We start from the raw sequence: 111348 nt of genomic DNA on the forward strand, positions 1-111348 counted from the left end.
CCGAAACTTCACGAAAAAATGAGGAGTGTTCGATCCGCCGATCGACACGGAAGCGGCCTCGACTGGGGTTTTGTACCGCGCTGGTCCCCCTTTCGAGGCCGCACTTCTTTCTCGTTCTCTTTGACGATGGCCAGCGCTTGCGTTGGCGCTCAGGTCCACGCACCGCGTGAGTCCGATAGACCCGCGCTCCGGGTTGCCTATGTGCCATGCCCCTCACCGGATGGCTGCGCCACCCGACCTCTCCCGCAAAGCGCGGGGAGAGATTGCACCGCGCGTGTTGAATGAGATTGCCCAATATCTTTGTTGGTTAAGGCCCACGGTGGACGTGACGCAGGGCATCACCGCGGGCGCGGTGCGCTCCCTCTCCCCGTTCTTCACGGGGAGAGGGCTGGGGTGAGGGGCAGCCGCACGGGTGGTGCAATCCAACCTATCCCCGAAGGGCGCCAGAGGTTTTGCAGCCGGCAATCCTGTTACGAAAGATTGCTGCGCGGATTGTAGGGATGCTTGTCGCGCCACTTGGTCATCAGCGCCTCCAGCTCGGCGTCGTTGCCGTCCGGCAGCACGATCTTCGTCGTGACGAACAGATCGCCCGCGGAGCCGTCGCTCTTCGGCAGCCCCTTGCCCTTCAGCCGGAAGGTGCGGCCGCTGGACGTGTTCTTCGGGATCGACAGCTCGACCGCGCTGCCGAGAGTCGGCGCGCGCACCTTGGCGCCGAGCACCGCCTCGTACAGCGTGATCGGCAGATCCAGCCTGACGTCGCTGCCCTCGACCTTGAAGAACGGATGCGGCGCGATCTGGATCGTGATCAGGAGATCGCCGGGCCGATGTCCCGGCGCGCTCTCGCCCTGCCCCTTCAGTCGGATCTGCTGACCCGCGGCGACGCCCGGCGGAACCTTGACGTTGAGTTCCTTGCCTGAGGGCAGGCGCACGCGCTTCTCGCCGCCCTTGACGGACTCCTCGAGCGACACCGACATCGCGACCTTCAGGTCGAGATCGACGCCGACACCGCCGGTATCGAACTCGAACGGGCTGCCGCCGCCGCGCCCGCCACGGGCCGCGCCGCCGAACATGCTGTTGAGAATGTACTCGAAGCCGCCGCCTCCGCCGAAGCCGCCACCCGGCCCGCCGCCGCTGCGGAAGCTGTAATTCTCGAAGCCGCCGCCAGGGCCGGCCCGGCCGGCGCCGCCGCCAGGAAAGCCCTGGAAGCGCGGCTTGCCGTCGGCGTCGATCTCCCCGCGATCGAACTGCTTCCGCTTCTCCTCGTCGCCCAGGATCTCGTTGGCTGAATTGATCTCGGCAAACCTGGCCGATGCCTTCGGGTCATCCTTGTTGCTGTCGGGATGATGCTTCTTGGCGAGCTTGCGATAGGCGCTCTTGATGGCCGCAGCGCTGGCGCTTCGCGGCACCCCCAAGACCTCATAGGGGTCGCGCATCCGTCACGTCTCCTTACAGAAAGTCAGATACTAACCTATGGGCTCCCCGCCCGCTTTGCATTTCATCTGGGGAGTCCGTTGTATTTTTGCAACGGGTTCCGGTGCGATCCCGTTAGCTTTGCTGCCAGGGTTTGAGCGTCTGGATGTCCCAGCGTCCCCGCTCGATCCGGCAGGCCGAGCCCTGCAGCCACCGCTCGGTCTTGCCGTTGACATAGCTCGCCAGGAAATCCCGGCAAGTGCGGCCGTTGTCGGCCGTGTAGGATTTGGCGATCGGCGTCACCGAGCCGCGGGCGCCGGTCTGCGGATTCTGCCAGGGCTGGCTGGAATCCTTGGTGCCCTTGGTCAGCACGTCCGATGCGGCGTTGCGGGCGAAAGCGAGATCGGCCTCGGTCGGCTCGCGTTCGGGCGGCGGGCTGATCGTGCCGGTGATCTCCGCATCCTCCATCTTGGCGAATGCCGTCTCGGGACGCGACAGGCTGCAGCCGCCGCCGGACAGGCCGATTAGAATGAGTGTCAAAGCGGTGCCGGCATGACCGATCGCGGATAGGCCAAGCCGGACCGATGCCCTATATAGGACCGGACCAGACTCGACTTGCACGCGCTTGGCCGCGGGTGAACGCAAAACTCGGACTCCCCAAAGACATGACCGACCCCACGAGCATCAAACACCAGACAACCTTAACATCCGGTACATCGGCCGATTTTACCCAGGCCGGCGAGCCGTTTGCGCTGTTTGCGGAGTGGTTCGCGGAGGCCACCAAGAGCGAGCCGAACGATCCGAATGCGATGGCGCTGTCGACGGTCGATGCTGAGGGGCTGCCGGACGTGCGCATGGTGCTGATGAAGGGCTATGACGCTGATGGCTTCGTGTTCTACAGCCACAAGGCCAGCCAGAAGGGCCAGGAGCTCGCCGCCAATCCGAAGGCTGCGCTGCTGTTTCATTGGAAGTCGCTGCGCCGGCAGGTGCGCATCCGCGGCCTGGTGACGCCGGTGACCGACGCGGAGGCCGACGCCTATTTCGCGAGCCGGCCGAAACAGGCGCAGCTTGGCGCGTGGGCCAGCAAGCAGTCGCAGCCGCTGGAGAGCCGCTTCGCCTTCGAGCAGGCGATCGCCAAGGTCGCCGCGCAATACATCATCGGCGAGGTGCCGCGGCCGCCGGGATGGAGCGGCTGGCGCATCACGCCTGTTCGCATGGAGTTCTGGCACGACCGGCCATTCCGTCTGCACGACCGCATCGAATTCCGCCGCGACGCCGCCGGCCAGCCATGGGCGAAGGTGAGGATGTATCCGTAAGCACGGGACAGCACGACGCCTCGTCAGGCCAACGTCAAACGCGTCGTTCGACATCGATGCGCAGGATTAGCGCAGCGAACACGCAACCATTGTGGTAAGTTGATCCCTCAGGGATCGTGAGAGACCCAGCCCATGCCGACCTCTTCCAACCAGCCGCGGCGCACGATGCTGCTGACCGGCGCCAGCCGCGGCATCGGCCACGCGACGGTGATCCGCTTCTCGTCCGCGGGCTGGCGCGTGCTGACCTGTTCGCGGCATCCGTTTCCGGAGGAATGCCCGTGGGGAGCCGGTCCCGAGGACCACGTCCAGGTCGACCTCGCCGATCCGCAGGATACGCTGCGCGCGATCGCCGAAATCAAGCAGCGCATCGACGGCGGCGAACTGCATGCGCTGGTCAACAACGCCGCGATCTCGCCGAAGGGATCCGGCGGTGCGCGGCTCGGCACCGTCGACACCGATCTCGACACCTGGAATCACGTCTTCCGCGTCAACTTCTTCGCGCCGATCATGATGGCGCGCGGCCTGATCAACGAGCTCAAGGCGGCCAAGGGTTCGGTGGTCAACGTCACCTCGATCGCCGGCTCGCGCGTGCATCCCTTCGCCGGCGCCGCCTACGCGACGTCCAAGGCGGCGCTCGCGGCGTTGACCCGCGAGATGGCTTCGGATTTCGGCCGTGTCGGCGTGCGCGTCAACTCGATCGCGCCGGGCGAGATCGATACCTCGATCCTGTCGCCCGGCACCGAGAAGATCGTGCAGGAGCAGATCCCGATGCAGCGGCTCGGCACACCCGACGAGGTCGCCAAGATCATCTACGTGCTGTGCACCGAGACCAGCTCCTACGTGAACGGCGCCGAGATCCACATCAACGGCGGCCAGCACGTCTGACACGATTGGCAGGGAGCCTGACGACCGATCCCGTTGTGGTTCACAGCGGCTTGCAGTCGTCGATCAGTCCCGGATGGACGGACGAAGGCCAAATTAACGCCACTTGAGAAGAATGCCCTCCCCGAGGGGCGTCGCAAACGAAGAGCGCCCCGTCGAGGGGGCGCTGCGCTGCACTTGCATTCGGGGTTTCGGATCGTGCGCCCGGCAGGACTTACCGAACATGCGGCAAGTCGAACGTTCCGTTCAGCCTTCACATACCAAGCCACGCAGTATCTGCGCGGCGCGCCAGCGCAGACGATCGGTCTCGACGTTCAGCGCGCTGGAGCAATCGTCCTCGCGCTCGTCCTCCTCCAGCTCTGCGCCGCAGTAGCTGCAGGTCCGCGGCGACAGCGCATGGGCCACGACGATGCCGGCGCGGCCGCGCTGATAGCTGGCGAGCTCGACCACGTTGTTCGATGCCGTTATGCGTTTCTCAACCATTGCCGCCTCTTCGCCCCGGGTGCGATCAACGCCCCCTCCAGCTTCGCCTTGCATGCCAAGCGCCGAAGCGCTCGTCGTCGGTCATGCCTACGTGCTGACTTATCGCAGAGAAGTTTCGATCAAACGTTCAGTGTTCCCGTCAAATTTTACCTGAGGAATTGAGGCGCCTTTGCAGCGGCGTTGCGGCGGACCTAACAACTATTTGCCGGCATGTTTTGCCGCGTGCCGTTTGTGTCGGCTGAAGTGCATAGCGCTATACCAGCGACCGGGATTTCGATGAGCGAACATGCCCTGAGCTGCTAATAACACCGTGCCCATGAGGCCACCACAAGCGTGTGGCGCGGGGCTCCGAGCACTCGATCTTGCAGACGAGAGACGTCGATCAGGCTCGCCAGGAAATCGGCGATGGCCACTGTATTACAGCCACTTCTTCAGCTTGAAGATGTAGTACGGCACGATCGCGCAGATCAGCATCAACACCAGCGCCATCGGATAGCCGTGCGCCCATTCGAGCTCCGGCATCATCTTGAAGTTCATGCCGTAGATCGATGCGATCAAGGTCGGCGGCATCAGCACCACCGCCATCACCGAGAACAACTTGATGATGTTGTTCTGCTCGAGATTGACGACGCCGAGCATCGCGTCGAGCACGAAGGTGATCTTGCCGGCGAGATAGGACGCGTGGTCCGTCAGCGAAGCGACGTCGCGCTGCATGGTCTTGAGCTGCTCGCGCATGTCCTTCGACCACTTCACGCCTTCGACCACAGCCGAGAGGAAGGTGACGAGGCGGCCGATCGAGACGAGGCTTTCCCGCACCTTCGAGGTCAGGTCTCCCTTGCGGCCGATCGCGATCAGGATCTGCGAATATTGCTTGGCGTGGCCGTGCCGCTCGTTGTTGGGCTCGAAGATCTCGTGGCTGACCTGATCGATGTCGGCGCCGACCCGTTCGAGAATGTCGGCACAGCGATCAATCACAGCGTCGAGCAGCTCCATCAGCACCATCTCGCCGGTGATGCCGGGCGCACAGTTGCGGGCGAGCTTGGCCTCCACCACCGCGAACGGCCGCGGCTGATCGTAGCGCACCGTCACCAGGCGGTGGCCGGAGAGGATGAAGGTCACGGCCGTGGTCCTGGGCATGTCGGTGTCGGAATGACACATCAGGGTCGCAGTCATGTAGCGGGCGCCGTTCTCGATGTAGAGCCGGCTGGAGATCTCGATCTCCTGCATGTCCTCGCGCGTCGGCACCGCAATCCCGGCCAATTGCTCGACCGCCCGATCCTCGGCGCTGCTCGGGTTCACAAGGTCGACCCAGACCGCATTGTCCGGCAGGGCTGCGGGATCGGTGACGGCCGCCTTCTTGAGCGAGGACTCCGACGGGACGAACACCGAGAACATAGAGAAACTCCGAATCGCGAGACGTGGTTTTCGGCGGATTTACCGGCGGGGTGCTGCCGCCTTGTGACGCAGCTTGCCGGCAGGGTCCATCGGCTTTTTGCGATCGCGCGGCAGCACGCATAGAACGGTGCGACCGTGCCATTCGGAGCACAGCTGTGGATGGTCCGCCGGATTCTTGCGACAAAAAAGCAACAATCACGGCGCTGCAGCGTGACTTGTGCGTGTATCGGCTGGAATCGAGATCGATTCTGACGATAATGGGACATCTGGAATCGCGATGCAGTGGTGCGGCCGCGGCATTGCAACGTCAGCTATCAATTGGAAGTGGTGAGATGTCGCTGAAGGTGAAACTCGGACTCCTGGCCGCCGGCCTGATGTTGTCGGGCTGCATGCAGGCCACGACCTATGAGGCGACCAACACCCAGGCTTTCAAGCCGAAGGACAAGGAACTTCTCGCGAAGATCCGCTATACCAACACCCCGGTGGCCGAGCCGTATCGCCGCGCGATCGTCGACTATCACCGCAAGGAAGCTCCGGGATCCATCGTCGTCGATTCCGACGCCCATTACCTCTATTATGTGCTCGATGGCGGCAAAGCGATCCGCTACGGCATCACCGTCGGCGAAGAGGCCATGGCCTGGTCGGGCATCGCCAAGGTCGGCGCCATGACCGAGTGGCCGGCTTGGCATCCGACCAAGAGCGAGATCGAGCGCCTGGGCGTGCCGACCTTCGTGGCTGCAGGCCCGGATAATCCGATGGGCTCGCGCGCGATGTACCTCTATGCCAACGGCAAGGACACGCTGTTCCGCATCCACGGCACCAACCAGCCGGAATATATCGGCGCCTCGATTTCCTCGGGCTGCATCCGCCTGACCAACGAGGACGCGATCGATCTCTACAACCGGGTCAAGGTCGGCACCATCGTCGTCGTGTTGGATCCGAAGAAGGGCGATTCGCCCTACAAGCCGCAGATGGCCCTCCAGGGCGGCGGCACCTACGCAGCGATGCAGTAGGCTTCGCCCGCGCGCACGAGATCAAAAGCCGAGAAACGCGTTTAGCATCCTTTTCAAAGGCGCCGGTCATCCGGCGCCTTTTTGGTTTGCAGCTTTGCCGAAAGCGCCCGCCGTTCGCCCGTCGAGCGATCTCGCGGGCGATCGAGGAGCCGAACTGCACGCTCAGGATCGGCTCTTGTGCTTCTTCTTGCTGGCCTTGGGATGCACCGGTGGCGGTGCAGGTGCAGGCGCTGCAGGTTCGCTGTCATCAGCTTCGGCTGCGTCGCTGGGGGCCGGCTCGGAATTCGGCTTCTCTGCCTCCGCCGCACCCGATGAGCCGGTTCGGGCCGCGGCCTTACCGCCCTTCCCTGCCTCATCGGCCTCCGCCGTCTCCCGTGGCGGCGCATCGTCGGGCCGCACCGCCGGCATCAGCGGCGCGACCTTCGGCAGGGGATCGAGCACGTCCCATTGGCAGATGCGGTAGTTGCTGCGGCGCTCGGCGAGATCGAGGTGGATGTGATCCTCGTGATACCAGTCGGAATCCGGGCCCAGCACGGTCGTGAAATACGTGCACACCGAATGAAGCACCGTCTCGCGCAGGTCGCGCGGCTGCGTTCGATCCGTCAGCTCGATCATGCGGCCGTCCGCGAGCTTGAAGCCGCGCACGTCGAGCGCATTGGCGCGGCCGTGCTCCGACATCTGCGCGCCCGCGATGTTGTTGCGGCCGCGGCATTGGTACGAATCATAATTGTCGAGCGCAGCAATCGGGCTGCCCAGCCTGGCGGCGAGCGGGACCAGATCGCTGCGGACCCAATTCGCCACGGCAGTGGCCATCGTGCAGCGCATGGTCGCGGCCGGCGTCAGCGCCACGCGCCGCTTGTCCGGCAGCACCACCGCCTCCAGCCGCACCAGGTCGTCGCCACCGCAGGCGCCGGGACCCTTGATCGGCGGGATGGACGGCGCGATCGCGATCTCCTCGGTCAGAGCTTGCCGGCAAGCGGAAAGCTGCGGCGCAGGCGGGGCCTTCGCCTCGCGATTGGCCTCGCTTGGCTGCTTGCCAGGCTCCCCGGTCTCCTTGTCAGAATTGGCCGGTCTGCCGGCACCGTCAGCCGAATCAGCCGGCGGATTGGCCTTGGCGCCGGTCCGCGGCGGCGCCGTGTCCGGCCGCGGCTGCGGCATCGGGACAGCGGCCACCGGATGATCGCGCCGCGCGGCCGATTCGAAGCCGGCGTGCGTATGGGGCTGGCCGCCGTCCCGGGAGCGTGCCGCAGCCGGCGGGGCAGCCATGAGCCAGCTCAATGCAATGGTCACGGCGGCCACGCTAACCATCGCGCCGGGCGCGACGGTATGGCTGCCACAAGGCCATTTGCGCGCGCTGCGGCGCGCGCTAAAATTCCCGCAACCGACCAAAAGACCCTCGCTGCCTAAAGCGAACACCACCGGAGGAACGACCTGATGCTTGGATTGATGCAAGACTGGCCCCTGCTTTGCCACCGGATCATCGAGCATGCAGCGACGATCCACGGCACCCAGGAGGTCGTGACACGCTCGGTCGAAGGCCCCATCGTTCGCACCACCTATCGGCAAATCCACGACCGCGCGCTCAAGGTTTCACAGAAGCTGACGCGCGACGGCATCAAGCTCGGCGATCGCGTTGCCACCATCGCCTGGAATACCGGCCGCCATCTCGAAGTGTGGTACGGCATTATGGGAATCGGCGCGATCTGTCACACGGTCAATCCGCGCCTCTTCCCCGAGCAGATCGCCTGGATCGTCAATCACGCCCAGGATCGCATCGTCATCACCGACCTGACCTTCGTGCCGCTGTTGGAGAAGCTCGCCGACAAGCTGCCGAGCGTCGAGCGCTACGTGGTGCTCACCGACGCCGCGCACATGCCGGAGACGACGCTGAAGAACGCGGTCGCCTATGAGTCGTGGATCGGCGAGGCCGACGGCGATTTCACCTGGAGCACCTTCGACGAGAACACCGCGGCGGCGATGTGCTACACGTCCGGCACGACAGGCGATCCAAAGGGTGTGCTGTATTCGCATCGGTCCAACGTGCTGCATGCGTTGATGGCCAACAACCGCGACTCGCTCGGCACCTCGGCCGCAGACACAATGCTTCCGGTGGTTCCGCTGTTCCATGCCAACAGCTGGGGCATCGCATTCTCCGCGCCCTCCATGGGCACCAAGCTGGTGATGCCCGGCCCGAAGCTCGACGGCGCATCGGTGTACGAACTGCTCGACACCGAGAAGGTGACCTACACCGCCGGCGTGCCGACGGTATGGCTGATGCTGCTGCAGCACATGCAGGCGCACAAACTTACGCTCCCGCATCTGAAGATGGTGGTGTGCGGCGGGTCGGCGATGCCGCGCTCGATGATCCAGGCCTTCCTCGACATGGGCATCGGCGTGCGCCACGCCTGGGGCATGACCGAGATGAGCCCGATCGGCACGCTCGCCACCCTGAAGCCGCCGTTCCTCGATGCCGCGGGCGACGCCAAGCTCGACATCCTGCAGACCCAGGGCTTCCCGCCGTTCGGCGTCGAGATGAAGATCACCGACGATGCCGGAGCTAAGCTGCCATGGGACGGCAAGACCTTCGGCCGGCTCAAGGTCTCCGGACCCGCGGTGTCGAAGGCGTACTACAAGGTCGACAACAAGATTCTCGACGACGAAGGCTTTTTCGACACCGGCGACGTCGCCACTGTCGATGCCCATGGCTTCATGCGCATCACCGACCGCTCCAAGGACGTCATCAAGTCCGGCGGCGAGTGGATCTCCTCGATCGACCTGGAGAACCTCGCGGTCGGCCATCCTGCCGTCGCGGAAGCGGCCGTCATCGGCGTCTATCATCCGAAATGGGATGAGCGGCCGCTTCTGATCGTGCAGCTCAAGCAGGGGCAGACCGCGACGCGCGAGGACATCCTGAAATATATGGAGGGCAAGATCGCGAAGTGGTGGATGCCCGATGACGTCGCCTTCGTCGACGGCATCCCGCACACCGCGACCGGCAAGATCCTCAAGACCGCGCTGCGCGACCAGTTCAAGGCGTATCGCTTCCCGAACGCGGCGGCCTAACAGGTATTGCAGGACTCGGATCCGAACGGCCCCTCCAGAGATGGCGGGGCCGTTTTCGGTCTCGATCCTCCCCGCGCCGCGATCAGGCCGCGCGCCCCGCCTTTGAGATGTATCGTCCCGTTCATGAACCCTGAGGATGCCGGCAAAGGCCTTGAATTTGCATCTTCGCCATGGTCTCTCAGACGGCGACGGCCATCGCCCGTGATGGTCCAACCCGGCAGTTCCTGACACGATGGCCCGCAGGTTTCACGCCCCCTATCTGTCGGAGCCGACCTCGAGCCTCGCGACATGGACCCGCAACCTCGCGGTCTTCTCCGTCGTCGCCGTGCTGGTCTCGATCCTGATCCTGCGCTTCGACTTCCTGGAGATGAAGCCGGCGCTGGCAACGTTCTTCGGCGCCCTGGGCCTGGCTATGCTGTCGATCCTGCTCGGGCTCGCCGCCTTCGTGGCGATCTGGCGCAATGGCAGCCGCGGCATGAGCCGGGTGCTGCTCGCCTTCATGATCGATGCCGTGGTGCTGGCCTACCCGGCCTATCTGGCGCTCCAATACCGCAAGCTGCCGAAGATCTACGACATCACCACCGATCCGATCGATCCGCCACGCTTCGAGGCACTGGCCGCGTTGCGCAACGGCGACGGCACCAATACCGCGGTCTATGCCGGGCTCTATTCGGCCGAACAGCAGCAGAAATTCTATCCGGATATCGAGCCGGTGCAGATCGAGCTGCCGCCGGATCGCGCCTATGCGATCGCGCTGAAGCTGGTCAACCGGCGCAAATGGTTCGTGGTCGACGAGCGCGCGCCGCAGCCGCCGCGCCGGGTCGGCCGCATCGAGGCCGTTGCCCGCACGCCGATCATGGGCTTCCGCGAGGACATCTCGATCCGCATCCAGCCCGACGGCGAGGATTCCCGCATCGATGTTCGCTCCGCCTCGCGCTATTTCGATTCCGATCTCGGCAGCAATGCCGCGCGGGTGACCAAGCTGATCGAGGATCTCTCGAACGCCGGCGAGGCCGAGGCGCAGAAGCCGGTGAAGAAGATCACGCCGCCGCCGGTGGCGGCGAAGGGCAATGCGAAGACAGTGAAAAAGTGAAGGGGCGAATGGGCAATAGCGAATAGGACGACGTTTTCCGATCGCCTCTCTTCCCTCTCTGCCCTTCCCTACACCAGCCGATACGTCCCGCCGATTACCGGATCGCCTTCCGTCGCGACGACGCCGCGGGCGACGAGATCCTCCAGATGCGCCAGCACGGAGTAGCCGGCCGCCGTCGTGAGCCGCGGATCGATGCCGATATAGATCGCGCGCACCATGGTCGGAATGTCCGCCTCGCCCTTGGCCAGACGATGCAGGATCGAGGCTTCGCGGGCCTGCCGGTGGCGCATCAGGAACCGCGTGTAGCGTGGGCCTTCGGGAATCTCCGGGCCGTGACCTGAGAAATACAGTTCCTCCGGCCGGCCTGCGAGCCGCTCCAGCGAGGCCATGTAGTCGACCATCGAACCGTCGGGCGGCGCCACGATCGAGGTCGCCCAGCCCATGACGTGATCGCCCACGAAGGTCGTGCTGCGCTCGCCCCAGGCGAAGGCGAGATGGTTGGCGGTGTGCCCCGGCGTCGCCACCGCTTCGAGCTGCCAGCCCTGCCCCTCGATCACGTCGCCGTCGGCAACCGCCACGTCGGGCGCGAAATCGCGGTCGACGCCGGACTCCGGGCTGTGCTTCTCGCTCTCGTAGCGCGGCCGCGAGGCGCGATGCGGTCCCTCGGCATAGACGGTCGCACCGGTCGCGGATTTCAGCCGGCCGGTGTTCGGCGAGTGGTCGCGATGGGTGTGCGTGACGATGATGTGGGTGACGGTCTCGCCCCTGACGGCATCGAGCAGCGCCTGCGCATGCGCCTCGTTGTCCGGGCCGGGATCGATGATCGCGACCTTGCCGCGGCCTACGATGTAGCTGACGGTGCCGGTGAAGGTGAATGGGCTCGGATTGTTGCAGAGGACGCGACGGATGCCCGGTCGCACTTCGTCCACGACCCCCGCTTGAAGCGGAAAGTTGCGGTTGAAGGGAACGTCGTCATTGTCGGCCATGGCGTGCTCGTCGCTTGGTTACTCCGTCATGCCCGGGCTTGACCCGGGCATCCACGCTTCGTGCCCCGCTAAGACGTGGATGGCCGGGCCTTCGCCGCGCCGAAGCGGCTTCGGCCGCGCAGGCGGGACGAGCCCGGCCACGACGACGTCTGACAGCGTTCCGTCTCAATCAGAAGAACGCCTGAATGCCGGTGATGGCGCGGCCGAGGATCAGGGCGTGGACGTCGTGCGCGCCCTCATAGGTGTTGACCGTCTCAAGGTTAGCGGCGTGACGCATCACGTGATACTCGATCTGGATGCCGTTGCCGCCGTGCATGTCGCGAGCGACGCGGGCGATGTCGAGCGCCTTGCCGCAATTGTTGCGCTTGACGATCGAGATCATCTCCGGGGCCATCTTGCCCTCGTCCATCAGCCGGCCGACCCGGAGCGAGCCCTGCAGGCCGAGCGCGATCTCGGTCTCCATGTCGGCGAGCTTCTTCTGCACCAGCTGGGTGGCCGCAAGCGGCTTGCCGAACTGCTTGCGGTCGAGCGTGTACTGGCGGGCGCGATGCATGCAGTCCTCGGCGGCGCCGAGCACGCCCCAGGAGATGCCGTAGCGGGCGCGGTTGAGGCAGCCGAACGGACCCTTGAGGCCGGAGACGTTGGGCAGCAGCGCGTCTTCCGGCACCACCACGCCGTCCATCACGACCTCGCCGGTGATCGAGGCACGCAAGGACAGCTTGCCGCCGATCTTCGGCGCCGACAGCCCCTTCATGCCCTTCTCGAGGATGAAGCCGCGGATCTGGTTATCATGCGCGGCCGACTTGGCCCACACCACGAACACGTCAGCGATCGGCGCGTTCGAGATCCACATCTTGCTGCCGGTCAGGCGATAGCCGTCGGCAACCTTTTCCGCGCGGGTCTTCATGCCCGCGGGATCGGAGCCGGCGTCCGGCTCGGTCAGCCCGAAACAGCCGACCCATTCTCCGCTGGCGAGCTTCGGCAGATATTTCTTGCGCTGGTTCTCGTCGCCATAGGCATAGATCGGATACATCACCAGCGAGGACTGCACCGAGTTCATCGAGCGATAGCCGGAATCGACGCGCTCGATCTCGCGCGCGACGAGGCCGTAGGCGACGTAGCTCGCATTGGCGCAGCCATATTCTTCAGGCAGCGTGATGCCGATAAGGCCGAGCTCGCCCATCTCGTTGAAGATCTCGCGGTCGGTCTTCTCTTCCAGATAGGCCTTGGCCACGCGCGGCAGCAGCTTGTCCTGGGCATAGGCGCGCGCGGTGTCACGCACCATGCGCTCGTCTTCGGTCAGCTGCTCGTCCAGCAGGAAGGGATCGTCCCACTGGAAGCTCGACTGGGCCGGCTTGTCCTTTGCCTGAGGGCGCGCGCTCATGAATGGTCCTTTCGCGTCTTGCTGCGCACAAGTCGCAGCCATCTAGAGGTTAAGTCCTGGGAGTTCAGCCTTCAAGCCGCTCATTGGCGACGATCTCGATACCGAAACCCGAGAGGCCCTTATAATCATGGACTGACGAGGTCAGGTTCCGGATCGACGTCACGCCGAGATCGCGCAGGATCTGCGCACCGACGCCGACCTCGCGCCACTGGCGATGGCGATCAGCCTCCGCGGTATGCGGCTCCGTGACGGGCTCGACCGGAACGCCGGCGGCGCCGTCCCGTAGATAGATCAGCACGCCGCGACCGGCCTTCTTGAAATGCTGCAGCACGGCTTGAATACGCTGCGGACCCGCAATCAGATCCTTCACGATGTTGGGCTTGTGCAGCCGCGTCAGCACGTTCCGGCCATCGCCGATGCCGTTGTAGACGAAGGCGGCATGGGTGATCGGGTCGAACGGTGAGCGATAGGCGTAACCCTGCAGCGGGCCGATCGGGCTCTCGGTCGTGAACATCGACACGCGCTCGATGAGCTTCTCGCGCGCCTGCCGATAGGAGATGAGGTCGGCGATCGTGACGTGCTTGAGATTATGCGCGGCGGCGAAGCGGACGACCTGCTCGCCCTTCATCACGGTGCCGTCGTCGTTCATCAACTCGGAGATGACGCCGACCGGCGGCAGCCCCGAGAGCTTGCAGAGATCCACCGCCGCCTCGGTATGTCCCGAGCGCAGCAGCACGCCGCCATCGCGTGCGATCAGCGGAAAGATATGGCCGGGGCGCGCGAAATCATTGGCGCCTGCATTGGGGTTGGCGAGCGCGCGGCAGCAGGAGGCCCGCTCCTCGGCGGAAATGCCGGTGCCGCCGTCCGGCTTGTAGTCGATCGAGACCGTGAACGCGGTGGTGTGGTTGGAATCGTTGTGCGCGACCATCGGATCGAGGCGCAGCCGCCGCGCATCGTCAGCCGTGATCGGCGCGCAGACGATGCCGGAGGTGTGGCGAATGATGAACGCCATCTTATCGGGCGTGCACAGCGAGGCCGCAACGATCAGATCGCCCTCGCCCTCGCGATCGTCGTCGTCGGTCACGACCACCATCTCGCCCTTGGCGAAGGCGTGCAGAACTTCCTGGATCGAGTCGGCCATTGCAAAGTCTCGCTGCTTTTTCCGGGGCTGCTTTAGCCGGGATCGCAGGCGCGCGCCAGAGCAGCGGAACCGCCGCTCGAAGGTCGCCCTCCCCGGGAAAAGAACCTGTCCTGCCGGGACAAGCACCCTGGTATCTGTTTAAAGTCGCGCCAATTCGAGAACAAGGGAGCCGCGCCTCATGGCCGCATTCGATTTTGCACCACTGCTGGCGGCTGGGCTTCCCGCGCCGGCCGGCCGCTGGACGGGGCTGGCCAAGTACAGCTTCGTCGGCGGCAACAATGACGCCGATGCCGTCCCCGTGGACGATCTGCGCGCCGCCGCCGATGCCGTGCTCGCCCGCGAGGGGCGCTCGCTCGCCACCTATGGCCTTGCGCATGGGCCGCAAGGTTACAGGCCGTTGCGGGATTTACTCGCTGCAAAATTGTCGCGCGAGGCCGGCATGTCGGCGCGCGCCGACGACATCATGATCCTCTCAGGCTCGCTTCAGGGGCTCGATCTCGTCAACCAGGCGCTCCTCGCGCGGGGCGACACCGTGATCGTTGAGCAGGACAATTATCAGGGCACGCTGACGCGGCTGGCGCGACTCGGGGTCAAGCCCATCGGAATTCCGCTGGACGGAGACGGCATGCGGACGGATGTCCTGGCCACGGTGCTGGCCGACCTCAAGGACCGCGGTGTCAGGCCGAAATACATCTATACCATCCCGACGGTGCAGAACCCGACCGGCACCATCATGCCGGAGAACCGCCGCGCCGAGCTGCTGTGGCTGTCGCGCGCCTATGGCGTGCCGGTGTTCGAGGACGATTGCTATGCCGACCTGATCTGGGACGGCAAACGGCCGCGCGCGATCCATGGCATGTCGGATCATGGCGGCGTGATCCATCTCGGCTCGTTCTCGAAGTCGGTCGCCCCGGCGCTGCGGGTCGGCTTCCTGGTCGCGCCCTGGGAAATCATGTCGGTGCTGCTCGCGCTCAAGACCGATGCCGGCTCGGGCGCGCTGGAGCAGATGGTGCTGGCGGAATATTGCAAGCAGCACTTTACCAGCCATGTGCCGCAGCTCGTGCGCGGGCTGCGCACCAAGCTGGAGACCTTGATGGAGGCGCTCAGTGCCGAGTTCGGCACATCAGCCGAGTTCGAGGCGCCGAAGGGCGGCATCTTCCTGTGGGTCAAGCTTCCGGACCAGGTCGACGCGATGAAGCTGTCGCAGGCCGCAATGAAGCGCGGCGTGTCGATCAATCCGGGGCCGGAATGGTCGACCGACGCCGCGCATGCGCGCAGCCGGCTGCGGCTGTGCTTCGCCAGCCCCTCGCATCAGGAGATCCGCGAGGGCATCGCCGTGCTGGCCGAAGTCTGCCACCAGGAGTTCGGCGTGCCCCAACGGTCGGCCAACAAGGCGCGCGGCAGCGCGGGCGAGTAAACCGCGCTTCTTCAGCGTACCGAGAACGGCGACTGATACGGCCGCCCGAACGGCACGCCGTTGATGACGGTCTGCACCGGCTTGAGCTGCAGCTTGCCGTCGCGCTTGTTGCCGCGGGTGTCGACGAAGGTCACGGGGCCCTCGACCAGATCGACGATCGCGAGATCGGCTGGCGCTCCCACCTGAAGGGTCCCGAGCTTCGGCGTACGGCCGATGATCTTGGCCGGAGCCGAGGTGGTCATGCTCACCACCTGCTCCAGCGAGAATCCCATCGCCAGGAACTTGCCCATCACGTTGGGCAGGAACGGCATGCCCGGCGTGTTGCCGGAGAACACGTGAATGTCCGAGGAGATCGTGTCCGGGCCGCAGCCGCCGGGGATCGCGACCTCGGCGACCGTATAGTCGAAGCTGCCACCGCCATGGCCGACGTCGAACAGCACGCCGCGCTGCTTGGCGGCGAGCGCTGACGGCAGCAGCTTGCCATCCTGCACGATGTTGGTGAAGGCACCGCCGATATTCGGGGCGCCGGAATAGGCGTGGGTGAGGACATCACCCGGCCGTAGCAGGTCGAGGATCTGCGACATCAGTTCGCCGGTCTCGACGCCGCCGATATGCACCATCATCCGCGCCGGCCAGCCGCACAGCTCGCAGGCCTTGATGCCGCGCTTCAACGGCTCGAGACCGTGCTTGAAGATCACGTTCTCCGACATCCGCACCTTCACGCCGAGCAGGAAGTCCGGGTTCTCGGCCAGCGCCATGGCGCAGGCATCCACCTGCGCATTGTCGATATTGTAGAGCTCGGCCACGGGGAACGCCGAGAGGCCGTTATTGGCGATGTGGACGAAGGCATAGATGCGCGCCCGCGACTGGGCCACGATGAAACGCCGCAACGCAGCGATATTGTTCACGCCGGCGTCGCCGGCCGACACGACCGTCGTGGTGCCCTGGAATTGGACGAGTTCATCCGGCGGGATGCCGATCGCCGACCCATAGGGATAGACGTGGCTGTGGAGATCGATCAGTCCCGGCATCACCAGCCGGCTGTTGGCATCGATGGATCGCAGCGCACGCTCGGCCGGTATTTCCGGCTCGATCGCCTCGACGACGCCCCAGCGAATGCCGATGTCGCGCTTGCCCCGCAGCGACTGGCTGGGATCGATGACGTCGCCGCCCTTGATGACCAGGTCGTACTTGTCGGCAGGCCCCATCGCAGCATGAGCAGGCTCTGACAGAGCGGCGACCGCGGCTGCTCCGGACGACAACAGGAATTTGCGGCGCGACAACGCGAGCATGAGCAGTCTCCCCCTTTGATTGTTTGTAGTTGTGGGCAGCATGCGCCTGGTCTCTTGAGCCGGCAAGGCGGTCTCGCAAAGAATGAGACTTTGTGCCAACGCCGAAGCGCGGGTCCATCGTTGCGCCGTTGACGCAGTGCATTAAGATGACGCGGCAGTCATCTGTGCGAGTCCTGATGTCCTCGATCTCCCGCCTCCTGCTCGCGATCATCCTCTGCGCATCCTTCGCCGCTGTCGCCGCGGCGGACGAAACTGCCGACGTCGCGCGCGCCTGGGGTCTGATCGGGACCTGGGCGGCCGACTGCAGCGCACCTGCCGTGAAGGGCCGTGGCGCCATCATTTCCTACGAGGTCACGCCCGACGGCAGCTTGATCTATCGCCGCGACCGCGATCCGTCCGACCTGAACGCGGTCGCAAACGCCCGCGTCGAGTCCGATCAGACGCTGGTGCTGTCGATCGTCCTGCCCAAGGCGAAGCAGACGCGGGAAAACGGAATCACGCGGACGCCCGACGGCAGCATCCGCGCGCTGTTCAATCGCGGCGAGGACGACAGCTACAGCATTCGCGACGGCCGCTTCGTCGCCAACGGCAAGCCGACGCCTGTTCTCAGGAAGTGCGACTGACGACAGGCGTCCTCTTGCTCCAACTGCTGCTGGTGCAGCGGCCGCAAATTCAAATCTTAACGTCCGTTCAGCAACTTCGCGGAAGTTCCTGCGGAACGTTATCGCACACTTCAAGTTGACCTCGCGCAATTCATCCTGGAGGACAACATGAAGAAAATCGCTCTTGCACTCGCGTCGCTCTCTGTCATCGCGCTGGCGGCGCCGTCGATCGCCAACGCCGAGACCGTGGTCATCAAGCGTGGCGGCCACCACTATCATCACGGCTGGGATCGCGGCCATCGCGGCTGGGACCGCTCGCGCGCCGAATACCGCATGCACCGCGAGTTCAGGCCCTATCACCGCCATCACGACCGCACGGTGGTCATCAAGCGCTACTGATCTGCCACGCAGACAAGGAAATGGCCCCGGAAGGGGCCATTTCTCTGTCACCTCTCGTCATGAGCTGCTCGACGTCAGCGGTCCCAGTCCGGTGCGAAGCCCGGATTGACGAAGCGCTTGTCCTTCGGAAGCGCCGCGATCGTCTTGCGGTCCTCATCATCCAGCTGAACTTTCATCGCGTCCCAATTGGCCTGCTGGCTTTCCTTGCGGCCAGCCTTCGGGATCGCCGCGACGTTGTCCTGGTCCAGCAGCCACTTCAGCGCGACCTGTGCAGCGCTTGTGCCGTGCTTCCGGCCGATCTCCGCCAGCGTCTCGTCGGCGGCAGCGCGGCCCTGCGCGAGGGGACAATAGGCGACCAGGGGGATAGACCGGCTCTTCATGTAGGCCATCAGCTTCGACTGGTCGAGCATCACGTGATACTCGACCTGATTGCAGGCGACAGGCGCCTGGATGTCCTCGACCGCTTGCTTCAACAGCGCGACGGTGAAATTCGCCACGCCAATGGCCCGCGTGCGCCCCTCTTCCTTCAGCTTGAGAAGGGTCTCCAGCGCAGCCGGAAGATTCATTCCCTTGGCCGGCCAATGGATGAGATAGAGGTCGACGAAGTCCAACCTGAGCTTCTTCAAGCTCGTGTCGAACGCGCGCTGGATCGCGTCGGGCGCGAGGTTCTCCGGCCACACCTTTGTCGTGACATGCAATTCTTCGCGCGGCACATCCGCCGCCGCGAGCGCAGCGCCGATCGCATCCTCATTGGCATACATCTCGGCGGTGTCGATGTGGCGATAGCCGAGTGCGAGCGCGCTCTCCACCGCCTCGCGGCACACGGTGCCCTGCATGCGAAACGTGCCGAGCCCGAGCTTGGGCAGACGGATACCCTGGGTTTCGATGACGTTCATGGATTCTCCTGGGAAGCGCGGACCGCCGGCGAGCGGCGACCGGCGATAGCGTCGATCAAACAAGACCTTGGCGGAATGCGCTAAGTCTGCCTGCGCTGTGCTTGCGAGTTCAAGCGAGCCCGTTGCCGACCTCAATCAAGATGTCGGCAGATCGGTTCCGGAAAGTGGGATGCGGTCGAGGCGCGCTCAGCGCCAATTGCAGATGCCGCCGCTGCCCGGCTTGCATGGCCAGGTCTGGATGCGCGTGTCCATCGCCTGCGCATCCAAGGGATTGCTGCGGCGCTGGGCGAGCTTGGCGCGGGCGCCGCCGCGGGGCCGCTCCGCCAGTTTCGCCGCGTGGCCTCGCCGCGTCGACGCGGCATGCGGAGTCACCGAGCCCACATCGTCCACAGGCGAACGCGAGGCGAGTGCGGGACGGTCGGTGCGGGCTTCGATCGGCACAGGCTCAAAATGCGCTTCCGGGCCGAGCGGCTCCGGCGACAAAACTGCCTTGGACAGATCGAGCCGCAGGAAGTCGCCGCGCTCATAAGGGGTCGCGACGGCCTGGCTGGCCGTGAGCAACACGGCGCATGTGATCGTGCCAACCAAACCTCTCAAGACCATCTTGTCCTCCCGTCGTCCCGCGCGATCCCAATCGCGCGCCCCTGCTGCGAGATCCCTGGCTGCGGCGGATCATGGCTTCGACAAAAGCCTTCGGCACTCTCATCCGCGCCCCATGATGTTCGTTGATCGACCGTTATCAGTCCGGAGAAAAAGCTCCGGATCAGCCGGCCGTTACGAAGATCATAACCAAAGTTCCGCTGACGTCTCTCATGTAGGACACACGGCCGCCATGTCCAGGCCCAAAACCGCGAGTCACGGTTACCGCTGTGCACGGCGCTGGGCGCAAGCCGGATAAGTCATACTTATATTAAGTCATACTAATCAGATCACCCGATCCGGATCTGGCAGCGCAACGTCTCGGCGGCGCCCGGTGCGATATGCATCAGCCCCGGCTTGTCGGTGAACTCTCCATCGAAATCACTTGGACTGGCAAAGCCACACCACGGCTCGATGCACAGGAATGGCGCGCCGCCGGGCTTCGACCAGATGCCGAGCTGGCGTAAATTATCCCAGGATAATTCCAGCGACGGGCCCCTGGTTCCGGCGAAGAGAACCGCGCGACTGGCCGGCTGATCGAGAATGACCGCATCGTCTGCAAACAGACTCTCGTTCAGTGACAGAACGCGTCCCTCGATTGGCGATGGCTCGGGCCGCTCGCGCAGCAACCCACCCGCCAGGCGCCGGATCGGCGCTGGCTCCGGCTCAGCAAAGATCAGCCGGTAGCTGTCCTTCGCCTCGCCGGGGAGCAGCGGCCAATTGAATGCCGGATGGGCGCCAAACGAGGCCGGCAGCATGTCGGCGCCGGGATTGGCGATCTCGATCTGCATGTCGAGCGCGTCAGCCGTGATCCGGTAGGTCAGGGTCAGGCTGAAAGCGAACGGGTACCGTGCGCGCGTGGTCTCGTCATCGGTCAGCCGCAGCACGCAGACCTCGGCGCTGCGCTCCAGCCAAGTGAAACGCATGTCACGGGCAAAGCCGTGCTGGGTCATCGGATAGGTTCGGCCGCGATGCTGCAGATGGTCCGCCTTGAGCCGGCCAACGATCGGAAACAGCCAGGGCGCGTGGCGCGGCCAGGCGGGACCCGCCTGCCAGATGAGCTCCAAGCCATCGGCCGTCTTCAGCGAGCAGAGCTCGGCGCCATCAGCCTTGATGCTGGCGGCGATGCCGCCGGCAGTAATCCTATGGAGGTCGTCACTCATGTCGCATATCCGTGCCGGGAAATCCCGACCGGTGATGCCGGATTGCGGCGGAGACGTCCAGAGTGGTCCCGGGATCAGCGCTCGCCGACCAACAGGCGGTAGCGGAACTGATCGAGGATGACGGCGAGTACCAAGAGCGAGCCGAGCAGCACCATCTGCATGTAGGAGCCGATCTGCGCGATGTTCATGCCGTTCTGCAAGAGCACGATGAAGAAGCCGCCAAGCACGACGTTCTCGACCCGGCCGATGCCGCCATGCAGCGACACGCCGGCGATCACGCAGGCTGCAATCGATTCCAGCGCAATCGTGCCGCCGAGATTGGTCTCGCCAGAGCCGACGCGCGCCGTCAGCAGCAGCCCCGCCACCGAGGCCAGGAGCGCACACATGATATAGGCGATGAACAGCACCCGGGTGGTGTTGACGCCCGAGAGCCTGGCCGCCTTGACGTTGCCGCCAACCGCCTGGATGTGCTTGCCCAGCCGGGTGCGGTTCATCACCAGCCAGATCGCGGCAGCCGCGACGATCGCGACCAGCACCGGAACAGGGACATCGAAGACGCGGCCGAAACCGAGGATATCACCGAACTCATAGGGCACGCCGGAGACCGGCACGCCACCGGTGAGGAACAGCGCGATGCCGGCGCCGACCGACTGCACGCCGAGCGTCATGATGAAGGGCGAGACGCCGAACACGGCGACGCCGAGCCCGTTGATGCTGCCGATGACGAGGGCGGCGGCGAGCCCGGCGCAGCAGCCGAGCACGATGACCAGCCACAGCAAGTCCGGCGGCAGGATGTGCGACAGCGCGACCATCGCGAGCGCCGACACCACCGAGGTCAGCGCGATCGCCGTGCCCACGGAGAGGTCGAAACCGCCGGTGACGAGCGCCAGCATCTGACCGAGTGAGACCAGGATCAGGTAGACCGACTGCCGCGCGACGTTGGTCAGGTTCTGCAGCGCCAGGAATTCCTTGGACACCAGCGAGAACGCGATCAGGGTGGCGACCAGGAAGAACGGCAGCACGCCGACGCGGAGAAACACCGCACGCAGGCCGGCGAGCAGCGCATTGCCGCGGCTTGGCCTCGAGGTGTCCTCGGCGATTGTCGTCGTTGGCATGCTCACGCCGAGCCCTCCGTTTCAGCAAAGAAATGTTTCAAGACGTTCTCTTCCGTGATCGCGCTGCCGGACAGCTCGGCGGCGATGCGGCCCTTGGCGAACACCAGGAGACGATGCGACAGGTTCATCACCTCCGGCAGATCCGAGGAGATCACGACCACGGCCTTGCCGGCCTCGGCGATCGCCTTGATCAGCTGGTACAGCGCCATGCGTGTGCCCATGTCGACGCCGACCGTCGGCTCGTCGAAGATGTAGATGTCGCGGTCGTCGGCAAAGCCCTTGCCGAACAGCACCTTCTGCTGATTGCCGCCGGACAGCTTCGAGACCGCGCGGTCCATCGCGGCCTTGGCGATCCCGACCTTGTCGCCGATTGCATCCGTCAATGCGCGGCTGCGCCGCGGCCCCACGAAGCCAAGGGGACCGGCCACGTCGTCGCGGTCCAGCAGGCTGAGCTCGATATTGCCGCGGGCACTGGCCGTCATCTGCAGCCCCTCGCTCTTGCGGTCCGACGGCAGGAAGAACACGCCGTCCATGAGTAGCGCGCGCGTCGAGGCTCCGGCGACGTCGCGGCCCTTCAAGGTGACCTTGCCGGCCTGCAACGGCTGCAGTCCCATCGCCGCGCGCCAGATCCGCGACTTGCCGCTGCCGACGAGGCCGGCGCAGCCGAGCACCTCGCCGGCGCGGACGTCGAGGTCGGCGCCATGAACGCCCGCGGTGCGGATGCCCTCCAGCGTCATGACGACCGGGCCATCGGCGCGATGCGCGATCTTCGGATAGACCTGGTCGACGGCGCGTCCCGTCATCAACTCGATCAACTCGCGTTCCGAGGTGTCGCGCGCCGGAACGGTAGCGATCAAGCGACCGTCGCGTAGAATCGAGATGCGGTCCGCGATTTTCTGGAATTCCTGGATCCGGTGCGAGATGTAGATGATGCCGACGCCTGACGCGGCCGCCTTGCCGATGAAGCCGAACAGGCGCTCGGTCTCGCGCTCCGTGAGTGAGGCCGTCGGCTCGTCGAGGATCAGCACGCGCGCATTCGACAGAAAAGCCTTGGCGATCTCCACCATCTGCTGCTGCGCCCGCGACAGGCTCGACGCCGGACGCGTCACGTCGATGTCGAAATCGAGCTCGGCAAACAGCTTTCGCGCGCCGGCCAGCATGGCGCGGCGATCCGTCAGCGGTCCGCGCATCAACTCGCGGCCGAGATACAGATTCTCGAACACCGGCAAGGTCGGCACCAGCGAGAATTCCTGGAACACGGTGCCGATGCCCGCCTTGGCCGCTTCATGCACGGAGTGGAAGCTCACCTCGCGGCCTGCGATGCTGATCGCGCCGGAGGTCGGCCGGAACACGCCGGAGAGAATGGAGATCAAGGTCGACTTGCCGGCGCCGTTCTCGCCGAACAGCACGTGCACCTCGCCGCGCTCGACCTTGAGATGGACGCCGCTGAGCGCCTTGACGCCGGGAAACTCTTTGGTGATCCCGGTCATCTCGACCAGCGGTGCAGCCACGCTATTCATCGCCTGCCCCCTGCGATGCGGCCCTGCCCCGTCAGGGAGCGAAGGCAGAGCCGCACGTTCCCGCACTCAGTTGAAGACGGGTTTGAAGCCGTCCGGGGGAAGGATGTTCGCCTGCGGCACCTTGCCGATATTGGCGGAGTCGACCACGAAGATCTTCGGGCCGACGTGCTTGACGTAGTCCTTGCCTTCGAGGATGCGCACGGCCTGATCGACGGCGATGCGGCCCTGGATCACCATGGAGTCCGCGGGCGCTGCCATGATCAGGCCGCGCTTGATGCCTTCATAGACACCCGGCGTCATGTAGAAGGCGAGCAGATCGACCTTGCCCTTCAGGCCGCGCTCGCGGATCAGGCCCTGCGCCGCCTCGGCGGTGACGGCGGTGCCGGCGACATAGCGGATGTTCGGCGCGGCCTGCAACGCATCCTCGACGAGCTTGGCCTGCAACTCCTTGCCGGTGTCGCCATATTTCGGCTCGAGCACCTTGATCGCAGAGCCCTTCACCGCATCCATGAAACCCTTGTTGGCGGCCTCGACCCAGCCGGCGCCGGCCGGGCCCGGGAACCAGCCGACCACGACCTCGGGCGTGCCGGCCGGATGCTTCTTAGCGAGATAGCTGCCGGTCTCCGCGCCCATCGTGTAGAACGACACCAGCGACTTCGCCGAGATGTCCGGCGAGGAGATGCCGTTGACGAGATCGATCACCGGAATCTTCTTCTTGGCGATCTCGCCGATCACCTTGTTCAGGCCATCGGCCGAGATCGCACCGATGATCACAGCATCGGTGCCCGAAGCGACACAATCCTCGATCTGCGAAATCTGCTTGTTGAGCTCGGTGTAGCCGCCGGCTTCGACCAGGTTCATCTTCACGCCGAGGCGCTTCGCCTCCTCCGCGACGCCGTAGTCGACGCCGAGCCAATAAGCGTCCTTCATGTGCGGGAACGAGACGCACAGCTTCCACGGCTTGGAAGCCTTCTCCAGCGGGACATACTTGACGTCCCACGGCTTGCCGTCCGCCGCGAACGGCGGATCGATCTTGGATGCATCATATGGAAACCAATCGGCGGCGTGGGCACCGGCCGACAGCACCAGCGCCGAGGACGCCAGGAGAACACGAACCAAACTCTTCATTGAACTACCCCTTTGTCATTCAGTCTTGGAAACCCGGCATCCGCCTGCCCGCTTGCGCGGTCAGGCCAATGCCGCCCGGATCTTCTGCAGAAGAGCTTTGCGATCGGCGCGCGCGGCCAACGCGCCGTCCATGTCGATCTCGACGAAGCGGGTCGGCATATTCGGCTGCAACTGGCCGATCAGGTCCATGTCGGCCGAGATCACCGTGCCGACCATGAAGTAGCCGCCGCCGGAGACGGCATCGCGATGCAGGATGATCGGCTCCTTGCCGCCGGGCACCTGGATCGAGCCATAGGGATAGCAGCTGTCGACGATGTTGGAGGGATCGGAGCCGGCGCCGAACGGTTGCTCGCGCTCGACGAATTTCAACGCCTGGCCGCCGCGGAAGCGATAGCCCATGCGATCCGCCTCGGGCGCGACCTTCCACTGATCGCCGAAGAAGCTCTGCTGCGACTCCGGCAGGATGCGATGCCAGTACAGCCCCGGCAGCACGCGCAGCTCGGCGGGATGGCCGGGCTTGCAACGAAGAGCCTCGGGCACGCTCGCGCCAGCCTTGCCACTTGCCTCGGCACCGACGGGCAGCTCATCACCGGCCGCGATGGCGCGGCCCTTGAAGCCGCCGAGCGCGCCGATCGGATAGGTCGAGCGGCTGCCCAGCGCCAAGGGCACGTCGATGCCGCCGGCGATCGCGATGACGATGCGCGCGCCGCTCTTCAGATAGTCGAAGCTGAGCACCTGCCCGGCCTTGACCTCGAGCGCGGTCCAGCCGGGCTGCTCGACGCCGTCGAGCTTGATCGGCATCTCGGCGCCGGTGACCGCGATGCGCGTGGGCGTGGTGAATTCCAGTTGCGGCCCGATGAAGACAGCCTCGAGACACGCCGCGCCCTCGTCATTGCCGACGAGCATGTTTGCCGCGCGCAAGGCGAGCCGGTCCATGGCGCCGCCGACGGGAATGCCGAGATGGAAATAGCCGGGACGGCCGAGGTCCTGCACGGTGGTCGACAGGCCCGGATGAAGCACCTTGATGGTCATGCCAGCGCTCCCTGAAGCTTGGCGTTGTAGCCGGTCATGTCCTTCTGGAAATCGCGGAAGTCGAAGGTGACGTCGCGGATGAGGGGGGCAAAACGGCCGGAGGCAACATCGCCCAACGCGTGATCATATTGGTCCTGGCCGATCGGCTTGAACTTGACGATGTCGCCGGGGCGGAAGAACACCATGAAGTCGCGCAAATAGGAGATGCTCTGCTCGGGATCGAAGATCGGCATCGGCGTGATGCCGAACATCTGGTAGCCGCCGGCGCCGCGCACCGAATAGATGCAGGAGAAGCAGCCGCCATGGCCGATCGTCAGCTTCGGCGTGTCGGTGCGCGGGCGCAGATATTTCGGCACCTGGAGCTGCTTGGCGCGCTCGACCATCTGGTACATGAACGGCAGACCGGCGACGAAGCCGACCATCGAGACGAACCAGGGCGAGCCGCTATGCGCCTTGATGAAGGCGTCGACATCGGCGAGGCCGTTGACGCGCGCGGCATATTCGAGGTCGGTCGCGGTCGGGTCCTGATGCCGCTCGCGGAAGCGCATCAGGGTCTCGTGCGTCCACGGATCCTGGTAGAACACGGGGATCTCGATGATGCGGGTCTTGATGACCGGCTCGGTCTTGGCCGCCGCGCTCTCGATGCCCTGCACCTCTTTCAGGATATCGTTCGGCTTGATCACGTCGGGATCGAACTTGATCTGGAACGAGGCGTTGGCCGGGCAGATCTCCGTGACGCCCTTGATGCCGGCGTCGCGGATCGCATTGGTCATCGACAGGCTCTTGAAGAAGGCATCGAGCGACATCGCCTCGTCGCATTCGACGAAGAGATGCTCGTCACCCCCAAACGAGTAGCGGGTGGTCATCAGGCGTCCTCCCTGGCGCGGGCCAGCTGCGCAAAATCGGTCTCGAGCCATGGCTCGAGGAAGCGGGTATGGGTACGGCCATCAGCGACGCTGGCATCGCGCGCCAGCGCCGCATGCAGCGGAATGGTGGTGGGGATGCCTGATATCGCGAGGCCATCGAGCGCCTCGCGAAGACGGGCCAGGCAATCGGCGCGGGTCTCGCCGCGCACGATCAGCTTGCCGAGCAGCGAGTCGTAGAACGGCGGCACGGCATAGCCTTCGAACAGCAAGGTATCGAAGCGGATGCCCTCGCCCTCGGGAACGACGAGCCGTTCGATCGTGCCGGGTGCCGGCATGAAGCCCTGGTGCGGATCCTCGGCATTGATCCGGCACTCGATGGCGTGGCCCTGGATACAGACGTCGTCCTGTGTCACCGACAGCCTGGCGCCGCCGGCGATCTTCAGCATCTCCTGCACCAGGTCGATGCCGGTGATCATCTCGGTGACGGGATGCTCGACCTGGATACGGGTATTGACCTCGATGAAGTAGAATTCGCTGGTCGCATCGTCGTAGAGATATTCGACGGTGCCGGCGCCGCTGTAGCCGACGGCGCGGCCGAGTGCGACGGCGCTGGCGCAGAGCCGCTGGCGAACGTCGTCCGGCAGCCCGACCGCTGGCGCCTCCTCCCACACCTTCTGCCGCCGCCGCTGCAGCGAGCATTCGCGCTCGTAGCAATGCACGACGTCCGTGCCGTCGCCCAGGATCTGCACCTCGACATGGCGCGCGCGCTCGATGACCTTCTCGATATAAAGCCCGCCATCGCCGAAGGCGGCCGCCGCCTCGCTCGACGCCTGCGGAAACTGCCGCGCGAACTCTTCGGCATCGCCGACGATGCGGATGCCGCGCCCGCCACCGCCGGCGGCCGCCTTGATCATCACGGGAAAGCCGATCCGCGCAGCGATGGCGATCGCTTCGTCGAGCGCGGTGACGCGGCCGTCCGAGCCCGGCACGGTCGGCACACCGGCGAGCGCCGCGACCTGGCGCGCCATCACCTTGTCACCCAGCAGCCGGATCGCTTCCGCGCTCGGGCCGACGAAGACGATACCGGCCGCGGTGACGGCGTCGGCGAACTCGGCATTCTCTGCAAGGAAGCCGTAGCCGGGATGCACCGCGTCGACCTTGGACGCCTTGGCCGCGTTCAACACGGCCTCGATGTTGAGATAGGATTTCTTCGCGGCCGGTGGCCCGATCTCGATTGTCTCGTCGGCAAGCTGGGCGGCAAGCGAGTCCTTGTCCGCGATGCTGTGCGCGAGCACGCTGCGCAAGCCGAGCGCCTTCGCCGCGCGGATGATGCGCACCGCGATCTCGCCCCGGTTGGCGATCAGGACCGAGCGGAGGGTCATGCCTCGACCTCGGCGATCACCTGGCCGGCCATGATGGCATCCGCGTCATCGACGCTGAAGCGGATGTTCTTGCCGGCAACGCCGGCCTTGACCTCGTGGAACGACTTCATCACCTCGACGAGGCCGATCACGTCGTCAGCAGCGACCGTATCGCCGTCGTTCTTGAACGGCGCCCTCTCCGGCGAGGGCTTGCGGTAGAACACGCCAGGCAGCGGGGACTTGATCTCGGTGCTCATGGGTCAGGCTTCGCTTTGCGGTTTCTGGGGAACGATGTCGGACGGCGGCGCGATGCGGATGCCATTCGCGATCAGCGTCTGGCGCATGGCGCTCGCGATCTCGTAGGCGCCGGGCGTATCCGAATGGAAGCAGATCGACTCGAATTCGATGTCGATGTCATCGCCCTCGATGGTGCGGACCTTGCCGGTCTGGCATGCCCGCAGCACCTTGTCGGCGACGCCCTGGGGATCGAGCCTCTTGCCGTGGCGGGTGAACACGATCGAGCCGGAGCGGTCGTAGTCGCGATCGGCATAGAATTCGCGGATGACAGGCTGCCCCGCCTCGACGGCGACGCGATAGGTCACCGAAATGTCCATGCAGAACACGAAGGAATTCGGCGCCACGGTGCGCATCAGCTTGATGAAGGAGCGCGACAGCTGCTCGTTGGCGGCGAGCTCCATGTAGAGCGCGCCATGCGGCTTGACGTGCTGCAGGGTGCCGCCATGGCGGCGGGCAAACTCTCTGATGGCACCGACCTGGTAGACGATATCGTTGATCAGCTCGTCGGCCGAGCCGTCGATGCGGCGGCGGCCAAAACCCTGGAGATCGCGATAGCCAGGATGCGCGCCGATGCCGACGCCATGCTGGGTCGCGAGCCGCACCGTGGTGTCCATCAGGTTGGGGTCGCCGGCATGAAAGCCGGCGGCGATGTTCGCCGAGCTGATCAGCTCCATCAGCTTGGCATCCTCGGCATCGCTCAGCCGCCACGAGCCGAACGCTTCGCCCAGGTCGCAATTGATATCGACAGTCTTCAGCGGCACGGATGCTCCCCTTACCTGCTCCGTTCCACCGCGCTGATCAGCGGCGGGCCGGCGGAGCTGGACGTTAGGGGGATCACCTCCCATTGAAAATTATTATTGTTGGAAATTCATTTTCTCTTTTTTGGATTGCCGAGCGACCACGCTTTGTGCGACGCAATTAATTAAGCCCTTGTTTTTGTTTCTTGAATCGTGCCGCCTGTTTGCGTTGCAGCGTGCACAAGGAATATTCGATTTGCTTTCCAAGAAAGAGAATGGCTCTATCATCTGATATTCAGATGGAGCGTCGCGTGGCCGTCAGTCTTCGCCAAATCCGCTATTTCGTCGCCACGGCCGAGCAGGGCCAGATCACCCAGGCCGCCTCCGCGCTGTCGATCTCGCAATCTGCGATCACCACCTCGATCAAGGAGCTCGAGGAGATTGTCGGCGCCGAGCTGTTCAGCCGCTCGCCGCAGGGCATGGAGCTCACCCCCATCGGACGACAATTCCTGTTTCACGCCTACGACATCCTCAACAAGGTCGAGGAAGCGACCTCGCTGCGCGTGCCCGCCGGCGACGTCGAGGGCAGCCTGACGCTCGCGGCCACCTACACCGTGATCGGCTACTTCCTGCCCAATCATCTCGAACGGCTGAAGCGCCATTATCCGCGGTTGAAGATCCAGTTGTTCGAGCTGACGCGCGAGGCGATCGAGGAAGGGCTGCTGTCGAACCGCTACGACATCGCGGTGCTGCTGACGTCGAACGTGCAGAATCCGGACCTCACCATGGAGACGCTGATCGGCTCCCGGCGGCGGTTATGGGTGCCGTCGAAGCACCGGCTGCTCCAACGCGAGTCTGTGTCGCTGCAGGACGTCGCCGCCGAGCCCTACATCATGCTGACGGTCGACGAGGCCGCACACACCTCGCTCAAATACTGGAACAAGACGGCGTTTCAGCCAAACGTGGTGCTGCGGACGTCCTCGGTGGAAGCCGTGCGCTCGATGGTCGCGAACGGCCAGGGTGTCGCCATCCTCTCCGACATGGTGCTACGTCCGTGGTCGCTGGAGGGCCGGCGGATCGAGACCATCGTGCTCAGCGATCCCGTGCCGGCGATGGATGTCGGTCTCGCCTGGCGGCGAAACATCGAGTTCACCCCGGCCATGGAGGTGTTCCGCTCCTATTTCCGTCAGGCGTTCTATATCCCGACGCTGCGGTAGAGGGGGCGAAGGAAGCCGTCCGCGGCGTAGGCAATCCGCGCCTCATCTTCGTGCAGGTCGTGCGCTTGCCGGTCACGATCATTCGTGTACGAATGACCAGAACCGGCTTGATGCTGCGCCGCGTGCAGGCGCAACATGCCGCAAAATGCTTCGCCAGGAGAGAAGGACACCCCGATGGCTCACGACGCGCCGCAAGCGACCGGTCCCAGCAAGCTGGTCATCCGCAACATCGGCTTGATGCTGTCAGGCGCGCTGGAACGGCCGATCCTGGATGCGGACACCATCGTCGCCGAGAACGGCAAGATCACCGCCATTGGCCGCTATAAGGATGTCGATACCTCGGGCGCGACCACCATCGTCGACGCCCATGGCACGACCGTCGCACCCGGCCTGATCGACAGCCACGTTCATCCCGTCGCCGGCGACTGGACGCCGCGGCAGAACCAGAGCAACTGGATCGACTCCTACCTGCATGGCGGCGTCACCACGATGATCTCCGCCGGCGAGGTGCACATGCCCGGCCGTCCGCGCGACGTCGTCGGCCTGAAGGCGATGGCGATCTTCGCGCAGCGCGCGTTCTGGACGCTGCGTCCCGGCGGCGTGAAGGTGCATGCGGGCGCGCCCGTGATCGAATGCGAGATGGTCGAGGACGACTTCAAGGAGCTCGCCGCCGCCGGCGTCAAGCTGCTCGGCGAGGTCGGTCTCGGCGGCGTCAAGGACGGCCCGACCGCGCGCAAGATGGTCGGCTGGGCGCGCAAATACGGCATCCAGAGCACCATCCACACCGGCGGCCCGTCCATCCCCGGCTCCGGCCTGATCGACAAGGACGTCGTGCTGGAAGCCGGCACCGACGTCATCGGGCACATCAATGGCGGCCACACTGCCCTGCCCGACGATCAGATCCGCTGCATCTGCGAGGGCTGCAAGGCCGGGCTCGAGCTGGTGCACAACGGCAATGAGCGCTCGGCGCTGTTTACGCTACGCACCGCGCGCGAGATGAACGAGCTCAACCGCGTCATCCTCGGCACCGACGCCCCCGCCGGCTCCGGCGTGCAGCCGCTCGGCATCCTGCGCATGGTGTCGCTGCTGTCCTCGCTCGGCGACATCCCCGCGGAGATCGCGTTCTGCTTCGCCACCGGCAACACCGCGCGGATGCGCGAGCTCGATTGCGGTTTGATCGAAGTGGGCCGCTCCGCCGACTTCGTCATCATGGACAAGGCGCAGCATTCGCCGGCGAAAACCCTGCTCGACAGCGTCCAGCTCGGCGACCTCCCGGGCATCGGCATGACCATCATCGACGGCATCGTCCGCACCCAGCGCAGCCGGAACACGCCGCCGGCAACGAAGATCCCGGAGATCGTGGCGAAGTAGTTGCCCACGTCTCTCGACGCCGTGACTGCGAGTACAGTGTCTGTGAATGCGCCCTCTCCCCTTGTGGGAGAGGGCATGTTGGACAGAGCAGCATACTCGGTTGGGTGAGGGGTTCTCAGCGCGAGCGTCACTCGCGGACAGGACCCCTCACCCAACCGCACGCATGGATGGGCCGTCGATGCCCTCTCCCACAAGGGGAGAGGGCGCTGTATCTGACAGCCAATCACAACGACGCAATGAGTTTGGCGAAGAACTGTAGGGTGGGCAAAGCGGCGCCGTCAGGCGGCGCGTGCCCACCGTTGGCAGAGGTGGCCTTGGTGAGAATGGTGGGCACGCTTCGCTTTGCCCACCCTACGAGAGCTGCCCGCTGGACTACCGCAGCCGGCTCAACAACGACAGCAACGTCTCGCGCTCCTTCGCGTCCAGTGGCGCAAGTGTTCCCTTCGATATCGCAAGCGCCAGGGGTGCGGTCTTTTCTGCGAGTTGTTGCCCTGCGCGCGTCAAGCTCACCAGCAGTCGCCGGCCGTCTTGCGGATCAGCGCTTGTCTCAGTGAGACCGCGCGCGGTCAGCCGATCGATCACGCCCTTGATGGTCGCGACATCCATCGCCGTGAGTCGCCCGAGCTGGTTCTGCGAGCACGGCCCCGTTTCGACCAGCTTGGACAGCGCCGCCCATTGGGTCGGCGTCAGGTTGCTGCCGATGTCGCGGGCGAAGATCATGGTGTGGCGCTGCCAGACCTGGCGCAGGATGAAGCCGATCTGGTCGTCCAGCACGTAGTTCGATTTGGCCGGCTTGGCGGCGGTCTTCACGACAGCTTTCGCCGGCTTCGGTGCAACCTTGGTCGCTTTTGTCGATCGCTTCAGCGCGGCCGTCTTCGCCATTGTCCCCTCGCCTCAGATCGACAGATGCGCGTCGCGGATATCCGGCCGCGCGTCAAGCTCGGCCATGGTGCCGGCAAAGCAGATGCGGCCACGCTCGATGATATAGGCGCGATCCGAGATCAGCTTCGCGAAATGCAGGTTCTGCTCGGACACGACCAGCGACACGCCTTCCTTTTTCATCGTCAGGATGGCATCAACCATCTGCTCGACGATCTTCGGCGACAGCCCCTCCGACGGCTCGTCGAGCAGCACCAGCGACGGATTGCCCATCAAGGTGCGGGCGATGGTCAGCATCTGCTGCTCGCCGCCGCTCATGCGTCCGCCCGGCCGGTTTCTCATCTCGCCGAGATTGGGAAACAGCTTGTACAGCTTCTCGCGCGTCCATTGCGGCGCGCCCGGCCGCGGCTTCTGCCGGCCGACTTCGAGATTCTCCTCCACCGTCAGATCGGTGAAGATGCGCCGCTCCTCCGGCACGTAGCCGAGACCGGCTCGGACGATCTCATGCGTCGGCGCGCTCGAGATGTCCTTGCCTTCGAACATGATCTGCCCGTCGCGCAACGCGACGAGGCCGACGATCGAGCGGAAGGTCGTCGACTTGCCGGCGCCGTTGCGGCCGAGCAGTGCTACCACCTCGCCCTCGCCGACCTCCAGCCCGATATCGAACAGGATGTGCGCCGGGCCGTAATGGCTGTTCAGATTGGAAACGGACAGCTTCATGCCGAGGCTCCCTCGCGATGCCGGGCATCGTACAGCAGGCCTTCGCCGAGATAGATCGCCTGTACCTCGCGGTTGGCGCGCACCTCGGCCGGCGAGCCCTGCGTGATCAGGCTGCCGCGGTTGAGCACGAGAATGCGGTCGGCATGCTCGAACACCACGTCCATGTCGTGCTCGGTGAACAATACGCCGATCGACTGCTCGCGCGCGATCTTCGCCGTCAGCCGCATCAGCTCGACACGCTCGCGCGGCGCCATGCCGGCGGTCGGCTCGTCCATCAACAACAGCTTGGGTTGATTGGCCAGCGCGATCGCGAGCTCCAGCCGCTTGAGATCGCCATAAGCCAGTTCGCCGCAGGGACGCTCGGCATAGCCGGCCATGCCGACGAGATCGAGCAGACGATCAGCTTCGCCGCGTTCGATGCCGATCATCGGGCTCCAGAAATCGAACAGCCGGCGATGGTGCGACACCAGCGCAACTTGAATGTTTTCGCGCACGGTCATGGTCGGGTAGGTCGCGGTGATCTGGAAGGTGCGCCCCACACCCAGCCGCCAGACTTCGCGCGGCTTGCGGCCGGTGGTCTCCTGCCCCATCACGGTGATGCGGCCGCTGTCCGGCACGTTCTGACCGTTGAGCATATCGAAGCAGGTGCTCTTACCCGCGCCGTTCGGGCCGATCAGCGCGAGGATCTCGCCGGCCTGCAGCATGAACGACACATTGCGTACGGCATGAATGCCGCCGTAGGATTTGGTCAGGCCCTCGACCGAGAGCAGCGATACACCGAGACTCATTGCGCGCCCTCCATCTTCGCCGAGAGCGCCGCCGGCTTGGGCGCCGCCGCACGCCGCCGGTGCATGACGCTCTCGACGACGCCAACGATGCCCTTCGGGAACACCACGACGATCAGCACGACGAAGATGCCGAGTACGAGCTTCGACCAGTCGGTCTGGCTGACCAGCCAGATGTTGAGCGCCTTGTAGACGATGGCGCCGAAGATCGCGCCGGGCACCGTCTCGACTCCGCCGAGCAGCACCATGACCAGCGCATCGACCGACAGCGAAATGCCCATGTTGTCCGGGAAGACGCTGCCCTTGAGATAGGCGAACAGCGCGCCGCCGATGCCGGCCGTGGTGCCGGCGATGATGAAGGCCGTCCACTGGATGCGCTTGCCGTTGATGCCGATGGACTCGCTGCGCAGCGGCGAGTCGCGCATGCCGCGCAGGGCGTAGCCGAACGGCGAGAAGGTGATGAGGCGCAGCACGCTGACGACGAAGGCGGAGACGCCGAGCGCGAGCCAGTAGAAATGCGACGGCGAGGCCGCCCACTTCTCCGGCCAGAGCCCGAGGATGCCGTTGTCGCCGCCAGTCACGGCGACCCATTGGAACGCGATCGACCAGACGATCTGGGCAAAGGCCAGCGTCAGCATCGCGAAGTACACGCCGGAGAGCTGCACGGCGAAGGCCCCGAACACGGCCGCGCCCGCCGCACCCAACAGAGGTCCAAGCAACAGACAGGCGATCATCGGCAGTCCCGCCATCTTGGCGAGGAACGCGACGCCGTAGGCACCGAGGCCGAAATAGGCGGCGTGGCCGAACGAAGCGAGGCCGCCGACCGCCATGAGGAAGTGGAGGGAGGCGGCAAAGATCACGAAGATCGCGATCTCAGAGCCGACGGTCAGCGCGTAGTTGCCGGCAATGAAGGGCAGCATCGCGGCGAACGCCAGCGCGACCAGAGAGGCAAGACGCTCGACGGAGCTCAGCGGACGCCAGGGAATGACGGTGAGACCCGGCGTGCGGCGCGCCGGCGCCTCCTTCTTGCCGAACAGGCCCCAGGGGCGCACGACCAGCACGACCGCCATCACCAGGAAGACCAGGATGAGCGAGATCGTCGGGAAGATCAGGATGCCGAAGGCGTTGAGCTCGGACACCAGCACCGCGGCGACGAAGGCGCCCAAAATGCTGCCGAGGCCGCCGATCACGACCACGACGAACACCTCGACGATGATGCGCAGGTCCATCGCGTGATGGACGGCATCACGCGGGATCTGCAGCGCGCCGCCGAGCGCGGCGAGGAAGACGCCAACCGCGAAGACCGAGGTGAACAGCCACTTCTGATTGACGCCGAGCGCCGCGACCATGTCGCGGTCCTGTGTCGCCGCGCGCACCAGGATGCCCCAGCGGGTACGCTGGAACAGCAGCCACAGCGCGCCGAGCACGACGGGCCCAAGCACGATCAGGAACAGGTCGTAGCTGGGAATGTTCTGGCCGAAGAAATCGACGGCGCCCTTGAAGCCCGGCGCACGGCGGCCGACGAGATCGTCGGGCCCCCAGATCAGCACGACGAGGTCCTCGACCATCAACGTCAGGCCGAATGTCCCGAGCAATTGGAACAGCTCCGGCGCATGATAGATCCGGCGCAGCAGCACGATCTCGACCAGCACGCCGATCACGGCGACCGCAAGTGCGGCGACGACAATGCCGCCCCAAAAGCCGAGCGGACCGGACAGCCGCTCGGTCAGCGAGAACGCCACATAGGCGCCGAGCATGTAGAACGCGCCGTGCGCAAAATTCACGATGCGGGTGACGCCAAAGATGATCGACAGTCCCGACGCCACCAGGAACAGCGAAGCCGCGCTGGCAAGGCCGGTCAGGAACTGGACGAAGTAAAAGGCCATGGGCGGTCCGCGTGAAGAGATCGTCTGTGTCGAATGAGCCGCGTGGAAGCTTGCATGATGAGCCGCAAGCGTGGGGTGAGGGTCCTCGGCCTGAACCTGTAGATCAGGCGTCAAAATCCCTCACCCCGCCCGCTCTCCTCCGCGGGAGGAGGAGGCAGGAAGGCGTCGAGAACGCGTGGCTCAGTCCTTTGGACGGAGCTTGGCGACGTCCGCGTCGCTCGGGAGATAGTCCGAGCCCTTGCGGTAGACGGTGTCGACCATGATGCCCTTGCCGTCCTTCAGCGCGGTCTTGCCGACGAAGGCGCCGAGCGTCGACTGGTGGTCGTTCTTGCGGAAGGTGATCTCGCCGAACGGCGACGGCACGGAGAGCCCTTCCGCGGCGGCGATCAGCTTGTCGGCATCGGTCGAGCCGGCCTTGGCGAGAATGGCGGCCGCCGACTTGATGGTCTGGTAGCCGACGATCGAGCCGAGGCGCGGATAGTCGTTGTACTTGGCCTGATAGGCCTTCAGGAACGCGTCATGCTCGGGCGTCTTGATCGAGTACCAGGGATAGCCGGTGACGATCCAGCCTTCCGGCGTCTCGTCCTTGAGCGGATCGAGATATTCCGGCTCGCCGGTCAGGAAGCTGACGACCTTGCGATCCTTGAACAGGCCGCGGGTGTTGCCCTCGCGGACGAGCTTCACGAGGTCGGCGCCGAAGGTGACGTTGAGGATCGCTTCCGGATTGGCGGCGGCAACGGCCTGTACGACAGGACCAGCGTCGATCTTGCCCTGCGGCGGCCACTGCTCGTCGACCCACTGGATGTCCGGGCGCTTCTCCGACAAGAGCTTCTTGAACACGGCAACGGCCGACTGGCCATACTCGTAGTTCGGCGCGATCGTCGCCCAGCGCTTGGCGGGCAGCTTGGCGGCTTCCTCGACCAGCATCGCGGCCTGCATGTAGTTCGAGGGACGCAGGCGGAAGGTGTATTTGTTGCCCTTCGACCAGGTTATGGCGTCGGTCAGCGGTTCGGCCGCCAGAAAGAACACCTTCTTCTGGTTGGCGAAGTCGCTGACGGCAAGCCCGATGTTCGACAGGAAGGTGCCCGCGAGCATCGCGACGTTCTCGCTCGACACCAGCTCGTTGGCCGCGGTCTGGGCGTCGGCCGGCTTGCCGCTGTCGTCCTTGGAGACGACGACGAGCTTCTTGCCGTTGATGCCGCCGGCCGCATTGACCTCCTCGACCGCGAGCTGCCAACCCTTGCGGTAGGGCTCGGTGAAGGCCGGCAGCAGCGAGTAGCTGTTGATCTCGCCGATCTTGATGACGTCCTCGGCGCGAGCCGCGCCCGCCAGTCCCGCGACGGCAAGGCCCAAGCCTGCCGCAAGCATCGTTCTCCGTCGCATCCCTTCAGCCTCCAGTTTTGATTTCACTATTCTTGAGCATGCTCTTGTCGGAAAACCGGTACCCACTTTTCCGGAGCATGCTCGATTATCGTAGACCGTCGTCGCCCTTGATTTCAGCGACCGTGAGCCCGCCGACCCGCGGAAGCGGACGCCCGCTGTCGGTGACGGCGAGCGCGACCATGATCTCGTTGGCGCGCGGCGCATCGTTGATCTGCACCTCCATGCCGTCGAAATGACTGCGCACGAAGGCGGCGTCCTTGTGCCCCAACGGAATGTCGAGCGTGCAACCGACGCCGCCGCGCTTCTTCGAAGACGGGATCAGCGCCGCGCCCTTGCCGAGCACCTTGCGCACCGGCGCGCCCATCTTCGGATGCAGGATCGCCGCGGCATGCTCCAGCTCGCCGTCGCTGCCGACGGCGGCGGCCTTGCCGTAGCTGTGCGCGGCGGGCCCTTCGATTCCGAGTGCTGCGACCGCGCGCTTCGCCAGCATCTCGCCGAGTTCCTCGCCGATCGCGATCAGCGGCGAGAGATCCTCGACATAGCGGCCGGCGAACGGGTTCTCGATCACGGCGACCGCCGCGGCGCGGCGCGTCGGCGGCGAGACGGCCTTGCCCATCTCGTGATGGACTTCTTCGACCACGGTCACGATCTTGCGGATGACGGCGCTCATCGTCGGCAGTTCCTCATGTTCCTGTCCATCACGGATCAAACCTCACGCCGCCGCCGCCCGCAACCGCGACGGATTGACGATTTCGATCGGGCGCGGACCGACGACGCGGATGGCCCCGCCAAGCTGGAGGACCGCGCCTTCGATCAGGCCAGCCGCCAGCAGGGCCCGCGCAGAGCACTCGCCCGACGTCAGGGCCGTCCCTACATCAGTATCGCTGAGGTCGCCGACCTCGCGTGTGACGAGCCGCTGACCGAGGTCGCTGTCCGGCTGAAGTTCGCAGGCCGGACGGCGGATGACGGCGGGATGGCCGGGCAGATCCACCGCGTTGCCGATGACGGTCGCCGCGGCGTCTGCCTGCGCGGCGGTTTTGGCCAGCACCGTGACAGCATCGGCGATGCCGAGCGAAAAGCTGCGGCCGTGACGGCCGGACGTGGCAACGCCGCCGATTTCGTCGTTCGCGCGCAACGTCATTCGGCGCATGGTTCCGGCGCTGTCCGGCCGATCCATCAGCCCCACGCTGAACGTCGCGGCGTCGCGCAAATGCAGCGCGATATCGCCGCCATTGTTGACATAGGCGCGTGTCAGTTTCGCCTTGCTCACCATCGCGCCGAGGATTTCTTCCGCCACCGCACCAGCGACCGCCGCCATCGGCGTGATGAACATCTCGGCCGCAAACGGCGCCACAGCTGCATGCATGCGACGGGCAACGACACCGTTCAGCGAACAAAAATCCAGGTCGGCGGCCTTGCGCAGCTCCCGCAGTTCCGAACAGAGCTCATCGAGCAGACCCGTAAAGCGCCCCGCGGCAGCCTGATAAGCGGCGCGGATCTCGGCCTCCGGACCGTCAGCGCCGATGATCAGATCGATCGGGCCGTCCTGCAAATGCAGCCGCCGATCCGACAACAGCGCGATCTGAGGCTGACGGCTCATGCGCCCTGTCCCGGCCAAGGCAACTGGCGGATATCCTTGCTGACATCCTTCAACGACGCGAGCGGCTGGACGTAGTCCATGTGGCCGCCGAGCGCCTCATAGTCCGACAGCTTCATCGTGAATTCGATCGGCGCCACCAGCGCCGGCGTCGGCACATAGCCGAATGCGCCCGCCGGCATCTGCGTCACGTCGACCATGTAGGTGATGCCGCCGCCCGGCCAGACATAGACCGGCGCGCCGCCCGAGGTGACGCGCGTCAGCGCATCCTTGACCGAGCGCGTCAGCCGCACAGGATTGTCGGTGACCCCTGCGCGCAGCGAACCGCCGGCGCCGGCCATGAAAAGAACCGTACACAGCGCCGGCTCGCAATTCTCCTGAATGCGATCGACCGAGAACTGCAGCTCCGGAGGCATCTCGCGCTGCACCGGCTTAAGCGTTTCATCGAGCACGTAGTAACCGGCATGCTCGCCGGTGGTCGACACCATCAGCAGAGTCGTCCCGGGCTTCGCCGTCTTCGGATCGAACGGCCCGAGAATCGACAGCGGATCGGAAATGTCGGTGCCACCCCAGCCGGTGCCGGGCTGCGCGACCTGGAAATACCGGCCCGGCGTCGAACGCCGGCCCTTCATCTTGATCCCCGTCGAGGGAATGTCGAGCAGCTTGCCGGCCTGGTGCTCCGACAGCACCCCCGTGATGTGGTCGTCGACCACGACGACCTCGTCGACCTTGCCCTGCCACTGCTTGGCGAACATGCCGATCGTGGCCGAGCCGCAGCCGACGCGCATGCGCTCTTCCTTGACGCCGTTGACGATCGGAGGCTGCCCAGCCTGCACGATCACGCTGGCGCCGCCGTCGATGGTGAGCTCGACCGCCTTTCGGTTGCTGAGATCCATCAGCGCGTCGCAGGTGACGCGCCCCTCCTTCTTCGACCCGCCGGTGAGGTGGTGCACGCCACCGAGCGACAGCATCTGCGAGCCGTATTCGCTGGTCGTGACGTGCCCCACGGCCTCACCGTCGACACGCACGGTCGCCGCTTCCGGCCCGAGATAGCGATCGGTGTCGATCTTCACCTTCACGCCGCAATAGCTGAAGATGCCTTCGGTCACGACGGTGACCATGTCGACGCCTTCCACCTGCGACGACACGATGAACGGCGCAGGCTTGTAGTCTGGATAGGTCGTGCCGGCTCCGATCGCGGTGACGAACAGCTCCGGCTGATGCACGATCTTGCCGTCCCAGTCGCCGCTCGCCTGGAACAGCACAAGCTTGCCGCCATGGGAGACGGTGCGCTCCAGCAGGATGTGCGGATCGACGCGCACCAGCACGCCGTCCTGATTGGCGTAGCGATCGCACGCGCCCGCCGCGCCCGGCTTGATGTAGCACATCACCGGACAGGCATCGCAGCGGATCTTGTCCCCTGCAGCGTCGCTCGCCGTCTCAGTCATCATGCGGAGAAGCCCATCCTGGAGCGGTGGCAGCGGCCGTCGCCAGCACGCCACGGCAATTCGTTCGTATACGAATGATGTCGCGCCGCTTCGCCGACTGTCAAGCGCCGCCGCGAGCGAAAAGCAGGTTTGCCGGATAATCGATCAGTTTGCCCTGCACAATGGCGACAAATCGTGCACACGCTGCAATGCGAAACGCGGTACTTGCATGTTAGTACACAAACGATAGGCTCCGGTCGACGCGATCGCATCCTCGTTAACAATATCATAGCGGACGACAGAAGGGCATGACGCGAGCTCCGATTCGGCTGACCGTGAACGGACAGACGCATGACGTCGCCGCCGCGCCGGACACGCCCCTGCTCAACGTGCTGCGCAACGACCTCGCTCTGAACGGCCCGAAATACGGCTGCGGCCTCGGCGAGTGCGGCGCGTGCACCGTGCTGATCGACGGCCGCGCCGCGCGCTCCTGCGTCATCCCGATCGAAGGCTGCGCCGGCCGCAGCGTCACCACACTGGAAGGGCTCGGCTCGCGCGAAACACCAGATCCAGTGCAGCAGGCCTTCATCGCCGAGCAGGCCGCCCAATGCGGCTATTGCCTGAACGGCATGATCATGACGACCAAGGCGCTGCTGGCGATCAAGCCCGATCCGTCGCTCGACGAGATCAAGCAGGCGCTGCGCTACAATCTCTGCCGCTGCGGCGCCCATGTCGAAATTCTCCGCGCGGCGATGCGCGCGGCCGGCCACACGCTCGAGGCGCTGGACTGATGACCGAGCGCCTCACTCCCACGGCCGATGATCCGCGCGGCATGCTGAGCATCGAGCGCCGCGTTGCCGACGGCTCGTCCGAAACCTTCATCAGAATCACTGCGGCCGGCGAGGTCTCGGCCTTCAACGGGCACGTCGATCTCGGCACCGGCATTCGCACCGCCCTGGGACAGATCGTCGCAGAAGAGCTCGACGTCTCGTTCGCGCGTGTGGTGGTCGTGCTCGGCGATACCGCCGTCGTGCCCAACCAGGGCGCAACGATCGCCAGCGAGACCATCCAGATCACCGCGGTGCCGCTGCGCAAGGCGGCGGCGCAGGCGCGCGCGTTTCTGCTGGCGCGGGCTGCGGTGCAGCTCGGCCTTGCCGTCGAGGATCTGACCGTCGAGGACGGCCTGGTTCGCGGCCCCAACAATCGCGTACTCAGCTACGGCGAGCTGATCGGCAACGACACCATCCGCCTCGAATTGGCCGAAGATGTCGCCGTCAAATCCGTCGACAACTATCAGGTCGTCGGCCGCTCAGTGCCGCGCGTCGACCTGCCGGCGAAAGCGACCGGCGAGCCGACTTACGTCCATGACGTGCGCGTTCCCGGCATGCTGCATGGCCGCGTCGTGCGTCCGCCGTATGTCGGCGTCGATGCCGGTCCCTTCATCGGCACAAGCCTGATCGGCGTCGACAAGGACTCCGTACGCGACGTGTCCGGCCTGGTCGACATCGTCGTAATCGGTGATTTCATCGGCGTCGTCGCCGAGCGCGAGGAGCAGGCGATCCTTGCCGCCGAGCGCCTCCAGGTGAACTGGAAGCCGGTGCCAACGTTGCGCGATCTTGACGACGTCGAGAACGCGCTACGCGCCAATCCGTCCGAACCTCGCCGGCTGCTCGACAAAGGCAACGTCGATGCCGCCATCGAAGGCGCCGCGAAGCCGATGCGGCGGACCTATCTGTGGCCGTATCAGATGCACGGCTCGATCGGGCCGTCCTGCGCGGTCGCCGATGTTCGCGACGGCCACATCCGCATCTATTCGGGGACGCAGAACCCGCACCTCCTGCGCGCCGATCTCGCCAAGCTGATCGACTGCCCCGAGCACCAGATCGAGCTGATCCGGTTGGAGGCCGCCGGCTGCTACGGCCGTAATTGCGCCGATGACGTCACCGCCGATGCGCTGCTGCTGTCGCGCGCGGTCGGCCGTCCCGTGCGCGTGCAGCTCACGCGCGAGCAGGAGCATGTGTGGGAGCCGAAGGGCACCGCGCAGCTGATGGACGTCAATGGCGGCCTCAATGCCGACGGCTCGGTGGCGGCCTATGAGTTCGCCACCCGCTATCCCTCGAACGGCGCGCCGACCCTAGCGCTGCTGCTGACGGGACGCATCGCGCCGGAGCCGGCCGTGTTCGAGATGGGCGACCGCACGGCGATCCCACCTTACGATTATGACCATATGCGCGTGACTGCGCATGACATGCCGCCGATCGTCCGCGCCTCCTGGATCCGCGGCGTCTCGGCGCTGCCCAACACCTTTGCGCACGAATCCTATATCGACGAGCTCGCCGCCGAGGCGGAGGTCGATCCGATCGAATACCGGCTGCGCTATCTGAAGGACGAACGCGCGCGCGACCTCGTCAACGCCGTCGCCGAGCGCGCCAGCTGGACGCCGCGCCCGGTGCGCCAGGAGAAGACGCCCGAGAATGGCGTCGTGCACGGCCGCGGGTTCGCCTACGCGCTTTACGTCCACAGCAAGTTTCCCGGCTACGGCGCGGCTTGGTCGGCGTGGATCGCCGACGTCGCCGTCAACACCACGACCGGCGACGTCAGCGTCACGCGCGTGATCGCCGGCCAGGATTCCGGCCTGATGATCAATCCGGACGGCGTGCGCCATCAGATCGAAGGCAACGTCATCCAGTCGACCAGCCGGGCGCTGATGGAGGAGGTCCCCTTCTCCCGCGGCAAGGTGGCGGCACGGGAATGGGGCGCCTATCCGATCATCACTTTCCCCGACGTGCCCAAGATCGACGTGCTGATGCTGCCGCGGCCGGACCAGCCGCCGCTCGGCGTCGGCGAGTCCGCGTCAGTACCGAGCGCCGCCGCGATCGCCAATGCGGTCTATGACGCCACCGGCGTGCGCTTCCGCGAGCCGCCATTCACGCCGGAGCGCATCCTGAAAGGTCTGCGCGGCGAACAGCTCGAGCCAGCCAAGCCACAGCCGCTGCCCGCGCCGGACAAGCCCGCGGCCACTTGGATCAAGCCTTTCGCCAGGCGCGGCGGCCTTATCGCCAGCGCGGTTGCGGCCTGTGCCGCGGCCATCGGTGTCGCGACGGCCGTGCTGCCGTGGCGCGCCATCGCACCGATCACCCGTCCCGATCCCTCGGTCTATTCCGCAGCGACCATCGCACGCGGCGAGTCGCTCGCGGCGCTCGGCAATTGCGCTGTCTGCCACACCTCCGATGGCGGCTTGATCAATGCCGGCGGCCGCGCGCTGGAGACGCCGTTCGGCACGATCTTCAGCACCAACATCACGCCCGACGTCGAGACCGGTATCGGCGCGTGGTCCTATCCGGCCTTCGAGCGCGCGATGCGCGAGGGCGTGCATCGCGACGGCCGGCAGCTCTATCCGGCGTTCCCCTACACTCATTTCGCGCGCACCAGCGACGCCGATCTGCAGGCGCTCTACGCCTATCTGATGGCGCAGTCGCCCGTGCGGCAACAGACGCCTGACAATGCACTGCGCTTCCCATTCAACCTGCGGCCGCTGGTTGCCGGCTGGAATGCGCTGTTTCACAGTACTGAAACCTTCAAGCCCGATCCGACCCGATCCGAGCAGTGGAATCGCGGCTTCTATCTGGTCGAGAGCCTCGGCCATTGCAGCGCCTGCCACTCGCCAAGAAATGCGCTCGGCGCCGAGCAGCGCGATGCCTATCTCGCTGGCGGCTTCGCCGACGGCTGGGAAGCGCCGGCGCTCACCGCGCTCTCTTCAGCGCCGATCCCGTGGACCGAGGACGAACTCGCCATCTATCTCCGCACCGGCCAGTCGCGCTTCCACGGCGTGACCGCCGGACCGATGGCGCCGATCGTCAAGGATCTCGCCACGCTGCCCGATGCGGATATCCGCGCGATGGCGACCTATCTTGCTTCATTTCAGCAGACGGCACCCGAGCCGGCAAAGCTGGAAGCGATCGCCAGGGAGTTGGAAACACGGACGAAGGTGACCTCCGCGTCGTCTCCCGCCGCGCGGCTCTATCTCGGCGCCTGCGCCGTGTGTCACGAAGTCGGCGGACTGCCGCTGTTCGGCAGCCGGCCGTCGCTCGCGCTCAACAGCAATCTGCACAGCGCCACGCCTGACAATCTGATCCAGGTGATCCTGCACGGCATCATGAAGCCGGCCTCCTCCGACCTCGGCTACATGCCGGCGTTCAAGGACCATCTGAGCGACGCGCAGCTCGCCGAGCTCGTCTCCTATCTCCGAGGTCAGTTCGCCCCGGACAAGCCGGCCTGGACCGACGTGGATGCCGCCGTCAGCCGCATCCGGTCGGCCACGCCGCATTGAGGCCGACGATGCTACCGGCGCTGGCGCCAAGACCACCACCCTGACGCGCAATCGGGCATCTTTCTGCCCCCAATTTCGTCTTGCGGCAGATGCCTTGCCGCTTCTAGAATTTGGCACTACGTTCCGAAAAATGGAACAAACGGTATCATCATGAGCGCCCTGACCAACGCAATCGACATCCTTCGCTGCTTCTCGACGACGCGGCCCGACCTCTCCTTCGCCGACGTCCAGGGCCTGACCGGCAAGCCGAAGAGCTCGACCTCACGCCTGCTCCGCTCGCTGCGCGATTGCGGCCTGCTCGAGCAGGACCCGCACACCCGCCGCTATCGCCCGGGCCTGCTGACCTTCGAACTTGGCCGCCTGCACCGCGCCCATGACGACCTGCTCGCCATTGCCGAGCGCGAGCTTCGCGACGTCTGCGCGCGCACCGGTCACACCGGCTACATCGCGGTGCTCGACGGCTATCAGCAGGTCGTGCTGCGCATCGTGCCGGGCTCCAACCCGCTGCGCGTCGTCAATCCGCCGGGCCAGCGCACGCCGGCGATCGTCACCTCCAATGGCCGCGCGATGCTGGCCCGCCTGTCGGATCAGGAGATCCGCGCGCGCGTGCCGCTCGACTATCCGAAGGTCCCAGCCAACTCGCCGCAGAACTTCAATGAGCTGATGGCGCGGCTGAACGAGATCCGCCGGACCGGCATCTCGGACGCGGCCGATGAGGCCATCGAAGGCGTGGGCTCGCAGGGCTTTGCGCTGTCGAGCGGCGAGAGCGGCGAGCTGATCGGCATCGCCGTGTCGTATTCGGTGCAGGCCACGACCGAGATCGAGCGCGCCAATGTCCGCCGCGAGCTCAACGCCATGGCCACGAAGCTGCGGCGCATGACCGGCGATCCGCTGGGCCAGACCATCGAGCAGTTGGCCGGGCTGGCCTCCTGATGCCGACGACCAGTGCGCCGCGCGTCAACAGCCTTGCCCTGTTGATCCTGCCAAGCGCGCTGCTGTTCGCGTTGTTCTTCTTCCTGCCGATCGGGCTGATGGCCGTCATGAGCGTGCTGACGGGAAATCCCGTCGTCATGCCCAATGTCGGCTTCACCACCAAGCACTATGCCCGCATGGGCAACGACAGCTATTATCTCGAGGTGATCTGGACCACGCTCCGGATCGGCCTCTGGACGACCTTGGTCGCGCTCGTGATCGGCTATCCGCTGGCGCATTGGATGGCGCGGATCAAGAGCCGCACCGGCCATGCCTTGCTGCTGATGGCCGTGCTGGCGCCGATGCTGACCGGCATCGTCGTGCGCACCTTCGCCTGGATGACGCTCCTGTCCGACAAGGGCGTCATCAACCAGACGCTGATCTCGCTCGGGCTGATCACCAAGCCCCTGCAGCTGATGTACAACGAGACCGGGATCGTCATCGGCCTCGTCCACATCTACGTGCCCTTCATGGTGCTCACTCTGACGGGCGTGATCGGCCGCATCGACGAGCGGCTAGAGCAGGCCGCGGAAAACCTCGGTGCGAGCCCCTGGCGCGCCTTCCTCGAAGTCACCCTGCCGCTCAGCCTGCCCGGCATCCTCGCCGGCTCGCTCCTGGTGTTTGCGCTCGCGATCAGCGCCTATGTCACGCCGATCCTGCTCGGCGGCTTCCAGATCATGACCCTGCCGATCCTGATCTACCAGCAGATCTCGGCGAACTTCAACGTCGGCTTCGCGGCGGCGCTCGGCATGGTGCTGCTCGTGATCTCGCTCTCGCTGGTCATTGCCTATAATCACGTGCTCGGCCTCGTCTCCGGCCAGCGCGAGCTGCAGTAGGGCCGGCGATGACAGGTCTCGCGTCCCCGCAGCAAACGCCGCTGGCTCGCCCGATCGAGCTTGCCGCAATGTCTGAGCGCAGCCAGGCGACGCCGCCGCGGTGGGGACGCCGATTGTATCTGGCAGCGAACATCGCGGTCCTGATCTTCTTGCTGACGCCGATCGCGATCGTGATCGTGTTCGCTCTCAACCCCACGCCGTTCATCCAGTTTCCGCCGGTCGGCGTGTCGCTGCGCTGGTTCGAGAAGTTCTTCGCCTCGCGCGACTTCATGCATGCGCTGCTGTTCAGCCTGGAGGTCGCGGCGATGACGACGGTGGCGGCCACTGTCCTTGGCGCGTCCGCGGCGCTCGCCATAGCCCGCGGCAACCTGCCTGGTTCGCGGCTGATCGTCGCGACCATGCTGTCGCCCTTGATGCTGCCGGCGATCCTCACCGGCCTCGCGCTGTTCCAGTCCTACGTGCTGCTCGACGTCGGCCGTCCCGTCTGGGGCCTCGTCGCCGGGCACACGCTGGTGACGATCCCCTACGTCGTCCGCACCACGCTCGCCGTGTTGCATCATTTCGACGTGCGATTGGAGGAAGCCGCGCAGAACCTCGGCGCCAGCCCGACCAGGACGTTCTTCGAAGTGACGCTGCCGCTGGTGAAGCCCGGCGTGATGGCCGGCGGAATCTTCGCCTTCATCGTCTCGTTCGACCAGTTTCCGGTTTCGCTGTTCCTGGTCGCGCCCGGCAGCGAGACCCTGCCGATCACGCTGTTCAACTACCTCAAATTCGATCTCGACGGCACCATCGGCGCCGCCTCGGTGGTCTCGATCCTGCTCTCCTTCATCGTTGTCATCGCGCTCGACCGCACCGTGGGCCTGCGCTCCACCGTCAAACTCTAACGGAGATTTTTGGCATGACCGCCTCATCGCGTCGCTTTCCCCTGAGCCGCCGGCGCCTGCTGACCGCGGCGGCCTCGCTCAGTGCCGGCGTCATCACGGCGCCCTATGTCGCGCGCGCCGAGGAGCCGGTGCTGAACATCACCGGCTGGGGCGGCAAATGGGGCGACGTGATGAAGGCCGAGATCGGCCCGGCGTTCGAGGCCGAGTTCAAGTGCAAGCTCAAGACCGACACCGCGCTGCCGTTCCTGCCGAAGCTGCAGGCGAGCTCGCGCTCGGCGCCGATCTACGACGTGCTGCACACCAACTCCAACGAGCAGTGGGCGGCCGTCGAGATGGGCCTCGTCGAGCCCAAGGTCGATCCGAAGCTCGTGCCCAACATGGCCGACGTCTATCCCTACGCCGTCAGCGACAAGATCGTCGGCGTCTGCATCTTCACCAGCGCGATCGGGCTGGGGATGCGCACCGACAAGGGCTATTCCAACATCTCCTCCTGGAAGGAGCTGTGGGACGCGAAGTACAACGGCGTGCGCGGCGGCTACGTCATCCCGGTCAACAGCCTCGGCCAGGCCTTCCTGATGATGTGCGGCACGCTCTACGGCAAGGGCCAGACCGATCTCGACGCCGCCTATGCCGCGCTGGAGAAGCTGAAGCCGATCAAGCTCGTCGATTTCACCGGCGCGATGGAGAAGCTGTTCCTGTCCGGCGAGGTCGGGCTCGGTGTGATCCACGATTCCGGCATCTATCGTTACGACGGCCAGAACCAGCCGATCGACTTCATCACGCCGAGCGAAGGCGTGCTGTCGCTGGAGCAGGTGCTCAGCATCACGCCCGGCAGCAAGATGAAGGAGCTGGCCAACGCCTACATCAACTACATGCTGCGCCCGGAGGTTCAAAAGCGCCTCGCCGAGACGGTGTGGTACTCGCCGGCCAACAAGAAGGTGAAGCTCGACGCCAAGTATGACGCCAAGCTTTTGACAACGCCGGAGAAGGTCAGCAAGCTGATCCAGGTCGACTGGAAGTGGTACAACGCGCAGAAAGACGAGATCGACAGCCGGGTGAACCGGATCTTCCGCGCATGAGCGCTGCCATCGAGATCGCCTCGGTCAGCAAGATCTATGACGGCGGCGTGCGCGCCGTCGACACGGTTGCCATGGACATCCGGCCGGGCGAGTTCTTCTCGCTGCTCGGCCCCTCCGGCTGCGGCAAGACCACGACATTGCGCATGATCGCGGGCTTCGACAGCCCGAGCACCGGCGAGATCCGGCTCGACGGTGCCGACATCACCCATGTGCCCGCGCACAAGCGCGACATGGCGATGGTGTTCCAGAACTACGCGCTGTTCCCGCATCGGACGGTCGCCGAGAACGTCGACTTCGGCCTGCGCATGCGCAAGGTCGACAAGGCGACCATCGCCGCCAAGGTGAAGGCCGCGCTGGCGATGGTCGAATTGTCGGGCATGGAGGATCGCAGGCCGGCGCAGCTGTCTGGCGGCCAGCAGCAGCGCGTCGCGCTCGCACGCGCCATCGTCATCTCGCCGCGCGTCCTGCTGTGCGACGAGCCGCTCGGCGCGCTCGACAAGAAACTGCGGCAGCAGATGCAGTTCGAACTGAAGCAGTTGCAGAAGAACCTCGGGGTGACGCTCGTCTTCGTCACCCATGACCAGGAAGAGGCGCTGGCGATGTCGGACCGCATCGCGGTGATGAATGCCGGTCGCGTCGAGCAGATCGGCACGCCGGTCGAGATCTACGATCAGCCGCGGACGCGTTTCGTTGCCGACTTCATCGGCGACACCAACATCTTCCGCGGCCAGCGCGTGACAGTCGACGGTGGTTCGGGCATCGCGGTCGGCAATGGTCTGGTGCTGCCGCTGTCGCGTGCGGTGGCCGCAGCCGACGGCGAGGTTCTGTCGGTCGCGTTGCGGCCGGAGAAGATCACGGTGTCTCCAGCCGATCAGGCCGTCGCCAAGAGCACGTCGGCCCGCGGGACGGTCGAGAGCACGAACTTCCTCGGCGGTGCCGTGCTGTATCGCATCGTGCTCGACGGCGGCCAGCGCGTGCTGGCGCAGCAGCCGAATTCCGGAGCCGGACCACTTCATACGCCGGGTCAGACCGTTGCGCTCGGCTGGCGGCCGGCCGATCTCGTCATTCTCGAGGATTGATATTTTGAACGTCATGGTTTCATCCCCGCCCCCGGCCCAACTCTCGCAACGGCGCATGGGCGTCGTCGTCATCGGCCAAAGCCCGCGCCCAACAACGGAGGCCGAGATCGCGGCCGTGCTGTCGCCCGGCATGACGATCGAGCTGCGCGGCGCGCTCGACGGCATGAGTCGGGCCGAGATCGATCAGATTCCGCCGGTCGATGGCGCCGACTCGTTGTTCACCTTGCTGCCGAACGGCGACAATGTGCGGCTCAGCAAGAAGGCCGTCGAGACCCGCGCCAATGCGCAGCTCGCAAAGTTTCGGCAGGAGGGCATCGACGTCGTCATGCTCGCCTGCACCGGCGAATTTCCGAACATCGCGCCAGAAGGTTTGGTGATCCTGCCCTCGGCCGTGCTGCACAAGCTGGTCGAGGCGGTGCTGCCGAAGGGCCGGCTCGGCGTATTCTCGCCACTACCGGAGCAGACCGCGCTGATTGCCGGGAAATGGCAACGCGAGGGCGTCGATGTCGTCGGCGTCACGCTGCAGCCGGGCTCGGATGACGCCACCGTCGATGCCGCCGCGCGCGAGATGGCGGCCAAGCAGCCCGACCTCGTCGTGCTCGACTGCATGAGCTATTCCAGCGCCAACAAGGCCCGCGTGCGTCGGCATCATCCGGGCCCCGTGATCCTGTCGATCGCCGCGGCCGCGCGCGTGGTCGAGGAGTTGGTGTCGTGAGCGAGGTCGAGATGAAGACGATCAGCCTCGACGACATCGAGGCGCTCGCGGTCGGCGCCTGGATCCTCGGCACCGGCGGCGGCGGCAGCCCCTATCTCGGCCTGCTCAATCTCCGTCGGCTGTATGCGGACGGGCATCGCGTGCAGCTGATGTCGCCGCTCGATCTCGCCGATGACGATTGGGTTGCGGTGGTCTCGAACATGGGCGCACCGCTGGTGGGTCAGGAGCGCCTTGCCGACAGCCGCAGCATCGCGCGCGCGGTGCGGATGCAGGAGGAGATCAACAACATCAAGTTCCGTGCCGTGATGTCGGTCGAGATCGGCGGCGGCAACGGCATGCAGGCGCTGATGGCGGCCGCGCATCTGAACATTCCCGTGGTCGACGCCGACTGCATGGGCCGCGCCTTTCCCGAGGCGCAGATGACGTCGGTGGCGATCGGCGATCTCAAGCCCTATCCCTGCACGTTGTATGATCCGCGCGGCATCGAGGCTGTCGTGACCAAGGTGCCCTCGTGGAAGTGGATGGAGCGCGCCAGCCGCAAGATCTGCGTCGAGATGGGCTCGATCGCCTCGACGAGCAAGGCGCCGCGCACCGGGCGCGAGGTCAAGGACTGGGGCATCCATTTCACCACCACCAAGGCGATTGCGATCGGCCGTGCCGTGAACGCCGCCAACAAGAACCACCAGGATCCGATCGCGGCGATCCTCGACTGCGAGGGTGGCCAGCGGCTGTTCACGGGCAAGATCGTCGACGTCGAGCGCCGCACCACCGAAGGCTTCCTCCGCGGCTCTGCCGTCATCGAGGGCAGCGACGCCGATCGCGGCACGCAGCTCAAGCTGTCGTTTCAGAACGAATGGATCGTGGCCTGGCGCGGTGATGAAGCCATCGCGATGTCGCCCGACCTGATCTGCGTGCTCGACAGCGTCAACGGCCACGGCATCGGCACCGAGACCGTGCGCTACGGCCAGCGCGTCACCGTGATTGCCCTGCCCGCGCCCGCGGTGCTGACCAGCCCGCGCGGACTGGAGTTCGTCGGCCCCCGCGCCTTTGGTTACGACCTCGATTTCCGGTCGCTGTTTGCGACCGCTGGAGCCTAGTGAATGAAGCGGATTGGTATTGACGTTGGTGGCACCAACACCGACGCGGTCTTGATTGCCGACGACAAGGTCGTCCACTCCGTCAAGGCCGCGACCACCGCCGACGTCACCTCCGGCATTCTCGCGGCGCTGAAGGCGTTGCGCGAAAATCCCGCAGCGGCCGTGCCGGTCGATGCGGTCGTGATCGGCACCACGCATTTCATCAATGCGGTGGTGCAGCGGCGGCATCTGCAGAAGATCGGCGCTGTCAGGATCGGCATGCCCGCCTCCGCCTCGCTGCCGCCGTTCTGCGACTGGCCGGCGGATCTGGCCGAACTCGTCAGCGGCGAGACGTTCATGCTGGAGGGTGGCCATGACTATGACGGTCGTCCCTTCATGCCGCTCGACACCGACGGCCTCAAGGCCGCCGCGCGCGCGATCAAGGCCAACGGCCTGCGCTCGGTCGCTGTCGCCTCGTCGTTCTCGCCGCTCGATCCGAGCTGCGAGATCACGGCGCGGGAGATCTTCGCCGAGATCTGCCCCGACGTCGCGGTCACGCTGTCACACGACCTCGGCCGCATCGGACTCCTCGAGCGCGAGAACGCCGCGCTGCTCAATGCCGCGCTCCACGACCTCGCCGTCACCACCGTCGCTGCCTTCCGCAAGGCCATCGCCGACTCCGGCATCGATGCGCCGCTGTTCCTGACGCAGAACGACGGCACCGTGATGCAGGCGGAGATCGCGACCGCCTTCCCAGTCATGAGCTTCGCCTCCGGCGCCACCAATTCGATGCGCGGCGCTGCGTATCTCTCCGGCCTCGACGACGCCATGGTCGTCGATGTCGGCGGCACCACCTCCGACATCGGCCAGCTCCGCCACGGCTTTCCGCGCGAGGCCAATGCCGTGGTCGAGGTCGGCGGCGTGCGCACCCTGTTCCGCATGCCCGACCTGCTCTCGATCGGCCTCGGCGGCGGCAGCCACGTCGCGCGCGAGCCGGTCCGTGTCGGCCCCGTCAGCGTCGGATATCGGCTGACATCCGAGGCGCTGGTGTTCGGCGGCGACCAGCTCACCGCGACCGATATCGCGGTGGCGGCCGGGCTGATCGACATCGGCGAGCGCGCGCGCGTCGCGCATCTGCCGAAAGCGCTCATCGATGCCGCGCTCGCCGACGCGCACAAGCAGCTCGAGGGCGACATCGACCGCATGAAGACCGAGGCCGGCGACGTGCCGCTGCTCGCGGTCGGCGGCGGTGCCTTCCTGGTGCCGGAGCGGCTTGCCGGCATTTCGAACATCGTCCGCGTCCCGCATGGCGACTGTGCCAACGCGGTCGGCGCGGCGATCGCCCAGGTGTCGGGCGAGGCCGACCAGGTGTTCCGCGACCTGACCCGCGACGAGGCCATCGCGGCGGCCCGCGGCATCGCCGAGGACCGCGCGGTGCAAGCGGGCGCCGAGCGCGGCACGCTCAAGACGGTCGACGTCGAGGACATGCCGATCGCCTACCTCCCCGGCAATGCGCTCCGCGTCCGTGTCCGCGTCGCCGGCGCCATCGCTGAGCCTGATATTGGCGCGGCGGCGTAGTTGAATCACATCGGTGTTCTACTCTTCATGAGCACCTGAACCCCTCACCCGGATTGCATCTTGCGATGCAATCCGACCTCTCCCTTCGGGAGAGGTGATCGTCGAACACGCTCACCGGGTGAAAGCCTCACGATCCGACCTCACGCCAGCTCCGGCAGCCTGATCACGCCGGCCTCGGCGCCTTCGGCCTTGGCGGCGGCCATCGAGCCGCCGAGATCGATGCCGCGGCAGGCGCTGTCGATCACGATCGCCTCGAAGCCGAGCCGGCGGGCGTCGACCGCCGAGTAGTGCACGCAGAAATCGGTCGCGAGCCCGACCAGGAAAACCCGCGTCAAACCGCGCTCGCGCAAATAGCCGGCGAGCCCGGTCGGCGTGGTCTTGTCGTTCTCGAAGAACGCCGAATAGGAATCGATGCTGCCGCGAAAACCCTTGCGGATGATCATCTGCGCCTTGTCGGTCGAAAGCCCTGGATGAAACGCCGCGCCCGGCGTGCCCTGGATGCAGTGGTCCGGCCACAGGGTCTGCGGCCCATAGGGCATCGTGACGCTCTCGAACGGCGCCTTGCCGGGATGGCTGGAGGCGAACGAACTGTGTCCCGCCGGATGCCAGTCCTGGGTCAGCACGACGTGATCGAACATCGCGCTCAGCCGGTTGATCACCGGCACCACCGCGTCGCCCTCGGCGACCGCAAGCGCGCCGCCCGGGCAGAAATCGTTCTGCACATCGATGATGAGCAGCACATCCTCGTTGGTCTTGATCTGCATCCCTGTCTGCACCCGTGTCACAAAGCCCCATTCAGGATGGCCTCAGCCTGCGGCGATCTCAAGCGGCAAGCGCGGAGACATCCGCCAAAACCCAGCCCCTCCATTTTGGAATCCCTGCCCTGCAGGCGGAGCCTGGAAACGCATGAGGATTCGTGGATTCTCCCAGGCTGGAGAGAGCCGATGCCCCTTGTCCATCCACGCAGCCAGGCGAGCCCAAATCTAGAGCGCTGGGCGATCAGCATCCTGCGCGACGCCGGCGCCATCAGCGAATGCGAGGAGCATGGCTGGATGCGGGAGCGCGGCGATCCAGATGCGGTGGCCCGCGCGCGTCGCGCGGCCAGCGACGATCCGCCGCGCGGCGTTTGCAGTTCGGAGGCAATCGCTGCGATCGAGGATGTCCTGGCCGCGATCGGCGACAGCTGTCCCGACTGTTCGACGCCAGACGAACCGGAAGATTTGCCGCGATTCAAATAAGTGATTCCGCGTCGGCCCGAAGATGTCCTAGCCTGAATACTCAACCGGGAGACGTCGTCGTGCTGAAACGTCCTGCCCAATGGCTCATCCGTAAGCCTTGTCCGACCTGCGGCCGCCCGCTCGCAATCAGCGAACGGCAGCATGATGCGATCTCCGACGGACAGGCCGATGTCGGACTCGGCGCGACAGCCAAGCCGCGTGAGTCGATCTGTCCGGTCTGCGACGGGCCAGATCCCTTGCATTCGCCGAAGGCGCTCGGCTGGGCGAGAGGATCGCTCCGGCCGCCGCAGCGGCCGAAGACGACCTGACGATCCTAACGCGCGAGCTTGCGCTCGACCTTCTTGCGGCTGTTGCCCACCTTCTTGACCGCCTTCTTCACGGCCGATGCCGAGCGGCCGCTCTTCTTCGCTTCGTAACGCACTTCGTAGTCCTGACCGCTTGCGACGCGGGAGCGATCCTGCTTGCGTCCGCGCGCCGACTTTGCTGTCGAGGTCTTCTTCTTTGCTGCCATGATGCTTCTCCTTGTCAGCGCGCAACGCACGAATCGGCGCAGTAGTTCCGCTGATGACCAGAAGCATCGAACGCCTCACCCGATGTCGAACTTCACGCCCTGCGCCAGCGGCAGGCTACGCCCGTAGTTCACTGTGTTGGTGGCGCGGCGCATGTACGCCTTCCACGAATCCGAGCCTGACTCGCGGCCGCCGCCGGTCTCCTTCTCACCACCGAACGCGCCGCCGATCTCGGCGCCCGACGGCCCGATATTGACGTTGGCGATGCCGCAGTCGGAGCCGCGCGACGAGACGAACAATTCGGCTTCGCGCAGATCGTTGGTGAAGATCGACGACGACAGGCCCTGCGGCACTGCGTTGTGCAGCTCGATCGCGGCATCGAGATCGCGATACGGCATCACATAGAGGATGGGCGCGAAGGTCTCGCGCTCGACCGGCCCAGCCTGTGTGGCGATCTCGACCAGCGCCGGCCGCACGTAGTAGGCATCCTCGAAGCCGCCGACGCTGACGCGCTCGCCACCGAACACGCGGCCGCCGTGATCCTTCGCAGCGCTCAGCGCATCCTGCATGGCGTCAAAAGCGCCGCGGTCGATCAGCGGACCGATCAGCGTGCCCTGCTCCAGCGGATTGCCGATCGCCACCGAGCCATAGGCCTGCTTCAGGCGCGGCACCAACTGATCGTAGACATCGGCGTGGACGAACAGCCGACGGAGGCTGGTGCAGCGTTGACCGGCGGTGCCCATCGCGGCGAAGGCCACCGCACGCAGCGTGAGATCGAGATCGGCGGTGGGCGTGACGATCGCGGCATTGTTGCCGCCGAGCTCGAGGATGGCGCGGGCAAAGCGGCCGGCGAGGCAGGCGCCGACCACGCGGCCCATCGCGGTCGATCCGGTCGCCGACACCAGCGGCACCCTTGCGTCGTCCACCAGCATCTCGCCCACGGCGCGGCCGCCGAGCAGCAGGCCAGCGAGCCCGTCCGGCGCCTCGCCACCCTCGCGGCGATAGCGGGCGATCGCCCGCGCCAGCAGCGCGTCGGTCGCCAGCGCCGTCAGCGGAGTCTTCTCGGAGGGCTTCCACACGACGCTGTTGCCGCACACCAGCGCAATCGCCGCATTCCAGGCCCAAACGGCAACCGGAAAGTTGAATGCCGAGATGACGCCGATCACCCCCAGGGGATGCCATGTCTCCATCATGCGGTGCTCGGCGCGCTCGGTCGCGATCGTCAGGCCGTAGAGCTGGCGCGACAGGCCGACGGCGAAGTCGCAGATGTCGATCATCTCCTGAACCTCGCCGAGCCCCTCAGAGACGATCTTGCCGGCCTCGATCGAGACCAGGCGTCCGAGCGCCGCCTTGTTGGCGCGCAGCTCCTCGCCGAGCAGCCGCACCAGTTCGCCGCGCTTCGGCGCCGGCAGCAGTCGCCACTGCAAAAAGGCGCCATGGGCGCGGGCAATCAGCGCTGTGGCGTCCGCCTGCGTGTCATCGTGCAGCTGCGCCAGCACCTCGCCGGTGATCGGGGACCGCGCGGCACGCGGGCCGCCGCGCAGCCGCTCCGGGGCAACGCCGAGCGAGGTCAGGATACCGATCGTTTCGGTAGCGAGGCTGAGAGAATGTGCTTGCGCCATATGCAACTCCGGATTTGTGCTGCGCGCCGGTGCGCGCGAGACGTCAGGATCGGTCCGTCGAGATGGCTCCCATCTAGATCATAATCCGCAGCAGTGCGAGTGCCGGGCGCTGGGCGATCGGCCGGTGGTGGCCAGGCGCTGGCAACTCGGCTTCCCCCTGGCAAGCCAGCTTCCAAAAGGCCTCTCGCCATTGCGCTTGAAATCCGACCGCAAGGGTCGACGCGTGTCCCATGGAGATCTTTGCTCCATCATCAAATCTGACGGGTCGATGCCCTCTGGCACGATTTCCGTCCTCACGCACCGGTTCGATCCCGCGACGCTGAAGCGCCCGGGCTGATAGGATCGACGGTTCCTCGGAGGATCACGAGGGCGCAGGGAATGCCGGGCGCTGGCCGCAACCCATGGCCCGCCTGCAGCAAAAAAAGCAGGCGGCAGTCACCACAGGTTCAGCCGAACTCCGGCATTCCCTGCGCGATGGTCTTCACGCTTATATCGTGATCTCCCCGGTGTACGGCTCTTTAGCCCCCGTCGCCGTCGGGATCATCGCCCGACAGCTTGGCGCCAGCGTCGCGGCGCCAGGACCACACGACTTCGCGTCCGCCGACTGCCGTTCGTCCGCGCACGGATATGCGCTGCGGCAAATCAGCGGCCATCGCCTCCCCGCCTCACGTGTCGTGACGATCGCGATACGCCCCTCGTGGCGAAGCAGGATGGAGACAGTAAAGCATACTTTCTGGAAAAGCGAAAGCTATTTTTGGGGGCCAGCCTAAGTGTCATGCGTCAGCCCAGAATGCAATCGGCCATGAATAGCCATGGATGGAGTATTACGCCTATCCGTCCGCAGCAAATCTTGAACGTCCCGTTGAGAAAATTACACAGATTGTTGGCCATGGCTTGGGGACGCGACCACGGCATCCGACGCGTGCAGAGAGCAAACGCCTGATGTCGTGGCATGCATACACCCAGCCCTTTGGTTTCCCCCAAACGACTAGGATGAATGCAGACGCCCCTGTGGAAAACACACAAATGAAAAAATCGCGCTATTGCTTCGATTCAACTAGAACGAGACGATACCCATATTGCTTGGGGGACGACCAATGCGTTTCTCAGTTCTTGGATTTGCGGTGCTTCTCGCTGGGTGCGGCACTAACGCAGACATAGGGAATCCATTTATTGAAAAGGTCAGCGCCTTCAGCACAGCGCTATCTGCGCAAGACAGTTTAGAAATCGACCTTATGAAGGACTTTGCACGCAAATCCGAACAACTCAGATTCATATCTTATGACACTTACTCGTGCGGCGACCCAGACGACAAGGTCGTACAAGACCTTGAGAACTATTACCGCAACGCGAGCATTCGTTTTCGCAAAACGGACTATTCCGTTCTCCTTGAAGCCCGGACCGACATAAGATCGAAAGATGCCATACTAGCTGCCCTCGCGAGCTATGGAGATTTAATCTCGGATATCTCAAAGCAATACAAGGCAATCGACACCACAATTGCAAAAGCAGATAAGGTGATAGATACCTTCAAAAGCTCAGAACTAATTCCCGAGGCATCTCTTGTGCTGGGGGGCCTAAAATCCGTCATCACTATTGCGCAGACAATTGAAAGATATACCGCTGAGACCGCCATTCGCACCGCAGCTGTATCGATGAGCGCACCGCTGTCGCAGACATTGAAAGCTCTCAGCAAGAAAAAGACGCTACTTTCCCTCACCGGGCCCGAAGCCTTGGCATTTAGCTATTGGGATTCCTGCGCACTTGAACGCCTTCGGTTCATTCGCGACTACTATCCATCCATTCTTACAAGGACGGAAGCAAAGCAGAAGGAAATACTGAAAATGCACTTAGGCGGCACAACTCGCACGAGCGTAATTGACTTCGCCAGAGAGTATTCGGCCTACCTAAGCGAAAGAGAGGGTTTCGTTGGACGACGGCCAGACTACCTTAAGCTACTTAAACAGATAGCCGACGCAAACGCGGAATTAATAAATCTGTCCGGCAACGACCTACTCGACGTTGCGAACAACATCGGCACCATGACTACGTCGATCGCCAAAGCGTCAAATGATCTGCGCAAGGCAGGCTACTAAAGAGTTCAGATCACTTTTTGTGGATATACGAATGACTTCCGCTCCCTTTCACGTGTACGGGCCATATCCGATAGACAGGACCAACGTGTTTTCCAGCAAGTGGCAATCCGAAGCTTGGGAGGCGGTGAATGACGAAGCGCCCGACCTCCCATACGCTCGGGGCGCCTACTTATTTTCGCTGCGAAACAAGAGCAACTATAAACCTTTGTATGTTGGTATCACCCACCGACAGGATTTTCGAAGAGAGGTGCTCAACAAGAACAATCTCCTCAAAATCTCACACGATTGGCGCGCGATGAGGGGTACCATTTGTCTCCACTTACTAGCAAAGCCTAAGACGTCGCACAGCGGCTTTTCGACGAGAGTTACGGCTGATGAACTGCGCTGGCTAGAGGTGATGCTGATATTTTCTGGCCGAAAGAAGAATCCGGAACTTTTGAACAAGAAACATATGAGATTTCTCGACTCTGTTCAGATCCAAGATGTGACGAGCAGCGAAAGACCCCGGGGCAAGCGGCCAGAGCGCGTAAGCAGCTTTATGAATGCCGTCGATTGGTAATTTATAACTGGATTAATTGGCTATCGCGTCATTCGCGACAGTTGGTAAATTGCACGGATTCGCCAATTTTGAAGCCAATCACGAGAGCTGGGCTTCTTTTTTGATGATACCGGTCGCCTCATTCCGCGGCGTCTTCATCGGAGAGGACGGCCAAATGCGGGCGATAAAGTTTTCCGTCCGAGACCTACGGACCTGCGACTATCGATACTCCCTGTGCGAAGAGATCTCGCCAATCAACTCCGTACTCGGACTTCGAAGCCGCGGTGTGCGACAAAGTCGTGAACCGCAGATCGGAACATTCTCCTCGGCTCACGAGCCGCGTGTCCCGCACCGCGTCACTCCGTAGATGCCGTCATCGCCACCCGCTCCGCAAGCTCCTCGATCGGGCGTTCGCCGTCGAGGCGCAGCACGGGACATGGCAGCGTGGCCAGCCACGCCTCGTGCTTCGCGCGCGTACGGCTGATGGTGTCGCCCTCATCGTAAGCAGCGGCCCAGGCGACGAAGTCCTCAGTGTCGCGATGGCGCGCGCCGCCGGGCGCAACGGCTGCAGCACCGTAGCGCGTGGCTTCGCGAATCCGGACGCGCTGCAGCCGGAGCTCCTTGGCGATGGTGATGAAGACGACGAGGTCGAAGTAGGAGATCAGCGGATCGCCCCAGGCTGACAAAGATCCGCTCAGCACCCAGGCGGGACGCGGCACGAACATGTCGGCCATCAGACGAAGCCGCTCGGACGCCGGCCGCATGTCGACATAGGGCGGATCGGTGGGCTTCCAGAAATAGTCGTCCGTGTCGTGATGCGGGATGGCGAGCAGCGAGGCAACGCGGCGGCCGAGCGTGGTGGTCCCAGAGCCGGAGGCGCCAGTGATGTGAATGCGACGGGGCAAGGCGATCAACGCTTGTCGGCCGGTCGTGGCCAGCAGGATTTTGATGAAGCTCCGTCCATGTTACAGTGCTCGCTCGTTGGTCGGCAACCGAGGAGCCTGATCATGGTCGACCTCTCGAACGCGCTCAGCCGCTCGCTTTGGCAATCGATCCTGCGTGAGGCACGGTCGAGCGCGGCTGCCGATCCCGTGTTCGGCCGCGCCCTGTCGGCTGCAGTCCTGGACCATCCCGATCTCGGCAGCATGATCGCTCACCAGATCGGCGCACGGCTGGGCAGGGGTGATGCCGAACGGGTGCGGCTTTCCCGCATCGCCCGGGACGCGCAGCATGCTGCGCCGGCCCTGGCCGACGCGGCGGCGGATGATCTTCGCGCGATCGCGGCGCGCGATCCCGCCACCACGGCACTGCTGCCGCCGCTGCTGAACTACAAGGGCTATGTCGCACTGCAGGCCTATCGCGTCTCGCATTGGCTCTGGACGAACGAAAGGCCTGATCTGGCGCTGCTGCTGCAGGCGGAGTCCTCGACCTGTCTCCAGGTGAGCATCCATCCCTCGGCCCGGCTTGGAGCCGCTGTTTTCCTCGACCATGCCACCGGCATCGTCATCGGCGCCTATGTGGATGTTGGCGATGACGTCACCATTCTGCAGAACGTCACGATCGGACGGCAGGATGCGCTGCCCGGCCGCGCGCCGCGGATCGGCCGGGGCGTGCTGATCTCCTCGGGCGCGACCATCCTGGGCGACGTCAGCGTCGGCGAGTTCGCCAAGATCGGCGCCGACGCGCTGGTCACCCGCGATGTCCCCGCCGGCTGCTCCGCTGTCGGCACGCCGGCGCGGCTGACGAACTGCCCGCAGACACCTGCACCCGCCGGAGCCTAGCTCGCAGCGGCACAGACGAGACCAGTCCGCGCGACGGATCACACGGCGCTGGTCCGCCCTGCACTGCCGTGAGCAGCCGACGAGCCGCAGGTGCACGCAGGTCCAGTGCTGTCCTCGTACTCGTCGTGCAGACGGACCCAGTCCGAGAGGTTGCCACGGCCGGTCTCGTTGCGGCCCTTGGGCGTGAGGTCGAGATAATGATAGGCGCCGATCAGGGGATCGCCGCCGCGCGAGCGAACCTGGAAGGTGCAGAAGATGTCGCCGGCCTCGTCCTTCGTGAACACGGTGAGGCCGGGAAGCTCGTGCGTTCCGCGCCGCAGCGGAGCAAAGTTGTAGATCGCCTGTTCCGTCGCGATTTGCTCGTCGGAGAACGAAACCTGGAAGTCGAAATTGAAGTCGCTGCCCTCCGACGACACCCACTCGAACGCCCAGCCCATGCGCGCCTTGAAGGGGAGAATCTCGGCGAGCGGCGCGCGCGACACGGCGACCAGGCTGACGTCATGATGACGAAGATGCTGGTTGGCGCCGTCGATATGGTCGCAAAGGAAGCTGCAGCCGGGACAACGGTGCGGATCGCCCGGCGCCATCATGAAATGATAGATGATCAGCTGGCTGCGACCCCGAAACAAGCCATCAAGGCTGCAGGGGCCCTCTGAGGCCTCGAACACGTAGTTCTTCTCGACCCGCAGCCAGGGCAACGCCCGACGGGCAGCCGCCAAGGCATCGCGCCGCCTCATGAAGGCCTTTTCCTCGGCCAGGTGGGCACGGTGCGCTTCGGTCCATTCGGCTACGGTCACGATCCGGGGAGCGGCCATGTCGGGATCCTCCATTGTCCGGTCGAAGGACGATCGAGCCACACCCCGTCCGACATCGGTCGTCCGCTTTTCCTCTCTGCCTAAGGTCTGACGGAGGTTGCGGCCATCAGCCCTTGCCCATTGCCGGTTCCGCGGGGCAGCGTCAGACCTTTGGCGCAATCGGCACCGTATTATACCGAATTGCGTGGACGAACTGATCCGACGATTGATCTCGTGAGTTGTGGGATCGTGATGTCAGACGTGTCAAAGACGAACAATAGCCTTTTCAGCGGCAATCGGGCCGATCCGCCGCCATGCCGGAAATGCGGTCAGCCCGCGGGGCCTCTGCTGAGCATCTTGAACCCGCGCACGGGCGACGCGGAGCGCATGTTCAAGTGCGCCGCCTGCGGAGTTCTGAACTGGATGGAACCCGGTCGTTAAACGCGACGGCGATCGGTCGGAGGAACCGATCGACCTTGGCCCCCGAAGCCTGGCGGTGCGGCCGCGCGGGCCGCTCAGCGCGGCCCGTGCATGAAGGCCTGCATCTCCTCCGGCGTCAGCTTGCCGTCCTTGTTGCTGTCCATCGCCTTGAAGATGCGCTCATGCGCCGCCTGGAATTCCTGCAGCGAGATGGTGCCGTCGCTGTCGGTATCGACCAGCGCGAACACCATGCGCATCATGGCCGGCGCCATGGCGCGCCCGCCCATCGTGCCTCGCCCCATCATGCCCGGCATCTGCCCCATCATGCCGCTGCCCATCATTCCACCCATCATTCCGCCCATGGGCGAGCCGCCGCCCGGGGTCATCGAAGGTGTCGTCTGCTGATCCGGCGAGGGCGTCGTCTGCCTCTGCGCCAGCGCTGCGGCCACGCCGCCGGCGAGCAACAAAGCGGAGATCGTAAGTCCCAAGATCGGTCGGCGCATGGAAGCCTCCTCGAATGCGTCATCACGGCGCGACAATCCTGCCTGGCCGCGATCGATCCTATCGCCGCCCTTCACGTTTTCATGCCGTCGGAGGCGCCCCGCACGAGCGTCACCGGCGGCAGGCCGACGATCTCGAAGGTCGACGAGGCGATGTCGATCCCGCTGGCTTCGAACTCGGCCAGGATCTCACGGCTGATGGCGTCCTTGAGGCGGCGCACCGACAAGGCATCGGCCAGGAAGCGCAAGGTCAGCTCGATCCAATTGTCCGTCAGGCGAATGAAGACCACGGGATCGACCTCGGCGCTGCGGACGAAATAACGCGCATGCATCTGCGCCAGCGCCTCGGCGCCGAGACGCGCCTGCGTGGCCGCATGCCGTTCCGCCGCCGCGAGCAGGATCTGCTCGGCCTTGGCCCGATCGGCCCTGTAGCCGATGGGGATGCGGATCTCCTCCCAGATGAAGGGAAAGTCGCGCGTGTAGTTGTAGATCGGCTCGTCGAAGATCTTGTCATTGGTGACGGTGACGATGCGGCCTGTGAACTGGCGGCTGCGCACCCACACCGCGGGCTCCGCCGACTGCACGTCGGGCGGCTCGCCCATCTCCATGATGGTGGTCTGGATGAAGCCGAGCGCGATGACGTCGCCACGCACGCCGCCCATGGTGATGCGGTCGCCGACCGAGAAGGTGCGGCCGCGCAGGATCACGAGATAGCCGGCAATCGAGGTGATCACCTTCTGGAGCGCAAACGCAAGGCCCGCGGTGATCAGCCCCGCCGCCGTGGTCAGCCGCGCCGGATCGTCGAACCAGACTGAGAGGATGCTGAGGATCAGCAGAACGGCGATGGTCAAGCTCGCGGCCTGATGGCTCCAGAACGCGGCGCGCTCATGGTGGCGCTGCAGGAAGAACGAGATCGCAAGCGTGGCGATGCGGCGCAGCAACAGCGCGGCGAGCACCAGCACCACGGTCAGAATGAGCTTCTTGCCGTTCTCGGCGTTGAGGCCGATCAGCGGGACACCAAACAGATCCATGTCGTTCCGGCCTGTTCCTCGCACGTCTGAGCGGAAGACAAGATCTGCCGGCAAGCGGGCGTTCCAACGCGGCGCGCAGCTTGTGCCAGGAACGGCTCAGGACGCACCGAGGTTCGACAGCGAGAACGCAACCAGCAATCCGAGCACGACGAGGCTGCCGGTGACATTCTGGTCGCCTTTCACGGCCTCGGGGATCATGGTGTTCACCACCATGGTCAGCAGCGCGCCGGCGGCGACGGCGTTGACCGCGGCGACGAGTTGCGGCGGCGCGCCGCCGAACGCCGCCGCTCCGATCGCGGAGGCCAGCGCCGAGAGCACGACGATGGCGGCCCACAGGCCGAAGATGTAGCTCCTGCTGCGCCCAGCCGCCTTCATGCCGAGCGCGCTCGACAGCCCCTCCGGCAGGTTCGACAGAAAGATCGCCGCCAGCATCGCAAGGCTGACGCCCTGGCCGGCGAGCAGCCCGAGGCCGAGCACGATGCTTTCGGGAATGCCATCGAGCAGCGAGCCGATGGCGATGACGAGGCCGCCGCCTTGCGCGGCGCTCTGCTGCTCGCCGTCGCCGGACTGCTTGCGATGATGCGCGCCGTTGCGGGAGACGAGCCAGTCGGCCAATGCATAGGCGATCGAGCCTGTGATCGCGCCGCCGACGATCGGCCAGATGCCGCCTTCCTGAAAGCCGTCCTCCAGGAGATCATAGGCGACGGCCGAGATTAGCACCCCGCAGCCGAATGACATGATGCCCGCGGTCGCCCAGCGCGGCAGCTTGACGATGTAAGCCAGTGCCGCGCCGACGAGCAGCGAGGATGCGCCGAGCAGGCCCCAGAGGCCCGCGGACAACCAGACCGGCATGGATTCCGCCTCGGATGGACGCAGATGATGCGAGGAGAACGGCGCGCACCGCGAGGCGTTCCGAAGCAGCCGCTCCCTCCGAAAACACGAGAGCCGCCCGAAGGCGGCTCTGATTGTTCTCGCTGTGACCGAGGTCAGGCCGCAGCGCCCGCCGGCACAACCGCCGCGCGCGGCTTGGCCTGCGCGAGGTGCACCTTCCAGGCCTCCAGCGCGACCACGAAGGAGGTGATCGCCCAGAACACCGGATACTCATAGCCGCCGGTGTTCCAGGTCCAGCCAAAGCCCTTCACGACCTGCAGGGCATAGACGGCGAACAGCAGAAGCGCGGTGGCGCCGAGGGCGGCGAAGCGGGTGCAGATGCCGAGCACCAGAGCGATGCCGGCGGCGCATTCCGAGGCGGCGGCGATCACGACCCACACTTCCGGCGGATGGAAGCCGGCCTTGGCGAAGAAGCCGGCGGTCGCCGCCGACACTGCGCCGGCTGCGAATTTTCCGGCGACGTGTGGAAACAGAAACAATCCGCAAATGATGCGAAGAATGTTCAAGCCATTCGATAAATCAAAATTTTCCGCCTTGATGCGGAAGTCGTCCTTGGTGAGCCACATGACTCATCTCCTTTCCGTTGACGCCAATGTTCCGGAAAGGAGCGCCGCTGCCGTTGCGGCAAATCAAAATCGTCCCGCGTTCCACGCAGGACTGATTTGCAGACGCGCTTAGTTGGCCGCTGCGCGCGGCAAGGTCACGGTAAACGTCGTGCCAACGCCAGCCTCGGATACGAGCGAGATACTGCCGTGCATGCGCCCGACCAGCGACTTCACATGCGCGAGCCCGATGCCCTCGCCCGGCTGGTCGCGCTTGCCGACGCGCTGAAACAGCTCGAACACCCGCGCCTGGTCTTCGGGCCGGATGCCCCGGCCGTTGTCGGCGACGTGAAAGACCACCTCGCGGCCGCGCGCCTCGCCCGAGATCTTGATGCGGCCCGGACGCTCGGGCTCGAGATATTTGACTGCATTGTCGAGCAGGTTGCCGAAGATCTGGCCGACCGCGAGCGGATCGGCCACCAGCGGCGGCAACGGCGCGATGGTGATCACGGCGCCGGCCGTCTCGGTCTGGTGACGGATGGAGTCGGCGAGCTTCTTGACCAGCGCCTCCATCTCGAGCGGCTCGGGGTGCAGCGGCTGCTGGCCGTGGCGCGACACTTTCAGGATGGCGTTGATCAGCCCGTCCATCTTCTGCGTCGCCGCGCGGATGAAGGACAAAGACTCGTCGAAGTCGCGCTCGGCCTGCTGGCGCTGCGGATCGGTCTTCGGCAGACGGCCGGCGTCGAACATCTCGTCGCGCTGGCTCTGCAACTCCTGGGCAAAGCCCATGATGTTGACCAGCGGCGCGCGCAGATCGTGGCTCACGACATGGGCGTAGCGCTTGATCTCCTCATTGGCGACCTCAAGGCTGTCGTTGAGATCGCGCAGCCGCGCTTCGGCCTCCTTGCGCGCGGTGATGTCGATGGCGGTGCCGATCAGGCGCACGCAATGGCCGGTCTGATCGAACAGGCCGCGGCCTTTGGCGGCGAGCCAGCGGATGGCGCCGTCGTTCCTGCCGATGGTGCGGAATTCGACATCATAGAGCGCCCGCTGAGCGGGATCGGCGGCGGCAGCAAAGGCCGCCGTCGTCGGCTCGCGATCCTCGGGATGCAGGCCTTCATAGAAATCGGCGATCGTGACCGGCACGTCATCGGCGACGCCGAACATCGCCCTGACGAGCGGTGGCCAGACCAGCACGTCGGTCGCGGGGTCGTAGTCCCAGAATCCGACCTCGGCGACCTGCGTCGCCAGACGCAGCCGCTCCTCGGCTTCGCGCAGGGCCGACTCGGCGGCGTGGCGCGCGTTGACATCGAGCAGAACGCCGGGGAAGCGCAGCGGCTCGCCGTCGCGCAGCTCGACGCGGCCGTTGGCCTCGATCCAATGATAGCGGCCGTCACGGCGGCGGACGCGATATTGATGCGCGTAGTCGCCGCCGCGCGCGAGGGCGTCCTGGATCGCCGCAGCAAGCCCGGCCTGATCGTCCGGATGCACGGTCATGGTGACCTGCTCCAGGCTGAGGCCTTCGCGGCCGAGCTCCGGATCGAGACCGAAATTGACGGCGAAGTTGTCGTCGATGGTGAAGCGGTTGGCGGGGATGTCCCAGACCCAGGTGCCGATGATGGCGCCGGCCGCGAGCGCGAGCTGCACGCGCTCCGCATCGGCACGGGCCTGCGTCTCACTGTCGCGCAGCGCCTGCTCGGCCTGCATCTGGGCCGACACTTCGGTGTTGACGCCGAACCAGCGCCGGATGCGTCCCGAGGCATCGCGCATCGGCTGGATGCGGGTCAGGAACGGCCGGAAGACGCCGTCGGCGCCGCGCAGCGGAAACGTCATCTCGAACGGCTCGCCGGTGGCAATCGAGGCCTGCCAGCGCTCCATCACGGAAGGAAGCTGCGCGGGGTCATGCACCGATTGCCAGCCCCAACCTTCCATCTGCGCAGGCGTGCTGCCGCAGTATTCGTGCCAGCGGCGATTGTACCAGACGATGTAACCGTCGCCATTGGCGATCCAGCACAGCGTGGGAATGCCGTCCGCGAGCAGCCGGAAATCATGATCCTCGAGATGGCCGGCAGCGAGGTCCCGAAGCGCGTAGTCGACGGAGGTTTGATTGCGCCAGAAGGTACGCCCGAACTCGCGACTGATCATCCATCCCCCTGGCCGGCAGCGACAGTGCCGCCTCATCGCGCACCATCGCATCAAGGCAGGAGCGGACGCATCGACGTAACGGCGGCGTGAGGGCAAAGTTCCCAGGAAGGGAACAAGAATTTTTTGCCCGCGCCGCGGATTCGCCTATGGTGGCCGACGTCGGGCGTGACGCGCGGTCTGCGCAGCATCGCGACACGCACGGCGTTTGGCTTTGATTGCAAAGGTTCGTTTCGCATGGATACCCCGCTGTGGCGCTGGTCGGCCACGCAACTCGCTTCCGCCATCCGCACCAAGAAGATCACCAGCCGCGAGGCCGTGACGGCCTGTCTCGATCGCATCGCCGCGGTCAATCCCGAGCTCAACGCCGTGGTCTCGGTGCAGACCGAGGACGCGCTCGCCGCCGCTGATCTGGCCGACCGCATGGTAGCCGCCGGCACCACGCTCGGGCCGCTGCACGGCGTGCCGGTGACGACCAAGATCAATGTCGACCAGGCGGGCTTGCCGACGACAAACGGCGTCACAGCCTTCAAGGACAACATCGCCAAGGACGACGCCCCCGTCGTCGCCAATCTGCGCAAGGCCGGCGCCGTGATCATCGGTCGCACCAACACGCCGGCGTTCTCGATGCGTTGGTTCACCGACAATGAGCTGCATGGCCGCACGCTCAATCCGTGGCGGCCGGATCGCACGCCCGGCGGCTCGAGCGGCGGCGCGGCGGTGGCCGCCGCCGCCGGCATGTGCGCGATCGCGCATGGCAATGACGGCGGCGGCTCGATCCGCTATCCCGCTTACTGCACCGGCACCGTCGGCCTGCGTCCGTCTTTCGGCCGCATCCCGGCGTTCAACGGCACAACGCCGTCAGAGCGGCAATTGTCGCTGCAGCTGATCTCGGTGCAAGGCGCGATCACGCGCAATGTCGAGGATGCAAGGCTGGCGCTGGCGGCGATGGCCGCGCCCGATCCGCGCGATCCCTGGCATGTCGCGATGCCGCTGGAGGGACCGCGCATCGATCATCCCGGCGTCGCCGTCTGCCTCGACCCCGCCGGCGTCGGCATCGCGCCGGAGGTCGAGGCCGCGGTGCGCAAGGCCGCGGAGATTCTGCGTCGCTCGGGCTATGAGGTGGCCTGGCGCGATCCGCCGGATGTCGCTGCGGCGGCGAAGGCATGGAATGATTTCGCGCAAGGGGAATCGCGCGTGACGCTGGCGGCGCAGGTCGAGCAGCACGGCGATGCGCTCGCGCGGCGCGCCTTCGCGCTGATGATGAACCGCACGCCGGAGCTCGACGTGCCCGGGCTGATCAAGGCGTCGTCGGCGCGCGCGACATATCTGCGGCGCTGGCAGGCGTTCATGCAGGATCATCCGCTGGTGCTGTGTCCCGTCGCGATGGAGACGGCCCTGCCCTATGGCATTGATCTCGAGAGCGATGCCAGCGTCGATCGCCTGTATCGCTCGCACGTCTTCCTGTTCGCGACCGCCTATCTCGGCCTGCCGTCAATCAGCGTGCCGACCGGCGTGCATGAAGGCATTCCGATCGGCGTGCAGATCGTGGGGCCGCGCTTCCGCGAGGACCTCGTGCTGGACGCCGCAGCAGTGATCGAGCACGCCGCTGCGGCGGCTGAGCCGACGCTGTCCTGAGCTGACCGCGCGCGCAGCTCTCGAATGCGGTTCAAGAGCTTCGCGCGCGGGACGGGACGCTTTCGGTCTTGGCGGCGTCGATCGCAGCGGCGAGCTCATCGACGCCGTACGGCTTCGACAGAATGCGCACGCCGGCCTCCCGGGCGGCGTGCACGGCCGTCCCCGAATAGCCGCTGGTCAGGAGAATCGGCATGTCGCCCCGCCGCTTCTGGATCTCGCGCGCGAGCTCGACGCCGTTCATGCCGCCGGGCATCATGACGTCGGAGAAGACGAGATCGACCGTGCGTCCATCGGCCAGCGCGCCGAGCGCGGCCGCAGCACTGGCGGCATGGGTCACCTCATAGCCGAGCTGGCGCAGCATCTCGCTCACCAGTGCGGCCACCTCCGTGTCGTCCTCGACCAGAAGAATTCGCCCCTGATCGCGATGCCGAGCGCTGGCGTGATGAAAGTCGACGAGATGGCGCTGAGACGTCGATGCCGCGTGCGCGGACCTCGGAAGATACAAGGCAATCGTGGTCCCCCGCCCGAGCTCCGACTCGATGCGCACCGTGCCGCGGGACTGCTTGGAGAATCCATAGACCTGGGCGAGACCAAGACCGGAGCCCTTGCCGATATCCTTGGTGGTGAAGAACGGCTCGAACACGCGTAGGCGAACGTCCTCCGACATGCCGGTTCCGCTGTCGATCACCGACAAACGGACAAAGTCGCCTGTGATTTCGTCATCGTGCCAATCGGCAAGGTTCTCGGCCCGCACCAGGATCGTGCCGCCGGTCGGCATCGCGTCACGCGCATTGACGGCGAGATTGAGCACCACGAGTTCGAGCTCGCCGGGATCGACCTCGACCGGCCAGAGCGCATCGGGAAACTCGAACTGCACATGAACGTCGCCACGCAGGCTGCGATCGAGCAACTCGCGCATGCCGCCGATCTGGCGGGCGATGTCGACCGGCTCCGGCCGCAACTCCTGCCGGCGCGAGAACGCGAGCAGCTGCCGCGTCAGGCTGGCGCCGCGCTGCGCCGCCTGGATCATGCCGTCCATCAGGCGCCGCCGCCGCGCCGGATCGGACTGTCGGTCGAGCATGTCGAGGCCGCCGGAGATCACCATCAGCAGATTGTTGAAGTCGTGCGCGACGCCGCCCGTCAGCCGGCCGATCGCCTCGATCTTCTGCGCCTGCCGCAGCGTCTCCTCGACCTGCGCGCGCTCGGCCATCTCGACCCGCAGATGCTCGTTGGATTCGGCGAGCGCGCGCGTCCGCTCCACGACCAGCCGCTCCAGCTCCTGGGCGGCCTGCTCGCGCGCATGGATCAGCGCACGGATCTCGTATTGACGACGCCGCGCTCGCATCGCCGACTGCACCGCGCTCAGCAGCGTGATCGGCTGGATCGGTCGCTCGAGCAGCGAGACGTTGCGCAGCGCTGTCACGAGATCGCGCCGCCAGGCGACGACGGCCGGCTGCTCCCGGTGACTGGTCAGTACGATGAAGGGCAAGTCCGACCAGGGAGGTTGTCGTGCGACCCACTCCTTCAGCGGTGCAGCATCCGTCGCGAACAGGCCCTCCTCGGCAACGACGACCGTGCCGACACCCGCACGCAACTGCACGACGAGGTCGGACAAAGAGGGGCAGACGGCCGTCTCGATGCGCGCGCTGCGAAACAATTCTGCGGAGGCAGGCCCGTCGCGTCCGATCGGGGCGAACACGAGCACACGCTGATCCCCTTCAGTGCTCATCTCGCAGTCCCAGCTCCGGAAGATCGGCTCCGGCAAAGCGCGGATTGCCCGAGAAAATGCCGCTGAATTCCACCAGCGGAGGACCCAGGGTCAAGCCGGCGCTGCTCAAGCGAAACTCCCGGATCGTATGTTCGTGGTATCCGCTGCGCTTCTTGACCACCGAAAGCGCGCGACGCACGGTGCCCGCCACTTCGAAATAGCGCAGCATCAGCACGGCATCGCTGAGATAGCTCATGTCCAGCGGCGTATCCATCGGTCCGACCAGACCGTGTTGTGCGAGCACCAGGATGGTCAGCACGCCCTGCTGGCCAAGATAGCTCAGGAGCTCATGCATCTGCAGGATGAGAAAGCGCTCGTCCGGCATCGCGTTGAGATAGCCGTTGAGACTGTCGATGACGATGACCCGAGCATTGTCATGCTCGACGCTGTGGCGCACAATCGCGCCGAACTCACCCGGAGACAGCTCGGCGGGATCGATCTGCTGAAAGCGGATGAGACCGGACTCCAGGTGCTGATGCAGCGGCAGGCCGAGCGTGCGCGCCCGCGCCTCCACCGTGCCCCGCCCCTCGTCGAAGGCGAAGAACACCACGTGCTCGCCGCGGGCGGCCGCTGCGATCGCGTAGCTCAGCGCCAGCGACGATTTGCCGACGCCTGCCGCCCCAAGGATCAGTGCATTGGTGCCGCGTTCGAGTCCGCCTCCCAGGAGCTGGTCGAGCTGGGCATTGCCGCTCGGGGTGAATTCGCCGAGGAACGACCGGTGATGCTCCGAGGCGACGAGGCGCGGAAAGATCCGCAAGCCACCTTGGGCAATGGTGAAATCATGGAAGCCGCCGCGAAAGGCCATGCCGCGCATCTTGATGACACGCAGCCGCCGGCGCTCGGCACCATATTCGATCGCAAGCTGCTCGAGCACGACGACGCCATGCGCGACCGAATGGAGCTGCAGGTCGTCCTGCGAGGACGAGAGATCATCGAGCAAAATCACCGTGCAGTTGCGCTTGGCGAAGAAGTGCTTCACGGCCAACACCTGGCGGCGATAGCGCAGCGGACTCTGCGCCAGCAGCCGCAGCTCGGACAGGCTGTCGATCACGACCCGGGTGGGATCGATGCGCTCGACCTCCTTGAACATCAGGCCGGTGGTTTCACTGAGCTCCACCTCGGCCGGATGAAACACGGTGAGTTCGCGTTCGGGATCGAGCGTCGTCTCCGGCGGCACCAGCTCGAACACGTCGATCCCCTCGAGCGACCAGCCGTGGCGCTCGGCGACGACCTCGAGCTCCCGCTTGGTCTCGGACAAGGTGATGTAGAGCACGCGCTCGCCGAGGCTCCGGCCCTTGAGAAGGAACTGGAGCGCGATCGTGGTCTTCCCCGTTCCTGGCCGTCCCTCATAGAGATACAGCCGGTTCGGGTCCAGGCCGCCGCCGAGGATGTCATCGAGACCATCGCTTCCGGTGGAAATGCGGGACAGATCCTCGCGACGGTGCGCGCCGCCAGCAAGCTCCTCCGTCATTCAAAGCTCCCTCGTGAATATGGACGAAAACGGCAATGGTCTGCCCGCGCGCAGGCCTCGACCCCCGCCACCGCAACACGAGCCGAGAAGGAACACGGTCCAGCCGCCTTGGGTTCCCGGGGAACCCCGACTCTGACGTCTTGCGGGAGATGGCAGCGGGTCGCGGACGATCGCCCGCGAGGTCAGGCCGACCGTCCGACCGTGTCCGCCATGGTGGCGCCGCGCGTGCCGAGCGGCTTCTCGGGGCCGGTGGTGGTATCGCGCAGCGTCTGGTGCTCCAGCTCGGCGTCGAGTTCCCCGCCGATCAGGATGACGATCGCCGAGATCCAGATCCAGGTCATGAAGCCGATCGCTGCGCCGAGCGAGCCGTAAGTGGCGTTGAAGCTGCCGAAGTTCGCCGCATACCAGGAGAACAGCGCCGAGCCTCCGAGCCACAGCGCCGCGGCAAGCGCGCTGCCCCAGCTGATCCAGCGCCATTTCGGCTCCTCACGATCCGGACCGTAGCGATAGATCAGCGCCAGCCCGAGCGAGACACAGATGAAGATCGCGGGCCAGCGACCGATGCGCAGCAGGAGATCGGCTACATCCGACAGGCCGACATAATGCAGGACGACCGGGACGACGACGATGGCGCCAATGGCGAGGAGGGCAAACAGGATTGCCCCTCCCGTGAACAGCAGCGAAATCGCATTGAGCTTGATGAAGCCGCGCGTCTCCGGCTCGCGATAGACGATATTCAGCGTATCGAACAGCGACTTCATCGCGGCGTTCGCACTCCACAGCGAGATCGCGAGGCTGACGAGAAAGGTCACGCCCAGGGCCTGACTTCCCTTCGCCGAGACGCGCGTGAGCTGATCGCGCGCGATGTCGATCGCGCCGCCCGGCATGAGGCCTTGCAACTGCTCCAGATGTCCGGTGATCTTGGCCGGGTCGGAGAACAGTCCGTAGATGGCGACAAGCGCGGCGAGCGCCGGGAAGATCGCCAGCAGCGTGTAGAACGTCATGCCCGCGGCGAGCGCGACGATCCGATGTTCGGTGACGTTCTCATAGACGCGGACCAGGACATCCTTCCAGCCGCGCGCCGGTATCTCGGAGGGTGACGAGGCCAGCCTGCCGCGACCGTCATCCGCCGCCCCGCTCGCACGGCCGCCGCGTCCGACCTGCTCGGACCGCTGATCGAAATATTGGATCAGGAACGCCAGCCCGAGCAGCGCCAGCATGCCTCCAGTCCCCGGCCCGCGCGCGCGGCCTGCACCGAACCATGACGCCGTCTCCCGACGTGCAGCATCAGACTTTCTGGATCGACCGAACATGGCGAGCATCCGCTGTTGACGGGTGAGCAACATGACGAGTCCGCGAATGTTCCGGCCTCTTCGAGCTGATCAAAAGGGCTACCCAGCCCGATACCGCCAGCGCGCGACGTGGTCTCTGATGAGGTGACGTCTGATAAGGCCGGAGCCGCAAATCGCGCGCCTAGTCATGAACGGGAAACGCCGGCGGCGACACAACAGTTAATGTTGCGCGTGAGGAACGGGCCTGCGCAGCCTCGCGTTGCAACTGAGGTTTTCAACGCAAGGATAAATACATGCGCCGTCTGCTGTTTGCCTCCTTTTCCGCCGCCGCCGTGCTCGCCGGCTTTTCCGCGATCTCGCCTGCTTCCGCCGCACAGGATCGCTTCTGCCTGCAAGGCAGGATGTGGGGCTATCCCGGCAATTGCCAGTTCGCCACCTATCAGCAATGCCAGGCTGCCGCCTCGGGCACCGATGCCGGCTGCGGCATCAACCCCGCCTACGCCTATGCACGCCAGCGCGGCTACTATCCGCGCTATTGACGGGCGAGGGCGGCGACCTGCGACATCGTTGGTTGCCGCCGGACAGACTCATGACGTGAGGTCAGCGGCAGCCTGATTGGCTGCCGCCATTGCCAGATGCTTCTGGGGCTCGCGCGTTTCGACCAAGTGACGCGCCCGACGCCCGCGACCACAGCTCCTTCATTCAAGCGGCAGCTCCATGCTGCACCGCCACGCAGGTCCTCCTCTGCCGTCAATTGGCCCTGACACCAATTGACGCGCGGAACATTGCGCTTCGCCGTCGCTTATACGGCCGAGCGTCTCAAACCGGAGGAGGAAATCATGGACGGACTGATTTATCTGGTGGGCTTGATCGTGGTGATCATGGCCATCCTGTCGTTCTTCGGCCTGCGCTGAGACGACGCCAATGGCCATGGAAACTGCGCCGGTCGCCACGTCGCCCATCGGGCGCGTGGCCACCGATAGCTGGACGCTGCAATGGACTCCGGTCATTGCGGGCGCCCTCACCGCCGCTGCCGTGTCGTCGATCCTCATTAGCTTCGCGATGACGGTCGGGCTCGGCGTCAGCTCGACGGCACCGACCTGGCGCGACGCCTCGGTCGCGCTGTGGCTCCTCTCTGGTCTCTATCTCGTGTTGCAGGCGCTGGTCAGCTTCGGCTGCGGCGGCTACATCGCAGGGCGTGTGCGCGCGCCCTATGGTCCCGCCGACAGCGACGAGACCGAGAAGCGCGACGGCCTGCATGGCGTTGCCGCATGGGCCCTCGCGGTGGTGCTCGGCACGGTGCTGGCGGCGATGATCGCGTCGGCGGCCACGCGGCCGAGCCCGACGAGCACACAGCCGGCCGCCGGCGAACCGTCGGTGCTGAGCTACGAGCTCGATCATCTGTTCCGCGCGCCCAAGCGGGCCCCGAGCCCGGAGCTTGCGCCGGCCCGCGCCGAGGCGGGACGGATTCTGCTCACGGCCTCCAGCCACAACGGCGTCAGCACGGATGATCGCAACTACCTGGTGCAGCTCGTCAGCGGCACCACGGGGCTGACCGGCCCCGACGCCGAGCGACGCGTCGACAGCACCATCGCCAATGCGAAGACGGCCTTGTCGCGCTCGCGGGCGAGCACCACGATCCTCGCTTTCTCGGTTGCGACGGCGCTGCTGCTGGGCGCTGTCGCGGCGTGGATGGGCGCGGAAAGCGGCGGACGTCACCGTGATGGCAAGCCGGTCGGCGGCTGGATGCTGCACGCCAACCGCTTCAACCGGCGGCGCGACCAGTGGCGGCGCCCTGTCTCGATGCCGGAGTGATCGGCTGATCAGCAAGAGCAACGGCCCGGTCTATGACCGGGCCGTTTGCATGTCAGCGACTTGGCAATCGATCGCGGCGGCTCAGGCGAGGTGACGAACCATCCGGCGGGCATCCTCGCCGTAGCCCGTCGCATCATGATCTTGCGCGACGACGACAAAACCCTGCTTCTCCCAGAACGGCACCGAGCCATTGACGGCGACGAGCGACACCGAGGCGAGCTGAAGCCGCCGCGCCTGTTCGACGAGCTGTTCCACGATAGTTGCAGCGGCTCCGCTCCCGCGGGCGGAAGGCAGCAAGGCGAGGTCGTGGACGTAGTAGGTGTTGGCCTCGGGAGGAATGCGCCTGATGAGGCTGTTCAACGATGGCGGTCTACCGCACCAGGGATGACTGATCAGGTAGCCGACACTGTCGGCTGCCGCCGCCAACACGTGGCAACCGTCCGGATACAGAAGCAGGCGCTCGGCGAAGACGGCGGCATCCTCAGGGAAATCCGGGTGTACGCGCGCCGCGATCGCGTCGACCATCGCGAGATCGCCGATCGCCATTGCCCGCCAAACGAGACCGCCGGAAGCCGACCGGAGGTCACCCACCTTGCGCGTCACTCATCTGGCGAGCCTCAGCCAACGTTCGCTGGCCGAGACCGCCGCCGGCCACAGCGCCTCGGTCGGCTGCCCCCGATGCAGCGCCTTGCCAACCTCGCAGATCGACATGAAGGCGGAGGAGCGCGCCTCCTCGGTCTCCAATGGCTGCGCATCGCTCGGGCTACGCACCAGGCCCATGAGGCCGTTCAGCATCTGCAAGGCAGCGTCCGGCGCCGCAGCTTGCGCCGATCGCAACGCGGTCACGACCTGCTCGGCCTTATCCTGCTCAGTCATCGCTCGCCATTCGCTCGACCCTGTTCGGCGAGAAACTATCAGGGCGGCGAAAGCCGGGCAATGTCGATGGCGCAAGGCCGCAAGTTGCGGAAGGATACCGCGAGCTTCTATTGTTTCGCGGTGCCCGGTTCGGCCATCTTGCGATGCTGCTTGGCCAGTGTCTCCGCCGGCATCACATTGGCCACCGTGGTCTGCAGCTTGTTCTTCATGCCCGTCACGACGTCGCTCTCGCCGTCCATCATCGCCTGAAAGCCCTGCCGCGCCACATCGCCGGCATCGTCCTTCTTCTCGGTGCCGACCTTGGTGTCCATCATGTCGGCCCGGCGGAAGAACTCGGTCTCGGTGGCCCCTGGCATCAGGCACGTGACGGTGACTTTGGTGTCCTTCAGCTCCTCGCGCAGCGCGAAGGAGAACGAATTGAGGAAGGACTTGCTGGCGTTGTAGACGGCCTGGAAGCTGCCGGGCGTGAAGCCCGCGATCGATCCGGTGATGAGGATGCGCCCGGCATTGCGGCCGCGCATCTGGTTGCCGACCTTGTGGATCAGCTCCACCGTGCCCATGACGTTGGTGTCGATGAGCCGGCGGATGTCCGCGAGATCCTGATCGAGAAAGGCATGGCCGAGACCACGGCCGGCATTGGCCAGCAGCGCATCGACGGGACGGCCCTTGGCGGCCGCATACAGCTTCTCGACACCTTCGCTGGTCGAGAGGTCGGCCTGCACCGCTTCGACCTTGGCGCCGTCGGCACGCAGTGACGCAGCCGCCTGCTCGATCTCCGGCTCGTCGGCGGCGATCAAGAGATCGAAGCCTTCGTCGGCGCAGCAGCGCGCCAGTTCGAGGCCGATGCCGGTCGATGCGCCGGTGACGATTGCGAATTGGCCCGATGATGCCATGGGAAACTCCTGGAGTGCGCGTGAGCTGGTGATCTCGGCCAATCGCAGCGGGTGCTGATCGTTCCTGAAAAGACGGGCGCCGCGCGCATCCGCGTGAATGGAACCAATGAACCTCTCTTCGCTTGGAGGCGCGATCTCATTCTAACCCAAGGTGCTCCTCCGCTCATGCCGCCTGCTCATTCGAACTGGATCGCCGCCGCCAAGCTCGGCCTGGTCAGCAGCACCTTCTCGACCATCGTCAGCCAGCTTGCAGCAGCCCAGCTCGGCCGCGACGCCGCGGTGGACTGGATGACGGTCGCGGCGATCCCGCTGCGCGACGGCATCATCGGGGCGGAGCCGTCCTGGGGAGCGATCATCGGCGGCATCGCGTTCCATCAATGGGCCGATTTCTCCTGGGCGCTGGTGTTCTTCGGACTGTTCGGGCGCTGGACGGCAGATTTGCGGCCACTCGCCATTCTCGCGGTGGCGCTGCCCTGGGCGGTGTTCACGTCGGCGTCGGAGTGGTTCGTACTGGTGCCGCTGTTTCCGTTCTTTCAGCCGATCTTCACGCTGCAGCAGCCTTATTGGATCGGCCTCTTGGTGCACGCCTCCTCGGCCGTGATGTACCCGTTGTTCGTCTGGCTGCGCTTTCCGTTTGCGACGGCGCCGCACACCAGCGACGTCAATGTCGCCAGAGCCTGGGCGGTCGGCGGCGTCGCTATCGTTGCGGTGCTCGGCAGCGTCGCAGCGCTGGGCACGCTCGGTCATCAGCTGCCGTGGATGGGGACAGATCGCGCCGGCGATCAGGACTACATGCGCCACATGAGCGCGCATCATCGGCAGGGCATCACGCTGGCGCGGCTCGGCGCTGACAGAGCACAGGATCCTGAGCTCAAGGCGCTGGCGCGCCTGATGGTCGCAAGCCAGGAGGGGGAGAACCGCATTTTCGATGCGTGGTGGCAGAGCTGGTTCGACACGGCGATGCCGGCCTGCTCGACACAGGAGCTCGGCGAGATGCCCGGCTATCTCAGTGACGCACAGCTTGACGAGATCAGCAACGCGAAACCGGATCAGTTCGATGCGACCTTCGTGCGCCTGATGAGCCTGCACCACGCCGGCGCGGTGCGAATGGCGGACCGTGAATGGCAGGGTCGCGGCGACATGCGCCTGCGCATCATGGCGCACGCCATCCGGCATCAGCAGCAGGGCGAGATCGCCCTCATGAACAAGGTCTCAGGCCTCGATGCGGTGCGGCAGGCGGTGCCCAACATGTTCGCCGACAACGTCAACCGGGCAGACGCCGGAACCCGATAGGAACCGATCCCCCGGCGAAGGATTGTACGTTCCGTTTTTGATGGATCTCACCATGCGGATCGTCGTGAGTTTAGTCTGCATCGTGACGCTGTGCGGATGTCAGCGAGAGGAACGGCAGCTGCGGCTCGACCCCGCGTCGGCCGCCGCGCTGGACAAGATTGCCCTGATGCCGAACAAGATCGGCGGCGCGCCGCCGCAGATCTATTTCGCGCTCGATCAGCCCTATGAGACCAACGCCTACGATCTGAGCCAGGGCAAGCGGCTCTACACCTGGTTCGGCTGCAAGGCGTGTCATGGCGACGGCCAGGGCGGCATCGGTCCATCTTTCCTCGACGGCTGGTGGTACTACGGACCGGAGACGGTCTCGATCTTCGCCTCGATCCGCGATGGCCGGCCGCACGGCATGCCGGCGTTCAAGGACAAGATGACGACCGAGCAGATCTGGCAGCTCGCGGGTTATGTGCAGACCATCGGCGCCTATTCGGCAAGGACCGCCGCGCCGTCGCGCAATGACGACAAGCAGACGCGGCCGGCGGAGAACCGCGCGCCGGCGGCGATCCTCTTCAACGAAGGACCGACGCCTGTTCATCCCGACCAGGGACCCCAGCCGTGACGCGCCGCATCGGACCAGCGCTGGCGATGCTGTCGCTGCTGCTGCTCGGCGGCTGCAGCAACTGGCAATCGGCGCTCGACGCCCGCGGCGCATCGGCCATCAGTCTCAAGCATCTCATCGTCCTGATCGTCGCCGTGTGCTCGGTGGTCTGGGCGTTGGTGATGATCGCGATGATCTATGCGTTGTGGCGACGCCGCGCGGCGTGGCGGGCGCCGCTCGACCTGCGCGCGCCGCGCGAGCGACGGATCGGATGGATTGTGAGCATCTGCGTCGGATTGACGGCGGTCATCATCGTCGGCTTCACCGTCGCGAGCTTCTTCACCACGCGCAACATCAGCGTCGCCGGGCAGGACGATCTCACCATCCGCATCGGCGGATTGCAGTGGTGGTGGAGTGTCGAATATCTCGCCCCCGATCCGGCGAGAGGCATCGTCAGCGCCAACGAGATTCACATTCCAACGGGGCGCAATGTGCGCCTGCTGCTGCAGGGCGACGATGTCATCCATTCGTTCTGGGTGCCGAGCCTCGCCGGCAAGCAGGACCTCATTCCCGGACGCACCAACGAGATCACCATCCGGGCCGACCGGCCGGGCACCTATCGCGGCCAGTGCGCCGAGTTCTGCGGCCTGCAGCATGCGCATATGGGCTTTCTCGTGATGGCCGACACGCCGGAGGATTTTGCGAGATGGATTGCGACACAACGCACGACGGCCGCGAGCACCAATGATGACGAAGAGATCGCCGCCGGCCGCGACACCTTCATGCGTAAGCCCTGCGCCGGCTGCCACGCGATCCGCGGCACGCAGGCGACGGGCACCAGCGGTCCCGATCTCACCCATGTCGGCAGCCGCGCTTTCATCGCGGCAGGCCTGCTGCCGACCTCGCGCGGCGCGCTAGCCGCCTGGATCGCCGATCCGCAGACGCTCAAGCCCGGCAACAACATGCCGCTGGTGTCGCTGACGCCCGATGAGCTGCGCGCCGTATCGGCCTATCTCGCGAGCCTGAAATGACTGACACGATCACCCGCGCTCAGATCCTGGACAGGGAGCTTGAACGTCCCAAGCTCACCAGCCAGCTCGCGGAGACCTGGAAAACCCAGGGCGGGCTGTGGGGCGCATTGTCAACTGTCGACCACAAGATCATCGGCCGCCGCTACATCACAACGGCCTTCGTGTTTCTGCTGCTCGGCGGCGTGCTGGCGATGCTGATGCGGCTGCAGCTCGCGGGCCCCGAAGGGCGGCTGATCGGTCCCGACCGCTACAATCAGATCTTCACGATGCATGGCGCGAACATGATGTTCCTGTTCGCGGTGCCGGTGATGGAGGCGATGGGCGTGTATCTGGTGCCGCTGATGGTCGGCACGCGCAACATCGCGTTCCCCCGGTTGAATGCGTTCTCGTACTGGATGTTCCTGGCGGGCGGCCTCGTGCTGTGGATCTCGTTCGCGCTGGACATGGGAACTGATGTCGGCTGGTTCGCCTATGTGCCGCTGTCGGGGCCGCAATACGCGCCGGGCAAGCGCGCCGACATCTGGGCGCAGATGATCACCTTCACGGAGGTCGCAGCGCTCGCGGTCGCGGTCGAGATCGTCGTCACCGTGTTCAAGCAGCGCGCACCCGGCATGTCGCTCGACCGCATCCCGCTGTTCGTCTGGGCGATGCTGGTGACGTCCTTCATCGTGATCATGGCCATGCCGGCGATCATGGTCGCCAGCACCAGCCTCATCCTCGACCGGCTCGTCGGCACGCATTTCTTCAATCCGGCCGAAGGCGGCGACGTGCTGCTGTGGCAGCATCTGTTCTGGTTCTTCGGCCACCCCGAGGTCTACATCATCTTCATTCCCGCGGTCGGCATGGTCTCGACGCTGGTCGCGACGTTCTCGCGTCGACCGGTGTTCGGCTATCTCCCGCTGGTGGTCGCGCTGATCGGCACGGGCATCCTCGCCTTCGGGCTGTGGGTGCACCACATGTTCACGACCGGGCTGCCGCGGCTCGGCGAGAGCTTCTTCACCGCGTCCAGCATGGCGATCGCCATTCCCTCCGGCGTCCAGATCTTCTGCTGGATCGCGACCTTGTGGGACGGCCGGCCGGTGTTCAAGACGCCCTTGCTGTTCGTGATCGGCTTCATCGTCACCTTCGTCATCGGCGGCCTCACCGGCGTGATGGTCGCTTCCGTGCCGTTCGACACCCAGGTGCACGACACTTACTTTGTGGTCGCGCATTTCCACTACGTGCTGATCGGCGGCGCCGTGTTTCCGCTGCTCGGGGCGGTGTACTACTGGTTTCCGAAATTCACCGGGCGGATGATGAGCGAGCGGCTCGGCCGCTGGGCCTTCTGGCTGATCTTCACGGGCTTCCACGCCACCTTCTTTCCGATGCACATCCTCGGCCTCGAGGGCATGCCGCGGCGGGTCTACACCTACCAGCCCGACCTGCCCTGGCACGGGCTCAATCTGTTCGCCAGCGCCAGCGCGATCATTCTCGCCGCAGGCTTTCTCGTCTTCTTCGTCGACGTCGTCATGAGCGCCCGCTCCGGCAATCTCGCCGGTGACAATCCCTGGGACGCGCCGACATTGGAATGGGCGACGTCCTCGCCGCCGCCGTCCTACAACTTCGCCCACATCCCTGTCGTCAGCAGCGCCAACCCGCTGTGGGAGCAGCCGGGCGCACTCAACGTCGCCAATGGCCTGCACACCGACCGGCGCGAGGTGCTGGTCACGACCATCACGACGGCCGAGCCGCAGGCACGGGAATCCTCGCCGCAGAACTGCATCTGGCCGCTGTGGACGGCCATCGCCACCAGCGCGATGCTGATCTGGTCGATCTTCTCGCCTTGGGCCGTGGTGTGGGGCTCGATCCCGATCGCGGTCACCTTGATCTGCTGGTTCTGGCCCAAGGGGACGCCGGAGGACGAGGCATGAAGGAGCGCGTGGTCCTCGACCTGTCGAAGCTGCCGCTGCACGCGCTCGGGCCGGCCAGCGTGACCTGGTGGGGCACGCTCGGCTTCATGCTGATCGAGGGCACCGGCTTTGCGTTGGTCATCGCGGTCTATCTCTATCTGATGAGCCTCGCGCCGATCTGGCCACTGAATGCGCGACCGCCGGATCTGCTGGCGGGCACGCTGATGACGGTCGTGCTGGTCGCGAGCGTCGTACCTAACGTGATGCTGTCGCGCTGGGCCGAGCACCAGGATCTGCGCAAGGTCCGCATCGGCATGGTCGTGATGTCCGTGCTCGGCGTCGTGCCGCTGATCATTCGCGTCTTCGAGTTTGCAGCGCTCAACGTCAAATGGGACAGCAACGCCTATGGCTCGGTGGTCTGGACCCTGCTCGGCCTGCACACCACGCACATCATCACCGATCTCATCGACACGCTGGTGCTGACCGCGCTGATGTTCTCGCGGCACGGCGACAATCTGCGTCGCTATGGCGATGTCCAGGACAACGCGATGTATTGGAACTTTGTCGTGGCAGCGTGGCTTCCGATCTATGGCTGCATCTATTGGCTGGCGCGGATATGACGGCACCAACAACCACGGCAAAGTTGACCGCCTGGGCCGGCCTCGTGATCGGCGGGCTTGCATGGGCTGCCAACACCCAGCTCGGCGAGATGCTCCCGACCACCGACTGCATCAGCACGATCAGCCCATCACCCATCGTCTCGGCAGCGCTGCTCGTCGTGGTGCTCGCCGCCGCCGGTCTGTCATGGTGGCTCGACGGCAAGCCCTCGGCACAAGCCGACCGGACGCTGCCTTTCGCGTCACGATTGAGCGCACTGACCGCGCTCATGTTCGCTTTCGCATTGCTGCTGCAGGCGATCGCCTCCCTGGTGCTGAGCGGATGCGAGCGCTGATCCTCCTTGCGGTGATGCTGCTTGCGCCCGGCGGCGCCGCGTGGGCGCATGGCGGCGCGGCCGATGGCGAGGTCGCATCTTGGACATTCGATCCCTGGATCGTGACACCTCTGCTCATCACCGGCCTGCTCTATGCGGCAGGCAGCGTGAGGCTGGTGCGCCGTGTCCATCGCCTCAATTCGGTTCGCGCCGGCGCGTTCTGGAGCGGCTGGCTCACGCTCGCCGCGACGCTGACCTCGCCGCTGCATTGGCTCGGCGAGCACCTCTTCACCTTCCACATGATCGAGCACGAGATCCTGATGGCGATCTCTGCGCCGTTGATCGTTGCAGCCCGGCCGCTCGGAACGATGCTGTGGGCGCTGCCCCGCGGCATCAGGCGATGGAGCGGCCGGACGTTGAACCTTCCTATGCCGCGCGGCGCATGGTCCTGGCTCGTGCGCGGCGGCAACGCCACCCTGCTCCACGGTCTCGCGATCTGGGTCTGGCACGTTCCGTTGCTGTTCGACGCGGCCGTCGATCAGGTCGCGCTGCACCGGCTGCAGCATCTGAGCTTCTTCGGCTCCGCCGTGCTGTTCTGGTGGGCCGTGCTGTGCCGGAGCCAGGCGGGCGCCGCGGCGTGGCACGTAGTGATCACGATGCTCCACACCAGCGTGCTCGGCGCGCTGATGGCGCTGGCGCCGCGCGTGCTCTACAGCGCCCAGACCGCCAGCTCGGCCGCGTGGGGACTGACGCCGCTCGAGGACCAGCAACTGGCCGGGCTGATCATGTGGGTGCCCGCGGGCACCATCTATGCCGGGGCAGCGCTCGTGCTCATCGTGCTGTGGATCAAGTCATCCAGCAAGAAAGCGAGGTCCTCCGATGTCCTCCATGCTGTCTAGACCGGTGCTGATCGGCGCGGCCGTCGTCATCGTGCTCGCCGCCATGGCCGGTCCCGCCGCGATGGCCTGGTCGTCGCGCCAGCAGAGCGAGCGCACCGCCCGCGCGATGACCGGCGGAGATCCAGACCATGCCCCCGAGCTGATGCGGCGCTATGGTTGCGCCGGATGCCATACCATCGCCGGCATCACCGGCGCGGACGGACAGGTCGGACCGCCGCTGACCGGCCTGCGCCAGCGCGTCTATATCGGCGGCGTTGCCAACAACTCGGCCGACAATCTGGTGCAATGGATCGTCTCGCCGCGAACCTTCTCGCCGCGCACCGCAATGCCTGCCACGGGGATCACCGAAGCTGAGGCGCGCGACGTCGCGGCCTACCTCTATTCGCGCTGAGCATCATGGCTTCGGTGTCGGCCGCGCCGGAAGCGCCTTGATGTAGGCCGCGATGGCATCGCGATCGTCCTGCGGCAGCTGCGACGTGTTGATGACGACATCGGCCATCGACGATCCGACGCGGCCATGATCCGGCGTGTTGCCGGTTTTCAGCATCTCGGCAATCTCGCCTTGCGACCAATGCCCGATCCGCGCCGGCGTGATGTTGGGATAGAAGCCGGTGCCGACGGGATCCTGTCCGCCGGCGAACCGCGTCTTGTCCTTGACGCCGCCGAACAGGTCGCGCGACGAGTGGCATTCATCGCAATGCCCAAGCGCTTCGACCAGATAGCGGCCGCGATTCCATTGCGGGTCATGCGCCGGATCCGGCTTGATCTCACCGGGCCTGAAATAAAGCAGTTTCCAGAAGCCGACGAAGCGGCGGATCTGGAACAGCGGATCGAGCTCATGCGGCGGCGCCCGCCCATGCACGGCGGGCAAGGTGCGCAGATAGGCCATCAGGTCGACCACATCGGCCACGCTCATATGCGCAAAGCTCGCATAGGGAAACACCGGATAGTAATGGCTGCCGTTCGGCGACATCCCGCTCAGGAGCGCGTTGCCGAGATCCTTGACCGTCCAGGCGCCGATTCCGTCGACCGGGTCGCTCGAGATGTTCGGCGCGCGAAAGGTGCCGTAGGGCGAGGCCAGCGCGATGCCGCCGCCGAGCTTGAGCCGGTCCGACTGCCCCGGTGAGGCGTGACAGGATGAGCAGTCACCGGCGACGAACACCAGCTGACCACGCTTGGGATCACCCGCCTGATCATAGAGGCTGGTAGCGTCCGCTGACATCGCAGGCCTCGGCGCGGTGATCAACCACGTTACAGCCGCGCCCAACACGATCGCGCCGAGCGCTGCCGCCGACAACCAGATCCACAGCCGCTTCCATCGCCGCGTCAATGCGCTTCACTCCCAGAACGGACGCGAGCGCAAACGCCATCGCGACGGCGAATGTTCCTATGCGAGGAACACGCGCGGGCTACGGGAACCATAGGAACTATTCGACCTGCCGATGTTGAATCGGGTTGCAGGTTGGAATGGGCCGTCGGCAATGCGACGGCTGATGAGGATGATGCCGGATGCAGGCAGGTTTTGCGTTCACGAAGCTGGCGGATCGCCTGACGAGCCTGCTGGAGTTGTCGAGCGACGATCTTGAACTCCTGGCCCAGATGCCGAGCTCGATCCGCAGCTTCGCCCCGCATGAGGACGTCTGGCGCAAGGGCGACGAACCGTCGACCTGCTGCCTGCTTCTGCAGGGCTATCTCTGCTGGAAGGACACCGATGCCGGCGCGGGCCAGATCACGGCAATCTATGTTCCAGGCGACGTCCCCGACCTCTACACCATCATCGTCCCGCGCGTTGCGGCGCAGCTCAACGCGCTGAGCCCGGTCGTCGCGGCGTTCGTGCCGCATGCCTTCTTGCGCGAGGCCCGGGCGCGCTCCGCACGGCTGGCGCGAGCCCTCTCGCTGCTGACACTCGCCGATGCGGCCACGCTGCGGACCTGGTTGACCAATCTCGGCAGCCGAGACTCGTTGAGCAGGGTTGCGCATCTGATCTGCGAAATAACCGTTCGCCTGCGCGCCGTCGGCCTCGGGCGAGACCTGCGTTTCCCCTCGCCGTTCACGCAATCGGATCTCGCAGCGATCTGCGGCATCTCGCCGGTGCACGCCAATCGGACGATTCAGGACCTCCGCCGCCGAGAGCTGCTGCACTGGCATTCCCGGACGATCACCGTCACCGATTGGGACGGGCTGACCCAGCTAGCCGGCTTTCGTCCGGACTATCTGATGCTGCGCCAGCCGCCGACGCTGGAGTCGCACGCCACGGAGCAGCGGGGCGCAGGTTCTCCGCTTGAATCCTCGGCGCAGAGCTGATCGCAGCGACTCGGTCACGAAGCGATTGCCCGACCTCGGCCACGACGCCGGCCCAGTCTCCCGGAGACTGCTGGTGAAACAGCCGCGCCCGCGGATACCAATAGGTTCGGCATGCGCCAGCGGGCCAGCGCCAGTCGCAATCGGCGTGCAGCATGATCCAGGTTTCGCAGCCGAGTGCGCCCGCCAGATGAGCCACCATGGTATCGACGGTGATCACGAGATCAAGCGCACGCAACGTGTTTGCAAGCACGTCGATATCGGACGAGCTCACGTCGCGGGCACCGATCTCGGCGAGTTCAGCGGCCGGAAGATCGGGTTGCAATGAGAACGCGGCGACGCCGGGGCTCACCAGCGTTCGAACGAGGCTGGCCGGCAACTCGCGCCGCTTATCCCAATTGCCGACCCGCCACACCAATCCGACGGCAATCCCCTGTCGTGCCGGCAGCGCAACCGGAGGCCCTGCGGGAGCGAGATATGGCGCTGTCATGCCGACGTCGCTGCGGTCCGCGCGCAGCGCATGCGCAAGCTCCATGATCTCGATGTCGACATCGAACGTGACATCCGGCACACCATCATGCAGGGGAAGCACACGCCTCACGCCTGGAACTCGCCCGATCAATCCGCATAGCGGCGGCTGGCACCACACGACGACGTCGCGAGCGATGCGCGCCAGTGCAGGCAGAAAACGGGCAAACTGAATCGTATCGCCGAGTCCGTGATAGCAGCGGACCAGCACGGTCCGGTCGGCGAGGTCCTCGCCGCGCCAGATCTTCTGCAGATGACGCGGCCCCTCGTGCTTGGCCGGACCTCGCTCTTGGAGCGCGGAGAGATTGCAGTCGGCGATCGCCCATGCCTTCGCAAACTCCTGGGCGCGCATCGCCGCGACCCAATCGTTCCCGTCCGGGCGATGGCCCCCCGCCGCGCTCACGCGTCGCGGCGGACGAACTTGTGGAACCGGCTGATCTTCCCGTCCTTGGTGCGGTCCTGATACAGGAACGCCAGCTCGGACTCATCGAACTTGCGGAAGAATTCGTCCCAGCCGATCTCATCCAGGGATTTCTCCTTGGGGCCGAAGTCGATGCGCAGGATTCCTGCGTGACCATTCTCCTCCGTGGACGCGACGGTGGAAGGACGGCCGTCGCGCTCCTCGGCCCACTTCCGGATCTTCTCATGGTCGGTGGTTGTTGCGCTCTCGCTCATGGCGGGCTCCTCACGAGACGTGCGAGGCTGATTGTCCCTCGCTGCTGCCATCAGAACGCGAGAGTGCGCAAATCGTTCGTCGGCGGACGGCTCGATGATTTGAGCTTCTTCATCAATGAAGAAGATCGTTCCTGGGCAACGTGAGCCGATTCTAACGTAGATCAGTTCTTTCGCTCTTTTCTCGATCAAACACCGCGGCGGCGCCGGCGAGGGTCCTGCTGACAGGAACGAACATACCCTGGGCACGTTCGCCGACGTACTTAGGTTTCATTCGCGGCACATCGCGTAGCTATCGCCGGAGGACGACACTCGATGCACTCCCGTCTTCAAGACAGACGCCGTGTCCGTGTCGGTGTCGTGGGGGTCGGCAATTGCGCCAGCTCCTTCATCCAGGGCCTCAGCTACTACCGTCATGCGAAGTCCAACGAGCCTGTGCCCGGGCTGATGAATGCGGAAGTCGGAGGCTATCACATCAGCGACGTCGAGATCGCCTCCGCGTTCGATGTTCACGCCGACAAGGTCGGCCGCGATGTCGCCGACGCGATCTGGGCCCGGCCGAACAATACCTATCGTTTTGCCGACGTCGACAAGGCCGGCGTGATGGTCGCGCGTGGCCCCGTACTCGACGGCATCGGGCGCTATCTCGAGGACGACGTTCCGGTTTCAGAAGAACCGGAGGCCGACGTCACTGATGTGCTGAAGCGCTCTCGCACCGACATCGTCGTCTCCTATCTCCCGGTCGGCGCGCAAAAGGCAACGGAGTTCTACGCCGCCCGCGCCATCGAGGCCGGCTGTGGCTTCGTCAACTGCATTCCCGTCTTCATCGCTTCCGATCCGTCCTGGCGCGAGCGCTTCGAGAAGGCGGGCCTGCCCATCGTTGGCGACGACATCAAGAGTCAGGTCGGCGCCACCATCGTTCACCGCATGCTGGCCAATCTGTTCCGCGAGCGCGGCGTCCGGCTCGACCGCACCTATCAGCTCAATGTCGGCGGCAACACCGACTTCAAGAACATGCTGGAGCGGGAGCGGTTGAGCTCCAAGAAAATCTCGAAGACCCAGGCGGTCACCAGCCAGTTCGACGTGCCGCTCGAAGCCGACAACGTCCATGTCGGCCCGAGCGACCACGTGCCCTGGCTGACCGACCGCAAGCTCGCTTATATCAGGCTCGAAGGCACGACCTTCGGCGGCGTGCCATTGAGCGCCGAGCTGAAGCTGGAGGTCTGGGACTCGCCGAATTCCGCAGGCGTGGTGATCGACGCCGTGCGCTGCGCCAAGCTGGCCATGGACCGCGGCGTTGGCGGCGCGCTGACCGGTCCCTCAAGCTATTTCATGAAATCGCCGCCGCAGCAGTTCACCGACGAGGAGGCCCGACGCAGAACGCGCGCCTTCATCGACGATGCACCTCTCGACGACGCCGGCTGAAGCCCTGATGATGACCACCAAGCTTCACATGATCCGGCACGGGCATCATCCCCTGCTCGGCCGCATCCTCTGCGGCCGCATGCCGGGCGTCGAGCTCGACGATCAGGGCCTCCGCGAGGTCGAGATCTGCGCCGCGCTGATCGATCCCGCTCCCACGCTGGTCCAGTCGAGCCCACAGCTGCGCGCGCTACAGACTGCCGACATCATCGCTGGCCGCTACCGGCTTCCCGTCGAGATTGCGCCGGCCCTGGACGAGCTCGATGCCGGCGACTGGACCGGCCGCAGCTTTGCGGAGCTCGAGGCCGATCCGATCTGGCGGCAATGGAATGAGAAGCGCGCATCGAGCACGCCGCCGAATGGAGAGCGCATGGCGGCGGTGCAGCAGCGGATCGTATCTCACATCGCCCACCTCTGCGACGAGCGCCGCGGTGAATGCATCGTGCTCGTCAGCCATGCCGAGCCGATCCGAGCTGCAATCATGCATTATGCGCGGATTCCACTCGACGAGTTTCATTCCGTCGATGTGGCGCCGGCCAGTATCAGCACGCTGGTCGCGGATTCCACCGGCATCAAGCTCCACCAGGCCAATCAGAAGGTGCCGGCGTGAAGATCGTCATTTTCGGCCTGACCATCTCGTCGTCCTGGGGCAACGGTCACGCCACGCTGTGGCGCGGACTGTGCAAGAACCTCATCCGCGCCGGACACAGCGTCGTATTCTTCGAGAAGGATGTGCCCTACTACGCCGACAACCGCGACATGGCGGAGCTCACAGGCGGACGGCTGGTGCTCTACCGGTCGTGGCAGGATTGCATGCCGATCGCCGCCGCCGAGCTACGCGACGCGGATGCCGCCGTCCTGACCTCCTATTGTCCCGATGGACATGAGGCCACCGCGCTGATCCTGGATCGCGCGCGCGGGCTCAAGGTGTTCTATGATCTGGACACGCCGGTCACGCTCGACCGGCTGCGCGCCGGAGAGACTCTCTCTTACATTGGTCCGCGCGGGCTTGCCGATTTCGACCTCGTCCTCAGCTTCACCGGCGGGCCACGGCTTGTCGAGGAATATCGCAATCGGCTGGGCGCGCGCCAGATTGCGCCGCTGTACGGTCATGTCGACCCCGACGTGCATCGACCGGTTGCGCCGGAGCCGCAATACCGGGCTGCGCTGTCCTATCTCGGAACGTACTCGACTGATCGCCAAGCGACGCTGGAAGAGCTGTTCGTCGGCCCTGCCCGCGCGCGCCAAGACCTGCGCTTCCTGATCGGCGGCGCACAATATCCGCAGGATTTCCCGTGGTCGTCCAACATCTACTTCGTGCGCCATCTGCCGCCGGCCGAGCACGCCGCCTTCTTCGCGTCCTCTCGGCTGACGCTCAACGTGACCCGGCGCGCGATGGCCGAGATGGGCTGGTGCCCGTCGGGCCGGCTGTTCGAGGCGGCCGCATGCGGTGTACCGCTGCTCAGCGACAGCTGGGACGGCATCGAGCAGTTCTTCACACCCGACGCGGAGATCATCCTGGCTGGTCGCGCGCAGGATGCGCTCGCCGCGCTCACGCGTGACGATGGCGAGCTGGCGCGCATCGCAGCCCGCGCCCAGCAACGCACCCTCGACGAACATAGCTCTCAGCAGCGCGCGGCCGAGATGATCAGCCTGTTGGAACGGGCAGTCCGGCGCGCACTGGCATTGACGACACAGGAGGCCTGACATGTGGGGCATCGTCCCAGCCGCCGGTCGCGGCAGCCGTATCCAGCCCTTGGCGTTTTCCAAGGAGCTGCTCCCAGTCGGCAGCCGCAGCGACAATGGCACCGAGCGGCCCTGCGCCGTTTCGGAGTATCTCGTCGAGCGGCTGATCCTCGGCGGTGCCGACAAGATCTGCTTCGTCATCTCGCCGGGCAAATCGGACATTCTCGAATATTTCGGCGACCGCTATGGCAGCGCGCGTCTCGCTTATGTCGTGCAGCCCGAAGCCGCCGGCCTGTGCGACGCCGTCTTCCGCGCCTCGACCGTCATTGGCGAGCGCGAGGACGTGCTGGTGGGACTGCCGGACACGGTGTGGTTTCCGAAGGGCGCGCTGGCGAGCCTGCCGGATGCCGATCTGTCCTTCCTGCTGTTTCCGGTCGAGCATCCCGAATTCTTCGATGCGGTCGTGCTCGACGGCGACGCCGTCAAGGAAATCCAGGTCAAGCAGCGCGCCGCCACGTCGAACTGGATCTGGGGCGCGTTCCGCATGTCGGCCCGCGGCTTCCACGATCTCAGCACCTTATGGCAAGCCCGCAATCGCAGCGACGAATATTTCGGCACGCTGGTGAACAGCTATCTCGCTGCCGGCGGCTCCGGCGTCGGCGTCAAGGCCGGCGAGGCCTATGTCGATGTCGGCACCATCAACGGCTACCGCACGGCAATTGCGCTGCTGGCCGCGTCCCAGGACAGCGTCGAGCCGCGCCCGACGGTGCGCGCCGCGGTCCGGACCGGCGCACTTCCCACGCTTGACGGAGGCCGGGCATGACGAGCGATCTGCTCTCGCGCGACGAGATCCGCCGCCGGGTCCATGCGCTCGGGCCGTGGTTTCACAACCTCGACCTCAAGGGCGTGCCGACCGCGCCGACGCACTTTCTGGGCGACTATCCGAATGTGAAATGGCGGCGCTTCGCCGAGATCATTCCGGACGACCTCTCGGGCAAGTCGGTGCTCGACATCGGCTGCAATGCCGGCTTCTACGCCATGGAGATGAAGCGTCGCGGCGCGGCACGCGTGCTCGGCCTGGATACCGACGACGACTATCTGGCGCAGGCGCGCTTTGCCGCCGACGTCAACGGTCTCGACATCGAGTTTCGCAAGCTCTCGACCTATGATGTCGGCCAGCTCGGCGAGACCTTCGATCTCGTGATCTTCATGGGCGTGCTCTACCACCTACGTCACCCGCTGCTCGCGCTCGACCTAATTCGCGAGCACGTCGTCGGCGATCAGCTGCTGTTCCAGTCGATGCAGCGCGGCTCGACTGACGTCGACGAGATCGCCAGTAACTATGATTTCTGGACGACCGGCCCGTTCGACAGTCCGGGCTATCCCAAGATGCATTTCATCGAGCACAAATATGCCGACGATCCCACCAATTGGTGGGCGCCGAACCGGGCCTGTGTCGAAGCCATGCTGCGCAGCGCCGGCTTTGCGATCCTCGCCCATCCCGAGGAGGAGGTCTATCTGTGCCGCAAGGCGCCGCGACCGCAGCAGGACGGGCCGGTCTATCCAGCACGAGGTGAGAGATGATCGAGGCGGCGAAGATCTGGAACGAGCCGAACAACAAGTCGCATTGGGACCTGCAGCTCGATCCCGACTGGGCGCGTTTCGCCGAGACCGCGATCGCCGCCGGCAAGGCCATCCGCTCGGCACATGCGACATTGCCGCGCGTGCTCGGCGGCATCTCGCCGATCGATCCGGCCTTCATCAACAACATGAAGGCGCGCGGCGTGCTCGATCATGTCGATGCCGTCGCGGTGCACGGCTTTCCGCTGGATTGGAATCTCTGGAAGATCGACGAATGGCCCACCAAGCTGGCTGAGATCCAAGCGCTGGTCTCGGTGCCGGTCTGGGTGACCGAGGTCGGCGTCTCCTCGTTCGGCGCCGATGAGGTGCAGGCCTGGGGATTACAGCGCACCGCCGAGCTGCTGAACGGCCGTGCGCCGCGCGTTCATTGGTATAGTCTCTACGATCTGCCGACGGCGTGGGAAGCCACGACGCGGCACAAGGAGGCGGAAGGCTCATCCTACTACCGGCACTTCCATATGGGCCTGTTGCGCGAGGATGGTTCGCCGAAGCTGGCCGCGGAGGTGTTTCCGGAGCATGCCCATGGCATGGGCCTATGCCAATGGTTTCACTTCGAGGATCATCGTCTGGACGACGCCGTGCGCTGGCTGCGCCGGCTCGGCGTCCGGCACCTCCGCACGGGGCTGTCCTGGGCCGACAGTTTCCGCCCCAACGCGCTCGACTGGTTCGATCGCCAGATGGAGGCGCTGGCGGAGTTCGACGTCACCGTGACGTTCTGCTTCACGCCCGAGCATCGCGGCATCGCTCCCCATCACACCAGCCCGCCGCTGGACGTCAACGAGTTCGCCGATTTCTGCGCCGGCATGATCTTGCGCTATTGCGCGACCACCGGTGTGGCGGCTCCGCCGCCCGCGCTGCCGGAGCCGCTGCCATGCGCGCCCTGATCGTGGTGATGGACTCGGTCGGCATCGGCGGCGCGCCAGATGCGGCCAGCTATGGCGACGACGGCGCCGATACGGTCGGCCACATTGCCGATGCCTGTGCCGCCGGCCGCGCGGATAACGGTCAGCGCCAGGGGCCTCTGCAAGTCGCCTATCTGGCTGCGCTCGGACTTGGCGAAGCCTGCGAGCGCGCCACCGGCCGCAAGCCGCCAGGTCTGCAGCAGCGAGCCGGCGCCGGCGCGGCGTTCGGCGTCGCCCACGAGCAGTCGCGCGGCAAGGACACGCCATCGGGCCACTGGGAAATCGCCGGCGTGCCTGTTCCGTTTGACTGGGGCTACTTCCCCAAGACCGTTCCCGCCTTTCCGCCCGACCTGATTGAACAGCTATGCGCGTCCGCCGGGCTGTCCGGCATCCTTGGTGATTGCCACGCCTCCGGGACCGAGATCATTGCCGCGTTGGGCGAGGTCCACATGCAGACCGGCCGGCCGATCTGCTACACGTCAGCCGACTCCGTGTTCCAGATCGCGGCGCATGAAGAGACGTTCGGTCTCGACCAGCTCTATCAGCTCTGCGAAACGGCACGGCCGCTGGTCGATCGCTTCAACATCGGCCGCGTCATCGCGCGCCCCTTCGTCGGACGTTCCCACGCCGATTTCAGGCGGACAGCGAACCGCCGCGACTACGCCGTGCCGCCGCCCGAGCCGACGATCCTCGATATCGCCACCGCCGAGCGGCGCCACGTCGTGACGATAGGCAAGATCGCCGACATCTTCGCGCATCGCGGCACAGGCCGCAACCTCAAGGGCGAGAGCAACGACGCGCTGTTCACGCGCATGCTCGAGGGTTTCGCTACAATCGAGGATGGCGGTCTGCTGTTCGCCAATTTCGTCGACTTCGATACACTCTACGGTCATCGCCGGGATGTCGCGGGCTATGCCTGTGCGCTCGAAAGCTTCGATGCGCGATTGCCCGAGTTGCTGAACGTTTTGCGCAGCGACGATCTCCTCATCGTCACCGCCGACCATGGCTGCGATCCGACCTGGAGCGGCTCCGATCATACGCGAGAGAGCGTTCCCGTGCTGATCGCTAATGGCCGCAGCGCCGGACCGATCGGGGCGCGCAGCAGCTTTGCGGACATCGGCGCAACCGTGGCGCAGCATCTCGATATGGAGCCGACGCGTCACGGCTGCCCGTTCTGGTGAGCCGGCTCTGATCTACGTTATTGATGTAGGTTAGAGAAATTATTGTTTGTACGTGCGCTAGGAACCAACATTCGTTGCGCCGCTTCTCACCGGGAGAGTTCGTTCCAAAATCACTTAAAGGGAGTAGCGCGGCATGACACGTGTCCTGATTACCGGAGGCGCAGGGTTCATCGGCTCCCATACCGCCGATGCGCTGATCTCCGCAGGCTACGAGGTCAGGCTGCTCGACTCGCTCTCTCCCCAGGTGCACGGCCCGCAGCGCCAGCGTCCCTCCTACCTGCACGCCGACGCCGAGCTTCTGGTCGGCGACGTCACGGATCCGGTCGCCGTCGAGCGCGCGCTGCGCGGCGTCGACAAGGTGCTGCATCTCGCATCCAGCGTCGGCGTCGGCCAGAGCATGTACGATATCGAGTCCTACGTGCGCACCAACGAGCTCGGCACGGCGGTGTTGCTGCAGGCTTTAGCCAACCGTCCCGTGGCCCGTCTGGTCGTCGCCTCCTCGATGAGCGTCTATGGCGAGGGCGCATGCCGCGCCGCCAACGGATCGGTCGTCGCGCCCGACGAGCGCTCGCTGGATCAGCTCAAGCGCGGTGATTGGGAACTCACGGATGCGGCCGGCGGCACGCTTGAACCAATGCGGACACCGGAGACCAAGCAGCCGACGCTCAGCTCGATCTATGCCCTGAACAAATATGCACAGGAGCGGATGTGCCTGATCACCGGCAAGGCCTACGGCATCCCGACTCTGGCGCTGCGCTTCTTCAACGTGTTCGGGCCGCGCCAGGCGCTGTCCAACCCCTATACCGGCGTGCTCGCGATCTTCGCGGCCAGGCTGCTCAACGACCGTCCGCCGCTGGTGTTCGAGGACGGTCGGCAGCGGCGCGACTTCGTCCACGTCCATGACGTTGCCCGTGCCTGCGTGCTCGCGCTCGAAAGCGGTCACGCCGACGACGTGTTCAACATTGGGTCTGGCCAGAGCCGGAGCATCGTCTCGGTCGCCGAGGATCTCGCCCGTGTCATGGGGCGCTCGCAGATGACGCCGACGATCACGGCGAAGTATCGCGCCGGTGATATCCGGCATTGCTTTGCTGATATCAGCAAGAGCGAGCGGGTACTCGGCTTCAAGCCCGCCGTGCGGTTCGAGGACGGGCTCGACGAGCTCGCACATTATCTCGCCGACCAGTTCGCCGACGACCAGGCAGAGAAGGCGACCGAAGAGCTTTCGCGACGCGGGTTGGTTGCATGATGGACACGACATCGAACCAGGCTCCGATCGTGATCACCGGCGGCTGCGGCTTCATCGGCTGCAATCTCGCCGACCGGCTCGCGACGCGTGGCGATCATGTCCTGATCCTCGACAATCTCGTCCGTGCCGGCGTGCGCGAGAACGCACAATGGCTGAAATCACGCCACGGCGACCGGATCACCATCATCGTCGGAGACATCAGGGATCCCATCACGGTCATCGACACGGTCAAGCAGTCCAAGGCCGTGCTTCATCTTGCCGCCCAGGTCGCCGTGACCTCCAGTCTCGACAGCCCCGTCGACGATTTCGAGATTAACGCGCGCGGCACTCTCAATGTGCTTGAGGCCGTTCGCCTGCATAATCCTGGTGTCCCCGTGCTGTTCGCCTCGACCAACAAGGTCTACGGCCGGCTCATCGGCGACGACGAGATCACCCGTACGGGCCAGCGCTATCAGCCGATCAGTCCAGCTCTGACGCACGGCGTCTCCGAGCGGGCGCCGCTCGATCTCTACAGCCCCTATGGCTGCTCGAAGGGCGCGGCCGATCAATACGTTCACGACTATGCGCGGGTCTTCGGCTTGAAGACAGCTGTGCTGCGGATGAGCTGCATCTACGGCCCGCGCCAGTTCGGCAACGAGGATCAGGGCTGGATCGCCCACTTCGTTCTGTCGGCCCTGCGCGGCGCGCCGTTGACGATCTATGGCGACGGCTGCCAGGTGCGCGATGCGCTCTACGTCGCCGATGCGGTCGACGCGTGGCTTACGGTGCTCGATCAGATCGACACGACACGCGGACGGGTCTTCAACCTCGGCGGTGGACCTTCGAACGCGATTAGTCTGCTCGAGTTGATCGACCAGATCGGGCAACTTTCCGGGCCGGTCAATTACAGCTTCTCGGATTGGCGCCCCGGCGACCAGCCGTGGTACGTCACCGACATCAGCGCGCTATCCGGAGCGACCGGGTGGCGGCCGCGGACAAATTTCGCTGATGGCCTTCGCGGGCTGCATGGCTGGCTCGCTGGTCGCTTTGCCGAGCGGGACCAGGAGGCGCTGGCATGACCCGCGTCGCCCTGATCAACCCGAACTGGACGTTTGACGGCAGCATCTATTTCGGCTGTCGCAGCCCGCATCTGCCGATCGAGCTCGGCATCTCCGAGCATCTGCTGCGCCAAGCCGGCCACGCCACGCTGCTGCTGGACGCCCACATGTTCGACCTGTCGCCGTCGGACATCCTGGCCGAGCTCGCGCCGTTCCGGCCGGATATGATCGTGCTGACGACGGCGCCCACCTATCTGTTCTGGCGCTGCGCGCCGCCCGAGCTGCGCGTCCCGCAGGAGCTTGTGCTGACACTGCGCGAGAGCGGCGCTGTCCTCGTCGCGGTCGGCCCGCACGGCTCGACCACGCCGCGCATGACGCTGCGCAAGCTCGGCGTCGATGTCGTCGTGATGGGCGAATGCGAGCACAGCGTGCTGCGCCTCGCCAATGGCGAGCGCGACTTCGCCGGCATCTGCTTCACGGCTGCCAACGGCGACATTGTTCTCAATGGCGGACCGCAGACGGCGGCCTTCACGGATCAGCCGGCGCTGCAATGGCCGGAGGAGATGATCCGCCGGCACCATCATCACCATCACCGGTTCGAGGCGACACCCGTCGGCCCCGGCGCGGAGGTGGAGGCGTCGCGCGGCTGTCCCTATCACTGCACGTTCTGCGCCAAGGACAATTTCCGCAACGCCTATCGCAAACGCCCGCCGGCCGTCATCCTCGACGAGGTCGATCGCCTGCGCGCGCAAGGCGTCGAATATGTCTACTTCATCGACGAGATCTTCCTGCCCAATGCCGAGCTGCTGCAGGGTCTCGTCACCCGGGGACTCAAATTCGGCGTCCAGACCCGCATCGACCTGTGGAAGCCCGAGATGCTGGAGCTGCTCGGACGCGCCGGCTGCGTTTCCATTGAGGCCGGCATCGAGAGCCTGACGCCGGAGGGCCGCGCGGCGCTGGCCAAGAACTGCCGGATGACCACCGAGCAGCTCGCCGACCGGCTGGTCGAGGCGCGACGGCACGTGCCGTTCGTGCAGGCGAACCTGATCGAGATGCCGCAGGACGACGATCCCGTCGTGCAGCGCTGGCGGCAGCGGATGCAGGATGCCGGCGTATGGGCCAACGACCCGGTCCCGCTTTATCCCTATCCGGGTTCTCCCGACTATCAGAAGCTGTGGGGCGCGCCCGACGATCAGGCCTGGGAACGCGCGCACGCGCATTATCTGACGCTGTTCAGCCAGTTCAGCGACGTGCAGAACGAACGTCCCATCCCGCTTCCCGCGCTTGAGCTGCAGGTCGCGCCATGAGCACGCTCGCGGGTGTCAGCATCCTGATGACGACCGACACCGTCGGCGGCGTGTGGATCTATGCGACGGCGCTGGCGACGACGCTCGCCGCGCGCGGCGCCGACATCCATCTGGTGACGTTGGGTCCGGCCCCGCGGGCGGATCAACGCGCGATGTTGCAGGGAACGAGCGTCCAGCTTGTCGAGACGGGCCTTGCGCTGGAATGGCAGGATCCGGACGCGCGCGATCTCGACCACGCCCGCCGCGTGCTGCTCGCCCTCGAACGCGAGATCCAACCGGACCTCGTTCATCTCAACAGCTATCGCGAAGCCACATTCGACTGGCGTGCGCCGGTGGTGGTGGCGGCGCATTCCTGCGTCCATTCGTGGGGACTGGCCTGCAACGAGACCGGTTTCCTGCAGGAGTCGCGATGGCAGCGCTATCGCGCGCTGGTCGCCGAGGGCCTGCAGCGTGCCGATGCGTGGGTGGCGCCCAGCTGCGCCTTTGGCGAGGTGATCGGCCGCATCTACGAGCCGCCTCGTCCGGGCGCTCTGATCTGGAACGGCACAGCCAGCGCACGCCAAGCATCGGCGTCGAAGGACACCTTCGTGCTTGCGGCAGGACGAATGTGGGACAAGGCCAAGAATCTCCGCGTGCTCGCTGAATGCGCCGATGGTCTGCCCTGCCCGGTTCGCGTCGCAGGAGCCGGTACGGACACGATCGATGCTCCGTCGTCGCTGCAGCAGCTGGGCGAGCTTGCACATGGCGAGCTGCGCGACCGGATGAGCCGCGCCGCGATCTTTGCAAGTCCCGCGCTGTACGAGCCGTTCGGCCTGTCCGTGCTCGAGGCGGCATCTGCCGGCTGCGCGCTCGTGCTGGCTGATATCCCGACCTTCCGCGAATTGTGGCAGGATGCGGCCCTGTTCGTCGTGCCGAGCGATGTCCGCGCCCTCAGGAGCACGTTGAGCTGGCTCGCAACCGATCATCGCGCGCGCGCCACGCTCCAGGACGCGGCACGCCAGCGTTCGGCTCGCTACACGCTCAATCGCATGGCCACGTCCTACGGCGAGCTCTATGGCAACCTGCTCGCGCAGGCCGCGCCCGATCACCGTTCGAACACCCTCGCCGAGGCCTGTGCATGAAGTGCGTGCTGTTCTACCATGCGTTCTCGTCGTGCTGGAACAATGGCAATGCCCATTTCCTGCGTGGCGTCGCGCGCGAGCTGCATGCACTCGGGCACGAGGTCGTCGTCTACGAGCCGGCTGACGGTTGGAGCCGCCTGAACGCGATCAAGGACGGCGGCAACGACAGCCTGCGCGCGGTCTCCGCGCTATTCCCCGGTGTCGACGTCAGAACCTATGATGGCACGCTCGACCTCGACGAGGCGCTCGATGGCGCCGATCTCGTGATCGTGCATGAATGGAACGAGCCCGAGCTCGTCAAGGCGATCGGCCGTCACCGCATCGCGACCGGGCGCTTCGTCCTGCTATTCCATGATACCCATCACCGCGCCGTCACCGCTCCGCAGGAGCTCGGCCGCTTCGATCTTGCCGGCTATGACGGCGTGCTCGCCTTCGGCGAGGTGCTGCGCCAGATCTATCTGACCCTCGGCTGGACGTCGCGCGCCTTCACCTGGCACGAAGCTGCCGACATCGCGCTATACGGTCCGCGGCCTGATGTCATTCCCCAGCACGATCTGGTCTGGATCGGCAATTGGGGCGACGATGAGCGCAGCGCCGAACTCAGAGAATTCCTCATCGCTCCGGTCGCCGCGCTGCAGCTCGACGCCACCATCTATGGCGTTCGCTATCCGGATGATGCGCTCGCGGCGATGCGGCAGGCCGGTATCCGCTATGGCGGCTGGCTGCCCGCACACCGCGCTCCCGACGCCTTCGCCAAGGCACGTCTCACGGTACACGTGCCACGTGCTCCCTATGCGCGATCGCTGCCGGGCATTCCGACCATTCGCATGTTCGAAGCAATGGCCTGTGGCATTCCGATCGTGTCAGCGCCGTGGGATGACGCCGAGGCGCTGTTTCCGACCAGCACCTATGTGCGCGTCTCATCGGGGACCGAGATGCGCGAAGCATTGCGCGCCCTGCTATCCGATTCCGACTACGCCGCTGATATCGCCGCAAAGGCGCGCAGCACTGTCCTCGCGCATCACACCTGCCGCCATCGGGCGCGCGAGCTGCTGCAGATCGCGGAGAGGTTCAGGGACGGTGAGCCCGCGGCCGCGACACAATTCGAAGGAGCTGCATCGTGAACATCTGCTTTTTCGGCTCCAGTCTCGTCTCCTCCTACTGGAACGGCGCCGCCACTTATTATCGCGGCATGTTGAAGGAGATCGCAGCGCTCGGCCACCACGTCACCTTCTACGAGCCGGATGCCTTCGAGCGGCAGGCGCATCGCGACATCGGTGATCCCAGCTGGGCCAGGGTCGTCGTATATCCGGCGACACCGGACGGATGGCAGCGCGCGATCGACGAGGCGGTGCAATCGGCGGATCTCCTGGTCAAGGCCAGCGGCGTCGGCGTATTCGACGCCGAGCTCGAGAACGCCATTGCGACGGTCCCGACCGAGGCCCTGCGCATCTATTGGGACGTCGACGCGCCCGCGACCCTGGACGCCATCGCCGCAGATCCGCAACATCACCTGCGCAAGGCCATCCCCCGCTATGACGCGGTCCTGACCTATGGCGGCGGCGATCCGGTCGTGCGCGCCTATCGTCTTGCCGGCGCCCGCGATTGCGTGCCGATCTACAACGCGCTGGATCCCGAGACGCATCATCCCGCGCCACGGCGCGCTGAGTTCGACTCCGATCTCAATCTGCTCGCCAACCGGCTGCCGGATCGCGAGGCGCGCATCGAGCGCTTCTTCATCGAAGCTGCAGCGCAACGTCCACAGCAGACGTTCGTGCTCGGCGGCTCGGGCTGGCACGACAAGCCGATGCCGAGCAACATCCGCGCTGTCGGCCATGTCGGAACCGCCGATCACAACGCGTTCTTCTGCTCGGCCCGCGCCACCCTGAACGTCAATCGCGACAGCATGGCAGCCTACGGCTTCTCACCGCCAACCCGTGTGTTCGAAGCCGCAGGCGCCGGCGCGTGCCTGATCACGGATCAGTGGGAGGGCATCGATCTGTTTCTCGAAACGGACCGAGAGGTCCTGGTCGCCGCCGACGGCGCCGCGGTGGCGGCGCATCTGGACGCGCTGTCTCCCGAGCGCGCGCACGCCATCGGCGAGCGCGGCCGCGCCCGAGTCCTGGCGCACCACACCTATCGACAACGCGCCCATCAGTTCAACAACCTGCTCGAGGGCATGAGCACCCGCATCGAGGCCGCAGAATGAACCTGAACATCGTCGTCATCGGATTGTCGGTCACATCGTCCTGGGGCAACGGCCATGCCACGACCTATCGTGCGCTGCTGTCGGCGCTCGCGCGGCGCGGCCACAGCGTGACATTTCTGGAGCGCGACGTGCCCTGGTATCGCGAGCACCGGGACCTCACCGATCCCGCCGGCTGGAGCGTGAAGCTCTATCAATCACTACAGGATCTGCCCCGGCTGTTCGGTGCAGCGATCCGCGACGCAGACCTCGTCATGGTCGGCTCCTATGTTCCGGACGGCATCGCCATCGCCGACTGGGTGACCTCGCACGCCCGCGGCGTCACCGCCTTCTACGATATCGACACGCCCGTGACCCTGGCGCAGCTCGAGCACGGGCTCGACTATCTGTCGCCGGCGATGATCCCGCGCTTCGATCTTTATCTGTCGTTCTCGGGCGGCCCGGCGCTGGCGATGATCGAGGATCTCTATGGCAGCCCGCTCGCACGCGTTCTCTATTGCAGCGCGGATCTCGAGCTGTATCAGCCGCGCGAGACGCCGGAGCGCTGGACGCTGGGCTATCTCGGCACCTACAGCGCCGACCGTCAGCCGCAACTCGACCGCTTCCTGATCGAACCGGCGCGCGGACTTGCAGATAATGATTTCGTGGTCGCCGGCGCGCAATATCCCGACGCGATCACCTGGCCTGCCAATGTCGAGCGCATCGCGCATCTCGCGCCGCGGCAACACGCCGAGTTCTTCTCCGCGCAGCGCTTCACGCTCAACGTGACGCGGGCGGATATGCGAGCCCTCGGCTTCTCGCCGAGCGTGCGGCTGTTCGAGGCGGCCGCCTGCGGCACGCCGGTGCTGTCCGACCACTGGCCCGGGCTCGAGACGATCTTCGTGCCGAACAGCGAGATCCTCGTGGTGTCCACACCGCAGGACGTCACCAGCATTCTGCAGGAGATGCCGGAGGACACGCGTCGCGGCATCGCCGAGCGCGCCAGCCGTCGCGTCCGCCGCGACCACACGCCCGATCATCGCGCCCGGCAGCTCGAGGATTACTACCGCGAGGCGCTGGCACGTCGGGCGCGCCCGGCGAAGACCACTGCGACCGAAGCCCCCGTCGAACTGAAACTGGGATTGTCATGACCATTCAGATCTCCATCCCCACCCGACGCTCTCTCCGTACGCTCGTTGCCGGCGGCGCGGGTTTCATCGGCTCGCATATCTGCGATACGCTGCTCAGGCGCGGCGACACCGTCATCTGCATCGATAATCTGCACACGGGGTCGGTGCGCAACATCCGCCCTCTGCTCAATCATCCCAACTTCAGCTTCATCGAGCACGACGTGCGCGAGCCGCTGGAGATCGAGGGTCGGCTCGACCGCGTCTACAATTTTGCCTGCCCGGCGTCGCCGCCGCACTATCAGCAGGATCCGGTCGGCACGATGAAGACCTGCGTGCTCGGCACGCTCAATCTGCTGGAGCTGGCGCAGCAAAAATCCGCACGCATCCTGCAGGCGTCGACCAGCGAGGTCTATGGCGACCCGGAAGTGCATCCGCAGCCGGAGAACTACGTCGGGCACGTCAACACGATCGGCCCGCGCGCCTGCTATGACGAAGGCAAACGCGCCGCCGAGACCTTGATGTTCGACTATCAGCGCATGTACGGGACCGAGATCAAGGTCGCACGCATCTTCAACACCTACGGTCCGCGCATGCACGAGAATGACGGCCGGGTGGTTTCGAACTTCATCGTGCAGGCGCTGCGCGGCGCGCCGATCACGGTCTATGGCTCCGGCAATCAGACGCGCAGCTTCTGCTTCGTGGATGACCTCGTGCGCGGGCTCGAGATGCTGATGGAGAGTCCCGTCTCGGTCACCGGCCCCGTCAATCTCGGTAATCCGCACGAGATGAGCATCGAGGCGATCGCGCGCGAGGTGCTGACCTGCACGCGATCCAGCTCGACGCTGGAGTTCAAGCCGCTGCCGGTCGACGATCCCAAGCGCCGCAAGCCGGTGATCAGCACGGCCGAGCGCCTGCTCGGCTGGCGGCCGCAGATTCCGCTGCGCAAGGGGCTGGAGGCGACGATCGCCTATTTCGCGCTGGAAGTCGCCGGGCGTGGCCCCTCTGGTCCCGAGAAGCGGCCGCAACGCCGGCAGGGCCGCGCGCAACTCGCCATCGCCCGGTCGCCGTAGGAAGAAGTTGGTGCCCGGATCGAACCGGGCACCATGCAAGCGATCACTTGCCGAGCGATTTGGCCATGTCCAGATGCTTCTGCAGCACCGGAACGGTCTGCTGGGCGAAGTCCGAGAGCGGTGAGTTCGCTGCCGCTTCCTTCTGGTACTTCTTAATATCCTTCTCGTGATCGCTGACCATCGCTTTCGCGAAGGCGCGGTCGAAGCGGTCGCCGGACATTCCTTCCAGCTTGTTGTAGATCGCCTGCTGCTGCTTGTTCGGCTCGGACGGCACTTTCATGCCGTTCTGGCTCGCCAGTTGCTGAGCCTTCTGCAGATGCTCGCCATGATCCTGCTGCAGCGCCTGCCCGAACTGCTTGACCTGATCGCTTTGGCCCTTCTGCTGCGCCAGCTTGCCCATATTGACCTCGGAGAGATCGCCCTCGATCGCCTCGGTTATGAAATGCTGATCCTTGGCCGGCGACTGGCCCTTTGGGGCAGCTACGGCGCCGCCGGCCATGAGCAAGCTCATGACGCAAGCGGTTGTGAGGGCGGGCAAGGTTTTGTTGCGAACAGCGCCGATTGTCTTGGTCATCATCGATCTCCGGGTTGGAAGCCTGTGTTGCGACTGCAAGAGTCGCGGCCCGGGATGGTTCCTATGAGGTACTGGCCATGGCGAACCAGGTTTGGCGCGCTGGATCGAGACAACGCGCAGCACCCCGGTGCCGACCACCACGCGAGGCGGCCCGATTTCGATCTGTCGATCCGCTCAGATCAACGTCGAAAAACCATCCAGCGACGCAGCGCCTCGGGTAGCCATCGCGGCATGGCATCGCGCCCGCGCGAGGAGGTCATCGATCAGGAAACGGCCGAGTGTCCGCAACCGAACGCACGCCGGCACGGCTCCGTCGATCGCGGCGAGCCGTGCGGCCGACCAGCCGAGCGCAGCATCGATCGCGAGGTGCAGAAAGGCCGTAGCACCAGCCTCGCCGTCGCGCGGCCGATCCGTCATGCGCGCGAGCTGCTGCGCCGTCGTCTCCAGCAGTTCGACGATCTCGCCTGCGGCGTTGGCTGCCTCCGTGTCGCGCGACGCGAACACGGCGATGTCAGCGTTCGCTCGTGTCAGAAACACACGCAGTCCCTCGCCGCCGTCCTTCCATAACCGGCGATGCAGCAGATCAAGCCCCTGCATTCCAGTGGTCCCCTCGAAGATCGGCAGCACGCGGGAGTCGCGCAGCAGCTGCTCGACGGGCCAATCCGTCGTATAGCCGGCGCCGCCGAGCACCTGGATGGCGCTGTCCGCGGTCGTGAAGGCAAGCTCGCCGCCGAGCGTCTTGATGATCGGCAACAGCCATTGAGCCAGCGCCGAATGATCGCGCCGTGCCTCCGCATCGGTCTCGGTCCGCGCGAGATCGGCTTCGACCGCGGCGACATAGATCAGGGCCCGCGCGGCCTCGACATTCGCCTGCATCGACATCAGCATGCGCTGAACGTCAGCATGCGCCGTAATCGGCAATGGCTGCGCGCCGGATCCGCCCTGAAGGCGCTGGCGCGCATAGCTGAGGGCAGTGTCGGCCGCCGCCGATGCCATGCCGAGGCCCATGGCACCAACCGCCATCCGCATGTTGGTGATCATCACGAACATCTGCGACAGGCCTCGGCCTTCCTCTCCGAGCAGATAGCCGGTGGCATTCTCGAAGCCCATCGCGCAGGTCGGAGACAGATGTAGGCCAAGCTTGTGCTCGATGTTGCGGACAACGACTCCGTTGGCCGCGCCATCGATGCGATCGGGAACGAGGAAGAGCGACAGTCCCTTGGCGCCGTCGGTGCGCGCCAGCAGGCAATGCACGATGCGTCCGGTCAGATCGTGGCCGCCGAACGAAATCCATTGCTTCTCGCCAGTGATCGACCAGCACCCGTCGCCGCGGGCCACGGCCTTGGTCCGGATGCGGCTGGCATCTGAGCCGGCGCCCACTTCGGAGATGCAGATCGTTGCGCCCCACTCGCCTGCGACCAGCTTCGGCAGCCATTCCGAGCGGATGCTGTCGTCCGAGGTCCAGGCATCGATCAGCCTCACGGCGGAGCGCATTGGCACCGGCAGCATGCCGAACGCGGCGCAATGACGATCGAACACCTCCTGCACGGCGACGGCCATCACCAGCGGCAGCCCCTGGCCGCCAAGCTGCTCCGGGAGGTCCAGCGCAATCCAGCCGCCCTCCGCATAGTCGCGCCAGACCTCGCGGTGCAACTGTGAGGTCGCGACAGCGCCATCCGTCAGCCGCGGTGCCGCACTGTCCGATTGCGCGTTGAGGGCCTCGAGCCGATCGGCCGCAAAGGCTGCCGCCTGCTCGAGAATGGCTGCGATCGTCTTGTCAGTCGCTTCGGCAAAGCCGGGCGACAACTCGCGCAGCCGGGCAAGACCCGGCAGGGCCGCGAGCTGGATTTGAAGGCTGGTACAGTCGATCGGCGGAATGCTGGCGCGGGTCATCGGGAGCTATTCGTGGCGGGTTCCAGAGCAGCCTTTCCTGTGCCAGGGCGCGGCATGCCCTGGCAATCCGCCGATAGTCTCGCCGAATCCGCACCACAGATGTTGCAGATCTCATGCGAACGAGTCGCAAACGCGCCGCCCCGCTTGAGCCACGATGACTTCGACATTCTGAGGGCTGCCACGCTCCACCCGCAAACTATCGACACGACCCTTCCGTCGGTGCCGTGAGAGCATTTCACTGCATGAGCAAGCGCCGCCTTTGGGGGAAAGACCCGCGCGGGGGAGACACGGAACCATCCTGAACTCCGCGACATTGAGGCTTGGCATTCGAGCAATCGCACTCCGCAAACCGGGAGACAATCATGAGCGACGATCCCGCACTCCCGCCGTTCATCTATGAGGGGCTCTATCCCGCCGAGGGAAAGGCATCCGCGATCGCTTCGTTCGCCGATGTCGTCAGGCGGGCCGCAACGCAGGTACGCCACGCGGTGGACGCAGGACAGAAGCCGGGAATGCCGCTCCACGTCTTGCGCAACGTCGCCCGCGAGGCTCCACTTTCTTCTCTGCTGATCGCGTTCCTTCTTGGCGCGGCGATTGCCAGGCGCGGGTAAATGCCGCCCGCCGACGTCACCGCTCTTGAGGAGACATCACACTTCGAGCCACTCCTGGCGCACGGCGGCGTCGGCCTTGAGCTGGTCCGGCGTTCCCTGGAACACGACGCGGCCGTGGCCCATGACATAGACGCGCTTGGAGATGCGCATCGCAATCGAGAGCTTCTGCTCGACCAGCAGGATCGCGACGCCGGCCGCCGCGATCCGCGCGATCAGGTCGCCGACCTGCTGCACGATCAGCGGCGCCAGCCCCTCGGTGGGCTCGTCGATCATGATGAGGTCAGGATCGCCCATCAGTGTCCGGCAGGTGGTCAGCATCTGCTTCTCGCCACCCGACAAAACACCGGCCGGCGTATCGGCGCGCGCGGCGAGATTGGGAAACATGTCGAGCATGTCCTGCAGGCGCCACTTGCCCGGACGCCTGATATCCTTGATGCCGAGCACGAGATTCTGCCGCACAGTAAGGCTCGGGAAGATGTCGCGATGCTCGGGCACGTAGCCCAGTCCAAGCCGGGCGATCTTGTAGCTCGGCAGGCCTGCAATGTCCTTGCCCTTGAAGCGGATCGTGCCCTGCGGGCTGACCTCGCCCATGATCGCCTTCACGGTGGTCGAGCGTCCGACGCCGTTGCGGCCGAGCAGGCTCACCACTTCGCCCGCGGCAACGTCGAGGTCGACGCCCTGGAGGATGTGGCTCTTGCCGTAATAGGCGTGGAGGTTCCTGACTTCGAGCATCAGTGGGCCTCCTCGCCGAGATAGGCTTCCCGCACCTTCGGGTCGCGCCGGATCTCCTCCGGCGTGCCCGACGCGATGATGTGGCCATAGACCAGCACCGAGATGCGATCGGCGAGACCGAACACCACGCTCATGTCGTGCTCGACGATCACCAAGGTCCGCCCCTCGGTGAGCCGCCGGATCAAGGCCACGGCGCGCTCCGTTTCCGCGTTGCTCATGCCGGCGGTCGGCTCGTCGAGCATGACCACCGTCGCGCCGCTCGCGATGGTCACGCCGATCTCGAGTTCGCGCTGCTCGGCATAGGTCAACAATCCCGCAGGAACGTCGCGCCGGTGGGTGAGATGGATGTCGTCGAGGATCTCCGCGGTCCGCTCGCGCACCTCCGGCAGGCTGTCGACATTCTTCCAGAACGCGTAGCGATGCCCGATGGCCCACAGCACGGCACACCGAACGTTCTCCCACACCGTCATGCGAGAAAACACGTTGGTCACCTGGAACGAGCGCGACAGGCCGCGGCGATTGATCTCGAACGGCCGCAGGCCCGAGATGACCGTGCCGTTCAACCTCACCTCGCCCGAGGTCGGCCGGATGTGCCCGCTGATCAGGTTGAACGTCGTGGACTTGCCGGCGCCGTTCGGACCGATGATGGCGTGGCGCTCACCCCTGTTGACGCTGAGATTGAGGTCGCGAATGACGCTGACATTGCCGAAGCGCTTTTCGACGCCGCGGACTTCGATGGCTGCTGTCATGCCAGATACCCCCGGTCACGCGCCACGGTGGCGGCCCTATCCCAGGCTTCGGCGATCCGCTGCCAGGTCAAGCGTGCGACAAGGAAGCCACCGACCACCAGGACTGCGGCGACAGCCCACGTCACCGGCGATTGCGGATTGAACGCCACGCCGAACAGGTTGATCGCGTCGCCGCCGGAGTAGCGCGCGACGGTCTCGATCGTCAGGATGACGCCGCAGGCGAGTGCGGCAGTCGGCACGACCGCCAGGAGATAGGACGGGATCACCATTCCGAGTGTGCGGGCCCGGACCAGCGGCCGGTGCATCATCAGCAGGCCGGCGATGCCGCCGGGCGAGAACATTACGATGCCGATGAAGATGATGCCGAAATAGAGCTGCCACACGCTAGTGAGGCTCGTCAGCCCGAGTTGGAGATAGGTCACCAGGATGGCGCCGAGAATCGGACCGAAGAAATAGGCGGTGCCGCCGATGAAGGTGGAAAACAGCACGAGCCCCGACTGGATCGCGCCGAGATAGGCGGAATTAGCAATCTCGAAGCTGATCGCCGCGAGGCCCCCTGCGACGCCCGCGAAGAAGCCGGCGAAGCAAAAAGCGAGATAGCGGACGACGTGCGGGTCGTAGCCGATGAACTGGACGCGCTCGGGATTGTCGCGAACGGCGTTGCTGATCCGCCCCAGCGGGGTCCGGGTCAGCGCGTACATCGCGATCGCCGACAGCACCAGCCAGAACGCGATGAGGTAATAGACCTGGATCTGCGGCCCGAAGGTCCAGCCGAACATGCGCGGCAGAGCCGTCCGGTCCGTGGTGATGCCGGCTTCGCCGCCGAACACCGAGCGCAGGATCAGCGACGACGACGCGACGAGCTCGCCGATCCCAAGCGAGATCATCGCGAACACCGTGCCGGCCCGCTTGGTCATGACCCAGCCGAGGAGGATGGCGAAGGCAAGCCCGCCCAGCCCGCCGAACAGCGGGATGAACGGCAGCGGAATCGGCCAGCCATGCGCGACCACCGCGTTCATCATATGGCAGGCGGCAAAGCCGCCCAGGCCATAGTGAACCGCATGGCCGAACGACAGCAGCCCTGTCTGGCCGAGCAGGATGTTGTAGGAGAGCGCAAAGACGATCGCGATCCCGATCAGGCTGAACGAGGTCAGCGATCCGCCCGAGCTGAACAGCAGCGGCAGGATGATCAGCACGGCAATGCCGAGCAGCCAGATGGCGTAGAAGCGGAGGTGAGATCCGGCTGACCGCGCCGACACCGGCGAGGCCGAAGTTACTGCTGCGGTCATGATTCACGCGTCCCCATCAGGCCCACGGGGCGCACGATCAGCACCAGCACCAGCAGCAGGTAGGGCACGATCGGTGCGACCTGCGCGATCGTCACGTTCCAGATGTCGGTGAGCACCGATGACCCGGCGGAGGGATCGAGCGGGCCGAAGGCGCTCGCCAGCGAACCATTCAAGGCCACCGCAAAGGTCTGCACCAGGCCGATCACCAGCGAGGCGATGAACGCACCCGGCAGCGAGCCGAGGCCGCCGAACACGATGACCACGAACAGGATCGGCCCGAGTGCCGCGGCCATGTCGGACTGTGTCACCAAGGCCGGACCGGCGATCACGCCGGCGAGACCGGCCAGCGCGCTGCCGACGCCGAACACCACCATGAAGACGCGGCCGACATTATGGCCGAGATGGCCCACCATATGAGGATGCGTCAACGCCGCCTGCACGATCAGGCCGACACGGGTGCGCTTGAGCACGACCAGCAGCACCACGAAGATCGTGACCGACACCGCCAGCATGAACAGCTTGTAGGCCGGATAATTGGTCGAGAAGATCGTGAACGCAGGAAAATCCAGCAGCGCCGGCACGCGATAATCGAGCGGGGTCTTGCCCCAGATCATCGAGACGATTTCCTCGATGGCGAAGGCAAGACCGAAGGTCAGCAGCAGCTCGGCGACATGGCCATGCTTGTGCGTGTTGCGCAGGCCGTAGCGCTCCACCGCCATGCCGATGGCGCCGACAAGGAGCGGCGCCAGCAGCAGCGCCGGCCAGAAGCCGAGCCATTTGGTGAGCTGGAAGCCGAAAAAGGCGCCCAGCATGTAGAAGCTGGCATGGGCGAAATTGAGCACCCCCATCATGCTGAAGATGACTGTCAAGCCGCTCGACAGCAAAAACAGCAGCATGCCGAACAGCACGCCGTTGAGGGTGGAGATGACGATGAGTTCAAGCACGGCGCACTCGCGAATGTCGGGCTTCGATGCCCTGGCCGCTCAGTCCGGGTCAGATCGGCGGACGACCTCCCGCGCGGTGGAACCGCGCGGGAGGTCAGCACGGATGGTTAGGGCCGCGTCATCTTGCAGGTCGTCGACACCATGGCCTGGGGCGTATCGACCTTGGTGACCAGATGCCATCCCCAGCCGGTGTTCTCCTCGTCGAACGGCTCGTTCGCCGCGAGCTTGCCGAAGGACGAGACGTAGATCGGCTGGAAGAACTGGTGGTCATCCTTGCGCATGATGCCGGTGCCGCCGTCCAGGACCTCGAACTTGAGATCCTCGAGCGCTGCGGCCACCTTCACCGGATCGACGGAGTTGGCCTTCTCGGCCGCCGCCTTGAACATGCGCATCTCGTTGACCGCGCGCGGATACCACAGCGACAGGTTGACCTTGGCGCGGAACGCCTTTTCGTAGTCCATCGCCGCCTGATTGCCGGAGTTGGCGAAGCCTTCGGTCAGCTGGAACACCTGATGATCGAGGCCGGTCTGCTTGATCGCGGTCGGACCGCCCGCGCCACCCGCGTAATACGTGTACCAGTTGACCTTCAGGCCGGCATCGGCCGCGGCCTTGAGCAGCAGCGCGATGTCCTGGCCCCAATTGCCGGTGATGACGCTGTCGGCGCCGGACGCCTTGATCTTGGCGACGTAGGGCGAGAAGTCCGTGATCTTCAGCAGCGGATGCAGCTCGTCACCGACGATCTGGACGTCGGCCCGCTTCGCCGCCAGCATCTTGCGCGCGTCGCTGCGCACCGACTGCCCGAACGAATAGTCCTGGTTGATCAGGTACACCTTCTTGATGGACGGAATGTCCTTCATGTAATTGGTGAGCGCCTCCATCTTGATGTCGGAGCTCGCGTCCCAGCGGAAATGCCAGTAGCTGCACTTCTCGTTGGTCATGCTCGGATCGACCGCGGCATAGTTGAAATACAGCACTTCCTTGCCGGGATTGCGCGTGTTGTGCTTGGTGACGAAGTCCTCCAGGGCGAGCCCGACGGACGAGCCGTTGCCTTGCGTGATGTAGCGAACGCCGGCGTCGATCGCCTTCTGGGCCTGGACCAGGCTCTCCTGCGGATTGGTCTTGTTGTCGAACGGCACGATCTCGACCTTGCGGCCGAGAATGCCGCCCTTGGCGTTGAGCTCGTCGGCGAGATATTGGAAGGTCTTCAGGCCGCCCTCGCCGACGCTGGCGCCGCCGCCGGACAGCGGATCGATATAGCCGATCTTGATGGTGTCCTCCGCCTGCGCGGCGTGGCCGAGCATGGGAGCGATCAGGGCAATGGCCAAAGTGAACTTGCGCATATTCTTGTTTCCTCACTGGCTGTCGACTTCAGTCGATCGATGCGCATGACGCGCAATTTGAGAAGGCACTGAGCAGAATAACGGACGGAACACAAGCTCAAGGATGGCGTGAAGGCATGTTGCAGTTCCGGCATGCGAGACAGCGGCAGTCGCGGCTCGACGTTTCATCCCGCGGAATGTCGGTGTCCGCATCGTGGACACGTGTCCTTCCCAGGATGGGCGCGGCATAGTCATATCGTCTGTTGCGCCATGTCGGACAGCGCTGCATAGGTTCCACTCTGGAAGATCGGCAGAGCACGACGGCCCGCAGCGCCGCGCCCCGTGGCGATCGTGGCTCCTACTCCGGCCGAGACCGGCACCTGATGCTGAATCAGATAGATCATGACCAGATCGTTGACGGGATCGGCCTGCCACCACGTGCCGAAGATGCCCGGCCAGGTCATCGATCCCGGGGGGCCGCAGGCATAGGGATTGCCGACCGACGTCTCGGCAATCGCAAGTCCAAGCCCGAATCCGCTAGTCTGCCAGAGCGGCATGCCGGCGAAAGGGACCTGTCGCTGCGACGGCGTCAGCCGGTTGGTCCGCATCAGGTCGACGGTTTCACGCCGCAGCAGCCTGACGCCGTTCAGCTCGCCTCCTTCGAGCAGCATGCGCGCGAACCTGTGATAGTCGGGCGCCGACGAGATCAAGCCGCCGCCACCCGGCGTGTAGGCAGGCGGCGCGTCATACATCACGGGCTCCAGCTTCGCGAGCCGGCCTGTCGCCTCGTCATGGCTGTAAAGGCTCGCAAGACGATCGCGCTTGGCCTGCGGCAACCAGAAATCGGTATCGGCCATGCCGAGCGGCGCGAA

General features: G+C 65.3%; 108 protein-coding genes (1 of these 108 cut by a window edge). 54 read left to right on the forward strand and 54 right to left on the reverse strand.

The features are described from left to right. Nucleotides 1-470: 470 nt before the first annotated feature. On the reverse strand, nucleotides 471-1433 hold the full coding sequence (locus BRAD285_RS22860; RefSeq protein ID WP_006609435.1) for a DnaJ C-terminal domain-containing protein: 963 nt from the start codon (nucleotides 1431-1433) through the stop codon (nucleotides 471-473). 112 nt (nucleotides 1434-1545) lie between these two features. After that, the gene (locus BRAD285_RS22865; protein ID WP_006609434.1) at nucleotides 1546-1950 is read right to left on the reverse strand and encodes an RT0821/Lpp0805 family surface protein; all 405 of its coding nucleotides are present in this window, start codon (nucleotides 1948-1950) and stop codon (nucleotides 1546-1548) included. 125 nt (nucleotides 1951-2075) lie between these two features. Here BRAD285_RS22865 and pdxH point away from each other — a divergent pair, with 125 nt between their 5' ends. Continuing rightward, entirely contained in the window at nucleotides 2076-2726 is a 651-nt protein-coding gene (gene pdxH, locus BRAD285_RS22870; protein ID WP_006609433.1) for a pyridoxamine 5'-phosphate oxidase, read from the forward strand. Between the two features lie 132 nt (nucleotides 2727-2858). Beyond that, complete coding sequence (locus BRAD285_RS22875; protein ID WP_006609432.1) at nucleotides 2859-3611, forward strand: SDR family NAD(P)-dependent oxidoreductase; 753 nt, start codon at nucleotides 2859-2861, stop codon at nucleotides 3609-3611. 243 nt (nucleotides 3612-3854) lie between these two features. Here the strand turns inward: BRAD285_RS22875 and BRAD285_RS22880 are convergent, their stop codons facing one another. Both BRAD285_RS22880 and BRAD285_RS22885 read right to left on the reverse strand, forming a co-directional pair. Further along, entirely contained in the window at nucleotides 3855-4091 is a 237-nt protein-coding gene (locus BRAD285_RS22880; protein ID WP_006609431.1) for a hypothetical protein, read from the reverse strand. Nucleotides 4092-4508: 417 nt separating this feature from the next. After that, the gene (locus BRAD285_RS22885) at nucleotides 4509-5486 is read right to left on the reverse strand and encodes a magnesium transporter CorA family protein (RefSeq protein ID WP_006609430.1); all 978 of its coding nucleotides are present in this window, start codon (nucleotides 5484-5486) and stop codon (nucleotides 4509-4511) included. 332 nt (nucleotides 5487-5818) lie between these two features. Between BRAD285_RS22885 and BRAD285_RS22890 the strand changes: the two genes are divergently transcribed. Further along, nucleotides 5819-6499 carry a L,D-transpeptidase gene (locus BRAD285_RS22890; protein ID WP_006609429.1) on the forward strand — a complete coding sequence of 227 codons (681 nt, stop codon included), beginning with the start codon at nucleotides 5819-5821 and terminating at the stop codon, nucleotides 6497-6499. Between the two features lie 162 nt (nucleotides 6500-6661). Here the strand turns inward: BRAD285_RS22890 and BRAD285_RS22895 are convergent, their stop codons facing one another. Further along, nucleotides 6662-7807, reverse strand: a complete 1146-nt coding sequence (locus tag BRAD285_RS22895; protein ID WP_006609428.1) for an extensin family protein — start codon at nucleotides 7805-7807, stop codon at nucleotides 6662-6664. On the opposite strand from BRAD285_RS22895, the gene BRAD285_RS35860 reads away from it, so the two are divergent. From BRAD285_RS35860 to BRAD285_RS22905, 3 genes are all read left to right on the forward strand, one after another. Continuing rightward, complete coding sequence (locus BRAD285_RS35860; RefSeq protein WP_172889721.1) at nucleotides 7764-7934, forward strand: hypothetical protein; 171 nt, start codon at nucleotides 7764-7766, stop codon at nucleotides 7932-7934. The genes BRAD285_RS22895 and BRAD285_RS35860 overlap by 44 nt on opposite strands. Further along, nucleotides 7934-9562, forward strand: coding sequence for a fatty-acid--CoA ligase (locus BRAD285_RS22900; protein ID WP_006609427.1), 1629 nt, complete (start codon nucleotides 7934-7936; stop codon nucleotides 9560-9562). The genes BRAD285_RS35860 and BRAD285_RS22900 overlap by 1 nt, the downstream gene beginning before the upstream one ends. 232 nt (nucleotides 9563-9794) lie before the next feature. Then, nucleotides 9795-10655 carry a DUF1499 domain-containing protein gene (locus tag BRAD285_RS22905; protein WP_006609426.1) on the forward strand — a complete coding sequence of 287 codons (861 nt, stop codon included), beginning with the start codon at nucleotides 9795-9797 and terminating at the stop codon, nucleotides 10653-10655. Between the two features lie 68 nt (nucleotides 10656-10723). Here BRAD285_RS22905 and BRAD285_RS22910 read toward each other — a convergent pair whose 3' ends face one another. The 3 genes from BRAD285_RS22910 to ribB form a co-directional block, all read right to left on the reverse strand. After that, nucleotides 10724-11641 carry an MBL fold metallo-hydrolase gene (locus BRAD285_RS22910; RefSeq protein ID WP_006609425.1) on the reverse strand — a complete coding sequence of 306 codons (918 nt, stop codon included), beginning with the start codon at nucleotides 11639-11641 and terminating at the stop codon, nucleotides 10724-10726. 169 nt (nucleotides 11642-11810) lie between these two features. Continuing rightward, on the reverse strand, nucleotides 11811-13025 hold the full coding sequence (locus BRAD285_RS22915; RefSeq protein ID WP_006609424.1) for an acyl-CoA dehydrogenase: 1215 nt from the start codon (nucleotides 13023-13025) through the stop codon (nucleotides 11811-11813). A gap of 64 nt (nucleotides 13026-13089) precedes the next feature. Next, nucleotides 13090-14166: a 3,4-dihydroxy-2-butanone-4-phosphate synthase gene (ribB, locus tag BRAD285_RS22920; protein ID WP_006609422.1), complete on the reverse strand. Its 1077-nt coding sequence runs from the start codon at nucleotides 14164-14166 to the stop codon at nucleotides 13090-13092. Between the two features lie 178 nt (nucleotides 14167-14344). On the opposite strand from ribB, the gene BRAD285_RS22925 reads away from it, so the two are divergent. Then, entirely contained in the window at nucleotides 14345-15583 is a 1239-nt protein-coding gene (locus BRAD285_RS22925) for a PLP-dependent aminotransferase family protein (protein ID WP_006609421.1), read from the forward strand. Between the two features lie 11 nt (nucleotides 15584-15594). Here BRAD285_RS22925 and BRAD285_RS22930 read toward each other — a convergent pair whose 3' ends face one another. Continuing rightward, complete coding sequence (locus BRAD285_RS22930; RefSeq protein ID WP_006609420.1) at nucleotides 15595-16875, reverse strand: amidohydrolase family protein; 1281 nt, start codon at nucleotides 16873-16875, stop codon at nucleotides 15595-15597. A 176-nt stretch (nucleotides 16876-17051) separates the two neighbouring features. Here BRAD285_RS22930 and BRAD285_RS22935 point away from each other — a divergent pair, with 176 nt between their 5' ends. Beyond that, entirely contained in the window at nucleotides 17052-17498 is a 447-nt protein-coding gene (locus BRAD285_RS22935) for a hypothetical protein (protein WP_035644481.1), read from the forward strand. 147 nt (nucleotides 17499-17645) lie between these two features. After that, entirely contained in the window at nucleotides 17646-17876 is a 231-nt protein-coding gene (locus tag BRAD285_RS22940) for a hypothetical protein (RefSeq protein WP_006609418.1), read from the forward strand. A gap of 74 nt (nucleotides 17877-17950) precedes the next feature. On the opposite strand, the gene BRAD285_RS22945 is transcribed toward BRAD285_RS22940, so the two are convergent. The 11 genes from BRAD285_RS22945 to BRAD285_RS22995 all read right to left on the reverse strand — a co-directional run bounded on the left by BRAD285_RS22945 (nucleotide 17951) and on the right by BRAD285_RS22995 (nucleotide 28654). After that, on the reverse strand, nucleotides 17951-18772 hold the full coding sequence (locus BRAD285_RS22945; RefSeq protein WP_006609417.1) for an aldo/keto reductase: 822 nt from the start codon (nucleotides 18770-18772) through the stop codon (nucleotides 17951-17953). A gap of 186 nt (nucleotides 18773-18958) precedes the next feature. Next, complete coding sequence (locus tag BRAD285_RS22950; protein ID WP_006609416.1) at nucleotides 18959-19375, reverse strand: hypothetical protein; 417 nt, start codon at nucleotides 19373-19375, stop codon at nucleotides 18959-18961. A 326-nt stretch (nucleotides 19376-19701) separates the two neighbouring features. Beyond that, on the reverse strand, nucleotides 19702-20574 hold the full coding sequence (locus BRAD285_RS22955) for an aldose 1-epimerase family protein (protein WP_006609415.1): 873 nt from the start codon (nucleotides 20572-20574) through the stop codon (nucleotides 19702-19704). A gap of 74 nt (nucleotides 20575-20648) precedes the next feature. Beyond that, nucleotides 20649-21695, reverse strand: a complete 1047-nt coding sequence (locus tag BRAD285_RS22960) for an ABC transporter permease (protein WP_006609414.1) — start codon at nucleotides 21693-21695, stop codon at nucleotides 20649-20651. Further along, on the reverse strand, nucleotides 21692-23209 hold the full coding sequence (locus tag BRAD285_RS22965) for a sugar ABC transporter ATP-binding protein (RefSeq protein WP_035644476.1): 1518 nt from the start codon (nucleotides 23207-23209) through the stop codon (nucleotides 21692-21694). Before BRAD285_RS22965 ends, BRAD285_RS22960 begins: the two co-directional genes overlap by 4 nt. Nucleotides 23210-23275: 66 nt before the next feature. Then, nucleotides 23276-24337, reverse strand: a complete 1062-nt coding sequence (gene torT, locus BRAD285_RS22970) for a TMAO reductase system periplasmic protein TorT (protein WP_006609412.1) — start codon at nucleotides 24335-24337, stop codon at nucleotides 23276-23278. 60 nt (nucleotides 24338-24397) lie between these two features. After that, nucleotides 24398-25369, reverse strand: coding sequence for a biotin-dependent carboxyltransferase family protein (locus BRAD285_RS22975; protein WP_006609411.1), 972 nt, complete (start codon nucleotides 25367-25369; stop codon nucleotides 24398-24400). Next, entirely contained in the window at nucleotides 25366-26235 is an 870-nt protein-coding gene (locus tag BRAD285_RS22980; protein WP_006609410.1) for an allophanate hydrolase subunit 1, read from the reverse strand. Before BRAD285_RS22980 ends, BRAD285_RS22975 begins: the two co-directional genes overlap by 4 nt. After that, nucleotides 26235-27617 (reverse strand): acetyl-CoA carboxylase biotin carboxylase subunit, encoded by a 1383-nt coding sequence (locus tag BRAD285_RS22985; protein ID WP_006609409.1) that lies wholly within the window; start codon nucleotides 27615-27617, stop codon nucleotides 26235-26237. Before BRAD285_RS22985 ends, BRAD285_RS22980 begins: the two co-directional genes overlap by 1 nt. Continuing rightward, nucleotides 27614-27853, reverse strand: coding sequence for an acetyl-CoA carboxylase (locus BRAD285_RS22990; protein ID WP_006609408.1), 240 nt, complete (start codon nucleotides 27851-27853; stop codon nucleotides 27614-27616). The genes BRAD285_RS22985 and BRAD285_RS22990 overlap by 4 nt, the downstream gene beginning before the upstream one ends. Nucleotides 27854-27856: 3 nt before the next feature. Continuing rightward, a complete protein-coding gene (locus tag BRAD285_RS22995; RefSeq protein WP_244422026.1) occupies nucleotides 27857-28654 on the reverse strand; it encodes a 5-oxoprolinase subunit PxpA in 798 nt (265 codons plus the stop codon). 287 nt (nucleotides 28655-28941) lie between these two features. Between BRAD285_RS22995 and BRAD285_RS23000 the strand changes: the two genes are divergently transcribed. Next, nucleotides 28942-29847, forward strand: a complete 906-nt coding sequence (locus BRAD285_RS23000) for a LysR family transcriptional regulator (protein WP_035644495.1) — start codon at nucleotides 28942-28944, stop codon at nucleotides 29845-29847. A 174-nt stretch (nucleotides 29848-30021) separates the two neighbouring features. Next, entirely contained in the window at nucleotides 30022-31218 is a 1197-nt protein-coding gene (locus BRAD285_RS23005) for an amidohydrolase family protein (RefSeq protein WP_035644473.1), read from the forward strand. Between the two features lie 372 nt (nucleotides 31219-31590). Here BRAD285_RS23005 and BRAD285_RS23010 read toward each other — a convergent pair whose 3' ends face one another. The 8 genes from BRAD285_RS23010 to BRAD285_RS23045 all read right to left on the reverse strand — a co-directional run bounded on the left by BRAD285_RS23010 (nucleotide 31591) and on the right by BRAD285_RS23045 (nucleotide 39919). Beyond that, nucleotides 31591-32100: a MarR family winged helix-turn-helix transcriptional regulator gene (locus BRAD285_RS23010; protein ID WP_006609404.1), complete on the reverse strand. Its 510-nt coding sequence runs from the start codon at nucleotides 32098-32100 to the stop codon at nucleotides 31591-31593. A gap of 12 nt (nucleotides 32101-32112) precedes the next feature. Then, nucleotides 32113-32817 (reverse strand): ABC transporter ATP-binding protein, encoded by a 705-nt coding sequence (locus BRAD285_RS23015; RefSeq protein WP_006609403.1) that lies wholly within the window; start codon nucleotides 32815-32817, stop codon nucleotides 32113-32115. After that, a complete protein-coding gene (locus tag BRAD285_RS23020; RefSeq protein ID WP_006609402.1) occupies nucleotides 32814-33605 on the reverse strand; it encodes an ABC transporter ATP-binding protein in 792 nt (263 codons plus the stop codon). The genes BRAD285_RS23015 and BRAD285_RS23020 overlap by 4 nt, the downstream gene beginning before the upstream one ends. Continuing rightward, a complete protein-coding gene (locus tag BRAD285_RS23025; RefSeq protein ID WP_006609401.1) occupies nucleotides 33602-35488 on the reverse strand; it encodes an ABC transporter permease in 1887 nt (628 codons plus the stop codon). The genes BRAD285_RS23020 and BRAD285_RS23025 overlap by 4 nt, the downstream gene beginning before the upstream one ends. Before the next feature lie 180 nt (nucleotides 35489-35668). Beyond that, the gene (locus tag BRAD285_RS23030; RefSeq protein ID WP_085962742.1) at nucleotides 35669-36856 is read right to left on the reverse strand and encodes an ABC transporter substrate-binding protein; all 1188 of its coding nucleotides are present in this window, start codon (nucleotides 36854-36856) and stop codon (nucleotides 35669-35671) included. Between the two features lie 100 nt (nucleotides 36857-36956). Then, nucleotides 36957-37541 carry an amino acid synthesis family protein gene (locus BRAD285_RS23035; protein ID WP_035644470.1) on the reverse strand — a complete coding sequence of 195 codons (585 nt, stop codon included), beginning with the start codon at nucleotides 37539-37541 and terminating at the stop codon, nucleotides 36957-36959. A 42-nt stretch (nucleotides 37542-37583) separates the two neighbouring features. Then, entirely contained in the window at nucleotides 37584-38471 is an 888-nt protein-coding gene (locus BRAD285_RS23040; protein ID WP_006609398.1) for a UPF0280 family protein, read from the reverse strand. Next, nucleotides 38468-39919 (reverse strand): 6-hydroxynicotinate reductase, encoded by a 1452-nt coding sequence (locus tag BRAD285_RS23045; RefSeq protein ID WP_371507221.1) that lies wholly within the window; start codon nucleotides 39917-39919, stop codon nucleotides 38468-38470. The genes BRAD285_RS23040 and BRAD285_RS23045 overlap by 4 nt, the downstream gene beginning before the upstream one ends. A gap of 284 nt (nucleotides 39920-40203) precedes the next feature. On the opposite strand from BRAD285_RS23045, the gene BRAD285_RS23050 reads away from it, so the two are divergent. The 10 genes from BRAD285_RS23050 to BRAD285_RS23095 all read left to right on the forward strand — a co-directional run bounded on the left by BRAD285_RS23050 (nucleotide 40204) and on the right by BRAD285_RS23095 (nucleotide 52444). Continuing rightward, the gene (locus BRAD285_RS23050) at nucleotides 40204-40686 is read left to right on the forward strand and encodes a (2Fe-2S)-binding protein (RefSeq protein WP_006609396.1); all 483 of its coding nucleotides are present in this window, start codon (nucleotides 40204-40206) and stop codon (nucleotides 40684-40686) included. Next, on the forward strand, nucleotides 40686-44225 hold the full coding sequence (locus tag BRAD285_RS23055) for a molybdopterin cofactor-binding domain-containing protein (RefSeq protein ID WP_006609395.1): 3540 nt from the start codon (nucleotides 40686-40688) through the stop codon (nucleotides 44223-44225). The genes BRAD285_RS23050 and BRAD285_RS23055 overlap by 1 nt, the downstream gene beginning before the upstream one ends. 150 nt (nucleotides 44226-44375) lie before the next feature. Further along, nucleotides 44376-45158 carry an IclR family transcriptional regulator gene (locus BRAD285_RS23060; RefSeq protein ID WP_006609394.1) on the forward strand — a complete coding sequence of 261 codons (783 nt, stop codon included), beginning with the start codon at nucleotides 44376-44378 and terminating at the stop codon, nucleotides 45156-45158. Next, nucleotides 45158-46033 carry an ABC transporter permease gene (locus BRAD285_RS23065; protein WP_006609393.1) on the forward strand — a complete coding sequence of 292 codons (876 nt, stop codon included), beginning with the start codon at nucleotides 45158-45160 and terminating at the stop codon, nucleotides 46031-46033. Before BRAD285_RS23060 ends, BRAD285_RS23065 begins: the two co-directional genes overlap by 1 nt. 68 nt (nucleotides 46034-46101) lie before the next feature. Further along, nucleotides 46102-46917 carry an ABC transporter permease gene (locus BRAD285_RS23070; RefSeq protein WP_244422025.1) on the forward strand — a complete coding sequence of 272 codons (816 nt, stop codon included), beginning with the start codon at nucleotides 46102-46104 and terminating at the stop codon, nucleotides 46915-46917. Between the two features lie 14 nt (nucleotides 46918-46931). Next, nucleotides 46932-47996 carry an ABC transporter substrate-binding protein gene (locus BRAD285_RS23075; RefSeq protein ID WP_006609391.1) on the forward strand — a complete coding sequence of 355 codons (1065 nt, stop codon included), beginning with the start codon at nucleotides 46932-46934 and terminating at the stop codon, nucleotides 47994-47996. Beyond that, the gene (locus BRAD285_RS23080; RefSeq protein WP_006609390.1) at nucleotides 47993-49075 is read left to right on the forward strand and encodes an ABC transporter ATP-binding protein; all 1083 of its coding nucleotides are present in this window, start codon (nucleotides 47993-47995) and stop codon (nucleotides 49073-49075) included. Before BRAD285_RS23075 ends, BRAD285_RS23080 begins: the two co-directional genes overlap by 4 nt. 55 nt (nucleotides 49076-49130) lie before the next feature. Beyond that, complete coding sequence (locus BRAD285_RS23085) at nucleotides 49131-49790, forward strand: AroM family protein (protein ID WP_035644465.1); 660 nt, start codon at nucleotides 49131-49133, stop codon at nucleotides 49788-49790. Further along, complete coding sequence (locus BRAD285_RS23090) at nucleotides 49787-50887, forward strand: DUF917 domain-containing protein (protein WP_006609388.1); 1101 nt, start codon at nucleotides 49787-49789, stop codon at nucleotides 50885-50887. The genes BRAD285_RS23085 and BRAD285_RS23090 overlap by 4 nt, the downstream gene beginning before the upstream one ends. 3 nt (nucleotides 50888-50890) lie before the next feature. Then, nucleotides 50891-52444, forward strand: a complete 1554-nt coding sequence (locus BRAD285_RS23095; protein WP_006609387.1) for a hydantoinase/oxoprolinase N-terminal domain-containing protein — start codon at nucleotides 50891-50893, stop codon at nucleotides 52442-52444. A 140-nt stretch (nucleotides 52445-52584) separates the two neighbouring features. Here the strand turns inward: BRAD285_RS23095 and pncA are convergent, their stop codons facing one another. Beyond that, nucleotides 52585-53208 carry a bifunctional nicotinamidase/pyrazinamidase gene (gene pncA, locus BRAD285_RS23100; RefSeq protein WP_035647370.1) on the reverse strand — a complete coding sequence of 208 codons (624 nt, stop codon included), beginning with the start codon at nucleotides 53206-53208 and terminating at the stop codon, nucleotides 52585-52587. Nucleotides 53209-53496: 288 nt separating this feature from the next. Here pncA and BRAD285_RS36690 point away from each other — a divergent pair, with 288 nt between their 5' ends. Both BRAD285_RS36690 and BRAD285_RS23110 read left to right on the forward strand, forming a co-directional pair. After that, the gene (locus BRAD285_RS36690; RefSeq protein WP_349509742.1) at nucleotides 53497-53682 is read left to right on the forward strand and encodes a hypothetical protein; all 186 of its coding nucleotides are present in this window, start codon (nucleotides 53497-53499) and stop codon (nucleotides 53680-53682) included. Nucleotides 53683-53741: 59 nt separating this feature from the next. Further along, nucleotides 53742-53990: a hypothetical protein gene (locus tag BRAD285_RS23110; RefSeq protein ID WP_006613288.1), complete on the forward strand. Its 249-nt coding sequence runs from the start codon at nucleotides 53742-53744 to the stop codon at nucleotides 53988-53990. 5 nt (nucleotides 53991-53995) lie between these two features. On the opposite strand, the gene BRAD285_RS23115 is transcribed toward BRAD285_RS23110, so the two are convergent. Then, nucleotides 53996-54193, reverse strand: a complete 198-nt coding sequence (locus BRAD285_RS23115) for a DUF3606 domain-containing protein (RefSeq protein ID WP_035647367.1) — start codon at nucleotides 54191-54193, stop codon at nucleotides 53996-53998. Between the two features lie 75 nt (nucleotides 54194-54268). After that, nucleotides 54269-55813: an aldehyde dehydrogenase family protein gene (locus BRAD285_RS23120; protein WP_035647366.1), complete on the reverse strand. Its 1545-nt coding sequence runs from the start codon at nucleotides 55811-55813 to the stop codon at nucleotides 54269-54271. A 1097-nt stretch (nucleotides 55814-56910) separates the two neighbouring features. On the opposite strand from BRAD285_RS23120, the gene BRAD285_RS23130 reads away from it, so the two are divergent. Continuing rightward, entirely contained in the window at nucleotides 56911-57909 is a 999-nt protein-coding gene (locus BRAD285_RS23130) for a hypothetical protein (RefSeq protein ID WP_035645429.1), read from the forward strand. A gap of 894 nt (nucleotides 57910-58803) precedes the next feature. On the opposite strand, the gene BRAD285_RS23140 is transcribed toward BRAD285_RS23130, so the two are convergent. Further along, nucleotides 58804-59361, reverse strand: a complete 558-nt coding sequence (locus BRAD285_RS23140) for a hypothetical protein (RefSeq protein WP_006610768.1) — start codon at nucleotides 59359-59361, stop codon at nucleotides 58804-58806. A gap of 93 nt (nucleotides 59362-59454) precedes the next feature. Between BRAD285_RS23140 and BRAD285_RS23145 the strand changes: the two genes are divergently transcribed. Next, nucleotides 59455-60228 carry a serine acetyltransferase gene (locus tag BRAD285_RS23145; RefSeq protein ID WP_006610767.1) on the forward strand — a complete coding sequence of 258 codons (774 nt, stop codon included), beginning with the start codon at nucleotides 59455-59457 and terminating at the stop codon, nucleotides 60226-60228. Between the two features lie 38 nt (nucleotides 60229-60266). Here BRAD285_RS23145 and BRAD285_RS23150 read toward each other — a convergent pair whose 3' ends face one another. The 6 genes from BRAD285_RS23150 to BRAD285_RS23175 all read right to left on the reverse strand — a co-directional run bounded on the left by BRAD285_RS23150 (nucleotide 60267) and on the right by BRAD285_RS23175 (nucleotide 66551). Then, nucleotides 60267-61043 (reverse strand): thioredoxin family protein, encoded by a 777-nt coding sequence (locus BRAD285_RS23150; protein WP_006610766.1) that lies wholly within the window; start codon nucleotides 61041-61043, stop codon nucleotides 60267-60269. Nucleotides 61044-61537: 494 nt separating this feature from the next. Beyond that, nucleotides 61538-61945, reverse strand: coding sequence for an EF-hand domain-containing protein (locus tag BRAD285_RS23155; protein ID WP_006610765.1), 408 nt, complete (start codon nucleotides 61943-61945; stop codon nucleotides 61538-61540). Nucleotides 61946-62016: 71 nt separating this feature from the next. Continuing rightward, a complete protein-coding gene (locus BRAD285_RS23160) occupies nucleotides 62017-62973 on the reverse strand; it encodes a mechanosensitive ion channel family protein (protein WP_035645423.1) in 957 nt (318 codons plus the stop codon). Nucleotides 62974-63069: 96 nt separating this feature from the next. After that, nucleotides 63070-63825, reverse strand: a complete 756-nt coding sequence (locus tag BRAD285_RS23165) for a ZIP family metal transporter (protein ID WP_006610763.1) — start codon at nucleotides 63823-63825, stop codon at nucleotides 63070-63072. A gap of 134 nt (nucleotides 63826-63959) precedes the next feature. Continuing rightward, entirely contained in the window at nucleotides 63960-64430 is a 471-nt protein-coding gene (locus BRAD285_RS23170; RefSeq protein ID WP_006610762.1) for a DoxX family protein, read from the reverse strand. Between the two features lie 108 nt (nucleotides 64431-64538). Then, nucleotides 64539-66551, reverse strand: a complete 2013-nt coding sequence (locus BRAD285_RS23175; protein WP_006610761.1) for a PAS domain-containing protein — start codon at nucleotides 66549-66551, stop codon at nucleotides 64539-64541. Between the two features lie 234 nt (nucleotides 66552-66785). Between BRAD285_RS23175 and BRAD285_RS23180 the strand changes: the two genes are divergently transcribed. Beyond that, nucleotides 66786-68186 carry an amidase gene (locus BRAD285_RS23180; protein ID WP_035645420.1) on the forward strand — a complete coding sequence of 467 codons (1401 nt, stop codon included), beginning with the start codon at nucleotides 66786-66788 and terminating at the stop codon, nucleotides 68184-68186. A gap of 31 nt (nucleotides 68187-68217) precedes the next feature. Here the strand turns inward: BRAD285_RS23180 and BRAD285_RS23185 are convergent, their stop codons facing one another. The 3 genes from BRAD285_RS23185 to BRAD285_RS23195 all read right to left on the reverse strand — a co-directional run bounded on the left by BRAD285_RS23185 (nucleotide 68218) and on the right by BRAD285_RS23195 (nucleotide 72645). After that, entirely contained in the window at nucleotides 68218-69915 is a 1698-nt protein-coding gene (locus tag BRAD285_RS23185) for a response regulator (protein WP_006610759.1), read from the reverse strand. Next, nucleotides 69905-71425: an ATPase domain-containing protein gene (locus tag BRAD285_RS23190; RefSeq protein WP_006610758.1), complete on the reverse strand. Its 1521-nt coding sequence runs from the start codon at nucleotides 71423-71425 to the stop codon at nucleotides 69905-69907. The genes BRAD285_RS23185 and BRAD285_RS23190 overlap by 11 nt, the downstream gene beginning before the upstream one ends. Before the next feature lie 182 nt (nucleotides 71426-71607). Beyond that, nucleotides 71608-72645, reverse strand: coding sequence for a YihY/virulence factor BrkB family protein (locus tag BRAD285_RS23195; RefSeq protein ID WP_035645418.1), 1038 nt, complete (start codon nucleotides 72643-72645; stop codon nucleotides 71608-71610). 365 nt (nucleotides 72646-73010) lie between these two features. Between BRAD285_RS23195 and BRAD285_RS23200 the strand changes: the two genes are divergently transcribed. The 3 genes from BRAD285_RS23200 to BRAD285_RS23205 all read left to right on the forward strand — a co-directional run bounded on the left by BRAD285_RS23200 (nucleotide 73011) and on the right by BRAD285_RS23205 (nucleotide 74532). Continuing rightward, a complete protein-coding gene (locus BRAD285_RS23200) occupies nucleotides 73011-73256 on the forward strand; it encodes a DUF3551 domain-containing protein (protein ID WP_006610756.1) in 246 nt (81 codons plus the stop codon). A gap of 246 nt (nucleotides 73257-73502) precedes the next feature. Further along, nucleotides 73503-73631 carry a hypothetical protein gene (locus BRAD285_RS36535; protein WP_006610755.1) on the forward strand — a complete coding sequence of 43 codons (129 nt, stop codon included), beginning with the start codon at nucleotides 73503-73505 and terminating at the stop codon, nucleotides 73629-73631. Nucleotides 73632-73641: 10 nt separating this feature from the next. Further along, on the forward strand, nucleotides 73642-74532 hold the full coding sequence (locus BRAD285_RS23205) for a hypothetical protein (RefSeq protein WP_035645415.1): 891 nt from the start codon (nucleotides 73642-73644) through the stop codon (nucleotides 74530-74532). An 81-nt stretch (nucleotides 74533-74613) separates the two neighbouring features. On the opposite strand, the gene BRAD285_RS23210 is transcribed toward BRAD285_RS23205, so the two are convergent. The 3 genes from BRAD285_RS23210 to BRAD285_RS23220 form a co-directional block, all read right to left on the reverse strand. Continuing rightward, nucleotides 74614-75078 (reverse strand): GNAT family N-acetyltransferase, encoded by a 465-nt coding sequence (locus BRAD285_RS23210; RefSeq protein WP_050886801.1) that lies wholly within the window; start codon nucleotides 75076-75078, stop codon nucleotides 74614-74616. Between the two features lie 57 nt (nucleotides 75079-75135). After that, complete coding sequence (locus BRAD285_RS23215; protein WP_006610752.1) at nucleotides 75136-75408, reverse strand: hypothetical protein; 273 nt, start codon at nucleotides 75406-75408, stop codon at nucleotides 75136-75138. Nucleotides 75409-75515: 107 nt separating this feature from the next. Beyond that, complete coding sequence (locus BRAD285_RS23220) at nucleotides 75516-76301, reverse strand: SDR family oxidoreductase (RefSeq protein ID WP_006610751.1); 786 nt, start codon at nucleotides 76299-76301, stop codon at nucleotides 75516-75518. A 165-nt stretch (nucleotides 76302-76466) separates the two neighbouring features. Here BRAD285_RS23220 and BRAD285_RS23225 point away from each other — a divergent pair, with 165 nt between their 5' ends. The 8 genes from BRAD285_RS23225 to BRAD285_RS23260 are packed head-to-tail and all read left to right on the forward strand — an operon-like array spanning nucleotide 76467 to nucleotide 83327. Further along, the gene (locus BRAD285_RS23225; RefSeq protein WP_006610750.1) at nucleotides 76467-77594 is read left to right on the forward strand and encodes a DUF305 domain-containing protein; all 1128 of its coding nucleotides are present in this window, start codon (nucleotides 76467-76469) and stop codon (nucleotides 77592-77594) included. A gap of 52 nt (nucleotides 77595-77646) precedes the next feature. Beyond that, on the forward strand, nucleotides 77647-78207 hold the full coding sequence (locus tag BRAD285_RS23230) for a cytochrome c (RefSeq protein WP_006610749.1): 561 nt from the start codon (nucleotides 77647-77649) through the stop codon (nucleotides 78205-78207). Further along, complete coding sequence (gene coxB / locus BRAD285_RS23235) at nucleotides 78204-79217, forward strand: cytochrome c oxidase subunit II (protein ID WP_006610748.1); 1014 nt, start codon at nucleotides 78204-78206, stop codon at nucleotides 79215-79217. Before BRAD285_RS23230 ends, coxB begins: the two co-directional genes overlap by 4 nt. Beyond that, nucleotides 79214-81127, forward strand: a complete 1914-nt coding sequence (gene ctaD, locus BRAD285_RS23240) for a cytochrome c oxidase subunit I (protein WP_006610747.1) — start codon at nucleotides 79214-79216, stop codon at nucleotides 81125-81127. Before coxB ends, ctaD begins: the two co-directional genes overlap by 4 nt. Then, the gene (locus tag BRAD285_RS23245) at nucleotides 81124-81726 is read left to right on the forward strand and encodes a cytochrome c oxidase subunit 3 (protein WP_006610746.1); all 603 of its coding nucleotides are present in this window, start codon (nucleotides 81124-81126) and stop codon (nucleotides 81724-81726) included. Before ctaD ends, BRAD285_RS23245 begins: the two co-directional genes overlap by 4 nt. After that, the gene (locus BRAD285_RS23250; protein ID WP_006610745.1) at nucleotides 81723-82058 is read left to right on the forward strand and encodes a hypothetical protein; all 336 of its coding nucleotides are present in this window, start codon (nucleotides 81723-81725) and stop codon (nucleotides 82056-82058) included. Before BRAD285_RS23245 ends, BRAD285_RS23250 begins: the two co-directional genes overlap by 4 nt. Then, on the forward strand, nucleotides 82046-82936 hold the full coding sequence (locus BRAD285_RS23255) for a cytochrome c oxidase assembly protein (protein ID WP_006610744.1): 891 nt from the start codon (nucleotides 82046-82048) through the stop codon (nucleotides 82934-82936). Before BRAD285_RS23250 ends, BRAD285_RS23255 begins: the two co-directional genes overlap by 13 nt. A 43-nt stretch (nucleotides 82937-82979) precedes the next feature. Continuing rightward, nucleotides 82980-83327: a cytochrome c family protein gene (locus BRAD285_RS23260; RefSeq protein WP_371507726.1), complete on the forward strand. Its 348-nt coding sequence runs from the start codon at nucleotides 82980-82982 to the stop codon at nucleotides 83325-83327. A 3-nt stretch (nucleotides 83328-83330) separates the two neighbouring features. Here BRAD285_RS23260 and BRAD285_RS23265 read toward each other — a convergent pair whose 3' ends face one another. Then, nucleotides 83331-84158, reverse strand: a complete 828-nt coding sequence (locus BRAD285_RS23265) for a cytochrome c (protein WP_244422126.1) — start codon at nucleotides 84156-84158, stop codon at nucleotides 83331-83333. Between the two features lie 287 nt (nucleotides 84159-84445). Here BRAD285_RS23265 and BRAD285_RS23270 point away from each other — a divergent pair, with 287 nt between their 5' ends. Further along, nucleotides 84446-85240: a Crp/Fnr family transcriptional regulator gene (locus BRAD285_RS23270; RefSeq protein WP_006610741.1), complete on the forward strand. Its 795-nt coding sequence runs from the start codon at nucleotides 84446-84448 to the stop codon at nucleotides 85238-85240. Nucleotides 85241-86164: 924 nt separating this feature from the next. Here the strand turns inward: BRAD285_RS23270 and BRAD285_RS23280 are convergent. Continuing rightward, entirely contained in the window at nucleotides 86165-86440 is a 276-nt protein-coding gene (locus BRAD285_RS23280; protein ID WP_006610739.1) for a hypothetical protein, read from the reverse strand. Between the two features lie 312 nt (nucleotides 86441-86752). On the opposite strand from BRAD285_RS23280, the gene BRAD285_RS23285 reads away from it, so the two are divergent. From BRAD285_RS23285 to BRAD285_RS23355, 15 genes are all read left to right on the forward strand, one after another. Further along, nucleotides 86753-87862, forward strand: coding sequence for an inositol-3-phosphate synthase (locus BRAD285_RS23285; RefSeq protein ID WP_006610738.1), 1110 nt, complete (start codon nucleotides 86753-86755; stop codon nucleotides 87860-87862). 79 nt (nucleotides 87863-87941) lie between these two features. Continuing rightward, nucleotides 87942-88469 carry a histidine phosphatase family protein gene (locus BRAD285_RS23290; RefSeq protein WP_006610737.1) on the forward strand — a complete coding sequence of 176 codons (528 nt, stop codon included), beginning with the start codon at nucleotides 87942-87944 and terminating at the stop codon, nucleotides 88467-88469. After that, nucleotides 88466-89566 carry a glycosyltransferase gene (locus tag BRAD285_RS23295; protein ID WP_006610736.1) on the forward strand — a complete coding sequence of 367 codons (1101 nt, stop codon included), beginning with the start codon at nucleotides 88466-88468 and terminating at the stop codon, nucleotides 89564-89566. Before BRAD285_RS23290 ends, BRAD285_RS23295 begins: the two co-directional genes overlap by 4 nt. A gap of 1 nt (nucleotide 89567) precedes the next feature. Then, nucleotides 89568-90368, forward strand: coding sequence for a nucleotidyltransferase family protein (locus tag BRAD285_RS23300; protein WP_006610735.1), 801 nt, complete (start codon nucleotides 89568-89570; stop codon nucleotides 90366-90368). Beyond that, nucleotides 90365-91129 (forward strand): TIGR04290 family methyltransferase, encoded by a 765-nt coding sequence (locus tag BRAD285_RS23305; protein ID WP_006610734.1) that lies wholly within the window; start codon nucleotides 90365-90367, stop codon nucleotides 91127-91129. The genes BRAD285_RS23300 and BRAD285_RS23305 overlap by 4 nt, the downstream gene beginning before the upstream one ends. Next, on the forward strand, nucleotides 91126-92070 hold the full coding sequence (locus BRAD285_RS23310) for a hypothetical protein (RefSeq protein ID WP_006610733.1): 945 nt from the start codon (nucleotides 91126-91128) through the stop codon (nucleotides 92068-92070). The genes BRAD285_RS23305 and BRAD285_RS23310 overlap by 4 nt, the downstream gene beginning before the upstream one ends. Beyond that, nucleotides 92058-93269, forward strand: a complete 1212-nt coding sequence (locus BRAD285_RS23315) for a phosphopentomutase (protein ID WP_006610732.1) — start codon at nucleotides 92058-92060, stop codon at nucleotides 93267-93269. The genes BRAD285_RS23310 and BRAD285_RS23315 overlap by 13 nt, the downstream gene beginning before the upstream one ends. A gap of 133 nt (nucleotides 93270-93402) precedes the next feature. Next, nucleotides 93403-94515 carry an SDR family NAD(P)-dependent oxidoreductase gene (locus BRAD285_RS23320; protein WP_006610731.1) on the forward strand — a complete coding sequence of 371 codons (1113 nt, stop codon included), beginning with the start codon at nucleotides 93403-93405 and terminating at the stop codon, nucleotides 94513-94515. Continuing rightward, a complete protein-coding gene (locus BRAD285_RS23325) occupies nucleotides 94512-95573 on the forward strand; it encodes an NAD-dependent epimerase/dehydratase family protein (RefSeq protein ID WP_006610730.1) in 1062 nt (353 codons plus the stop codon). Before BRAD285_RS23320 ends, BRAD285_RS23325 begins: the two co-directional genes overlap by 4 nt. After that, nucleotides 95570-96859 (forward strand): TIGR04295 family B12-binding domain-containing radical SAM protein, encoded by a 1290-nt coding sequence (locus BRAD285_RS23330; RefSeq protein ID WP_006610729.1) that lies wholly within the window; start codon nucleotides 95570-95572, stop codon nucleotides 96857-96859. Before BRAD285_RS23325 ends, BRAD285_RS23330 begins: the two co-directional genes overlap by 4 nt. Next, nucleotides 96856-97980 carry a glycosyltransferase family 4 protein gene (locus tag BRAD285_RS23335; RefSeq protein ID WP_006610728.1) on the forward strand — a complete coding sequence of 375 codons (1125 nt, stop codon included), beginning with the start codon at nucleotides 96856-96858 and terminating at the stop codon, nucleotides 97978-97980. The genes BRAD285_RS23330 and BRAD285_RS23335 overlap by 4 nt, the downstream gene beginning before the upstream one ends. Further along, nucleotides 97977-99104 carry a glycosyltransferase gene (locus tag BRAD285_RS23340; RefSeq protein ID WP_006610727.1) on the forward strand — a complete coding sequence of 376 codons (1128 nt, stop codon included), beginning with the start codon at nucleotides 97977-97979 and terminating at the stop codon, nucleotides 99102-99104. Before BRAD285_RS23335 ends, BRAD285_RS23340 begins: the two co-directional genes overlap by 4 nt. Beyond that, complete coding sequence (locus BRAD285_RS23345; RefSeq protein WP_006610726.1) at nucleotides 99101-100189, forward strand: glycosyltransferase; 1089 nt, start codon at nucleotides 99101-99103, stop codon at nucleotides 100187-100189. The genes BRAD285_RS23340 and BRAD285_RS23345 overlap by 4 nt, the downstream gene beginning before the upstream one ends. After that, complete coding sequence (locus BRAD285_RS23350; RefSeq protein ID WP_006610725.1) at nucleotides 100186-101316, forward strand: glycosyltransferase; 1131 nt, start codon at nucleotides 100186-100188, stop codon at nucleotides 101314-101316. Before BRAD285_RS23345 ends, BRAD285_RS23350 begins: the two co-directional genes overlap by 4 nt. Next, entirely contained in the window at nucleotides 101313-102365 is a 1053-nt protein-coding gene (locus BRAD285_RS23355; protein ID WP_006610724.1) for a UDP-glucuronic acid decarboxylase family protein, read from the forward strand. The genes BRAD285_RS23350 and BRAD285_RS23355 overlap by 4 nt, the downstream gene beginning before the upstream one ends. Nucleotides 102366-102408: 43 nt before the next feature. Here BRAD285_RS23355 and BRAD285_RS23360 read toward each other — a convergent pair whose 3' ends face one another. Next, on the reverse strand, nucleotides 102409-102942 hold the full coding sequence (locus BRAD285_RS23360; RefSeq protein ID WP_006610723.1) for a DUF4142 domain-containing protein: 534 nt from the start codon (nucleotides 102940-102942) through the stop codon (nucleotides 102409-102411). Between the two features lie 171 nt (nucleotides 102943-103113). Continuing rightward, a complete protein-coding gene (locus tag BRAD285_RS23365) occupies nucleotides 103114-104832 on the reverse strand; it encodes an acyl-CoA dehydrogenase family protein (protein ID WP_006610722.1) in 1719 nt (572 codons plus the stop codon). A 362-nt stretch (nucleotides 104833-105194) separates the two neighbouring features. Here BRAD285_RS23365 and BRAD285_RS23370 point away from each other — a divergent pair, with 362 nt between their 5' ends. Then, the gene (locus BRAD285_RS23370; RefSeq protein ID WP_035645405.1) at nucleotides 105195-105443 is read left to right on the forward strand and encodes a hypothetical protein; all 249 of its coding nucleotides are present in this window, start codon (nucleotides 105195-105197) and stop codon (nucleotides 105441-105443) included. Between the two features lie 36 nt (nucleotides 105444-105479). Here the strand turns inward: BRAD285_RS23370 and BRAD285_RS23375 are convergent, their stop codons facing one another. The 6 genes from BRAD285_RS23375 to BRAD285_RS23400 all read right to left on the reverse strand — a co-directional run. Further along, nucleotides 105480-106175 carry an ABC transporter ATP-binding protein gene (locus BRAD285_RS23375; protein WP_006610720.1) on the reverse strand — a complete coding sequence of 232 codons (696 nt, stop codon included), beginning with the start codon at nucleotides 106173-106175 and terminating at the stop codon, nucleotides 105480-105482. Beyond that, the gene (locus tag BRAD285_RS23380; protein WP_006610719.1) at nucleotides 106175-106924 is read right to left on the reverse strand and encodes an ABC transporter ATP-binding protein; all 750 of its coding nucleotides are present in this window, start codon (nucleotides 106922-106924) and stop codon (nucleotides 106175-106177) included. The genes BRAD285_RS23375 and BRAD285_RS23380 overlap by 1 nt, the downstream gene beginning before the upstream one ends. After that, nucleotides 106921-108213: a branched-chain amino acid ABC transporter permease gene (locus BRAD285_RS23385; RefSeq protein ID WP_006610718.1), complete on the reverse strand. Its 1293-nt coding sequence runs from the start codon at nucleotides 108211-108213 to the stop codon at nucleotides 106921-106923. Before BRAD285_RS23385 ends, BRAD285_RS23380 begins: the two co-directional genes overlap by 4 nt. Then, nucleotides 108210-109157: a branched-chain amino acid ABC transporter permease gene (locus tag BRAD285_RS23390; RefSeq protein ID WP_006610717.1), complete on the reverse strand. Its 948-nt coding sequence runs from the start codon at nucleotides 109155-109157 to the stop codon at nucleotides 108210-108212. The genes BRAD285_RS23385 and BRAD285_RS23390 overlap by 4 nt, the downstream gene beginning before the upstream one ends. Nucleotides 109158-109264: 107 nt before the next feature. Next, nucleotides 109265-110497: a branched-chain amino acid ABC transporter substrate-binding protein gene (locus BRAD285_RS23395; protein WP_006610716.1), complete on the reverse strand. Its 1233-nt coding sequence runs from the start codon at nucleotides 110495-110497 to the stop codon at nucleotides 109265-109267. A 230-nt stretch (nucleotides 110498-110727) separates the two neighbouring features. Continuing rightward, nucleotides 110728-111348: the 3' end of a serine hydrolase gene (locus BRAD285_RS23400; protein ID WP_006610715.1), read on the reverse strand. Its footprint extends 651 nt past the window's final position; only the last 621 of its 1272 coding nucleotides appear in the window; its start codon lies off the right edge, out of view — the gene reads right to left on this strand; its stop codon occupies nucleotides 110728-110730.

This window comes from Bradyrhizobium sp. ORS 285 (assembly GCF_900176205.1).
Lineage (GTDB): Bacteria > Pseudomonadota > Alphaproteobacteria > Rhizobiales > Xanthobacteraceae > Bradyrhizobium.

What these genes read in the sequence shown, in the direction of transcription:
- BRAD285_RS22860 (WP_006609435.1), bottom strand. Translation starts at nt 1,433, where the DNA reads ATGCGCGACCCCTATGAGGTCTTGGGGGTGCCGCGAAGCGCCAGCGCT.
- pdxH (WP_006609433.1), top strand. Translation starts at nt 2,076, where the DNA reads ATGACCGACCCCACGAGCATCAAACACCAGACAACCTTAACATCCGGT.
- BRAD285_RS22875 (WP_006609432.1), top strand. Translation starts at nt 2,859, where the DNA reads ATGCCGACCTCTTCCAACCAGCCGCGGCGCACGATGCTGCTGACCGGC.
- BRAD285_RS22880 (WP_006609431.1), bottom strand. Translation starts at nt 4,091, where the DNA reads ATGGTTGAGAAACGCATAACGGCATCGAACAACGTGGTCGAGCTCGCC.
- BRAD285_RS22885 (WP_006609430.1), bottom strand. Translation starts at nt 5,486, where the DNA reads ATGTTCTCGGTGTTCGTCCCGTCGGAGTCCTCGCTCAAGAAGGCGGCC.
- BRAD285_RS22890 (WP_006609429.1), top strand. Translation starts at nt 5,819, where the DNA reads ATGTCGCTGAAGGTGAAACTCGGACTCCTGGCCGCCGGCCTGATGTTG.
- BRAD285_RS35860 (WP_172889721.1), top strand. Translation starts at nt 7,764, where the DNA reads ATGAGCCAGCTCAATGCAATGGTCACGGCGGCCACGCTAACCATCGCG.
- BRAD285_RS22895 (WP_006609428.1), bottom strand. Translation starts at nt 7,807, where the DNA reads ATGGTTAGCGTGGCCGCCGTGACCATTGCATTGAGCTGGCTCATGGCT.
- BRAD285_RS22900 (WP_006609427.1), top strand. Translation starts at nt 7,934, where the DNA reads ATGCTTGGATTGATGCAAGACTGGCCCCTGCTTTGCCACCGGATCATC.
- BRAD285_RS22905 (WP_006609426.1), top strand. Translation starts at nt 9,795, where the DNA reads ATGGCCCGCAGGTTTCACGCCCCCTATCTGTCGGAGCCGACCTCGAGC.
- BRAD285_RS22910 (WP_006609425.1), bottom strand. Translation starts at nt 11,641, where the DNA reads ATGGCCGACAATGACGACGTTCCCTTCAACCGCAACTTTCCGCTTCAA.
- BRAD285_RS22915 (WP_006609424.1), bottom strand. Translation starts at nt 13,025, where the DNA reads ATGAGCGCGCGCCCTCAGGCAAAGGACAAGCCGGCCCAGTCGAGCTTC.
- ribB (WP_006609422.1), bottom strand. Translation starts at nt 14,166, where the DNA reads ATGGCCGACTCGATCCAGGAAGTTCTGCACGCCTTCGCCAAGGGCGAG.
- BRAD285_RS22925 (WP_006609421.1), top strand. Translation starts at nt 14,345, where the DNA reads ATGGCCGCATTCGATTTTGCACCACTGCTGGCGGCTGGGCTTCCCGCG.
- BRAD285_RS22930 (WP_006609420.1), bottom strand. Translation starts at nt 16,875, where the DNA reads ATGCTCGCGTTGTCGCGCCGCAAATTCCTGTTGTCGTCCGGAGCAGCC.
- BRAD285_RS22935 (WP_035644481.1), top strand. Translation starts at nt 17,052, where the DNA reads ATGTCCTCGATCTCCCGCCTCCTGCTCGCGATCATCCTCTGCGCATCC.
- BRAD285_RS22940 (WP_006609418.1), top strand. Translation starts at nt 17,646, where the DNA reads ATGAAGAAAATCGCTCTTGCACTCGCGTCGCTCTCTGTCATCGCGCTG.
- BRAD285_RS22945 (WP_006609417.1), bottom strand. Translation starts at nt 18,772, where the DNA reads ATGAACGTCATCGAAACCCAGGGTATCCGTCTGCCCAAGCTCGGGCTC.
- BRAD285_RS22950 (WP_006609416.1), bottom strand. Translation starts at nt 19,375, where the DNA reads ATGGTCTTGAGAGGTTTGGTTGGCACGATCACATGCGCCGTGTTGCTC.
- BRAD285_RS22955 (WP_006609415.1), bottom strand. Translation starts at nt 20,574, where the DNA reads ATGAGTGACGACCTCCATAGGATTACTGCCGGCGGCATCGCCGCCAGC.
- BRAD285_RS22965 (WP_035644476.1), bottom strand. Translation starts at nt 23,209, where the DNA reads ATGAATAGCGTGGCTGCACCGCTGGTCGAGATGACCGGGATCACCAAA.
- torT (WP_006609412.1), bottom strand. Translation starts at nt 24,337, where the DNA reads ATGAAGAGTTTGGTTCGTGTTCTCCTGGCGTCCTCGGCGCTGGTGCTG.
- BRAD285_RS22975 (WP_006609411.1), bottom strand. Translation starts at nt 25,369, where the DNA reads ATGACCATCAAGGTGCTTCATCCGGGCCTGTCGACCACCGTGCAGGAC.
- BRAD285_RS22980 (WP_006609410.1), bottom strand. Translation starts at nt 26,235, where the DNA reads ATGACCACCCGCTACTCGTTTGGGGGTGACGAGCATCTCTTCGTCGAA.
- BRAD285_RS22985 (WP_006609409.1), bottom strand. Translation starts at nt 27,617, where the DNA reads ATGACCCTCCGCTCGGTCCTGATCGCCAACCGGGGCGAGATCGCGGTG.
- BRAD285_RS22990 (WP_006609408.1), bottom strand. Translation starts at nt 27,853, where the DNA reads ATGAGCACCGAGATCAAGTCCCCGCTGCCTGGCGTGTTCTACCGCAAG.
- BRAD285_RS23005 (WP_035644473.1), top strand. Translation starts at nt 30,022, where the DNA reads ATGGCTCACGACGCGCCGCAAGCGACCGGTCCCAGCAAGCTGGTCATC.
- BRAD285_RS23010 (WP_006609404.1), bottom strand. Translation starts at nt 32,100, where the DNA reads ATGGCGAAGACGGCCGCGCTGAAGCGATCGACAAAAGCGACCAAGGTT.
- BRAD285_RS23015 (WP_006609403.1), bottom strand. Translation starts at nt 32,817, where the DNA reads ATGAAGCTGTCCGTTTCCAATCTGAACAGCCATTACGGCCCGGCGCAC.
- BRAD285_RS23020 (WP_006609402.1), bottom strand. Translation starts at nt 33,605, where the DNA reads ATGAGTCTCGGTGTATCGCTGCTCTCGGTCGAGGGCCTGACCAAATCC.
- BRAD285_RS23025 (WP_006609401.1), bottom strand. Translation starts at nt 35,488, where the DNA reads ATGGCCTTTTACTTCGTCCAGTTCCTGACCGGCCTTGCCAGCGCGGCT.
- BRAD285_RS23030 (WP_085962742.1), bottom strand. Translation starts at nt 36,856, where the DNA reads ATGCTTGCGGCAGGCTTGGGCCTTGCCGTCGCGGGACTGGCGGGCGCG.
- BRAD285_RS23035 (WP_035644470.1), bottom strand. Translation starts at nt 37,541, where the DNA reads ATGAGCGCCGTCATCCGCAAGATCGTGACCGTGGTCGAAGAAGTCCAT.
- BRAD285_RS23040 (WP_006609398.1), bottom strand. Translation starts at nt 38,471, where the DNA reads ATGAGCCGTCAGCCTCAGATCGCGCTGTTGTCGGATCGGCGGCTGCAT.
- BRAD285_RS23045 (WP_371507221.1), bottom strand. Translation starts at nt 39,919, where the DNA reads ATGATGACTGAGACGGCGAGCGACGCTGCAGGGGACAAGATCCGCTGC.
- BRAD285_RS23050 (WP_006609396.1), top strand. Translation starts at nt 40,204, where the DNA reads ATGACGCGAGCTCCGATTCGGCTGACCGTGAACGGACAGACGCATGAC.
- BRAD285_RS23055 (WP_006609395.1), top strand. Translation starts at nt 40,686, where the DNA reads ATGACCGAGCGCCTCACTCCCACGGCCGATGATCCGCGCGGCATGCTG.
- BRAD285_RS23060 (WP_006609394.1), top strand. Translation starts at nt 44,376, where the DNA reads ATGAGCGCCCTGACCAACGCAATCGACATCCTTCGCTGCTTCTCGACG.
- BRAD285_RS23065 (WP_006609393.1), top strand. Translation starts at nt 45,158, where the DNA reads ATGCCGACGACCAGTGCGCCGCGCGTCAACAGCCTTGCCCTGTTGATC.
- BRAD285_RS23070 (WP_244422025.1), top strand. Translation starts at nt 46,102, where the DNA reads ATGTCTGAGCGCAGCCAGGCGACGCCGCCGCGGTGGGGACGCCGATTG.
- BRAD285_RS23075 (WP_006609391.1), top strand. Translation starts at nt 46,932, where the DNA reads ATGACCGCCTCATCGCGTCGCTTTCCCCTGAGCCGCCGGCGCCTGCTG.
- BRAD285_RS23080 (WP_006609390.1), top strand. Translation starts at nt 47,993, where the DNA reads ATGAGCGCTGCCATCGAGATCGCCTCGGTCAGCAAGATCTATGACGGC.
- BRAD285_RS23085 (WP_035644465.1), top strand. Translation starts at nt 49,131, where the DNA reads ATGGGCGTCGTCGTCATCGGCCAAAGCCCGCGCCCAACAACGGAGGCC.
- BRAD285_RS23095 (WP_006609387.1), top strand. Translation starts at nt 50,891, where the DNA reads ATGAAGCGGATTGGTATTGACGTTGGTGGCACCAACACCGACGCGGTC.
- pncA (WP_035647370.1), bottom strand. Translation starts at nt 53,208, where the DNA reads ATGCAGATCAAGACCAACGAGGATGTGCTGCTCATCATCGATGTGCAG.
- BRAD285_RS36690 (WP_349509742.1), top strand. Translation starts at nt 53,497, where the DNA reads ATGCGGGAGCGCGGCGATCCAGATGCGGTGGCCCGCGCGCGTCGCGCG.
- BRAD285_RS23115 (WP_035647367.1), bottom strand. Translation starts at nt 54,193, where the DNA reads ATGGCAGCAAAGAAGAAGACCTCGACAGCAAAGTCGGCGCGCGGACGC.
- BRAD285_RS23120 (WP_035647366.1), bottom strand. Translation starts at nt 55,813, where the DNA reads ATGGCGCAAGCACATTCTCTCAGCCTCGCTACCGAAACGATCGGTATC.
- BRAD285_RS23130 (WP_035645429.1), top strand. Translation starts at nt 56,911, where the DNA reads ATGCGTTTCTCAGTTCTTGGATTTGCGGTGCTTCTCGCTGGGTGCGGC.
- BRAD285_RS23145 (WP_006610767.1), top strand. Translation starts at nt 59,455, where the DNA reads ATGGTCGACCTCTCGAACGCGCTCAGCCGCTCGCTTTGGCAATCGATC.
- BRAD285_RS23150 (WP_006610766.1), bottom strand. Translation starts at nt 61,043, where the DNA reads ATGGCCGCTCCCCGGATCGTGACCGTAGCCGAATGGACCGAAGCGCAC.
- BRAD285_RS23155 (WP_006610765.1), bottom strand. Translation starts at nt 61,945, where the DNA reads ATGCGCCGACCGATCTTGGGACTTACGATCTCCGCTTTGTTGCTCGCC.
- BRAD285_RS23160 (WP_035645423.1), bottom strand. Translation starts at nt 62,973, where the DNA reads ATGGATCTGTTTGGTGTCCCGCTGATCGGCCTCAACGCCGAGAACGGC.
- BRAD285_RS23165 (WP_006610763.1), bottom strand. Translation starts at nt 63,825, where the DNA reads ATGCCGGTCTGGTTGTCCGCGGGCCTCTGGGGCCTGCTCGGCGCATCC.
- BRAD285_RS23170 (WP_006610762.1), bottom strand. Translation starts at nt 64,430, where the DNA reads ATGTGGCTCACCAAGGACGACTTCCGCATCAAGGCGGAAAATTTTGAT.
- BRAD285_RS23175 (WP_006610761.1), bottom strand. Translation starts at nt 66,551, where the DNA reads ATGATCAGTCGCGAGTTCGGGCGTACCTTCTGGCGCAATCAAACCTCC.
- BRAD285_RS23180 (WP_035645420.1), top strand. Translation starts at nt 66,786, where the DNA reads ATGGATACCCCGCTGTGGCGCTGGTCGGCCACGCAACTCGCTTCCGCC.
- BRAD285_RS23185 (WP_006610759.1), bottom strand. Translation starts at nt 69,915, where the DNA reads ATGAGCACTGAAGGGGATCAGCGTGTGCTCGTGTTCGCCCCGATCGGA.
- BRAD285_RS23190 (WP_006610758.1), bottom strand. Translation starts at nt 71,425, where the DNA reads ATGACGGAGGAGCTTGCTGGCGGCGCGCACCGTCGCGAGGATCTGTCC.
- BRAD285_RS23195 (WP_035645418.1), bottom strand. Translation starts at nt 72,645, where the DNA reads ATGCTGGCGCTGCTCGGGCTGGCGTTCCTGATCCAATATTTCGATCAG.
- BRAD285_RS23200 (WP_006610756.1), top strand. Translation starts at nt 73,011, where the DNA reads ATGCGCCGTCTGCTGTTTGCCTCCTTTTCCGCCGCCGCCGTGCTCGCC.
- BRAD285_RS23205 (WP_035645415.1), top strand. Translation starts at nt 73,642, where the DNA reads ATGGCCATGGAAACTGCGCCGGTCGCCACGTCGCCCATCGGGCGCGTG.
- BRAD285_RS23210 (WP_050886801.1), bottom strand. Translation starts at nt 75,078, where the DNA reads ATGGCGATCGGCGATCTCGCGATGGTCGACGCGATCGCGGCGCGCGTA.
- BRAD285_RS23215 (WP_006610752.1), bottom strand. Translation starts at nt 75,408, where the DNA reads ATGACTGAGCAGGATAAGGCCGAGCAGGTCGTGACCGCGTTGCGATCG.
- BRAD285_RS23220 (WP_006610751.1), bottom strand. Translation starts at nt 76,301, where the DNA reads ATGGCATCATCGGGCCAATTCGCAATCGTCACCGGCGCATCGACCGGC.
- BRAD285_RS23225 (WP_006610750.1), top strand. Translation starts at nt 76,467, where the DNA reads ATGCCGCCTGCTCATTCGAACTGGATCGCCGCCGCCAAGCTCGGCCTG.
- BRAD285_RS23230 (WP_006610749.1), top strand. Translation starts at nt 77,647, where the DNA reads ATGCGGATCGTCGTGAGTTTAGTCTGCATCGTGACGCTGTGCGGATGT.
- ctaD (WP_006610747.1), top strand. Translation starts at nt 79,214, where the DNA reads ATGACTGACACGATCACCCGCGCTCAGATCCTGGACAGGGAGCTTGAA.
- BRAD285_RS23245 (WP_006610746.1), top strand. Translation starts at nt 81,124, where the DNA reads ATGAAGGAGCGCGTGGTCCTCGACCTGTCGAAGCTGCCGCTGCACGCG.
- BRAD285_RS23250 (WP_006610745.1), top strand. Translation starts at nt 81,723, where the DNA reads ATGACGGCACCAACAACCACGGCAAAGTTGACCGCCTGGGCCGGCCTC.
- BRAD285_RS23255 (WP_006610744.1), top strand. Translation starts at nt 82,046, where the DNA reads ATGCGAGCGCTGATCCTCCTTGCGGTGATGCTGCTTGCGCCCGGCGGC.
- BRAD285_RS23260 (WP_371507726.1), top strand. Translation starts at nt 82,980, where the DNA reads ATGGCCGGTCCCGCCGCGATGGCCTGGTCGTCGCGCCAGCAGAGCGAG.
- BRAD285_RS23265 (WP_244422126.1), bottom strand. Translation starts at nt 84,158, where the DNA reads ATGTCAGCGGACGCTACCAGCCTCTATGATCAGGCGGGTGATCCCAAG.
- BRAD285_RS23270 (WP_006610741.1), top strand. Translation starts at nt 84,446, where the DNA reads ATGCAGGCAGGTTTTGCGTTCACGAAGCTGGCGGATCGCCTGACGAGC.
- BRAD285_RS23280 (WP_006610739.1), bottom strand. Translation starts at nt 86,440, where the DNA reads ATGAGCGAGAGCGCAACAACCACCGACCATGAGAAGATCCGGAAGTGG.
- BRAD285_RS23285 (WP_006610738.1), top strand. Translation starts at nt 86,753, where the DNA reads ATGCACTCCCGTCTTCAAGACAGACGCCGTGTCCGTGTCGGTGTCGTG.
- BRAD285_RS23290 (WP_006610737.1), top strand. Translation starts at nt 87,942, where the DNA reads ATGCCGGGCGTCGAGCTCGACGATCAGGGCCTCCGCGAGGTCGAGATC.
- BRAD285_RS23300 (WP_006610735.1), top strand. Translation starts at nt 89,568, where the DNA reads ATGTGGGGCATCGTCCCAGCCGCCGGTCGCGGCAGCCGTATCCAGCCC.
- BRAD285_RS23305 (WP_006610734.1), top strand. Translation starts at nt 90,365, where the DNA reads ATGACGAGCGATCTGCTCTCGCGCGACGAGATCCGCCGCCGGGTCCAT.
- BRAD285_RS23310 (WP_006610733.1), top strand. Translation starts at nt 91,126, where the DNA reads ATGATCGAGGCGGCGAAGATCTGGAACGAGCCGAACAACAAGTCGCAT.
- BRAD285_RS23315 (WP_006610732.1), top strand. Translation starts at nt 92,058, where the DNA reads ATGCGCGCCCTGATCGTGGTGATGGACTCGGTCGGCATCGGCGGCGCG.
- BRAD285_RS23320 (WP_006610731.1), top strand. Translation starts at nt 93,403, where the DNA reads ATGACACGTGTCCTGATTACCGGAGGCGCAGGGTTCATCGGCTCCCAT.
- BRAD285_RS23325 (WP_006610730.1), top strand. Translation starts at nt 94,512, where the DNA reads ATGATGGACACGACATCGAACCAGGCTCCGATCGTGATCACCGGCGGC.
- BRAD285_RS23330 (WP_006610729.1), top strand. Translation starts at nt 95,570, where the DNA reads ATGACCCGCGTCGCCCTGATCAACCCGAACTGGACGTTTGACGGCAGC.
- BRAD285_RS23335 (WP_006610728.1), top strand. Translation starts at nt 96,856, where the DNA reads ATGAGCACGCTCGCGGGTGTCAGCATCCTGATGACGACCGACACCGTC.
- BRAD285_RS23340 (WP_006610727.1), top strand. Translation starts at nt 97,977, where the DNA reads ATGAAGTGCGTGCTGTTCTACCATGCGTTCTCGTCGTGCTGGAACAAT.
- BRAD285_RS23350 (WP_006610725.1), top strand. Translation starts at nt 100,186, where the DNA reads ATGAACCTGAACATCGTCGTCATCGGATTGTCGGTCACATCGTCCTGG.
- BRAD285_RS23355 (WP_006610724.1), top strand. Translation starts at nt 101,313, where the DNA reads ATGACCATTCAGATCTCCATCCCCACCCGACGCTCTCTCCGTACGCTC.
- BRAD285_RS23360 (WP_006610723.1), bottom strand. Translation starts at nt 102,942, where the DNA reads ATGATGACCAAGACAATCGGCGCTGTTCGCAACAAAACCTTGCCCGCC.
- BRAD285_RS23365 (WP_006610722.1), bottom strand. Translation starts at nt 104,832, where the DNA reads ATGACCCGCGCCAGCATTCCGCCGATCGACTGTACCAGCCTTCAAATC.
- BRAD285_RS23370 (WP_035645405.1), top strand. Translation starts at nt 105,195, where the DNA reads ATGAGCGACGATCCCGCACTCCCGCCGTTCATCTATGAGGGGCTCTAT.
- BRAD285_RS23375 (WP_006610720.1), bottom strand. Translation starts at nt 106,175, where the DNA reads ATGCTCGAAGTCAGGAACCTCCACGCCTATTACGGCAAGAGCCACATC.
- BRAD285_RS23380 (WP_006610719.1), bottom strand. Translation starts at nt 106,924, where the DNA reads ATGACAGCAGCCATCGAAGTCCGCGGCGTCGAAAAGCGCTTCGGCAAT.
- BRAD285_RS23385 (WP_006610718.1), bottom strand. Translation starts at nt 108,213, where the DNA reads ATGACCGCAGCAGTAACTTCGGCCTCGCCGGTGTCGGCGCGGTCAGCC.
- BRAD285_RS23395 (WP_006610716.1), bottom strand. Translation starts at nt 110,497, where the DNA reads ATGCGCAAGTTCACTTTGGCCATTGCCCTGATCGCTCCCATGCTCGGC.